Genomic DNA, 115,343 nt, shown 5'->3' on the forward strand with positions numbered 1-115,343 from the left:
TTTCGGACACACCTCCTATGTATTTTAGTTGTGGTCGGCAAACCTACTACTATCTTACATTGGAGGTATTGTTTTTTCTACTCATAGCTAAAAGCTTTCCGGAACCACCGGTCTAACCGGTGGTATTCTAAATACAACTAAATTCAGGTGGAGTATAAAACTCCACCTGAAAAGTTTCACTTTATATTATTGGTACACAAATTTCACAGAAATGCTTATTTATCATTTGTATCGCATATCTTTCAATTATAGGTCTTCTATCATCAAACTCGTAATCTCTTTTTGATAACTCTGAAAATATCTCATCCCATGCTTTTTGCATATCCTCTGCCGTATGACTTATTTTAAATACGCAATACTTTCCACCAATAATTTTCCCAAAATTAATATACTTATTATCAACCTTAAATTCATCCGAAACAACTAAGCATGTATCATAACGACAATCCTTAGGTTCTGTAAGCTTAGGATTATCTTGGGCTATTCCTAATATGATTGAAGTTTCATTAAATAAATTTTCTTCTCTAGCCCAACTTTTTAATTGCTCCATTATTTGCACATTCTCTGGACCATAAGGACCTGTTCTTCGTATATAAGCAATTTCACATGATGATATCATTTCAATACTAATGTCCATAATATACCTTCTCTTTTAATATAGTACATCGATGCCTGAACTCATCATATAATGCTTTAAAATGTATTTCAACTTATTTTTTAAAATTGTCAAATAACAATTTATAATACTCCCAATTCCATTGTTATTTATAATTTAATCAATCATTACAATATCAAATGTAAATGGAAATTCCTCAGCTTCTCTATTTTCAAAATCAATTTTATATCCAGTTCCATCTTTATAAAAGAAACCTTGTTTTAATTCTATTTTTATATAGCACATATTTTCATCACTTTCATTATTGTGAGCAAAATACCAGGGTTCAAATGCCTTTGTCAACTTTTCTCTAATTCTAAGATTTTCTTCTAATAATGGATGTCCAATATTATGAGCAATTCCAGTAAAACGATATAATTTATTGCACATTGTGATTTTAGGATTATTCTCAATCTCTTTTACTTTCTGTGATTTTGCATAAGAAACAATATAAAATGCACTTTTATCATAAAAAGTATCTACAAACCTAACAGATGGAGTATTATCATTTGATGTTGCTAAAGCAAATTGATAATCTTTTGCAAATAATTCTTCTAAAACATTTAAACTTTTTTCGTAGGTGGTCATTTCTAATATCTCCTTTACAAATTGGAATTTGCCCACTTCTCTTCATGCTCATTTTATGCCCCCTTATACCAACTAGGAACGGGATTTTGCATATTATTATACCATTCCAGAACTTCTTTAGCTTGATTTTTCATGGTGTCAATTTCACTTTGCCCAAATGGAATTGCCCAAGGTATAGATGATAGGGTATTGCTTGAAATGTATAATGCAAGCAATCGCCAAAAATCCATTGGTACATTTCCATAAAAATAGCCATTTACCATCCCTGAAGCAAAAAGTGGCGATTTTTGTACACACCAAACAATTCGATTAAATTCCTCCCATGGATCACCAAAATCATCTCTATCAAAGTCAATAATTTGAAGCTTGCCATCATAATCAATCATCATATTACCTACATGATAATCACCGTGCTTATAGCATTGTGGGCGATTTTTCAACAAATAGCGGTTCGCATTTATATAGTCAATAAAAAATTGTCCGTTTTCATATTTTATAGGGCAATCTTTATACATTTGGATTTTTCGCTCGATTTTACGATTAAATCGTGCCTCCCATTCCTCCTGCGTATTAGGCGCTGGGATAGTATGAATATGTTTTAGTATTTGACCCGCCTCAATTCCATAAGAATACTGTTCAGTATCAGTTAACGTCGTAAGGATCTCTTCGAAATCCTTTCCTTCAATCCAACTTTGCAGGAAATATACACCTTCGTCACAAGTGCCAAATTCAATAGGCTTACACATAGGAACACCGAGCGCTTCTACACACTGCATCATTTCAAATTCAACCCTCTTGCGGTCCTGTTTCTCTATTGTTGAAATACGTAACAAATACTTTTTCCCATAAGGTGTTGTAACACAATATTTTTTATCATCTGACCATCCTTTTTCAATCAGTATCCTGGTATTAAAGTCATATATAGGCAATCCTACTCACCTCCTTCGAAAAATGCAGATATTCTGTTAGACAAATTACAATTTATCTATGCCTTTTTTAATAATCTTTATTTCGCCTTATTTGCTATTATGAATCAATTATAACATATTTTGTAAGTATGGAATTATAAAATACAAGAGGTTTCTTATTCTGCGCTTACTTTCCAAACAGTTAAAATTTTAATATTATCATATAATAATGGAATCTAAATAATGTTGATATTTTATATCAATCTTAGTTAGTTATATATAAACTTATTTATTACATCGAACATCTTTAACTCAATAGCTTCATTTTCTTTAGCCATTTTGAATGCAGCTTCTAAATTATTCTGAGAATATAAATCCCAGTAATTTATCTTTAAATAATTATCAATTACAGTTATTACGGCTTTTGAGTCGTTCATAATTTTTAAATCAAATCCCATTGCTCCACACCCTATAGCGTTAATACTATCTTTGTCTTTTTTTTCATTAATTTCTCTCATTATAAATATCCCCCTTTTATTCTTTTAACTTTTCTTTTTTAATCATATACTTCTACAACAACCCTTATCTTTAATAATATGACCTTCATTCTCAAGTTTATCTAAATATCTTTGAATGCTTCCAGTTGAAGCTAAACCTGAAAAATCCTGTATTTCTCGAATCGTTGGAGGAATTATATTTTGAAAAGAATCCATTTACATCTTTCAATATCATATTTAAGTTCAAATATCTTCTCAATTTCTCCTATAATCGCACTGCAAGTAAATGACCACATTTTATTGCCACATAATTTTTCTAAGTCAGTGCTTATTATTTTTAATATCTTTACAACTTGAACCTTGTTTTCTTCTTCGATTCTAAATCTTATTGGATTAATTCTCCCATCTTTCTTAAAGTAAGCTATCATTTCAACTTCTTTAGAAACAACTTTCATTTTCTACACTTCCTCTACTACAACAAACTGCTCATCATAGGATAATCCTCATGCGAACCCGTTCCACCATTTATGGGTCTCACTCCTGAGTGTAGAAAAGTTGATCTAATTACACATTCTTTACCGTATTTATTCCTTAAATCATCTAGTGTTTTATCTAATTTCCTTTGTTTTTCACTTTTTTGAAAATCAAATAAAGTCTCTTGAAAATATTCATTACTAGAGAGTTTAGTTACTCTTATTCCTAATTGTCTTATTTTTTCACCTTTCCAAACCTCTTTAAATGCTTCTTTTACACCTTCAAAAATAACTTCTGTTGAATCTGTATGATTATTTAGTTGCTTTTGATGGGAATAATGAGCAAATTGATTTGTTTTAATACTTACTGCAACAAGACGGCATAAACTGTTGCTATCTCTAAGTCTCATAGCCACGCTTTCGGTAAGCGATAAGAGTATTTTGAAAGCTTCATCCATAGTTTCAACATCATATGCAATTGTAGTCGAATTTCCTATTCCCTTGATTTCAAGATAATTTGATTTTCTTACTTCAGAATAATCAACTCCATTAGCATATTCATATATAAGCTTTCCATGGGAATGTAATTTATTAATTAATAGGTTTACATCGGTATGTGCTAAATCACCAATGGTATTAATATTCAATTTGTGCAGCTTTGCAGAACTTGCGCGACCAACCATAAATAAATCTTCTACTGGCAAATCCCACATTTTCAAAGGCATTTCATGTTTAAACAAAGTATGAATAGTGTTTTTCGGTTTAAAATCGCTAGCCATTTTAGCAAGTAGCTTATTAGTGGAAATTCCAATGTTACAATTAAATCCAAGTTCTTCACTAATTCTCATTTTAAGCCTCATTGCTATTCTTTTATAATTATCTTTAAAATGACTACAATCCATGAAGCATTCATCTATGCTATACCTTTGAATTTTAGGAGAATATTCGCATAACATTTCATATAAGGCATCACTTGATTTAACATAGTGGTTATAATCCGGTGGATATATAGCAAGATCCTTGCATTTAAGCTTTGCTTCAAAGATAGATTCTCCGGTTTTAATTCCATATTTTTTAGCAGGTATTGAAGCCGCAAGTATTATACCATGTCTGTTTTCTTCACTACCACCAATTACTGAAGGAATATTTCTAATATCAAGAGTACTTCCATATTGAAGCATTTTAACTGCTGTCCATGAAAGGTAGGCAGAATTTACATCAACGTGGAAAATTAATTTGTCATCATCACTAACCATATAATCACTCCAAACGCATGTTCTCTTTAAGTTATTATACAGAACGCATGTTCTATTGTAAAGGGATTAATTTCTTTTTTACTAAACTTTTTATCCAAATAAAGTAAGACCAAAAAATTAATTTTGGCCTTAATTAAATATTCATTTAATTAATTTATTACCTACGTTACTTTACACAAACATCACAAGGATAAGTTTTAGTACAATTTGAAGCTGGACCTTCTAAAACATTTTTACTTTTAGCAAGAGTTCTACAATTTCTATTATGCTGAATACACAACCTTACATTCCAGCCATTAAGCAACCCTTATATACATAGATTTATAGACTTTCATAAATAAAAAATTATTATAACTAAAATTCTATAGCGATCCTGATTAATAACATGTTTTTCAAAATAAAAATCTCCTGCATTATAAAATACAAGAGAATTTCTTATGTCGCTTTATACTCACGCTTAAAAAGTAAGTATAATAGCATATTAATTTACCTTAAATCTTCTTCTATTTGAGAAACGGGAATGTACGTAGCTTTATCTCTTGGACTTAAAAACCATTGTTCAACTGTATTTATCCATTTTTTAAAATGTTCAGTTTTAACGTGTTCATTTATATCTTCTTCCGATTTATAGCCCTCATAAAGTAAAAATTTCGTTGGATCGTCTTTACATTGAAAGAAGTCAAAACATATAATTCCTTTTTCCTTTAATGAATTATTTTGATTTTCTTTAGTTGCTTCAATAAATTCCTTTATATACTCTGTTTTTAAATAAAGTGTCACACTTTTTACTATCATAGTTAAATTCCCCTTTATATACTATAATAAAACTTTTATAAATTAATTATAACATATATTGTAAATATCGCATTATCTAATTTTTAAAGTATCATTTCCTGAATATACATTCACTGCAAATGTATATTCAGGAATAATTATTGTCAGTTGAGATACTAGCTTCCTCAAAAGTTTCACGTTTTGCAGATTGGAGTGGCGTTTCTCCATCTTCACCACCACCAACAATAAACTTCCATACTTGCATATCCGACCTATGAAATACAGCATACTTTATTATATTATCTTGAATTATATATTGTATGACCAAAACTTAATATTTTGCTTTCTCCTTTTTTACATATACCTGTCCACTATGTTATTTACCTTTTATCATCTTACTATCAAGTATAGTATAATTAGCTCTATGAATATACAATGTTTTTCCATCTATGTTTATTCGAGTCATTTTAGGTAAATCATCTGGTATGGTAACATAGACATCCTTTCCTTGATATACTCCTATAGGAATCCCCTGTTGTGAGCTTATAATAATTGTCTTTTCTTTTCCTATTTTATTTTTAACATCATTAACAAATCTATCAAGTGGAACATAACCGCCTCCCTTATCTACATTAACATCCTTTGGAGCATCATAACCTTCTATCATGTCTAATCCATTTTCAGCAAATATTACTGTATTCCCAACTTGAAACATTTGACTTCCATTAACTGTGACTTCTAATACTTCTGATTTAAATTCTGCAGATTTTTTGTCAAAATTATCATTACTTTGCAACAATCCTACTGTAACTTTGTTACCTTCTACGGTTAATGTTTTATTTCCATAATCATCATATGTGGTTACAGTAAATTGTTGTCCCACTAAATCACCTTTAATTTTCCCAGCTAAATCTTTTATCTTGGCACATCCAAATATAGATATTCCTATTAGAAAAATAGAAATAACAAGAACAATTAGTTTAAACCTTTTTTTCATTAACACATCCCCCCTTACTGATTATTGTATATAAAATTCTATAAAAATACAAATTCTTACTTTAAATTTCATTTTTTCATTACATTATCTTTTGAATGCGTCTAATATGCACAAGATAATGTGACAAGGAAATCTGCTTCGGAGACTGTGTAAAGCCGCTACTTTTAAAAGTTATTCTCAACTTTAACTGCATTATAATTTCCTGAATAAAAATAAAGGTAGACTAAGTATCTCTACCCAATCTACGTTTAACGATTTGTATTTGTGCAATTCAGCCCAAAACTATTATATAAATCAATTATTATATTATCTATCAATTAATCAATTCATTTTTAACATATTCATTGATAGCATCTTCTTCACCTTTAAATATTTCTGTCAAATGTAATATAATTTCTTGATCTTCTTCCGTAAGGTCTTTTATTGTATCTTTGATTGTATCAATATTCACATATTTCATATAATAAAATCACCGCCTTAACGCTATTTACGAAATATTATATTGCATAAACCTTAAATAATTTATTGTATAAATCTTAGGAATTTCTTAAGACTATAATTGCTAATCTTTTATAGCTTGGCAGGTCACCTAAAGACAGTAGATTCACAAACACTTTACTGTCTTTTACTCTTTCACATAGTTTTCTTTATTCACAATAATCTTAAATATAAATACATTGGTTATATAGTATAAATCTTTTCCATGTCAGTTTTAAACTCAACAAGTAAAAGCGGCAGTTACTTTCCCTAACTGCTGTTTTTCATAAAGAAATACAGCAAAATTAATGGCTGCTTAATAAAAGAGATCATTAATAAAAAAGTTTTTTAACAATTCTTATTATAATAAGCTTTCCTTAACATTAGCTGAATAAACAAAAATGTATAAATATTAGATTTACACAAATAATATTATAGAAATATATCGAGGGAGTGATTAATGTGAAACATAACGAAAGTATCGGGTGTACAGTAGATGAATGTAAATACCATTGTAAAGATGATAATTATTGCACATTGAGTAAAATACAAGTAGGTACTCATGAATCAAAAGCCAAGAGTAAAGAATGTACTGATTGTAATTCTTTTGAACTCGGAATGTAAATAAAATTTAATTGACAACAAAAAAGATCCAAGGTTAATTAAGCCTTAGATCTTTTTTTTACATTTATTTCTCTTAATCAAAACTAAAACTATTTATTATTTCTGTAATCTTTTTAGCATAGTCATCAACTACTTCATCAATTCCATCGCAAATATATTTTAAATCTATGAATCACATAAAAATAACTATATCTCAAACCATCTTCTAATCTAATTTTTATAGATTGTAAAGATCTTAATTTCGCTGACGCACCCTTTTTAAATCTGTTTAAGTTCGCAATTGTGCTGACGCACCCTTTTTAAATGTGCATATTCGTTATTAGCAATATTAATTTTACTTTCAAACAACAATAGTTGTATATTGCAATTAAATATGCTATTATTTCCATAAGGAGTGATATTTTTGAATGAAATCAACGGTAAGAATTTTAGAGAATTAATAAGGATGCTTGAAAGAAAACTGGGATTATTGAATAAACAAGATGTATGTTGTTCTGAAGTTACATTAGCTCAATGTCACGCATTAGTTGAAATAGGACGAGCAAAGGCTATTTCGTTAAAAGAATTGGCTAATATTCTAGGATTAGATGTTAGTACTATGAGCCGGACAGTTGATAGCCTTGTAAAGAAAGAATTCATAGTTAGAACTCCTTCTAAAACAGATAGACGAAGCGTAGTTATAGAGTTAACAGACAAGGGATTAACTATTTTTAATGATATAGAAAATACAATGGATAAACAATTCGAGAACATTTTTAAACAAATCTCTGGAGAAGATCAACTGACTGCTTTAAATGGATTGAGTATTATTATTGATGCGTTGAATAAAAATGATAATCCATTTATCTGTAGTAAAAATACTTCTACTAATAATTGTGATAATTTAAGTGACTAAATTAAAAGAATTCATCTTACGTATGTTTAATAAATTGATGAATTCTTTTCTTAAATAAGTATATCGGAGGGTATAATAATGAATCAAAGTAAAGACTATTTTGATAAAGTTGCATCTAATTGGGACAATATGAGAACAGACTTTTTTTTAGATGAAGTACGACTAGTAGCTTATAATACTGCTAATATTGAAGAAGGTAAAATAGCAGCTGATGTAGGGGCTGGCACTGGCTTTATAACAGAAGGATTGATAAAAAATAATCTTAAGGTAATTGCTATTGATCAATCTGAAGAAATGCTTAATTTATTGAAAGACAAGTTTTCTCACTATAAAGATCTTAAATGCGTCCAAGGCATAGGTGAAAATATACCTATTAATGATAACTCAGTAGATTATGTATTTGCCAATATGTTTTTACATCACGTTGAAAATCCAGTTATAGTGTTAAAAGAAATGTACAGAATCTTAAAATCAGGCGGAAAACTTGTAATTACTGATTTAGATGAACATAACTACGAATTCTTAAAAACTGAGCAATTTGATGTTTGGATGGGTTTTGATAGAAATAAAATCCTAGAATGGTTTAAAGATGCTGGGCTTGAGAATGTAACTATAAACTGTGTAGGCAGCAATTGCTGCGCTGATTCTAAGTGCCGATGTGATAAAGCTAGTATAAGTATTTTCGTTGCGTATGGAGAAAAAATTTAATTAACGCATTTTAATAAAACTATATTTTATTATTTATAAAGGGGTTAATAAACTATGAATTATACAATTGAAGAAATGAAAAAATCAGATTGGGAAGAAGTTGCAAAAATATATTTTGAGGGCATTAATACAGGTATAGCAACATTTCAAAACTCTATTCCTACCTTTGAAGAATGGAATACTGGACATGTAGAGTCTTGTAGATTAGTTGCTAAATCAGAAGGAAATGTTCTAGGTTTTGCTACGTTAAGTCCTACATCCAGTAGAGCTGTATATTCAGGTGTTGCCGAAGTAAGCATTTATATAGGCGAAAATTATAGAGGTCTTGGAATTGGACAATCTCTTCTTCTAAACTTAATTAGATTATCAGAAGAAAATAATTTCTGGACTCTACAATCTGGAATAATAAGAGAAAATGCAGCTAGTATAGAACTACATAAAAAATGTGGTTTTAGAGAAATAGGTATAAGAGAAAAGGTTGCTAAAATGGATAATGGTGTATGGCATGATACAGTCTTAATGGAACGTAGAAGTAAAATAGTTGGGATTAATTAATTCCCTTTAAAAAATATCCTTTAGATAATGTGTCCTAAAAAATAGAAAACTAACATCTATTTTTTAGGACACATTTAATTTTATTGATTTATAATTTTAAATTAATTATTATCTCCTTTAGAATATGAAAAATATTTTCTTCCCCAGTACAATGCAACATTTACTAATGCAATCATTACTGGTACTTCTATTAATGGCCCTATTACTGCTGCAAAAGCTACCCTTGATTGAATTCCAAATACAGCTACTGCTACAGCTATTGCAAGTTCAAAGTTATTACTTGCAGCTGTAAATGATAAAGTAGTAGTTTGATGATAATTTATACCTGATTTGTAACTAATATAGAATGATATAGAAAACATCACTATAAAATATATCACAAGCGGTATTGCTACTTTAACAACATCTAAAGGAAGTTCTACAATATATTTTCCTTTAAACATAAACATTACTACTATTGTAAATAACAACGCTATTAAAGCTAATGGGCTAATCTTAGGAACAAACTTTCTTACGTACCATTCAGTTCCCTTCATAGGTTCTAGTATTAGTCTAGTAAGCATTCCTAATAAGAAAGGGATTCCAAGGTAAATTGCAACTGACGTTGCTACTTCTCCCATTGAAATATGAACTTCATATCCTGTAAGACCGAATATAGGCGGTAGTACTGTAATGAAAAAATACGCAAATACAGAGTAAAATACTACTTGGAATATAGAGTTAAACGCTACTAATGCAGCTGCATATTCACTATCTCCATCTGCTAAGCTATTCCAAAGAATTACCATTGCTATACACCTAGCTAGTCCTATAAGAATAAGGCCTGTCATTAATTCTGAGTCAGATTTCAAAAATACAAAAGCTAATACAAACATCAAAATTGGTCCAATAAACCAATTTTGTACTAGTGATAAACCAAGAACTTTAGGATTCTTAAATACTTTTCCAAGTTCCTTATAATTTACTTTTGCAAGTGGTGGATACATCATTACTATAAGACCTATAGCTATTGGTATTGATGTTGTCCCAATAGATAAACTCGCTAACCCTGCTGATAGCGATGGTACTCCCCATCCTAATAAAATTCCTAGCGCCATTGCTGCAAATATCCATAGCGTCAAGTATCTGTCTAAGAATGACAATCTCGATGATTTATTACTCAATTTTGATTTCCCCCTATTTAAAATTATTAATCTAATTTGATTTCATTACTTTCAATTCTTTTTGCTAAATCTTTTATCTTTTCTTCTATGATTTTAGCTGTTAATATAAATTCCTCATCACTTTTACCGCTTGGATCTTCTAATCCCCAATCTTCTCTATGCTTAGATGGTAAAAATGGACATTGAACATTGCAGCCCATTGTTACTACGACATCAACCTGCGGAATATCACTTAATAGCTTAGATTTTTGAGTTTTATTCATATCAATTTCATATAAATCTTTTATAATCCTTACAGCATCTTGATTTATTTGTGGCTTTGTTTCTGTTCCTGCTGAATAGCTTTCAAAAACCTCACTTCCGTAAAGCTTTCCTAAGGCCTCTGCCATTTGTGATCTGCATGAATTGTGTACACATATAAATGCTACTTTTGTTTTCATATTTTTCATCTCTCCCTTGTAAATCTATTGAATTAAATTAATTAAATTCTTTCCTCTTACTTCATCAGCTTTCCACTCAATAATTGCGAAATTGCCATCTGATATTTCATCAACTTTATTAATCCATTGAATTTCATTGCTTGCCTTTGCCTTTAATATCTCATTAGTAGTACCAGCTACATAAAGACTTGAATTTATTACCCACCATTTACTATGAATTTGTGCTCTTTCTAAATCCTTTTGAAGTCTCATAGCTTCATAAACAGGTGTTGTTTCAGCTAAAGTTACAATAACAACTTCAGTTTCTTTTTCATTTCTTAATCTAGGCAATAACTTTATTACCGACTCTGGTATATCCCCTTCTGATCTAGAAATTTCTTTATTATAGCTTTCTGTTGAATCTAGAAGTAATAAAGTATGACCTGTTGGAGCCGTATCTATTACCACTATTTCATTTTCTGATCTTTCAACGATTTCTGCAAAAGCCCTAAATACTGCTATCTCTTGAGTACAAGGAGATCTTAAATCTTCCTCAATATACTCTATATCTTCATCAGTCATATTATTTTCTCTTGCCTTGCTTAAAACTTCCTGTCTGTACTTTTCTAATTCTTCTTTTTCATCAATATTACTTAGAGAAATACCATAGCTTTCATCTAATACAAATTTTAAATGAGCTGCTGGATCAGTAGTTGTCAAGTGTACCTTTTTGCCTTTTTCAGCTAAACCTAATGCTATTGCAGAAGCTATAGTCGTTTTACCAACTCCGCCTTTACCCATTGTAAAGATAACTTTTTTATCACTATTATAAAGATCTTCTATGACATTCTTTAATTTTGGTATATCAGTTGAATTTAAAGAATCCTCACTAATTTTAATATGGTCTTCTTTAAGTAAAGCTCTTACATTCTCAAGTCCTGTTATATTATAAGGTCTTAAAGGAATTTCAAAAGTCTCTATATCCTTAAATTTAGCTGGCATATTTTGAAGTGCTTTTTGCTGCTTTTCATAAATAGCAGTTGAAAGTTCATCATCATTATTTTGAAGCACACCATTTATAATTAATATTTGATTGTTTACTCCTATTTCTTGAAGTTCACTTGAAGCTCTTTCTGCTTCTTTTAAAGGTGAAATTTCAGGACGAGATACAAGTACAAGTGTTGTTTTATCTTTATCTGCCAAAGTATCTACTGCATTTTTATATATTTCTTTTTTCTCTTCAAGTCCCGCAAGCTGACCTAAACATGATGCTCCATGAGTACTTTCACTTATAAAATTACTCCATGCAGAAGGCAATTGCAGCATCCTTAAAGTGTGACCTGTTGGAGCTGTATCAAAAATTATATGATCATATTCATTAAACACTTTTTCATCAGTTATCATTCCTGAAAATTCATTAAATGCTGCAATCTCAACAGTACACGATCCTGATAATTGTTCTTCCATGTTATCTATAACTGCTTGTGGTAACTTTCCTCTATATGGGGCTATTACACTTTCTCTATACTCAGCAGCAGCAGCTTCTGGCTCAAAATTTGCAACAGTTAAGTTTGGAACTTCTTTTATTTGAATCCCTTTATTATTTAACTCTGTATTAAATACATCTTGAAGGTTTGAAGCAGGATCAGTGCTTACAAGCATAATCTTTTTTCCTTCATCAGCTAAATTTAAAGCTAATGCACAGGCTGTTGAAGTTTTACCAACTCCTCCTTTTCCTGTGAAAAATAAATACTTCGTTAAATTTAGTTCCTTTATATTAAATGGTTTAAACATAATTTTCTCTTCCCTTCCACGTAAATATGCTCACTTTTTCAATAAGTCACTCACATTCTTCTTAGCAGCATCCATCCTTACAGCCACAGCCTGTAGCTGGTTTCTTTATGCTAGCTTTCTTTATAGTAAGTTTTAAAGTATCTGCTGGTATTTCTAGTAAACTGCAAAATTCTTCGTTTGTAGGATAACTGCCCTCTTTGACTACTACTCCATCTACCATAGTTACAGGTAAGGCTTCAACACCCTTAGTATTTAAAATTTCATTTATTACTTTATTATCTACAAATATTTGTGGGTTGCTTGTTAAGTTGTGTCTTTCTACTAATATGCCTTTATTCTTTAAAGTATTTAAAGCTGTTGAAACTCTTAATAACTCTTTATCTACAGATGGTCCGCAAACACCTGTTGAACAACACATAGCTGGGTCAAATATTATCATTTTTTTCATTTTACAAAACTCCTTTATAAATAATTTTTAATATCTAATTTCTTATTTGCAAGTGCATTTAGATTTATCTTTACAAATGCAATCTTTTGTTTCTGTTACAACGTTCATCATAAATAATGTAAGCTTATTGCAATTATTAATATTTAAACTGTAATAATTCCAAAGGCCTTCTTTTCTTACTTCTATAAGTCCACAATCACTTAATACTTTCATGTGATGTGAAAGTGTCGGTTGAGTAAACTCAAAATATTCTAGAATATCACATGCACATCTTTCACCACAAGATAATATATCTAATATTTTTAATCTACTAGAATCAGATAGGGCTTTAAAAATTTTCGCGTTTTGTTCATAATCCATATTCATTTACACCCTTCCTATATAGATGTTTATCTATATATAATATAGACTATTATCTATATAAAATCAATATATAACTGATACTTTTTAACTTTTTCTTAACACTAAATACACATCAATCTATATAGTCACTTTATGCAAAAGTTAAATTATTGTTACAAAATAGTATTATGAAGAACTTTTAATAACTATACATTATTTTCATATACAAAAAACAATATATCAGCGATGTTGCTGAAGCTATCAAGCTAGTTATAGATGCTAGCACTAGAGTTTCATTTATAACTGAATCTTCTAGCTTAATTAATACTTAAGGTAGATTACTTAGGAAAATTTTAAAAATTGGAGGTAAATTAAATGGAATATACTTTATCTATGATTTTTTAACTGATGCTGGCGAAAAAAGTACTTTAAGTGTTTCAGATGTTAAAGCCGGTCTTACTAAAGCTGAAGTAAATACTCTTATGGATACAATTATAACGAAGAATATTTCTATAACTAATTCAGGTGCTTTAGTTAAAAAGTCTGGTGCTCAATTAACTCAAAGACAAGTCACTAAATTTGATATAGCTTAAAAATAGTATTTCTTATTTCTTGACTTGTATCAACTCTTGTATCATTTAATAATTTATAATATTTAAACTTATCCTTCCCTAAACTTTCACTAACAAAGAAATTTGGTGAACTATAAAATTTTGTGCATTTCTTTTATTAATCGTGTATAAATAGGTATACTTTTAAGTAAACTTTCTCCTTTAATAAGTGCTGTAGAATAATTAAGAACTTCTTCGATATCAATATTCTTCTTATTTTCATCAGCGCCATATTCAAGCATATCATCCAGAGTTACCTGAGTTCCATATCTATTCTTGTTGATTAAATTGCTTCTTGCAAAGTTATTGGTACTAATAATAACTCCAGATCTATTTTGGACTTTTCTAAGAGCACTTGATATATTCCTAAAAGCTTGTTTGCTTCAAGAAGCTCATTTATAAATGCGTTTACATCAATTAAGCTATCTAAATGAAGACATTAATGTACTTCAAGCAAAAGAAAATCTACATTTTTAAGAAATTCTCTTAGTATAGTTAGTACCTCCACGCCACTTCTTTCAGCTTAAACTTATTAATATATTTTGATTATGCTCGTTACACCCGCAAATTAACTTTTATCCATAAAATAAGAAGTCTGCCTCACCAAAGACAAACTTCTTTATTTTATATTAAATAAAATTTTAAATTTTTAGTCACATAATTCTAATTTTGTTTTTGCTTGTAGCTTCTTTTCATTCATTTCCTTAAAGAAAATTTCTGTTTCTTCAACTATAACTTTTCTAAGACCTATAAGACCCACTAAGTTAGGGAATGCCATACATCCATTAACTATATCAGCAACTATGAATATTAATTCAAGTGGTAAGAATGGCCCTATAGCTACAAATGCTATATATATTATTCTATAAGGTAATATTCCTTTAACACCAAAAAGATACTCTGTGCATCTTTCACCATAATAATTCCATCCAATTATTGTTGTGAATGCGAAAAATAATAATCCAACATTAACGATGAATTTTCCAAGCGCTGCAATTGGTAGCCCTGCTTGAAAAGCCACTGTAGTTAAGTCAGCTCCTGAAACTGCCCCACTCATTCCTTGGCTCCAAGATCCAGTAAGTACTATCACTAGTCCTGTCATAGTGCAAACTATTATTGTATCGAAAAAAGTACCTGTCATTGTTATTAACCCTTGTCTTGCTGGTGATTTGGTCCTTGCTGCTGCTGCTGCAATTGGTGCACTACCAAGACCTGATTCATTTGAAAATATTCCTCTTGCTACCCCACTTCTCATTGCTAATATAACTGTGACACCCGCTGTTCCTCCAAGAACTGATTGAGGATTAAACGCACTTGTTATAATTAGGCCTATGGCTGCTGGAATGGCTTTATAATTGCATACTAGAACTGCAATTGATCCAAGTATATAAGCTGCTGCCATGAATGGTACAATAAGTTCTGAAACTTTAGATATTCTTTGTATTCCTCCAAGTGTTATGGCTGCAACTAATGCTGTTACAACTACAGCTGTTACTATTAATGGTACATTATAACTTTTTGCTGCTGCTGCAATTGAATTAACTTGTCCAAATGTTCCTATTCCAAATAGTGCAACACAAATACCAAAGAATGCGAATAATTTAGCAAGCCATTTAAGACCTAAACCATTTTGAATATAATACATTGGTCCACCAGACATTTGGCCATTTTCATCGACTTCTCTGTATTTTATAGCAAGTAAGCCTTCTGAATATTTTGTTGCCATCCCAAAGAATGCTGCAAGCCACATCCAAAATAATGCTCCAGGTCCACCAGCTGAAATTGCAGTTGCAACCCCAACAATATTACCTGTACCTATAGTTGCAGATAATGCCGTACATAATGCCTGAAAGCTTGATACATCTCCTTCTGCTTCATCATTATTTGCCTCATCATCTTTACCAAAAACATACTTTAATGCAAGCGGTAATTTGAATACTTGAAGTAATTTAAGGCGAATTGTTAAGTAAATTCCTGTCCCCATTAAAAGAACTAATAATGGCGGCCCCCAAACGATGCTGTCAATTGCGTCTAAAAAGACCTTAATTCCTGATGTTGATAATAATAAATTTGATAATAACATAAAAAAATCCCCCTATTTTTTATTAGGCGGGAAAATAAGAATAAAACCAAAAATTATTTTTGGTTAATCCTATCCCCTGTCCTTTTACCTGAGAGTTTCAGTAACTTTAATAGTTTATTTCAAGGTTTCTGAAAATAATTCACTTTAGAAACCATATTAAATTACTATAGTTACCTTGCTCCTTCGGTGCTCATAATTAAATGAGTCTCTCCAGAGTTTCGTCCAATAGCGGTCCTTATTACCTGAAAGATTCCCCTCTTCGGTGTATTACTAAATCTATTTTAATAAAAATAGATTTAGTAATAACTCTCCCACTATCTTCATCCGAACATTCTATTATTTTAATTAAATTATATATGCATTATTTTATTAACGCAAGAACTTTTACAAATTTTTATTGAATTTGAAACGTTTATTTCAAATTTAATTCGTGTTTTTTATGTGTATTTATCTATTTAAATACATAATACGAACATTAATCTATTTCCTATCCTTTCAATTATCATCCTTCTTATTTTAAATATATAATTTAATATCATGGTTTAACCTAATAAAAAAGCAATAAATATTAAATTGTTATGCCTTTCTCTTGTAAAAAATTACATTGAAATAAAAATGAAAACTGTTAAAATACTATTAAATGTAGAATAATAACAAAGATTTTTATAAAGAGCAGAGAAAAATGCATTTTATAATTAATATTCTAAATAAGGTTATTAACCTTGAGGAGATGCATATGACAGATATTTTAGTAAAAAAACCAAGCCTTAATGCTGTTCAAGTACTTTCAATGGGCTTCGCATTAGTTATTTTGGTAGGTGCCGTTTTGCTTAGCTTACCAATTTCATCAGCAAACAGAGAAAGTACAAATTTTTTAGATTCACTCTTTATATCAACTTCAGCGGTGTGTGTCACAGGACTTGTCACTTTAGATACAGGTACTCACTGGAGCAACGTTGGTAAAACAGTAATAATGCTTTTAATTGAAACAGGTGGTCTTGGTTTCATGTCTTTCACTATTTTTATAGCTATTTTATTAGGAAAAAAAATAACCCTTAAAGATAGACTTATTATTCAAGAATCTATGAATACCTTTAATATACAAGGCCTCGTTAAAATGGTTAAGTATGTCTTAGGCTTTACGATAGTTATACAAATTTGTGGTGCAGTATTACTATCAACACAATTCATCCCGCAGTTTGGATTAAAAACTGGAATATTTTATAGTATCTTTCATTCAATCTCCGCATTTTGTAATGCAGGTTTTGACTTGTTTGGAGATTATACCAGTTTAGTAAGTTACTCAAGTAATTCTACCGTCTTATTAACCATAAGTGCATTAATAATTATTGGAGGACTTGGCTTTACTGTTTCACTAGAGATATTTAATTATAGCAAAGCTAAAAGACTATCTACTCATTCTAAAATTGTAATATACATAACAGCTGTTTTAATTGCTTTTGGTTTTATCTTTATGTTACTCATTGAATATAAAAATCCTGAAACTCTTGGGTCTATGAATTTTAGAGATAAAGTACTTAATGCTTTTTTTGCTTCTGTTTCACCAAGGACTGCTGGATTTAATAGTATCTCAACTGATGGTATGACTACAGCTGGTAAACTTATGACAATAATACTAATGTTTATCGGTGGAGCCTCTGGATCAACAGCTGGAGGTCTTAAGGTAACTACATTTGGAGTACTTGCTTTTAGTTTAGTATCAGTGCTTAAAGGAAGAGAAGATACTGAAGCTTTTGGAAGGAGATTTTCTAAAGAAACAGTATATAAAGCATTTACTCTATTTTCTATAGCTATCTTATTGGTATTAACAGTAACTATAGTTCTAACTATAACGGAGCCTGATAAACTTTTTATAAATCTGCTTTATGAAGCCACATCAGCTTTTGCAACTGTAGGATTAACTACTGGAGTGACTCAAGATATAGAAACGACTTCTAAACTAATTCTTATTATAACTATGTACCTTGGCAGGGTTGGTCCATTAACAGTCATATTGGCTCTTGTCAATCGCAAAAAAAACAACAGACTTAAATATCCTGAAGCTAAAATATTAATTGGATAGGAGGAATTTGATTGAAAAAGAAACAATTTATCACAATCGGACTTGGAAGGTTTGGAGCTTCTATAGCTAAAACAATATACAACTTAGGTCAGGATGTACTAGCTATTGATATTAGTGAAGATAAAATACAAGAAATTGTTGATAATGTTACTCACGCTGTTCAAATGGACGCAACAGACGAAAATGCTTTAAAATGTTTGGGAGTAAGTAATTTTGATGTAGCAATAGTAACAATCGGAAGCAATATCCAAGCTAGTACAATGGTAACGCTATTAGTTAAAGAAATGGGTGTTAAATATATTGTAGCAAAAGCTACTAGTGACTTACATGCCAAAATTTTATACAAAATTGGTGCAGACAAAGTGATTTTACCCGAACAAGATATGGGGATTAGAGTGGCTCATAACTTAGTATCCTCAAATATATTAGATCATATAGAATTATCTTCTGATTACGGTATGATAGAACTTGAGCCACCATGTGAATGGATTAACAAATCATTAAGGGACATAAAAATAAGAGGAAAATATGGAATAAATATAGTTGCAATAAAAGGGGATAAAAATGTAAATATTTCTCCTTCTGCAGATTATATAATTAAAAATACGGATATTTTAGTGGCCCTTGGTTCTAATGAAGATTTAAGTAAATTTGAAAGTATAATTGTTGAAAACAAGTAGATATATATTTGATGATTATGCTAGTAAAAATTAAATATGAAGTTTTTAAATTTCACAAAATTTAAAGCTACACACATATGAATTTTTAAATCGTCATATAATCCCTGAATATGCAATTAAAACTCAGCTTTATTAAGGAGGTAAATCTCCTCTAAAGCTGAGTTCACTTTTTTCAGAATGACTTTTATTTGTATCCAAACACTTGATAATAATGCAATAACTATACAGAAAAATTCTTTAATTTTCATTTAGTTTTTCGCTTTTAAACTTTATAAATTTAAATACTATTGTACCGTATGCTGCTGCTAAAATTGAAGCAATCATGATACACATTTTTGCTTCAGATAATATAGCTGTATCTGTAAATGATAAAGATGAAACAAAAATTGACATAGTAAACCCAATCCCACCAAAAACACTTGCCCCATATAAATGTCTTTTGGTTACATTAGATGGAAATTTAGCTATTTTCAATTTTATTAGAACAAATGAAGTTGCAAATATACCAATTTGCTTTCCTACAAAAAGACCAAATACAATTCCTAAGGAAGCTGGTGAAAACAAATTATTCGAAAAACTATCAATATTAATTATTATACCCGCATTTGCAAAAGCAAATATTGGCATAATTCCAAAGCTAGACCATGGTGTTAAAGTATGTTCAAGCTTATACAATATTGAGGTCTTAAATTTATGAATATTTTCTCCAATTGGCAATGTCATGCCTAGTAAGACACCTGCAATTGTTGCATGTACACCTGATTTTAAAAGACAAATCCATAAAATTACACCTAAAATAATATAAACAGATATATATTCAACTTTAAATTTGTTGGCTAAGATAAGTGTAATAAAAACAATTAATCCTAGTAAAAGCGCTATCCAAGAAATTTGACTATTATAAAATATTGCTATTACTATAATAGCGCCTAAATCATCAACTATAGCGAGTGCAGTAAGAAATACAACAATTCCTTTTGGTGCATTTTTTGCAACTAAAGAAAGCATTCCAAGTGCAAACGCAATGTCTGTTGCCATCGGTATTCCCCATCCTGTAATAGTTGGCTCATTATAGTTAAATAATGCATAAATTACTGCTGGAACAATCATTCCTCCTATAGCTGCAGATATTGGGAGTATTGTCTTTTTAAAAGATTTAAGCTCCCCAAATACCACTTCCCTCTTTATTTCCATACCAACAACTAAGAAAAATATGGCCATCAATCCATCATTAATCCAATGAAGAACTGACATTGACAAAGAAAACTCTCCATATCCAATAGTTACATTTGCGTGCAGTATATGCTCATAAACTCCTGCAAGGCTTGAGTTTGCAATTATAATTGCTGCAATAGCACAAATTAAAAGAATTATACCACTCGAAGATTCACTCTTAAAAAAATATAAGAATGGACTTAGTACTTTAGTTTTGATTTTATTTTTCACTGTTAATCCCCCTTTTTATATACAATACTAGTTAGAATTACTTTCCAATACTTTTCATTATTAAAAAGCCCCATAAAAAAGAGGTAGGAAACACTCAAAAAAAGAGTTTCCCACCCCAGAAACTGATTGCTTGAAAGCAAATTATATAATTTGCCCAACCGTATCTAATCATATTCGTTTATTTTTACATTACTGATTATATTATAGATTAATATAATAATCAAGATTTATGCAGTATGCTCAACTAACATTGATAATTTATTCTACTCGCTCAAGGTTCTTTATCATATTTTAGCTCATATCCCAACTGACCACTAACTTCAATAGTTACATATTTAACATCATTTATTGAAGAAATCGTTGAGGAAATTCCTTCTTGCTTAAACGTGTCTCTAATCTATCAATAGTCAACCTAGTTTTTCTTAATTAGCAACTATTTGCTATATTTTTTAAATAAATCATCGAGAGCTTCTCTAAGAAGAAACGCTTCAGTTCTATCAGTTGCTTTAGATAGTCTTGATAATCTATCAAGTTGAGTTTTAGTAAAATAATTAGATTTTAACACCATACTCTCAGCTTCAGAAAGACATATTCTATTCTTACCTAATTCTTTTGCCCTAAATAATGCACTATCGGCCACTCTAAAAAGTTCAACTGCGTTTTTAGCATCTCTTGGATAACTTGCCACACCAAAGCTTAAAGTGAAATAAACATTATCATCAGAGTTTTCAACTAGGTTGAATGTATTATCCGATAAATATCTTCTTATTTCCTCAAGCTCCATAAAGCTTCTTTCAGCACCTTTTTTTACAAGTAATATATTAAATTCATCACCTGATCTACATACCATATCTGTTGAAGATAGATTGTTATTTAAAATTGAAATCAACTTTTTAATTACTTCATCCCCAGTAGAATGACCGTATAAATTATTTAAATTCTTAAAATCATCAATATCTGCAACAACTACACTGAAAGGACCTTCGTTATTAGATATTAGTTCCTCCATTTTAGAAATTAATTCCTCTTTTGATGTAAGCTTGTTATCCATAAATAACCTCCATATATAATTAAGTAATTATTAACAATTACTTTATTTCTTATAACTATACTATAACTTAATTATACTAACATCAACATATATATGAGTCAATATATACTAATCATTAAAGCTACATTTACCCCTTTACCAGTTAGATTTAAAGGTGATCTCATTTGCACATTACTTGCCTACGATGCTTCACGTGGCGAAATCTGATTTAACGTATAAAACTCTTCTGACACAACATAAGTTATTCATTGAATAAATGGTTCGCCTCCCATATTAAAAATTATTCCTTAGGACGGCTCAAATATTAACTATATATTGATAATTTAAGTATAAATATCTCAAATAAATCCAAGTAATATATATACAATAATATATACTCATAAATATATATATTGACATATATATGTTAAAATGATATGGTTATATACAGATACTAACAAAAAAATAATATTAGTAACGCTGAATCTTTTTGAACGGGAGAACCAATTTTTGGGGTGAATCTTATTTTAGGATAAGTAGGGTTATTTTTCTTCAATCCGAATCCGTCAGCTAATCTCGTAAGCGTTGAAGAGAAGTTTTTGTATATTGCTAATATACTTTCTTTAGCATACCCATAAATATTATTGCTTAATAAGCTATAGAGACTTCTCTATGGCTTATTATTTTTTATCAAGTAATTTAAAGGAGGATTTCTTATGTTAAAAGTATGTCTAATAGGACTTGGAAAAACAGGCAGAGAAATTGCAAAAATGATATTTAATCAAAGAAGTATGAAAATTATAGCTGTTATGTGTAGCCCTGGAAGCTTAAGAAAGCACATGGATTTAGGCGAAGTCATTGGAATTCAAGAAATTGGTATAAAAATAGAAGGGACTAATAAATTAGAGGAAACATTAGTACTTTGTAGACCAGACGTTGTAGTCGATTTTTCAACACCTGAAGCTACTTTAAAAAACTCTAGAATTATTTCACAAATGGGAATTAATATGATAATAGGTACTACAGGGTTTTCAGAAGCAGAATTAGATAAAATAAAAAATTTAGCCTATAGAAATCATACAGGTATAGTGTATGCTCCAAACATAACCCTTGGAGTAAATGTACTAATGATACTAACAAAATTGGCTTCAATTTTATTGAATAATTATGATTTTCAAATTTCCGAAATACATCACAAGGAAAAAAAGGACATCCCATCTGGTACCGCTTTAAAGATAGCTAATGAAATAAAAGATGGTTTAGTCTACTTAGGCAAAGATATTTCTAAAGAAAATATTCCAATTAATTCAGTTCGAGCTGGCGGTGTTGTCGGAAAACATGAAGTTTTGATTGTTGGAGAAAATGATAGAATTACAATTTCTCATGAATCCTTTTCAAGAAAAGTTTTTGCCTCTGGAGCAATCCACGCAATAAATTTTATACAAGATAAGATTGGATTCTATGAAATGAGTGATGTCTTAAGCTTATCAAAGGTAACAAAAGATTTATATGCTCTTGAAAGTAATGCCAAGGGTAATAATTTTGAAAGTCTAATAGCAACAGATATTCAATAATCTATTAGACTTTTAATATAAATATGTTAACGTTTAAAAGGAGAGAACAATTTTATGAGAGCAGATAGATGTGACTTAAATAGCAACTATTATACCAAGATCGATCGTACGAAAGCTTTTGTTGATCTAACAAATAAACGTCTGAAAATACTTAACTTGAATACTATTTCACTTCAAACTCTTAAAAGAATAATTCATTTTGCATCAAAACTTCACCTTGGAAAAGTTATATGCAATTGTGATACAGAATCTTTTGAAACTTTAATAAATGCAGGTTTCACTCAAGAAGGAAAGATTGATGGATACTTTAAGGGTAAAGATGCATTTTGTATGTCTTACTTTATTAATAGCGATAGAAAAATCTGTAGTAATTTTACGCAAAAAAATTTACTAGTAAAAGAATGTTTAAATGTACGGAATACTTATGTATACAGCAAAATCAATCCAGTATATCAAATAAGAACTGCTACCGAAAATGATATTTCTGAAATGATCAAACTATTCTCTACAGTATTTTTGACTTATCCTACTCCTATATATAATGAAGAATATTTAAGGCAAACTATGAACGATAAAGTTTTATATAAAGTTGCCGTTTTTGACGGCAAGATAGTTAGCGTAGCATCGGCTGAAATGGATAAGGAAAATTTAAACGCAGAAATAACAGACTGCGCTACCTTACTTGCCTATAGAGGCAAAGGAATTCTGGCAAACATAGTTCATTGTTTAGAATGCGATCTTAAAAATAAAGGATTCCTTACTTTATATAACTTATGTAGAGCAATAAATCCTAGTATAAATTTTATATTAAGTAAGCAAAGTTACAACTTCACAGGTAGAATGGTAAACAATTGCAATATTTGTGGCACCTTTGAAGATATGAATATCTGGGTAAAAAATATTAATTAATAGCTAGAAAATAAGTTTTAATTATGATGTATTTTAAAAAAATAGTTGATTGCTTTTTTGCTTTTAGCGGAAGGGCAATCTTTTTTATTCTAATAAATTAGTATAAAATTTATAGAAGTTCTTACTCTTCTATAAAATTTAAAGTATCTTATACTATTAACATACGCTTATATATATGATAACATATATATGTTTGTATGATTATATACAAAATAATTTTTTCATCTAATGTATTGGGGGAATAGAAATGGAAAATAAACAGAGTACCTATAATACTTTGTTTCATTGGCATAGTTTTAAGCTAAAACTTGTTTTTGAAGGAATATGCATAGGTATCGTTACTGGTTTATTAATTGTGCTATACCGTTTAGCACTTGAAAAAGCAGGCATTGTATTAAATTATATTTATAAGCTTATATCAATTAATCACCTTATTATCTTACCATGGATTCTATTAGTGATAATCATCGGTTACTTAGTTGGATTGATGGTGAAAAATGAGCCTATGATTAGTGGAAGCGGAATTCCTCAAGTTGAAGGAGTTTTACTTAGAAAACTAGATATGAAATGGTGGAAAGTAATTTTGGGTAAGTTCTTCGGAGGCATTCTTTCAATAGGTTCTGGACTTTCATTAGGAAGAGAAGGCCCTTCTGTTCAATTAGGTGCAGCGGTTGGACAAGGATTTAGTAAAATATTTAAAAGAATAAAACTTGAAGAAAAATATCTTATTACGAGTGGTGCAAGTGCAGGACTTGCAGCCGCATTTAACGCTCCTTTAGCTGGAGCAATGTTTGCTTTAGAAGAAGTTCATAAAAATTTTTCACCATTAATTTTACTTTCTGCACTATCCTCTGCATTATCAGCTGATTTTATTGCAAGCAGTTTCTTTGGACTAAAACCAGTCTTTAATTTTGGAGATTTTGCTACACTGCCACTTAATTTTTATCTGTATGTAATTATACTTGGCATAATTGTTGGAGTGCTTGGAGTTGTATTTAATAAAGTTCTTTTAAAGACTCAAAGCTTATACTTAGAACAAACCTGGCTAAAAAAAGAATTTAGAATCATAATTCCTTTGTTATTCTCAGTAGCCTTAGGTCTTTTATTACCAGAAGTTTTAGGTGGCGGCCACGAATTAATTACATCATTAACTGAAAATAACTTTTCTTTTACATTATTAGTTATTATTCTAATTATTAAATTTGCATTCACCATGGCTAGTTTCGGTTCAGGTGCCCCTGGTGGAATCTTCCTACCCTTACTTGCGATTGGAGCACTAATTGGAAATGTATATGGAGAAATTCTTATGCATATTGCTCACTTGGACAGTATTTACATAAATAACTTTATAATATTGGCCATGGCTGGATATTTCGCTTCAGTAGTCAAGTCGCCAATAACTGGAACAATCCTAATTACAGAAATGACAGGTTCCTTTAATCATTTGCTCGCTTTAGCTATTGTTTCTATAATAGCATATATTGTAGCAGACGTTCTTGCTTCTAAACCTATATATGAAGCATTACTAGAAAAGTTTTTGCAAAATCAAGGTAATAAAACATCCATTGGTGATAATATAAATAAAGCTTTACTTGAGTTCGCTGTATGTATGGGATCAAAGTTAGATGGTAAACAGATTAAAGAAGTAAAATGGCCATCTCGCTGCCTCCTTGTGGCTGTTAGACGTGGTGAAACCGAACTAATCCCTAAGGGAAATACTATGATTCTACCAGGAGACTATTTAACCGTCCTAACTAATGAAGATAGAGTTTCCAAAGTAAATGATGAGTTCATATCAATGTCCGAAACTCCTGATACTCTAACATAAATATCTGATAGTTTAATTTATCTTAATCAAGAAAACTAAAAAGCCAGTAGAGCAAACATATAAATAATATATCGCTCTGCTAGCCTTTCTTTAATTTATGAAAAGTATTTTTACATATAATTAGCTATCTTCTTTGTTGATTAATTATTATAAACCTTGTTCATAGCTTTCTATCATGTGTTTTACCATGTTTCCACCAACATATCCATTTTGTCTTGAAGAAAGGTTTCCTTTATCAATTTGTTCATAGTCATGTAAACCTACTTCTGAAGCAACTTCAGCCTTTAATCTGTTTAATCCTTGTCTTGCCTCTGGTACTAAAGTTCTGTTTCTTCCACTGTTATTTGATGACATATACATCTACCTCCCTTAATAATATTAATTTTGTTTGGCAGTAATATCTTAACCATTACCGAAAATTATAATCTACAAAAATATTAGTAAAAGTAGTATTCATGACTTGTATTGGATTACTTTAGAATATATGCAATTACTTTATAAAACTTCTTTTACAATTGTTATCCCAATATCTTTATCATGTATTCTATATCAACACTTTCTTAAAACTTCTCCAAATTCTACTAATTATTTTACTTTAAATGTAAATAATATACTCTCTTAATTAATTTTTAATCATTATTTTAGTAATATTCTTTATTAAGACTTAATTATATATTGGAGGAATACTTCCTTTATCACTCATATAATTCTCAAGAGAAACGTGAAGTTCTTTCTTAGTGTTTACAGATGCAAAGAAAACTTCATCTAAATTTTTCACATCAAGATTTTTCAATTCTTGCTGTAACCAATCATTAGAAAGTTCAAGTTTAGCAAGCACATCTTCATACACCTTCCCATCAATTATTACCGGATACGACAATGACGAGTTCTTTTTTTCTAACTTCATGTCTTCTATTGTAATGTTTTCCTTATTAGGCTGCTTTAGTATAGATAATTTACCGTTTGCTTCAATAATCCCTAAATATACATCCTTTATATCAAATATCCCCTGTTCCCTTATCATTTGTAGTAAGTTATCTATTGAATAACGCAGTCTTTTAAGGTTTCTTTTTATTAATTTACCGTCTACAACAACTATTGTAGGTTCAAAAGTAATAATATGACCTAACTTTCTATACTTAATTACAAGTTTTGAAACTACTATCTGTGATAGTCCTATTAGCACAATAGCTACTGCAGTATGAATATGAGGTATTTTAGGATCTGCTATATCAGCTCCAACCACTGCTCCGAAAGTTATTATTACAAGAAAATCAAAAACCGGAAGCTCTCCAATTGAACGTTTTCCCATACAAAATGTTACTCCTAGCATCAGTGGCAGGATTGTTACTATTCTTATCCCTACTACTAGAAGTTCCTTAATTAATTCCATATAAATACATCTCTCCTTAATGATATCATCCGCAGTGTTAGTGTTACCAAGTAACTTAATAAACATTCAAGTTCACTTTTTGACAAAATTAATATAGACTTCTCATTATTTTTATAATGAGAAGTCTATGAAAATTTTATAAGTGTGATTTAACTTTTCTACTTATATTTTCTCTTGGCATAAAGCCTGCTAAATTTTCCACTGGAACTCCGTCTTTAAAAATAATCATAGTTGGAACTGCTGCTATTCCATATTTTTGAGCTATTCTACTGCTCTTATCAATATCTACTTTAAAAAATTCAGCTTTATCCACCATTTCATTACTAACCCCTTCGAATACTGGGCCTAACATTTTACAAGGACCACACCATGTCGCAAAAAAATCTACAACTACCACACCTTTAGTGTTTTCAACTTTTTCAACAAACTCATTACTATTTATTATTTTAGCCATATTAAATTCCTCCATCTTCTAATTTCCAAATGATTTATAATTTCATTATAAACTCATCTTATTTTTATTTCTGTGATTTAGTTACTTATGGTAAAAAATAATTTTTCTGTTCTACTATATTAATTATTATTTACATATACCATTTATAAGCTTAATACAATATATAAATAGCATATAACAATAACAGATTCTGGTGATCATGACTGTCATAATAAATAAATAAAAAGTTCACAAACAAAAAAATAATAGACCAATATATATGTATACTGGATCTATTATTATTTTTCATGCTTATAAGTCTTAGCTTTAAATTATTCATTAGCATCTATGTTATTACTTCTACACCAATTTTTGCAGAATCCTGCTTTTTTACTACACATAACCTTCTCTGAACCACAACTTGGGCAAATGGCTCTGTCTTGATCATAATTTATTTCATAGATTGTTCCACATTCAGCACATTTATATTTGCAAAGCTTTGTAGTATAATGACCGCCGCTTATCCTTATTGCCTTACCTTCTGTTAAAGCAGTAGCTACCTTTTTCCTTGCACTATCTATAATGTTTTGAAAAGTCTGCCTTGATACCTGCATTTTTTCAGCACACTCTTCTTGATTTAAATCTTCAATATCCTTTAATCTCATTGCTTCAAGTTCTTCTACTTTTAAAACAATTTCTTCAATTTGACATTTTGGTTTTCCACAGGGTACAAAATAATCATCTTTCGGGAAAAATTCAACTCTTCTAAATTTTGTTGGTCTTGCCATTCTTTATCCTCCTAGGATTATAATATATTCAAACCGATATAACACCTAAATCTGCTATCACTATTTATATGTAATTATACTAGATTTAATAAAATGCTTAAAATTTGCATATATAGTAACAAAACCACGGTATTACTACTAAAAATGTGACTCTAAATTTTCTATGCATTATAAATATACATTTTATCTAAATACCATTTATTTCATGTGATTTTATATATTCATATATTATTTCTGCCGCATCACCAACAATTTCTGCACAAGGGCGTTTCTTATAATATTCATCTGTTCTTTCTTCTGGTATATAACTCTCTTTTTGAACAGATAATCCTAAAAGATCTCTACAAACTATAGAATTATTCTTCTCCTTAAATTGTTCAGCTAACTCTTGAATTCTCTTATAATGTTCAGTTTTAGATAAACTATCCTTCGGATCACTATAACCATATTTCATACCAGCTACCATAAACATACCACTCACTGCTCCACATACCTCACGCAATCTTGCCATACCACCACCAAAAGAAGATGATAATTTAAGTGCTGTTTCAAGGTCAATTCCACACTCTTCACAAAAAACTCCAAATACTGATTGAGAGCAATTGTATCCTTGCTTAAATAATTCCATAGCACGTTCCCTTATATTATCCATTTATATCCATCCCCTTTTAGAAATTTTCAATAATTCAAATTATAAAAATGTGATTAATCATTTTATTAAAATTATTAGCATTTGACAATTACATATTACTCCATTTAATTTTTAATGTCAAATGCCAATAATAAAATAAATATTTATTATGAAATCATTAGGTCTTTTCAATTCCTTTGCTTTCAACTTCATTTTCTGCATCCATCATATTAACTTCATTAAATATATCTTGTATGAATTTCTCAAAGTTTTCCCTTTGAGTATGCTTATTATCTTTATATATTTCTTTTGAGGTTAATATACTATTTAATTTTTCAGCATCTAATGTGCTCAAAATTTGGAATTTGTCCTTTTCATATAAATCTCTTAAAGTTTTTCCTATTTTTAAAAGGCTTTCATAATAAATTCCACTTGAAAATCCTCTGATTATTGATTCATTAGTATATTCGCTGGCAAAAAATAAAGATTTAGCTAGCCACCCCTCATCTGCAATTCCCATTCTGGTGGTATTTGTTAAGACAAAATTCAAGTATTCTGTGAACTCAGTAAATTCACCGGTCATAGTCTTTATCCCTACAATAGGATACCATAATCCTTTGATTTTTCCGCTATTGGTTCCTGACGATCTAAAAAAAGCCAGAGTTACTTTTTCTATTCCGTAAATATATTCAATACTTACATCAATTAAGCCAATCATCCTAAAAGGTTCATTAGAATACTTATTAGCTCTGAAACTTTCATTATATATTTTTAATATTTCTATTGAATTTGACATAATACATGCCTCCTTCACTTAATCTTTTGCTTATTGCTGAATAGACCATGTGATGTTAAAGATATAATCTCAAATCACATGGCTTATATTCTAAAATTTATTCATATTTTTGATTTTTTCAAGTTGTTTTTTTATTTCTTCAATATTTCCGTAACTTTTTTCGATACCCATAAGTCTTTTTAGAAATATCTCTTCTTCGGAATTTAAATCAAGTTCTTCAAACCAAGGTCTTTCTTCTAATTCATTTTCTTTATATGATGAATAATATAAATGAATTAGAAAATCACCTATAAACCAATAATCCATCTCTCTCACATATTTTTTATTATCTATAATTCTAGCTAATCCAAAATCAATTAGCGATAATTCTTTGCTTTCTTTCAATATTACGTTAGGAAGTCTAATATCTCGGTGCACAAAATTATTATTATGCAGTACCTCTACTAATTCTAAAAGTTGTCCTCCGATTTCATAAATCTCATTTCTACTAAATTCATACCCATCCCTAACTAACAAGTCTTCAAACACTTTACCTTCTATATATTCTAAAATATAGCCTTCCCTATATTCATCTTTGAAATTTGATATAAACCTTGGGAATTTAGGATTGTTCAAACCTTGTAATATTTTCTCTTCATAGAACAATTTTTCTCTAGTTTTTTCAAGCATATCTTCTTTTAATTGTTTAATTACAAACTTTTCATATTTGTCATTGATAGCTAAATATGCTATCCCGTATCTTCCCTCACCTATTACCTTAAGAATTAAATATCCATTTACTATTTCATTGACGTGGTAATACCTATCCATATTAATAATCTCTATAGAAAATTTATTTAAAATGCTATTATCTGCTATATGATTCGCTATATGGTCTGCTGTGAGAATAGCTTGCATTGCTTCGTGATTTACTGTCGCTGCTTTGTGACCTACTGTCATTACTTCTTGATTTACTTTCATTACTCTTTGATCTGCTAGCGCTGCTTCTAGAATGACTTGAATCACTTCTTGATTTACTGTCACTACTATTAGATTTGCTTACCTTATAATAATCATGCCCTTTATATGACTCATTTTGATAAAACCCCATATAAAACACCTCTTTTGTATTTTTTAGCTATAATAAGCTATTGTTTTAATTATATATTATGAAAGATATTTATGTAATGTTCCATAATTTCGCCAATAATATATACTACATCTTTTCCTTTAGCAATAACTGAATTGGTCTTACATACTTGTACACATTCGCATATGATTAAAAATATATTCATTCTAAAAGTTTATAAAACCCCCTTCAAATGTCTATATACTAATTGATATATATGATACTTCTTCAGTAATTTTCATAGCTTCTTGTGAATTAAATTAAAGAAATGATAAAAGCACAAAAAAGTTTTTACTTGAAAATTGTAATCTTTTTTGTGCTTTTATTAATATTCAAAGTCTATTGAACATTATACATGCCTTTACTCTGCATATACTTAAATATAGATTCGCCATGTTTTTGTTCTTCTTTTTGGATATGATTTAATACATCACGTACTTGAGTATCTTTAAATTCAAAGATAGCAGTATCATAAGTTCCAGAAACATATTTTTCTGCCATTAATAAATCTGAACATATATCTTTGTCTGATATATTACTAGGTACTGATTGAGTATTATTCATATTTTGTGCAGCACTTTGATTTTGCTGTTGATTCATTTGTGGAATATTACCACTTAATAATTGATTAATTGTATCAAGATGCTGCCTTTCAATTTGCCCATTATTATTACATATTTGTTTCAATTGGTTATCTTGTGCCGCATTTGCATAATTAGAATACTTTTGTATACAAATTTGTTCATGACTTTTTTGATCTTCTAACAACATTCTTTCTTTTTGAGTTAAAGTTACATTCATAAATAAACACCTCCAAATTTTATTTTGTGGAGTTTTTATTTTTTTATGCCTTCGTAAAGATTAATTTCAATTATTTCTTTTAGTATTTGAAATTAATTACCCTATCCATATAAGTCTTTTGAATTTCATTTGTACTCCCTACTTATTTATATTTACAAAAAATAAAACATGATATAACACAACCTTCAATTTACACCTCGTTGTGTTATACCATGTTTTGTTATATTATCTATTAGTTTATTATTCGATTCAAAAATTTTGTTGTCAAATGCCAAAAAATATATTGACTTACCATTTTATTTCTAATCCTACGCCTACTTCTCTAATGGGAACTGATTTATGTATTTCTGCTTTTACAATAAAAGAAGTACAATGACAAGGATATAATTCCTTTATGTTGTTTTCCTTTAAGTAGTTTATAGTTTTATTTACCTGTTCGTTTACTTCAAATAAATGAAAGCCCCCAATTATGCCTAATATTCTATTATCTTTGCAGACCTGTTTTGCATATTCTACAATATTACATATCCCACTATGAGAACATCCTGTAACGATGTAAATGCCATTTTCACTTTTGTATACAAGTGCTGTATCGTCCATTACATAATCATCCACGACTGTATCCCCGTTAATTTGCTTGCCAATAGGTTTTCTACTTTCAAAATTATTGTTTTGAGGTATTTCTCCTAAAAAAATCAGATTTTTACTCACTCTTATAGGTTCTTTGGATAGAATCAAATTGCATTTTCCCTTTAAATCCTCCTGTAATATAGGAGAACAAATTTTCAAATTACTAATTACTTTTTCTTTAAATGCATCTGGGTGAGCAATTATATTAATATTATTTCTATTGTTTTGAGCAAAATAATATTGTAATCCTCTTGTATGATCATCATGACCATGTGAAATTACAATGGCATCTATATTTTTTAAATCCACACCTAATTCATATGCATTTTTAATAAATAAATCTGAATATCCTACGTCTAACAATAACTTTGTATCTTCATCTTCAATATAATATGAAACAGCAGGTTCTCCACAATAATATTGGTCAATATATGTATAGTTGTCTACTAAAACTTTTAATTTCAATTCCCTCTCCTCCACTTAACATAACTAATTTTCATATGTATTACATACTTTCTTTAATATATCAAGTTAAAATTCTAATCTGGAATTTGCTACATAACATCTGCAATTAAATATTCTTGCCATCCCATCATTCTTTACACACTTTTCTCTTTATTACTCTTTTATAATAACTTAAGCCTATAAACACTATCCATAAAACAACTCCACTTAAACTTACTAATTGAGCCATCCTAATACTTCCTAGCATTAAACTATCCGTTCTCATTCCTTCGATTATAAATCGGCCTATTGAATATAAACCAATGTATGTAAAAAATGCTGCGCCATTGACCTTGCTTTTTCTTAATATAACCATTAATATCACAAACACTAATAGATTCCAAGTTGATTCATATAAAAAAGTTGGATTATAATATGTTCCATTTATATTCATTCCATTTTGAATAAACATTGGAAAATGCTTAATAAATTCATAACTTACAGCATCTCCATGTGCTTCTTGGTTAAAGAAATTCCCCCATCTCCCTAAAGCTTGTGCTAAAATAATTGAAGGGGCCGCAACATCTGCAAATTTAATAAAACTAAGTTTCTTAACCTTTGTATATATTAATGCTGTTCCTAATGCGAAAATCAGACCTCCATGTATAGCTAGTCCACCATTTCTTATATTTATAGCTTCAATAATATTATTTCTATAATGATCAAATTCAAAAATTACATAATATAATCTTGCACCTACTATACCAAATGGAAGAGATAACAATACAATATTTAACAAATTATCAAAATCAGCATCTCTCCATTTACAGTTATATTGAGATATAACTATTCCGAGTACAATGCCGGTTGCAATTAATATACCATACCACCTAATATCGAAGCTTCCAATTGAAAATGCTACTGGATTCATAATTCCACTTCCTATCTTTTATTTTTTTATTTTCTCTATAACCATAGCACACGCTCCTACTGCTATAGATGTGTCTTCAAAGTATCCGCTATCTCTAAATTCAATATCATTACTTTTTATATGACATTTTTCAAAAGCGATTTCCTTCGCTGTATTATAAAATAACTTTGAACATTCCACTAATGGGCCACTTAGAATTATTAATTCAGGGTTAAATAACTTCATATAGTTTGAAAGTCCAACTCCAAAATATAATGCTGAATTCTTAATAATATTCATAGCTATTTCATTGTTTTGTTCTGCTAAACTGCAAACATCTCGATAATTAAGGTTATTTAAATCTTTGTTTAATCCAACTGGATTAATTTCCTTCATCATGCTAATAAATCTTTGTGTTATATTTGATATTGACACATAGCTTTCTATGCATCCATAATTACCACATGAGCATAACTCTCCATTAACTTCAACAATCATATGCCCAAAAGCATCTTCTGAATTATCAATTGTACGAATTAAAGTACCGGATGATATAATACCTGTTCTAATGCCCACACCACAGTTTATATATGCAATATTGTCTTTACCTTTTCCAATTCCAAATTTATGCTCCCCAATAACAGCTGCATTAGCACCATTATCTATACATATTGGTACATCAAATTCTTTACGTAAAGTTTCATATAAAGGGTATATTTTGAATCCACTAAATATACCTATTCCAATTCCAACAATTTCTGATTTTTCTATTTGCAATCTCATACATAATTCTTTTATAGTACTAGGTATAAATTCAGAAATAGTCTCAATATTATATTCATTACTTAATAACCTTTCTTTTATTATTTTTAATTTCAAGTTTGTTATAACAACTTTAGTGTAAATACGAGAAATGTCTATTCCAATTATATAAAGTCCCTCTTGATTTATATCATACAAACTAGGTTTTCTACCGCCTGTAGATTCTCCTATATGACTCTCTACAATAATTTTTTCATCAAGTAATATTTTAAGTTCTCTATTCAATGTCGTTAATTTTATATTGCTTTTGCTTGCTAATTCATTTTTAGCTATAGGACCGTTCTCTTGTATAATACGAAAGATATATTTACACCTATCATTTAATGATTCAAAGCTTTCAAATGCTTCCAGCACACTCACTTCCTTTCTCATATAATAGGATATCACCTTTTGACCATTTTGGAAATAAGATTAAATCTATTTTAACAAACGCTATTGCTATTATCTTTCCTTAATTTTATTACATATTGCTTCATTCCTTCTCCATATATGCCATCTAAATTTCCAGGATAATAAGCGTCTTCTTTCATTTCTCTTTGTAACTCAAAAATATATCCAAAACATTCTCGGTCACTTTAGAACTTGGACAATCATCAATGGTTATATAATAGCTATTATTATCAATTGATAATACACTTCAATAGTTATACCTTGACTTTTCTTGCATATAAATATATTATATTATTGATTTGTTTATCAAATGATAATACTTATTTAAATATGGGGGAGTTTTATATGAATGCAAAAGTTAAAGCTGCAAGATTATCTCTTTTTTCAAATAGCATCCTAATAACTTTAAAGTTAATTGTAGGGCTTGCTACTGGTTCAGTAAGCATAATATCCGAAGCCATACATTCGACTATGGACTTATTAGCCTCTATAATAGCGTTTTTTTCTGTTAAAATATCTGATAAGCCAGCTGATGATATACATCCTTACGGGCATGGAAAAGTAGAAAATATTTCTGGTGTAATTGAGGCCCTCCTTATACTAGTAGCTTCTGTTTGGATAATAGTTGAAGCAGTAAAAAAATTAATAATTCCTGGAGAAGTAGAATCAATAGGACTTGGCTTTATAGTTATGTTTATTTCTTCTGCTATAAATTTTGTAGTTTCTAGAAAACTATACAAGGTAGCTAAGCAAGAAGATTCCATAGCCTTAGAAGCAGATGCCCTTCACTTGAAGGCTGATGTTTATACATCATTAGGTGTGGGAATTGGTTTGTTCCTTTTATGGATAACTAAATTTAACTTTTTAGATCCAATTGTAGCTATTTTAGTTGCTATATTTATATTAAAAGAAGCTATTGAGCTATTAATATCTGCATTTAACCCACTTTTAGATGTCAAATTATCTAGTGACGAAATTAAAGTTATTGAAAACAGTATAAATAAATTTTCTGCTATTTACTGTAACTACCATAACTTTAAAACAAGAAAATCCGGACGAGTTAGATATATCGAATTACATTTGGTTTTTCCTGAAAACATGCGAATTAAAGATGCGCATGACGTATGTGATAAAATTGAAAATGATATAAAGAACTCTTTAGATAACTCTGAAATTATGATCCATTTAGAATCTTCTGAAATTAGTTCTAGTTGTGATAACTGTAAAAATAAATGTGATTAAAATTACAATTTTAATTATATTCTCGATATAATCATAAAATTTATATACCTCTATAACACAAATAAAGCGATGGATTAAACATATTCCCTCGCTTTATTTATTAATTCACCTTAATTATTAATTACAATTATTTAAATTGAAAATGTTCATAGTTAAAAATTAAAACCCTAAACTTGCTATTCTTAAATTGCTTTTTTAAATTTTCCCTCATTGGTTTAGGCCCACAAAAATACACGTCTACGACATCTTTTATATTTACAGATTTGCTTATTTCTTCTACTGATAAAAATCCTTTTTCCTTTGAATTAAATAGGTGTATTCTTAGGTTATCCTTACTTAAAGCTTGTAATTCATCTGTATAGGCACCTTCTTCTGCATTATTGTATGCATAGAAAAAGTCTACAGAAAAATTATCATCTATATTAGACTGAGCAAAACTTCTAAAAGGTGTTACACCTATTCCACCTGCAATCCATATTTGATTTTTTGCCCCAGATTTATAATCAAACTTACCATGTGGTCCTGACACTATAAATTCAGTTCCTATTTTAAGTTTCTCAGTTAATACTTTAGTATCATCTCCTAGTGCTTTAATTGTAAATTGAATTTCTCCTTTTTTAGGCGCCTGACTTATTGTAAATGGATGGGATGGAAATTTACTATCCTTATTTAATACCTTTAAGAATGCAAATTGCCCTGGTTTAAAATCTATGTCATTTCCAAGTGACGCTCCAGTTATCTCTAAAGTTCCATTTGCTACCTTTTCTAAATTCTGCACTTTATATTTATATTTAAATGAAAGTTTTTCATAGAAGAATATACTATATGCTACAGATACAATTCCTATTAAATTTATAATGTCTAGCCATACGGAATATGGTTTAAAAGAAAATACAGCATAAGTTGCACTTCCATAATAATGATAAATTCCAAAAGCATATGGAATAATCATAATTTTATGAATGACTTTCCATCTTTCATAATTTAATTTTTTTGCAACAAGAGCAATAAATATAAGAGCTATAAATAAATACATACTAAATGACCCAAACATTGCATAAGGATCCTTTACTCCTTTTATCCCTAATGCCCTTTCAGTCTTTTTCCCAATATCTATTGTGACATTATGAAGTATAACTAGAACAAGTGCAGATATACTTAAATATTTATGATAAATATACGACTTATCTAAGCCGTCAAATAAATTATCTAATATTTTATGCCTAGTAGAAATAAAATTAATAAATGCAAATGCAACTAAAGAAAATGATGCTAATAATTGAGAATATCCCGTCATAGGTGAAATCTCTCTTACTGGTTCCATAAATAGCCAGGCCATCCAAGTTATCACTATGCTTAACAGAACAATTATAATCCCTAATTTCTTTTTCATAAGTACCTCCTATAATTTAAAAATAAATAATCGTATTTAATATTTAATCAGATAAATAATACTAATAATCTATAAATAATTATTATTTATAGATATAATTCTATAACTTTCTTAAAAATCCTTTTAAATTTATTATAGTATTGCTAAACTTTTTTTATTCAATATTATACTCTTAATATACTCGTTTTCCGTTTATCTCTTTTAATAACGAGTTTTCTCGAAACATAAATTAATCCGAACTTACTCATACATTAAGTATAATCTATAAATAAATTAAGCAAAATACTAGTAAAATTTAATTTGTTGCAGCAAATAAGGAGGAATTTAAATGCATAGAGGTACAGCTGGCTTTTTGGGTGGTGTAATAGCAGGCCTTATAAAATTAGCGATTGATCAAATTGCAGTTTCTATCAACATATCTTCTTCTAGCATGATATATATTATTTCTAGGATATTATTTGTCACAAGCGGAATATATTCGTTTATTAGCTATATTATCTACATCTTATTTACTGGTTTACTAGGTTGGATCATCTCAAAAATCATAACTGGAATATTAGTTAACTTTCTTTATTGGGGAACAGTTGCCGGTATAACTATTTGGGCACTAATGAGCAGCATATTTTTGCTTTTAGGAACAATCGATCCTACTTGGTCAATAAGCTTTGGTACAACTGTAATAAACTTTTTCTCTCATATTGTACTTGGGGTGATAATTACATATGCAATCTCTATTTCACGGACAGAAGTAAATCATTAGCTATATGCTGAAAAACAATAACTAACATTGAAAATACATTCACTATAACCTATTTATTATTAATACTATAATAATCTTTCAAAGTGATAAACTTCCTGTTATAAACCCAAGAAATAAAGGTAAAATATATTTGTTAGCTAAATCACTCATATCTAAATTCTATTAATTAATATTTATGAAAATGAAAGGAGAACATAACTATGGTTAGAAACGCATATGACGTACAAGGTTTAAAGATACTAAATTCTAATAATTCAGTCCAAAGTTCCGCTAGCAGCGTTTACTCTGGCAGTGCTAAAAAATCAGCTTCTAAGAAAGGTAATATGACAAGTTCTTCAGATTCACCAGAAAGTTTAAAGTAAATCTATTTTTAATAATAAAGTAGGATATTGAGTTAAATAAAATTCTATTAACTGCAAAATAGCCTGCAAAAACTTCATGAAGATGATATGATGTAAAAGATCACCAAATGAAGTTTATGCGGGCCTTATATTTATAGATTTATCTCTGTTTTTTAACTCCTTATTCCATTGTAATTTACGTAATACCCATCTATTATTGTATTAGACGCCATTTTTCCATCACCATAATAGAAATAGTACCAAACTCCATCTATTTTCTGCCATCCTTTTTTCATAATTCCTACAATTCCGCTATCTCCGCTTGTATTAAAGTAATACCAATAACCATTAATCTTTTGCCACCCTGTTCTCATAACCCCAATACTGCTTGTATTACTTTCATCTAGATAGTAATAAGCATCTCCTCCAAGATTTATAAATCCTGTTGCCATCTGCCCATTTCCATAGAAATAATAGAAATTTCCATTATCATAAAGCCAACCCGTTTTCACTTTTCCATCTTCACCTAGGTAAGACCAATAACCAGTATCTTCATCTTTAAACCACACATTTCTTGCTTTGATTTTTGATGAATTATCATGATATACACGTACATAATCAACATACATTTTTGCAGGGAATTCAGTTAACGAATCAGGATTTTTAGGCCAATTTCCGCCTACTGCCATATTCAAAACTATAAAGAATGGTTTATGATATGAAGTAGTTCCATTTACACTGTTAGTAATATCATACTCAGCATACTTAGTACCATCTACAAACCATTTAATAAAGTTTGGACTCCATTCAACGGAATAATTGTGATATTGAGTAACATCAATATTTGTTTGACCACCATAAGATTTATATTGTGCTCCATCATGTGCATTCCAGTGAGCAGTGCCATAAATATTCTCAGTAAAATTTATATGTTCCATAATATCAAGCTCACCACAATCAGGCCAATTAACAGAAGACATATTTGAGCCCAACATCCAGAATGCCGGCCAAAGGCCTTGTCCCTCAGGAAGCTTAATCCTCGCTTCAATTTTTCCATAAAGAAAGTTCTGTAATCCTTCAGTTTTTAAACGTGCTGAAGTATACTGACTACCCTTGTATGATTCTTTTCGTGCTTCAATAATAAGATTTCCATCTTCAACTCGTGCATTTTCAGATCTATCAGTATAATACTGAAGTTCCTTGTTTCCCCATCCATGTCCATCAATATCATAAGTCCAATTTAATGGATTAATTTTATCTCCATTGAATTCATCACTCCAGGTAATCTCCCAGTTATCTGTTTTAGTTTCAGCATCTGCTTTTGAAGATATTATATTTATGCTGCTTGCTAAATTTAACGTAGTTATAATTGTAGTCGATATTGCTAGTCGTAAAATTAATTTACTTGATTTCATTTTATTTCCCCCATTTATCTTTAGTTCAAACTAAATTTTGAACCAAATATACTATACTTCACAATAACCTTATAGTCACTTATTATATACTAGTACTTTACGCGTAATATAATTAATAATTTCTTAGATTATAGTATTATGGTAAACTTTACCGTAATCTAACCATTTCGTATCGTTAATTATTATAATTAACGATACGAAAATCAGCCATACACTCACATTGACTATGTCAATGTATAGCTGTAATTTTATTTTTCTCCAACGCGAACCAGTTCCCACTTTTGTGCATTTGTTCCATTATAAGTGTAAACATCAACGTTAGAAAAATTATCTGTTCCAGCTGCATATACATCCAGAGCCTTTTCACTACCAACATTAATCAATCTATATGTGCCATCACCATTAGTTATAATGTTCCACTTTTGTGCTGGCGTCCCATTTTCGCTAAAGATATCAACATTAGTGTAATCATCGGCTTTAGCTGCATATACATCTAGAGCCTTCATACTATTAGTATTGATTAATTTATATGTCCCATCTGAATTTCGAAAAATACTCCACTTTTGTGCTGCTGTTTCATTATCTTCATAAATATCTACATTAGCATAATCCTTTGTCTCAGCTGAATATACATCTAGGGCTTTTCCACTTCCAACATTAATTATCTTATAAGTCTCTCCTGATGATATACCATCGGTATTTTCAACGTCCTTTTCAGCTTCACTAGGATTAATATCATTCAATTTTTCTATACTACTAGTAGGAGTTTGAATAATATTATCTTCATTTAAAGCTTTCACTGCTAAATTGTTTGTAAGTATTACAATTGCAGCTATTGTACCTCCTAGTATTGTTTTTGCAGTCATTTTATAAGATCCTTTTTTAAATCCTTTTATCATCCAAATTCTATTTTTTATTTGATTATTAGTTTCAAAAAAAACTGGAACTTGTGAATAATTTCCCTTATTTAAAAGCATTCTCGAAAGAGTTAACAGTGTCATACCATAATCTGTATTTTCATCTTCTCTAAGTAGTTCAAGAACGCAAGCATCACAATCATATTCTCTATACAATCTCATTTGCTTAATTGCAATCCATACAAAAGGATTAAACCAATGTACTATTAATGCAATTATGCTAAGACAGTTATAAATTAAATGTTTCCTTTTATAATGCACTAATTCATGCAAAAACACATGAGAAAGCTGCTTATCATCCTCGATATCCAATACATATTTTGGAATATAAATTTTAGGTTTCATTATGCCTATAATGCAAGGACTTTTAAATTCATCATACACATATACCGGAATTCTTGATTTAATATTGAGCTTATTTTTACATTCATTAACTAAAGTTAAAATTCCAGGATGTACATATTCCCTTATATCCTTAGTTTTTCTTTTCAGCATAAGTGCAAACCTAAGTAACAGTAAACTTGAAATCACAAATCCTATGGCCCATATACATGAAATAACCTTAAAAACACCTGCCGTTACATCTTTATTATTTTCTGGTAGATTCCTGCTTAAATTTACCTCATTGCTGATATAGTTATTGTCTTTACCAATAATGCTGATATTATTTTGTTCATTAATTTGAGATTCTTCACTTGTTTTATTTAAATCGACTACTTCATTTTGTTCTTGTACAACGCTCCCATACCTTTCATATACCATATTTAATAAACCTATATTGGTTCCTGGAATAACAGGTATAAGGAGCTTTATTAATACCAACGTCCATAATACATTTTTAGCTCTTATACTAAGACCCTTATTAAATATTTTTAAGAATAGAATTACGATTATTATAACTACACTTGCTGTTAAAGAAGATTGTAAAAAACTCAAAAAGATTCTCTCTAATAGTTCCATAACCCCATATTCTCCTAATGGCATAAAATTTTCTAAACAAGAAATACAGTCCTTATTTTAATCAGGTAATTTTTTCTCTTTTTTGTCCTTAAGTATATTCTCTAACTCCTCAATCTCATTAATTGATAAATTCTCTTCTTCTAAGAATTTAGTAAAAAGCATGTTTAAAGCTCCATTATATACCTTTTTAAGGAAAAATTCATTTTCAGATTTGACACATTCATCTTCTGAAACTAATGGATAATAATTGTAAACTCTACCTGTCTTTTCGTAACCAATGGCTCCTTTTTTAATAAGCCTTGTAATAAAAGTTTTTATAGTTTGATCAGACCAATCATTATATTCTGATAGTGAGGCTATTATTTTTTCTGAAGTTAATGAATTTGTTTTCCACAAAAGTTTCATTACCTCCCATTCTGCTTCAGAAATTTTAGGAAGCTCCTTCATAACCTTTCCCCCTTTCTCTCGTGATTATCATTTGTAAATATCATTTCAAGTTTATTCCTCTAACTTTTTCCTGTCAATCCTTAGTTTACTTAATAATAATTTGGGGAAAATAGTAACTATTTCACGATAGCTTTGTAGGTTAAATAGCTACTATTCTTTCTTATTAATATGCTAAAAAATTTATATATGGAATTATTTGAATAAATACTTACTATAATTCTTAACCAATACGAACCAACTTCCACTTTTGAGCATTTGTTCCGTTATCAGTATAAACATTAACATTAGTGTAATTGTCACTTCCACCTCCATATACATCTAGTGCTTTCCCACTACCAACATTTATTATTTTATAAGTGCCATCATTATTAGAAATTATATCCCACTTCTGTGCACTAGTTCCATTCTCAGCATAAATATCAACATTAGAATAGTTATCTTTTTGAGCTGCATATACATCTAAAGCTTTCTTACTTTTTGGGTTGATTAATTTAAACGTTCCATCTGGGAATTGATAAATAGTCCATTTTTGGGCTTCTGAATTATTATCCTCATAAATATCAACATTAGTGAAATTATCTGTATCAGCTGCATATACATCTAGAGCTTTTCCACTACCAACATTTATTATCTTATAAGTTGCTCCAGATTCTACTCCTTTAGCTGTACTTCCATAATTCTGAATCCACGCGCCATCGGAACCCACTTTATACTCTATACCATTTGTTATTATAGTAGTATTTTTTAACACAACTCCTGATTGATAAAAATACCATCTTCCATCAGTACCTTTTTGCCAAACACCCTGTGTATCATTTGTTTCACTTGTTCCAGTCCATGCACCATCCGAACCTAATTTATACTTATGCCCATTTGTTGTTACTGTTGTATCTTTTTGCATCACTCCATCACCATCAAAGTAATACCATACTCCGTTACTATCTTTCATCCATCCTGTTTGATATGATCCATTTGTTGTGACATAGTACCAATCGCTATTCTTTAGTACCCATCCTGTTTTAGTTGCAGCACTAGATGCCATTGGTAAAGCTCCTAATAATGTTACAGTTGTTAACACTGCTGCTATAGTTTTTTTGATAAATATATTTTTCATTTTAAATCTCCCCTTAATTCAAAAATAAATCTACAGATGTAAACCATAATCTAAGTTTACATCTGTAGATTTAAATTGTCAATATATAACTTGGATATAATTTCTATATTTAAGAATTGTTTCTCAAACATTATTGTTATTATCAAAACTATCCAAATGCTTTTGTAAAATATTATGTGTTTAGGTCACTAAATTTACGTAGATTAATTTTTTATAAAAAGTAGAGACTTACCATTAAATTAGATAAGCCTCTACTTTTTAATTAATCTTAATCAAAATAATTATTATATATAAAAATCCTATGTAAAAATGATATTTTAGACAAGCCATCATATTATTACAGCTTAAGAACTAAATATACTTTACTTACATGATTTTAATAACAGTTTATTATGCTTTTTCATATCTTCAAGTTCAGTTAGTATTGTTGCATCTATAACAGCCATATTTTGATTTATCATTTTTATTTTTTCCAAATCACTAATATAGTCCTTATATAGATTTAATACTTTCTTGTATGCTTTCCCTTGCATTACAAGTAACGCTTTATATTGCTGATTGGTTAAATTGACCAATTCTAATTCTTCACTTGTCATGTCATACCACCCTTTCATATAAAATAAATGCTAGAAATTTTCTAGTAAGATACCAATCACATATTTAGGATAATATTATTATTGGTATTTATATATCTAATATACTATTCGTTCTTTAATCTGATTTTCTGACCAAATCTAGAAAATATTATATAAAAATATAGCATAGATTTTACTTATAGCAATATATAATTTAAAATTATCTTATAGTAATAAATCGATAGATTAACATATATAAAAATATTTAATATTAATATCATTTAGTTTTGTTATTTTTTATCTTTTAGGTGATATTTATTACAAATACTAATATAGAAATTGGAAGGACGATAATTTATGGAATTTAAATATTCAATGCCTACAAAAATATACTTTGGTAAGGATTCAATTTTAATAAACAAGGAAGTGTTTAGCTCTATAGGAAGTAAATCTTTAATTGTTACTGGGAGAAATTCTGCAAAAAAGAATGGTTCATATGATGATGTTGTTAGAGCACTTTCTGAAGTTGGCGTTAAGCATGTTCTTTTTGATCAAGTTGAAGAAAATCCTTCGTTAGAAACTATAGAGAAAGGCGGTAATATCGGTAAAACAAATAATGTAGACTTTATTATTGGAATAGGCGGAGGCTCACCTATGGATGCTGCTAAAGCTATGGCTATTTTTATTAAGAATCCAGAGATAAATATAGATAATATTTTTTGTGGAAAACAACTAGAAAGTATTCCTGTCGTTGCTGTAGCAACAACTTCTGGAACAGGCTCAGAAGTTACTCAGTATAGCATTGTAACTTCAAATAAAGAAAAGACAAAGAAAAATTTAGGACAGTCAATATTTCCAGTGGCCGCTTTTCTTGACAGCAAATATACTTTCAATTTATCTTATGATATAACTGTCAATACAGCTATAGATGCATTTACGCATTTAGTTGAAGGATATCTAAATTCTAATAGCACTTATATATCAGACCTTTATGGTGAAAGAGGCTTTGAATTATTTAAATACTGTTTTGAAAAACTTATCAGTAAAAATTTAGATGATGAATTCAGAGACAAGGTTATGCTGGCATCAACCCTAGGAGGCATGCAAATATCTCAAACTGGAACTTCCTTGCCTCACGGCATGGGCTACCCACTTACCTATTTTAAAGGACTTCCCCATGGTTTAGCCAATGGAGTTCTGACAATAGAATATTTAAAATCATTCAAGAACAAAACTAAAATTGAAAAAATGCTAAACATTCTTAAACTAAATTCATTAGAAGAATTAGACGAAATCTTCAAAAAATTATTAAATATAAATATTCAGGTAACCGAGGAGGAAATCATTGAATATTCAAAAGCACTTGTTTCTAATAAAGCTAAACTAAAAAATCATCCTGAAGAAGTATCTTTAGATGATATAGTAGAAATTTATAGTAAAAGCCTTTTATAGTGTTCTTCAACTATAATACAACAATTATTATTTTAGTTTTCGAATACCTTAACGGATATACATCCTTCTATCGGCATCATTAGTTTAAGTTTATATACTTTTAAATTTATGATACAATATAAGAATATAATCATATAATCAAAATAATTATGTGATTTATTTTAGGCACATGAAATGAAATATACTAGCGTACTTGCTTGTTATTTTTATGAAAAAGCTCTGGATTGGAGGAAGAAATATGAATGATAAAAATATAGAAATGATGAAAAAATTAATAGAAGAAAAGAAGCAAAAAGGAAATAATACCAAGAATAATGAAAGACCTAAAAAGGTTATAGGGAGAATGTTATTGCATAGCGGAAGAACAACGCAGTAATTTTATATATTATTTTTTGATTTTCCTGTAACAAAAATAGAGGACATGATTTCACTTATAAATCATGTCCTCTATTTTTTATTGCTTTTTATCTCTAACTACTTAAGCTTCTCAAACACTCTACGATGACCAATTACAAAATAACGGCATTATTACATAACAAAAAATAGCAATGTTATCAATTAATTGAACACTAGAAAAAATATATATTCTTCATTTCTAAAAATGAATTTTTTATAGAGACAATATTCATTATTTATGTTATAATTCAAAATGTTGCTAAGGTTTCTACATAAATTTGCAATTTATTGCATCTCAAATGTCATAATGAACCTTATTTTTTATTTATTTTATAAAAATTTTAAACTTAAGCAAAGGAGAACATGTATGAAGAAAATTAAATTTGGTCTGGCATTACAAATTCTTGTCGGACTTGTACTTGGAATTATTGTAGGTGGATTTTTTTATGGTAATCCAGCTGTTGAGGCATATTTAAAGCCTATTGGAGATATTTTTATTCGATTAATTAAAATGATTGTTGTTCCAATAGTCTTTTCATCCCTTGTTGTTGGTATCGCTGGAGCAGGAGATATTAAGCAAGTAGGAAGACTTGGAGGAAAAACTATTCTTTATTTTGAGATAGTAACTACAGTTGCTATTGTTCTTGGACTTTTTATAGCTAACGTTGTTCATCCTGGAACAGGAATAAATATGCAAGAACTTACTAAAGCTAGTATTGATACTTATGTAGCAACTTCTGAAAAAGTGGCTAATCATAGTTTTGCAGATACTTTTGTAAATATTGTGCCTACTAATATTTTTGCGGCCCTTACAAATGGAGATATGCTTGCAGTTATTTTCTTTTCAGTTATGTTTGGTTTAGGAGTTTCTGCAATTGGAGAAAAGGGAAAACCAGTTCTACAGTTTGCTCAAGGCACAGCTGACGCGATGTTTTGGGTAACTAATCAAATAATGAAAACAGCTCCTTTTGGGGTATTTGCTTTAATTGGTGTAACAGTTTCTAAGTTTGGACTTTCATCTTTAATTCCACTTGGAAAATTAGTTGTTACTACTTATGGTTCAATGATTCTATTTATACTAGTAGTGTTAGGATTAATTGCAAAATTTGTTGGGACTAGCATCTTCTCAATCATTAAAATTTTAAAGGATGAACTTATACTTGCTTATAGTACTGCAAGTTCTGAAACAGTTCTACCTAAAATCATGGAGAAAATGGAGAAATTCGGATGTCCTAAGGCAATTGCAACCTTTGTTGTACCAACAGGTTATTCTTTTAATTTAGATGGTTCTACACTTTACCAAGCTATTGCTGCTATATTTATAGCACAATTATATGGTATTGATTTATCTATAGCTCAGCAAATCAATTTAATGCTTGTGCTAATGCTTACTTCAAAAGGTATAGCAGGCGTTCCGGGAGTATCTTTTGTAGTTCTTCTAGCAACTCTTGGTTCTGTTGGAATCCCACTAGAAGGCTTAGCTTTCATAGCAGGAATAGATCGTATACTTGATATGGCTAGAACTGTTGTAAATGTCTTAGGTAATTCTTTAGCAGTAGTTGTTGTATCAAAGTGGGAAGGAAAATATAATTCCATCAAAGCTCAAGAATATGTAGAATCCATAAAAAAGGTCGCTTAATATTTTTTTAAGAATAAATTAGTTAAGTATTAACTTTTTCTTATTTTTACCGAAATAATTTTACATATCTAGATTATAAAAATAAAGGACAATTAGGAGATATAGTATTTCCCAATTGTCCTTTGTTTTTAATTAATCTAAAAATTATTCTGCTAACTTATGTATAACCTTATTATTTAAATTTAGTCTATAAGTGTATACATAAGTTTTTTAAGTTCACCTTTATCCCTGCCATTCCTTTGAGCATAATCATCAAACTGATCCTTATCTATTTTGTTAATGTCAAAATACTTAGCATCCTTATTTCCAAAATAAAGACCACAGGTACTTGCTGTAGGTGACATCATATAGCTGTCAGTAAGCTCTACTTTAAGCTCACCTTCTTTATCAAGCAAGTTAAACAATTTAACTTTTTCTGAATGGTCTCTAAGTGAAGGATAACCAATTGCAGGCCTTATTCCTCTATAGTTGCCTTTAAATATATCATCCATAGATGAGTTTTCATCTGGGGAATATGCCCAGAATTCTTTTCTTACTTTAAGATGAATATATTCTGCAAAGGCTTCTGCAAGTCTATCAGCAAGTAAGATAACCATTGTCGCATTATAGTCATCACCAGCAGCTTTAAGTTTATCTGCATATTCTTTTGCGCCTATTCCACCTGTCGTAATAAAGCCACCTATATAATCCTTTATTCCACTAGTTTTAGGTGCTATAAAATCTGATAAACACATGTAAGTGTTATCTTTTTTCTCCTCTTGCTGTCTAAGAAGATTAAAGGTACTTACTTCTGAATTATTATAAATCTCAATATCATCTCCAATAGAATTGGCTTCAAAGATACCAAAAGCTGCATTTGCTTTTAGAATATTCTCACTTTCCATTTTATCAAGCATTTTTTCTGCATCAGCTAATAGTTTCTTCGCTTCTTCACCATACTTTGCATCTTTCAATATCTTTGGATATATCATTCCCATATCCCATGCAATGAAGAAAAAGCTCCAGTCTATATACTTTCTTAACTTTCCTATAGGAAAATCAATATATTTCTTTATACCTAACATCTTAGGTTTATCTATCTCTTCTTTATCCCATTCCTTCTTAAAGCTATTTTCCCTTGCATAATCTAGTGGGACAAATTTTTTAGGTACTTTATTGAAGAGTTCTCTTATTGATTCATATTCAGCTTCCAATGATTTAAGGTATTCAGCTTTTTTCTCTTTGTTTAAAAGTAATTTAGCAGCTTCAACTGCTTTTGAAGCATCAGTTGTATGAATTACTCCACCTGAATACTTTGGTGCAATTTTAATTGCTGTATGAGCTTTAGATGTTGTAGCTCCACCAACCATAAGTGGAATTTTAAAGCCCTGCTTTTCCATCTCTTCCGCAACAGTTGCCATTTCTTCTAAAGATGGAGTTATAAGACCGCTTAAAGCAATTATATCTGCATTTTCTTTCTTAGCTGTTTCTAAAATAACTTCAGTTGGTACCATTACTCCAAGGTCAATAACTTCAAAGTTATTACAAGAAAGGACTACTGATACAATATTTTTTCCTATATCATGAACATCACCCTTTACAGTTGCAAAAACTACTTTTCCCGCGCTAATACTTCCGCCGCTGCTTTTTTCTTCTTCTAAATATGGCATTAACACTTCAACAGCCTTTTTCATAACCCTAGCACTCTTTACGACTTGAGGTAAAAACATCTTGCCATCACCAAAAAGTTTACCAACTTCATTCATGCCATCCATAAGAGGTCCTTCTATTACTTCTAAGGATTTACTATATTCTGTTCTTACTTCTTCTACATCTTCCTTAATATATTTATCTATGCCTTTTATTAAAGCAGTTTTTAATCTTTCTTTGACATTTTCATTTCTCCAAGCTTCCTTGTTTTCTTCTGCTTTATTATCTACTTTGTTATAGCCTGCTGCAAATTCTAAAAGTTCATCTGCTGCATTTTCACTTTTATTAAAAATAACTGCTTCTACTTTTTCAAGTAAAGCTTTATCAATTTCATCATAAATTTGTATCATTCCTGGGTTAACAATTCCCATATCCATTCCATCTTTAATTGCATGATACAAAAACACCGAATGCATTGCTTCTCTTATTACATTGTTACCTCTAAAGGCAAAGGAAAGATTACTTACGCCACCACTTACTTTTGCATATGGCAAATTTTCTTTTATCCATTTAGTTGCATTAATAAAATCTACTGCATAATTATTATGTTCTTCTATTCCTGTAGCAATTGTTAGGATATTGGGGTCAAATATTATATTTTCTGGAGAGAATTTAACCTCATTTACCAAAATGTCATAAGCTCTTTTGCAGATGCTGATTTTTTTCTCATATGTATCTGCCTGCCCATTCTCATCAAAAGCCATAACTACAACAGCTGCTCCGAAATCTTTTATAATGGTTGCCTGTCTTTTGAATTCCTCTTCTCCCACCTTAAGACTTATAGAATTTACAATTGGTTTTCCTTGAAGCGCTTTAAGTCCAGTTACAAGGACTTCAAATTTAGATGAATCTATCATTACTGGTACCTTTGAAATTTCAGGCTCACTTGCTAAAAGTTTTAGAAAATTATCCATCTCCTCTTTAGCATCTAAAAGTGCATCATCAAAGTTTATATCTATGACTTGAGCTCCATTTTCAACCTGATCTTTTGCTATAGATAAAGCTTCTTCATAATTCTTTTCTCTTATTAACCTTGCAAATTTCGCTGAACCTGCTACATTTGTTCTTTCACCTATATTAATAAAGTTATTTTCCTTATTTGCTCTAAATGCTTCTAAACCACAGTAAACAGATTCCCTCTTTATATCAGGTAGTTTTCTAGGTGGTATATCTTTTATAGCTTCACTAATTGCTCTTATATGATCTGGAGTTGTACCACAGCAGCCTCCTACAATATTAAGACATCCATCCTTTGCTAAACTTTTTATTAAAGATGCAGTTTCTTCTGGTCTTTCATCATATTCACCAAAAGAATTTGGAAGTCCTGCATTTGGATAAACACTTATATACCTATTTTGAGTTTTTGAAAGAAATTTTACAAATGGTATTAAATCCTTTGCTCCAAAGGAACAATTTAGACCTATTGCAATTATACTTTCGTCTACCATGGTGTTTGCAAAAGCTTCTAAAGTCTGACCTGAAAGAATCCTTCCGCTTTTATCCGCAATAGTCCCAGATATTATTATAGGTAAGTTCTTACCTTTTTCTAAAAATGCAGACTTTGCTCCCATAAGGGCAGCTCTGGCATTTAATGCATCAAATATTGTTTCTATAAGTATTAAATCTGCTCCACCATCAATAAGACCTTGAACCTGTTCTTTATAGGCATCTACCAATTCGTCAAAACTTATATTCCTATAGCCTGGATTTTCAACGTCTGGAGATAAAGAGGCCGTTTTATTTGTAGGTCCAAGTGACCCTGCTACAAAACGCGGCTTATCTGGAGTTTCAGCTGTAAATTTATCTGCAGCAGCTCTAGCTAGCTTTGCGCCTTCAAAATTAAGCTCATATATTTTATCTTCTAACTCATAGTCTTTTTGAGATATACTCGTACTATTAAATGTGTTAGTTTCAATTATATCTGCTCCAGACTTTAAATATGCTTCGTGAATTTCTCTTATTATATTGGGACTCGTGAGATTTAAAATATCATTATTTCCTTTTTGGCTGCAAGAGAAGTTTAGATTACCTCTAAAATCTTTTTCTTCTAATTTATAATTTTGAATACAAGTCCCCATAGCCCCATCTAGCACCAGTATTTTTTTTTCTAATAGATCTTTTATTCGTAATTTCATTAGTTTACCTCCCCAAAGTGCATTATCTGAATAGATCAATTTTAAAGCATTTATTATAAATATATCAATATATTTTTCAATAAATGATTATATAACGATTGTACCATACTATGATGATTTTAGAATAATATCTAACTAGTAAATTCAAAAATGAACTAACTTATACAAGTTACCTTCTTTCACATATAAACTTAACACATTTTGCATACACTAATAAGGATTCCTTCCTTGGAGGTTTTTACTATGGAAAAAAAGAAGATAGATAGACGGATAAGACGAACTAAGAAGGTTTTAATAGAAGCCTTAACAAAACTTATGTCTGAAAAGAAAATAAATAATATTACAGTAAAGGAACTTACTGATTTAGCTGATGTTAACAGGTCAACTTTTTATCTTTACTATAATGATATATATGATATGTTAGAAAAGATCGAAGAAGAATTATTCAACGACTTTACAGAAGCTTACGAAAAATTTTCAGAAGAAACTACTACTTATGATAGCTTATTATCTTTCTTAGCTTATTTACTTGAATTTATAAAAATCAATGCTGATATGTTTAAAATATTACTTGGTCCTGATGGAGATTATGCTTTTATAGATAGATTTAAAAATTTTATAAAGCATACCGATTTTCCACTAAACAGTTCATTTTCTGAAATAAAAGCTTATTACTATATCCCCTACACCATATCAGGCTTTATTGGAGTTGTGCAACAGTGGCTTAATAATAATATGGATGTCTCCCCTAATGATTTAGCAATTATTATAATTGAAATGCTTTAAATATGTACGATAGGAATTTTAAAAGGTGCCGCTAATTAACGACACCTTTATTATTTATTTAATTTAGATTTCTTCAATATAGTTATTCTTTTTCATTGCTTTCGAAATCTCTTGTATTTTAGTATTTGATTTTTTTGAAATATCTTCTGATATTGACATAAGCGCTGGTATAGCAACTGGAAGTAAAACAAACGCTAATAGGAACAATCCTATTACAACAGCTATTGCTAGTTCCATTAATATAACAATATTAGATGGATACAATGTAGCAAAAGTTCCAGCTAAAATAATAGCTGCTGACATTACTACTCCGCCTATTTTTCTTGATGCTATTATAATGGCTTCTTTTGCTGAAATATCTGAATATTCCTTAAAGCGCATCATTAGGAATATACTATAATCAACTCCTAATGCAGCTATCATAATAAATGAGAAGAAAGGAACATTCCATGATAAACCTTCTGCTGCACTACTAAATAACATTTTTGATATAAAACCTGTTGCTGATAGAGCTGCATAATAAGCTACTCCAAGGGAACCCACTATATAAACTGGGATCCAAAATGATCTTATTATAATGACAAGTAGTATAAATATAGCTCCAAGTACTATTATTTGTGTAAAAGTTATATCGTGAGTTGCAACATTGCTTAGATCATTAGAATTAGCTGTTGCCCCTGCAACTCCATATTTTACACCAGAAAGTTTTGTACCGCTAAGATTGTTTTCAACTACTGTGTTTATATTATCTATAAGATTAATTGAAGCATCAGAATACGGCTCTGAATCTAAAGTTATAGTTAATTTAGCTATTTTTCTGTCGTCGGACATATATGCATCGAACATTTTAGTTATATCTGCATTATTAAAGGCTTCATCAGGAATATAAAAACTTTTAGTGTTAGTAAGTTGATTTAAAAAATCATTACTCTTATCAATCCCATCTGATATGCTTGATAACCCATTGCTGCTTCCATTTAATCCATCCTTTAGTTGTGTCATTCCTCCACTAAGATTGTTTAATCCATTATACAAAGTATCTTGGCCTGTTTTAATTTTATCAGCGCCACTTCTTAGCTGCGCCATACTTTTTATAACTTGTTCTTGTCCACTATTTCCTTGTCTTAGTCCATTTGAAAGTGCTTTTGCTCCATTCTCAAGTTCATTAATACCTTTTACAAGCTCTGAATTTGTGCCTGTGCTATCTATAACTGTTTTTAGCCCCTCATTAACTTGTTTCAAGCCAGATGTTAAAGCATTATAATTTTTGTTAGCATTGTCCATTGCTGATGTAATGCCGTCTAATGAAGCCGATAACTTGTTAGACATCTCTTTAAGGGCAGCTACGTCTGGATCATTAGGTAATTTTGCATCAATGTTATTAATACTTCCCTTCATAGCGTCTGACAACTGTTTCAATTGAATTATAGATGCTTCCAAAGATTTATACCCGTCTCCAAGTGTAGTATATCCATTATTTATCTCTGTAATTTTGCTTGAAATATTCTCAAGTCCGCCATTAATGCTTGCGACTCCGGTTTTAAGTTTTCCGATACCTGTTGCAAGATTGTCTGCACCATTGGCTCCTTGTGCAATACCATCATTTATTTTTACTAATCCGTTAGTTATAGCGTCCATTCCACCCTTTAGATTTCCTGTACCTATAGATAAATCTTTAACTGATGAAAAATCAGGAGCGTATAAACTATTATCCATCTTATTTAATCCATCTTTAACCTTACCAATACCATCATTTGCGCTAGATAATCCATTAACTACAGTATTTGTTTGTTTATTTGTATAAAAATTATCTATCATATTTCCCATAGGCTGAGTTGGACCAGATACTTCTTTAATACCCTTTATCCCTTTAAGTTTTTCAGTAAGATTATCTATTATCGCTAAATCCTCGTTATTATCTAAAGGCTGCTCGCTCTCTAAAACAACAGTAGTCTGCATAACCTTCCCTGCACTAAATTTATCTGTAATAATATTAAACCCTTTTACAGATTGATTTGTCTCACTTAAATCTTTAATATTATCAAAAGACAATTTATTTGCATTAAACGCTATTATAGGAGTAAGCATTATTGCTACTACAAGTAAAGAGATTACTGGATGTTTAACTGATAACGAAGTTATTCTGCCCCATAAACCATTTTCTTTATGACTATTTATTTCTTTTGATGGCCAGAACAATTTACCGCCCAAGAGCTTCATAGCTATAGGCGTAAATGTGAACATTTCTATTAAAAGAATAGCTATACCTATAGCAACAGCATTAGCTGATTTATATATAGAAAACTGTACAAAAGTTAAACTTGCAAAAGCTATTAAAACCGTCAATCCACTATATAGTATTGTTTTACCTGAAGTTTTATAGCTAGTTACTATTGCTTCATCAACTGACAAGCCATGGGACAACTCTTCTTTAAATCTATTAAGTAAAAGTATATGGTAATCTGTCCCGATTCCAAATAACACTAAACATACAAACATTTGAGTAAAATTTGTAGCCGGAAAATTAAATTGATTAACCATTACTCCAATAATCCCCATAGAGCAAATATATGATAATCCTACAGCTAAAAGAGTTACTATAGGTGTAACAACTGAACGGAACATAAGTATTAATACAACCAATATGAATCCCACAGTTATAATAGCACTTTTATCTATACTTTTTGCCACTTCATTTTGATAATCATTATTTATTGCAAGTGAACCTGTAATATAATGATTTACTTTGACATCTTTAATCGCATCATTAAAATCCTGCATAACTGTATTCCTGTCTCTTTCACCTTTTTCAAAGGAAACTGATGCGAGAACAGTTGTATTATCTTTTGATATCATCTGATCTTTGGCTTCTGGTTTGCTAAAGGGATCTATGATATCAGTTATTTGTAATTGTTCTTTACTTTGATTTAATTTATCTATACCTTGCTTAATATCATTCATTTCATCGCCTGAGAGTCCTTTATCGCTGCTAAACACTAGTAGCAGTGAATCCCCCTTGGATGTGCCCATCTTGTTTATCATTTCTTGTGCGACTACAGATGGTGAATTTTCACTTATTGTAGCTTCACCTTTTTGACCAAGTATTTTATTGAAATTTGGTTGATTAAGAGTGAAAACCACTGTAGCTATAATCCATACAATCAATATACTAAAACGATGTTTTAATATCTTCCTCATAAGTTTCTCCTCCGTTTAATAGTTATTGTTTTACCGACATGAATTTATTATATTTAGATGCATTTCTTATTTCAATCATCAATGTTGCACCAGCCTGTTGAATATAAGACACATTAAATAAAACTGTCGATTATCTTAGATTTACTTATGAAAAATAATATAAGCAATTTATGAAAAGATTAGAATCAATAATATTGCATATCCTGTATAGGAAATATTTATATTTGGTTCTTCGAGGTTTATATGAAAATTAGGTTAATCCACCCGGTATAAGATCATCAAGTCCTAGGCATACTAACAATATATTTTTCCCATCTTAATTTGTAAATCTTTTATTAAAAATCCCACCATGAATTAATAGGAACATTTATATTTGAATCCAATAGTACAGTTTCCCCAATTTTAGGGGCTATTAAATTTACTTCTGATCTCTTTGCCTTTTTTATTGCCCGGTCTATTGGTTCCTTCCAACCATGATAAGCTAATGTAAATGCACCCCAATGCATTAACATCATATTCTTACCCTTTACATCTATATTTGCATTGACTGCTTGTTCCGGTGTCATATGAATATTCGACCAACGCCTATCGAATTGAGCCCCCTCAATTAAGGTGATATCTAGCGGTCCATATTTATCACCGATTTTCCTAAAATGTGAACCATATCCGCCATCTCCACTGGTATATAAACGTATATTCTTTCCAATAATTATCCAACCACCCCATAGAGTTTCATTGGAATCAAATAACCCCCTTTTTGAAAAATGTCTTGATGGTGTCAGAGCAATTGTTAAGCCTTGATAATCCATTTCATTCCACCAATTAAGTTCCGTAATTTTTTCTTTTGGAATTCCCCATCTCATTAAATGAGAATTTACTCCAAGAGGGACAAAGAAATGTAATACTTTACTATTCAGCTTTACAACAGATTGATAATCTAAATGGTCATAATGGTCATGTGATATAAAAACCGCATCAATAGGAGGAATTTTTTCTATAATATCCATCATATTTTCACTATATTTATATCTTTTACTTCCTGCAAATGAAACTGGTGATGCAATAGGACTTAAAATTGGGTCCAATAGCAACTTTTTATTATTAACGCTAAGTAAGAAAGACGAGTGCCCAAGCCAAGTTAAACTATCCTTTTCACATTTGATTTTTTCCCAATCAATTGATTCAACAGGAATTTCACAATGAGGATTTCGATTTTCATCACCTGTAATCGAATCTTTAATCATTGATAAAATATTCGAGAAACTCATGTTCAAACTCGTCGGAGCTTCATTTACAAATTTCCCGTTAACATAATTATTAAATTGCTTATACGACTCTTTTTGTTCATTAGTTGGCTTTCTTCCAAAGGCTGGGTTAAATTTTAGAAATAATACAATGCCAACACAAAATAATATTAGAAAACTAAATACATATAACATCTCTTTTTTCTTATTCCTCCTATATTTTCATTCGTTCATATTACCTTATTAATTAATTTATAAGTTATTTAAAACATGCTTTTGCTTTACTTAAAATTAGAACGTATTTCTATTAGTTTCTGTAAATTTATAAAAATTATGCCACCAGAGTCTTATCCTGATGACATTCAAATATAAAAATATATTTAACCTATGACTACTATCCGAAAAGTTTCACTTTATAAAAATTCCAGCTCGCTAAAGGCTTTTATAAATTCTTTTACTCCATAATTCTCAAATTCTACTTCAACCATCATATCATCTTCATTAAGAACTTTTCCTATTCCATATTTCTTGTGATTCACCCATTTAATAGGTTCATGATTTATTTCTTCCACTACTGATATATCTGCCGGTTTAGAAACTACTGCTTCCTCTGTCCTATTTACTATTTTAACTATTGACTCAGTAACTACTGCCTCTTCTTTCTTTCCGTGAGCCTTTGCCTCTTGAATTTGCTTCTTCAGTTCTTGTAAATTTACATTCTCACTTTTTACCTTATCATTTTGTATTAGTTTTTCTGGAATCATGTAAATATATCTACTTTCTCCCGGGGCTACTCTTTGATAATCAGGATTTGTATAATAGGAAAGTTCTAAATAATCTTTTGCTCTTGTAATTCCAACAAAAAATAATCTTTGTTCCTCTTCTTCCTCCATATCTCTTGTATGCAATGGAATTAATCCATAATTTACACCTGTAATAAACACATATGAAAACTCTAACCCCTTTGATGCATGTAATGTCATCAGCTTAACCGAATCCGTCTCATTAGTTATGTCCTTCTGCAAAATATTAACACCATATAATGCTGAGGAGTTTATAAAATCTCTTAGTCCATTTAAAAATGGAACTTGCTTTTCCTTCACATATTCCATAATGATACCTAGTAAAGCACAAATTGATTCTTTATCTTCATTATATGTAGATGCAGTTGGTCTTATATATTTGTCAAACTCAAAATAAGTATAAATCTCACCTGATTTAGTAATGTTAGAACATTCATTAAGAAAGTTATACATTTTTTCAAGTAACTCTGACATAATTATGTTATGCTCTTTCACTATTTTTCTTGCTGCCTTTTCAGTCATCCTCTCCCCATAATCCTTATTGCTAAGAACATATGTTGCGGATGACAAATCATTAGTATTTACGCAAAAGCGCAATAGTTTAATAATCCAGTTTAATACAGGAATGTCGCGTATAGTCTTCTTCATGGATACTTCAAATGGAATTTCATTTTTTAAAAATACATCTTCGAAAACTTGAGACTGATTTTGAAGTCTGTAAAAAATTGCAATCTCCTTATATGGCACACCTGCATTATGTATTTCCTTAATCTTATCTGCCAGATAACAGGCCTCATTAAATGGGTTATATTGATTTTTTACTACAATTTTATTTCCAGCTTCTCGTGCTCCTATTAAGCTGTCTCCATTTTGCTGAAAACATCTTGCTGCTTCTAATATAGAACTGCTCGAGCGATAATTTATTGGAAGAGATAGTTCTCTTGCATTATATCTATGCTTTAATGTATAAACCACATTCAAGGAACTTCCACGCCAGCTATAAATAACCTGATTAGGATCACCTACTGCAAATAATTTGGTGTTCATGCTCTTTAATTTATCAATAAAATCAAGTTGTAATTTATCGCTATCCTGAACCTCATCAATAATAATCCACTTTGGCTCTATCTTATAATCCTCTAATAAAATATTTGCATTTTTCAATATATCTGAAAAGGTCATCTTATTCTGTTTTATTTTTTCTTCTTTTAATAACTCAACCAGGTTAAATATGTCATCATCATAACGTGAAATCTTTTCTTCTTCTTTCTCAATAGACATTGCCTGCTCTAGCCTTTTTATTAATCGGTTCTTATACTTAATTTTGAGCTTTTCTTCCTGAATGATCTGCATAGCAATATCTAATTCTTCTTCTGGATCTATTACAAGAAATTCCTTATCGTATTCTATTTTTTCAACAGGTAATACATTTTTAAGCAAATGTAGTGCAACACTATGAAAGGTTCCAAAACCCTCAAGCTCTTCTAATTGTATACTATCATCAGAAGCGATTAATCTTTCTTTAATCTCATTTGCTGCTTTGTTAGTAAAAGTCAGTACAATCATATCTTTATAGCTAATGTTTTTTGCATAATGGAGATATATAATTTTTGAAATTAATACTGTAGTTTTTCCACTCCCAACATTTGCATTTACAATACATGCATTACTTTCATCTAACACTGCTTCTTTTTGATATTCATTTAATCTCTTTAATTCTTTTTCATAATGCATAGAAGCCTCCTACTCAACAAGATCTTCATATCTTCTTTGTAATTTATTTTTTATGTTTTTCCTGTCTTCGTCTGTCTCTTCAAGTCTAGCTCTTAATTCAATTCCTACTGGAGCATCTGTATGAAAAGAAATGATATTTATTATACTCTTTTTATTGCTTTCTTCCATCACCCATTCCCTATAAAAAGCATTATTTAAAACTAAGGTTAAAGTACGATTGTCTATTTCAATTTCAGGAATTGTGCTTAAAAACTTAGCAAACGCATCTCCATTCTCTTGCATATATTCACAGAATTCTTTCCATTTTTCCTGTAATTCTTCAAACTTGAATGGTTTCTTAATAAATGTTGAAGGAGCATATTGAACTAGCTTGATATCTTTTGGTGCCTCTATTTCTTCTAATAAATTCTTTAGTCCCCATAAAACCATAGCTTTATCTAATTGATAATCTCCAATGCATGCAGCACAACCATTTTCACATTTGCATCCACCAACCATCTTAATTGCATCCTCAATGATCTGGGCAGTTAAATCAAATACCTTTTCTGCATAACCGAGACCCCCTACATACTTATCATAAATATACATGTATACTTCTTCATCATAATTTTGTCTTATTTCTATTGCATTATTAGACATTACAACACCAATGTCTTCCTGCTCTGTCATTGTGGCCATCATTGCTGCATTTTTTATAGCAAAACACACACCTTCAAAATGATTGTTTCTTATAACCATTCCATTTTGGCTTTCTTGAAGCAGTCTTCTATATACTGTAACAACATTATCAGGAATCATTATCCAAGTACTTTCTGTATCATAATCCTTCGATAATGGTTTTTCTAACTGTTCAAAACCTAGATTCTGATGATTATGAAATTGCAGCTTTTTGTACATATAAACTATTTCATCAACATTTACATCACCAAATGTAACTTTAGTGCGTTTATACTCCATATCCTTACTGCCTTGAATAATCCTTATATTCGTGATACCACCAGGCATTGTGTAATAATTCCCATTAAAAGGAATCGCAAATGCAGTTCTACTTTCCAAATCAAGTTTTATAACTTGATATTGAACACCATCATGCATATAGATTGCCCCATTATGAACTTCACGAAAGGCCTGCATTTCATCCATTTCTGTAATCTCTTTATTATTATCTTTATTAATCAACTTGTATCTAGCTTTATCAATATTTCTTAAACTAAAATCTCCTGCGGGAAATGAATTACCGCTCCACGCAAACTTTCCACTTTGATTAGTTAATTCACTTGCTCTAATTAAAACAGGAATTGTTTCACCTAAATCTGGAAAGATAGAAATATCATCTAATGTTAATGGTATTTCAGCTGCTGCTGCACGTATATGAGCAAGCTCTATTAGAAGATTATTCTTATCAATAACTGCATTTTCACTTCCGCTTTCGAAGAGCCAGTCTGGATTAATTGCTATATACTGATCAAAAGGAAGATTATCAAGAATCAGATAATTGGTAGACTCGCTTCCACTTCTACCTGCTCTTCCACTCTGCTGCCAGAAAGATGCTCTGGTCCCTGGATATCCAATAATTACTGTTGTATCAATTTTCCCAATATCTATTCCAAGCTCTAATGCATTGGTAGATACGAGTCCTCGTAAAACGCCTGTAATCATTTTATTTTCAATTTCTTTACGCTCCAGAGGTGTATAGCCTCCCCTATATCCAGATATCTTATCTTTCAAGGATGCTCCAAAGAAGTTCTCCGTCTCTAATTTATCTCTTGATTCTTTTAATACTACTTCAACATTTCTTCTTGATTTAGCAAAAGCAATAAAACTATTATCATTTTCTACTAAATCAGGTAGTAAATCAGCAGCAACTGAGGTTGATTGTACTTGCCCATAATACTTTTTATCATTTCCCATAATCTTCGGAGGTTGTACAAGCAAATATTTTTTCTGTGGAGCCGGTGAACCATCCTTACTAACTCTAATGAATTTCTGTCCACAGATTTCTTCTGCTAATTCAACAGGATTGGCTATGGTTGCTGAACTGCATAGATACTTAGGTGATGAAATATAATATCTGCAAACTCTTCCAAGTCTTCTAAAAACATTTGCAAGATGTGAACCAAATGCGCCTCTATAGGTATGAAGCTCATCAATTACTACATATTTAAGATTAGAAAATATAAAATCAAATCCAAACTTGCTGTGATTCGCTAAAAACGCAGCATTTATCATTTCTGGATTAGTTAAAATAATATTAGCGCTTTTTCTTATTCTGCTTCTTTCATTTACAGTGGTATCCCCATCGTATACACCTGCTGAAATCCTATTATCCCCGAAATATTCTAAGTATGGCAAGATGGCACGATACTGATCACTTGCAAGTGCCTTTGTAGGATATATAAAAATTGCTCTTGCAAGAGGATTTGATAAAATTTCCTGAATAACTGGCAGTAAAAAACTAAGAGTTTTCCCACTGGCTGTAGATGTGGTTATTACAATATTATTTCCCTCCATTGCTTTTTCAAACATTTCTGCCTGATGACAATATAGCTTACCAATCCCTTTTTCAGAAAGGTATCCACACAATTCCGTTGACAAATTACTTGGGTAATCCACATAAGTAGCTTCTCTTTTTGGTATTGTTTTATTATATATTATTAAATCGCTTATATTCATTAAATATTGCTCCTATTCTTCTAAGCACGATCAAAAAATAACAGACCAGTATGGCAGCCTATTTTGCACCATAGTTAATTAATTTTTCATGTGCTCAAATTACTTTATAATTATATAACAAAGTTATTAATAATTACATCTTAATGCAATAAGCGAAAATCTACTATAAGTGCATTTATTAAATCAATTCGTTCAGTAAAATGCATTCCTATTGTAATCTTATCTAACTTCTGTATATGAAAAAACTAGCAATGTTTAGTTATAAATAAAAAATTGTTAAGTATTTAACTCTAAGCAAGAATATAGTAAGTAAACCTATACATATAATTTAGTAAGATTATTATATTTTGAGGTATTGAATGAATGCTAAACAATTAACCTTCCACCATTTGTTATATGAAAAAATAAAAGAAAGTCATAAACACTATGCTAAGAAAATTTTATCTGAATTATATCCAGATAAGTCATTAAGCCAATTTAATATTCTTTCAAAATTCTCCAAAAAGCATTCCAAACTTGTAACTGCGTCTATTAAAGATCTTGAAGAATGCAATCTAATTAAGAATTCTAATACATCTAAATTGTCACCAAGTGAAAAACAATATATACTTACCAAGGCTGGAAAACAACTCGTTGAAGATGATGGTAGTCTCTTATAATATGAAAAGGCTAGAAAAATTTCTAGCCTTTCTCTATTTAAAACTTCAATTGGATTCTTAATTTTTGCATATCCGTTTTAATTTCCTCTTTTTCGATTTAACTGCACATTCCTTATTTCTTCGTAATTACTATTCTCCATACCTCAGGCCCCTGCTCTAGATACTCCCACTTAAACTTTTCAGGAACCTTTGACATAAAATACTGATAAAGAGGACGTGGATCATGATCATTTATAAGTTCCATTTTTTCATCTAAATTTAGTTTTTCAAAAGCTTCAAAAATAATATCCTTCTTACTTCCTCTTTCTAGAGTCCTAACATCTATGCTTGTAGCAAAATTGGACATACTTGACTTCTCCTTTCGTTTTCCCTTATTAATCAATTTATTTAGCTGATATTATTATAACCATATGTTTATATTTTAAGTGTGATTTATATCACAACATGATATAACAATTAAGGATATTTCATGATTGAAATATCCTTAATTGTTATATTAAATTTATTATAATACGCTTTGTTTGTTTTTATATAGAAATCTTCAGAAAATCATATATAATTTATTTAACTGAGTAAGTATACAAATCTTATTCTATATTTTTCAACTGTTGTTTTAAAGCTTCTGCTAGTTGCGCAAGACAAGAAGTATTTCTATAAAACTCCCTTAAAGAAAGTTAAAGTTTTAAACTTTTCTATGAAATTTGGAATGTTCTTATGCATGCTCACTAAACTTACTACCAGCAATAATAACCAGCCTATTAAATGCGAAAAAGTTAACAGAATAATTAATATAATTATTAATAGTGTTATTAATCCTTTTAGTAGCATGCCATTTACACATTTCAAGCTTGCAATGAGTCCAAGAAGTGCATTACAAATAAAAAAAGTATTTGCAATTCCTACAGTCCATTCCACGGTAACATAATTATAATGAATAAGAAAAATAACTAGACAATGAAATGTAGTTAACACCATTAATGCTCTTTTGGGAGATCTTTCTTCTTCCTTTTTTCTTAGGAAAGCAGGAAGAGTTCCTTTTTCTGCCCTGGAAGCCATTTGTCTTGTCACAGCACCTAATATCATAATTAAGGTTGAATAACATAAACCTGCTGCTATAATTCCCATAATAATATATGATAAATTACCGAATAACGGAATGAGAATTAAGCTTACATTGATATCTGTTTCTTTTGTAACCATATAGCTTGTACTATTCTGTAAAGCAAAGGTGGTCAATAGATATATGAAAATAACAGCTGAAAGACTAATTTTCATAGCGCGCATAAGCGTCTTCTCTGGATTTATTACCTCTTCAACATAACTTCCAATTACTTCCCAACCTATAATGGCCCAAAATAACAACAAAAGCGTCGAGCCAAGTGTTGTAATTTGCGGGAAGGCATTAGGAAAACTTATAGAATCTTGCTCTGAAAGATTAAAAATACTGCCAATAACAAGAATAAGGCCCGTAAGTGAAGAAAGCACTAAAGTAACTCTTCCCATTGCAGTTATTCCCATTAATAGAACAAGTACATTAAGCAGTAACAAAATTAAAATTACAAATATCTGATAATTATTTCCCCCCGGAATCATATTGCAAATAAAGCCAGAAGCTGTATACAAAACAGCTACTGGACCAAAGCAAACTGCTGCTGTTAAATAGTTTGAAGATAGTTCACGAAAATTCTGCCCAAGTTTCTCTCCTACTACTACATTTACTCCCTCATTACTTGAAGTCAGTATACTCATCTTTGTAAATATATAAGCAAATATAATACCCATAAGCATTATTATTATCCAAGCAATAATGGCTTTATCTCCAAGCATATTAATCGCTATAGGCGGCAAAAGTACAATACCCGATCCTAATATTGGACCTATCATTAGACCGCTAATAGTAATAGTATTTAGCTTTTTGTTCATATTTCCCCTCCTTATTGTTCATTATTATATTATAAGAGGGCAAATCCCATTTGTAAAATTGAAAATGTTAATAAGATCTATCGAAAATTTTGATGAGGTGCTATGATTTAGACATCTTTTCTTTTTACAATTATATCTCCGACCTTTAATTCATCATGACATTGTACAGTAAAAATCATTTGTGGAATATTTGCACTTTCTATAACTTCTCCATTTTCTTTTCTCATATTCTCAAGTTTTGTAAACTTGTTATCGCCTTTTATGGCTAAAACTTCAACAAAATCTCCATTATTAACTTTATTCCTTTGTTGTATAGTTGCAATGTAGGTTTCCTTATTATAATCTTTCACAATACCTACCATATCATAATTTTGTATATATGCGGAGCTTTCATAACTCTGTCTTACTTCTTCATCAAAATAAAAACCTGTTGTATACGGTCTATGGCTAGGTTTCTGAATCTCCTCCATCCATTTGGGGTTAAATTTATAGTTTTTAGGATCCTCCATATATTTATCAATTGCTTCTCTATAAGCCTTCACAACAGATGCTACATAATATGCACTTTTTATTCTTCCTTCAATTTTAAAAGAATTTATTCCAGCTTCAATAAGTTCAGGAATATGTTCTATCATGCATAGGTCCTTTGAGCTCATGAGATTAACAGTATTATCGCCCTCTGTAATTTTTTGATAGTCTCCTGTCTCTCCTTCTTCAAATAGATGATATTTGAATCTACAAGGCTGAGTACAAGTTCCTCTATTTGCATCTCTGCCAGTTATGTAAGTTGATAATAAACACTTACCAGAGTAACATGCACACATTGATCCATGTACAAATGCTTCTATCTCGCAAGTTTCTGGTAACTCTTTTCTTAATATTTTTAAATCTTCAAGACTCATTTCTCTTGCAGCAACAACTCTGCTTACTCCAGCCTTATGCCAAAATAAAGCAGATTTATAATTTAAATTATTGGCCTGAGTACTTAAATGTATTTCAAGGTCTGGTACAACTTCTTTTACTATACTCATAATTCCTGGATCAGCGATAAGTACAGCATCAACACCTACTTCATATAATTCTCTTAGATATTCTTCTACTCCCACCAAATCTTCATCATGTGGAATTACATTTAAGGTAACATGTACTTTTCTTCCTCTTGAATGTGCATATTCAAGACCTTCTTTTAATTGTTCTATTGTAAAATTATCTGCAGCCGCCCTTAAGTTTAATTTATTTCCTCCAAGATATACTGCATCAGCACCAAAATCTATAGCAGTTTTAAGTTTCTCTAAATTTCCCGCTGGTGCTAGGAGTTCTATTCTGTTCATATTTTATGTCCCCTTATCTTTTAAATAAATAATACGTAATACCTTTATAGTATTACAGTATTATTTTTATATCAAGAAGTAAAAGATCTAATCTGTACTAATATAAAATTAAATGTATTTTGTCAGATGTCACATTTTTAAATATCTAATCATAAATTGTATTAAAGTTAGTCGAAGGAAACTTTTTTAGTACAGTATAATTTTTTTGCCTATATGAAATTATTTTTTAACTCTAATTATAACTTCTACCATGCCCATACGATTTTATATTTATAGAGTTAGCCTTAGGAAAAATATTTAACTTAAGAATAAACTTTTAGCTTAAAAATTTAAAATGTTCTATTTGAAGGAGGAAATAATATGTTAAATCTTAATAATATTTCAGTAGGAAACTTTGCTAAAGTTGAAAATTTGTCTGCGACAGGTATGCTAAGAGAAAGACTTCTTGCTCTTGGACTCACAAAAGGCGCAAAGATAGAAGTGATAAGAAAAGGGCCTTCTGGAGATCCCACAGTCTATGATATTCGCGGTGCTATGATAGCTCTTAGAAATGAAGAAGCTTCTTTAATATCTGTTAATGAATGCTAAAACAGCAGGTATTACCTGCTTTTTATAATAATATTATATTTTAGGAGGCTATAATGGGTCTAACATTTGAATCAACAAAAAATAGTTCACTAACAGACATATTTAAAATAGAAAAAAAGGAATCCCAATACATTATTGCACTTGCTGGTAATCCTAACACTGGAAAAAGTACTGTATTTAATTCCCTAACTGGACTCCATCAGCATACTGGCAATTGGCCCGGTAAAACAGTAGTAAACGCAAGAGGAGAATTTACTCATAACAGTAAAGAAAATATCTTAGTTGATATTCCTGGAACTTATTCATTATTTGCTTCATCTGTAGAAGAAGAGGTAGCAAGAGACTTTATTTGTTTCGGAAATTCAGATGCTGTAATAGTTGTTACTGATGCAACTTGTCTAGAGAGAAACTTAAATCTTGTCTTTCAAGTTATGGAGTTAAGGCAAAATGTAATACTATGCATCAATCTTATTGATGAAGCAAAAAAGAAAAATATAACAATAGATGCTAAAGGAATTGAACAAGAACTTGGAATTCCTGTAGTTTTATGTGCAGCTAAGAGCGGACAAGGTATAAAAGAACTAAAGGACGCAGTATATAAAGTTACAACTGGTCAAATAAAACCAAATCCTAAAGTTCTGATGTATGATAACTATATAGAAGAAAAAATTAAAACCATTCAACCTATTATAGAAAAAAATATACAAAATATAACTTCTAGATGGCTTGCCTTAAGAATTATTGATGGTGATAAAAAATTAATAGCTTCTATTTCTAGCAATATAGATAGCAATTCATTAGAAGAAATAATGAATATTGTAAAAGAATCTAACCTTCATGATGAAAATAGAAATATAAGAGATGATATTTCTAAGGAAATTTATATAAAAGCTGAAGAAGTAAGAGATAAATATGTAAAAGAAGATAAATCAAAAATGAACAGAGATAGAGTGATTGATAATTATATAACTTCAAAAATATTTGGTATTCCGCTAATGCTTTTAGTTTTAGCGGCAGTGTTCTGGGTTACAATAACTGGTGCAAATATCCCATCTGAAATGATAGCAAATGTACTTTTTGCCCTTGAGGATAAGCTTACTTTATGGTTTACAAACATGAATGCCCCAAGCTGGCTTCACGGAATTCTTATACTTGGACTGTATCGAACCTTAGCATGGGTTGTGTCTGTAATGCTTCCACCAATGGCAATATTCTTTCCTATATTCACAATACTTGAAGATTTAGGATACCTGCCAAGAGTAGCTTTTAACCTCGATCATTTATTTAAAAAGGCTTGTGCCCACGGTAAACAATGCTTAACAATGTGTATGGGATTTGGTTGCAATGCCGCTGGAATAATCTCTTGTAGAATAATTGAGTCTCCTAGAGAAAGGCTTATAGCAATCTTAACAAATAATTTTGTTCCATGTAATGGAAGATTCCCTACCCTAATAGCTATAGCTACAGTTTTCCTAGTTTCAAAAGGCGGAAGTGAATTTAGTTTTTTACCCGCTTTATCAGTTACCGCCTTAGTTATTATAGGTATATCTGTAACTTTGTTAGTATCTTATGGATTATCTAAGACAATTTTAAAAGGAGTACCATCTACATTCACTTTGGAACTTCCTCCTTATAGAGTTCCTAAAATAGGGAGAGTTTTATATACTTCAATAATTGACAGAACTATATTTGTACTTTGGAGAGCTGCAGTTATAGCTGCTCCAGCTGGCGCAATAACCTGGATACTTGCTAATATATATATTGGTGATTCAAGTATTATTGGACATGTTGCAGCTTTTCTTGATCCTTTTGCTCAAATTATTGGCATTGATGGATATATATTAATGGCCTTTATATTAGGATTACCTGCAAACGAGATTGTACTTCCAATACTCATGATGTGTTATCTATCGACAGGCTCTATGATTGAATTTAATAGCATAGATTCTTTAAGAGAAATATTATTAAATAATGGATGGACTTACCTTACAGCACTAAATACTATGTTATTTAGCTTATTACACTGGCCATGTGCTACAACTCTTTTAACAATAAAAAAAGAAACAGGGAGCTTAAAATGGACAGCCATTGCAGCTCTACTTCCTACTTGCATTGCAATTTCTGTGTGTTTTATGACAAGTATAATTTTTAGACTCTTAGGATTAGCTTAGTGTAATTCAATAAAAGGTTGTAACCTAAAAAGTTGCCAACCTTTTTATGATTATTCATAAAAGCTTTTAAATTACTTATACATTTATCCATTTTCTAGTATAATATAAAATATATCAATTGTTATCTAATATTTATTTTTATTCAAATGTATTATACTATTATTTATAAGTAACACGGAGGTTAAAATGAATAATATTTTATTTGCTTTTGGATTGACTCTTTTCGCTGGTCTATGTACTGGTATAGGGAGCGCTATTGCATTCTTTACTAAAAAAACAAATACTAAATTTCTATCTATAAGTCTTGGATTTTCTGCCGGTGTAATGATTTATGTTTCTATGATAGAAATATTCTTTAAAGCAAAAGATTCTCTTACAAATGAACTTGGTCTAAAAGTCGGCTCATGGATTACTGTAATCTCATTTTTTGCTGGTATGCTTTTAATTGCACTTATTGATAAATTAATCCCTAGCGGCGAAAATCCACATGACATGTATAAAATTGAAGACATAAATAATAACAATAGACATTTAGATACTAAACTCCTAAGAATGGGGATATTCACTGCATTAGCTGTTGGAATTCATAATTTTCCAGAAGGTTTAGCAACTTTTATCTCTGCGCTGCAGGAACCTTCTATAGCAATACCAATTGCTGTGGCTATAGCAATCCATAATATTCCTGAAGGAATAGCAGTATCAGTACCTGTTTACTATGCTACTGGCGATAAGAAAAAGGCGTTCTTTTATTCATTCTTATCCGGTCTATCTGAACCCATAGGTGCACTTGTAGGTTATTTAATATTAATGCCTTTCATTAATGATTTAGTATTTGGTATACTCTTTGCATCTGTGGCAGGAATAATGGTATTTATATCTCTAGATGAATTACTCCCTTCAGCAAGAGAATATGGTGAACATCATCTTTCAATATATGGCCTTGTAGCTGGGATGGTAGTTATGGCAGTAAGCTTATTATTATTTTTATAAATTATAATAAATATTATTATTAAGCCAATCCAATAAGTACAGGTGATTCTGGAATCACCTGTACTTATTTACTATTATTTTTCACATTTCTATATTCATTGAACTTTTCCATCAAATCAGGATACTTGTTAAAAAAATTTATCAAATCAATCATTCCATATAAAACATTACTGCTTATAGTATGTTCAATCTTTTCCGTTTCTTCCAATAAATCATCTGATATATTAAGTAGTTTTAGAAATTCTTCAATTAGATCATGACGTTTTAATAAGTACTTTCCTATTTTCATTCCCCTGCTTCTAAGAATAATTACACCATATTTCTCATATTTAATTAAATTTAAATTTGCTAGTTTCTGTATCATTTTAGTAACTGAAGATGGCTGTACATTCAATGCAGCTGCAAGATCATTAGCCCTTATAAATCCGCTCTTACTTGAAAGTCTATAGATCATTTCCATATAATCCTCAGCTGAAGGTGATAAGAGGCTTTGATTTTTTCTCATATATTCTCTAAAAGTAAAAAATTCATCTTCTATCATTACTCCGCTCCTAACTTATTATCTGATACTTAAGTATATTATTAGTATTTGTTAAATATATTAATTGAATAAAGATTTTCCCTTGTAATGTAATTTACAAATAAAATAAGATAAATATTTATATGTCCTAACGATAATAATAACTATATCTACAAAAGCGAAAGAGATGATTTCAATGAGGAAATTAAGGCTAATAGCGTCAACACTAGAGATATTATTTATTACATTCTTAATAATGTTAAATTATTGTAGTAACAATATTAATGCTGAGGTAACTTCTCCTTCAAATCAAACACCTATAAAAATAGCTGTATTCATATATGATTTTAAAGATAGATATATATCCTTAGTTGGACAAAATTTCGAGGAAATTCAGAGGAATAATCAAGGAAAAGTTGAATTTACTTTTTACGATGGAATGGATGATCAAGCAGTTCAAAGTAGAGATATTAATACAGTATTAAACATAAGAGATACCGACCTTATATTGTTGGATATTGTAGATACAAATAATTCTAAAGTAGTGATTGATAGAATTAAAGAAACAGGTATTCCAGTAATTCTATTTAATAGAGAACCCATTAATATAGAAGACGTAAGATCCTATAATAAAGCGTTTTTTGTAGGAACAAATGCATCACAAGCTGGGACACTGCAAGGTCAAATTTTAATTAATGCATGGAATTCCAATAAGAGTCTTGATACAAACAATGACGGTATAATGCAATATATTATGCTAATGGGAGAACGAGATAACATAGAAGCTATAGAAAGAACGAGATATTCTATTTCAACTATCAATAACGCGGGTCTTAGAACTCAAGAACTTGATTTGAGGGTAGCTGATTGGAATAGAGATTCAGCTAGAAGTATAGTAGAGGCACTTTATTTGCAATATGGCAGAAACATTGAGGCTATTATTTCTAATAATGATGAGATGGCAATAGGTGCGATAGAAGCGCTTCAGAACTACGGCTATAATAAAGGAGACAATACTAAAACCATACCTGTAGTTGGTGTCGATGGTATACCAGAAGCTCAGGACTTAATTAAGCAAGGTACTATGACTGGATCTGTGCTTCAAGATGCTAAAGCTATGGCTGAAGTATCTTACAATATGGGAATAAATTTGGTAGATAGAAAAAATCCTCTTGACGGCATACCATATGAATTTGACAGCACAGGAGTTGCAGTCAGAATCCCTTATAAAGAAATAATTAGCTAATTAACATGTAATTTAAATTAAAGGCTCCCAAATTTACTGGCAGCCTTTAATACTTGCTTCTATAAATATTATTTCTTCTAACAGCGCAAAACAAATAAACAAAATACTTCCATGCAACACTGCTCATAATATTAAAATTCACACAAAGGTGTATTTTCTATCTCAAGTTCTTGAAACAGCCTTGATATAATTGATTTATATTCGTTTAAGCTATCTGTTTTTCTTATTTTCTTTGCATATTTATCACTATCCACAAACAAATGTATCATATAAAACCATAATTCTTTCATTTTAAATAATACATTCTTATCTCCAGAAAGGACTTCTTGATAACCTGCGCAAACTGCATCGTGGAACTCTTTCATTACTTGCTTATCTATAGCATTATTATTCTTAATTTCGCTTATTAATGCCGGATTTGTAATTAGGCCTCTGCCTAGCATTACAGTATCTAGATTTGGATACATTTCTATCAATTCTTCATAATTCCTTACGTTAAAAATGTCCCCATTGTAGCAAACAGGATTTTTGCTTAATGATAGTGCATCTTTAAATACCACCATATTCGGCTTGTTCTTGTAATAATCTGTTTGTATTCTTGGATGGATTATAAGCTCTTCTAGAGGATATTTATTGAAAATTTCAATTAGCTCATAAAATTCATCTGAGGATTCCTTTCCGATTCTTGTCTTTATAGAAATTTTCGTTGTTGCCTTTGAGAATATCTCCTCTAAAAATTCATCCAGCTCCTTTCTTTGTGAAAGAAAACCTGAACCTTTACATTTTGTAACAACTGTACCAGATGGACATCCCAAGTTTAAATTGATCTCATCATAGCCAAACTTAGTTAATTCGTTCACTGTACCAATAAAATGCTCCGAATTATTAGTAAGTATCTGAGGAACCACAATAATGCCTTGATTATGCTCAGGTAATACATCATTTAATTCTCTTGAAGTAAACCCCTTATTTTTAGTTGGCGAGATAAATGGCATAAAGTACTTATCAATTTGTCCAAAAAAAGTTTCATATGCATTTCTATATATATATCCAGTAACACCTTCTAAGGGTGCAAAATAATATTTCATATTATAATACTCCTCGTTTATAAATAATTTCACATCTATTGTATCCAACAAATATCTTTTTGTATAGTCACTTAATACTTTTCTATTCTGACATGTCACTTACTTTATTCTAGACGAGATGAACTTACCGGACTTACCAATAAGTCTTTGATAGAATTTTTGAACTAATACTATTGCTTACAATAAAAAATCCTGTTTTCCCAAAATAAAACAGGATTTTTTATAATCTTTCCAATCTTTATCACTTGGCATTTATTTTCTTCTTCAATTCTAAATCTTATAGGATTGATTTTTCCGTCTTTCCTAAAATAAGCTATCATTTCTATCCTTTTAGAAACAACCTTCATCTCTGCACTTCCCTTACAATATGCTGCTCATCATTGAAAGTATATCCTAATTTTAAACTTTTTAAAGTTCTGAAGAAAAAAGAATGATCTACTAGCATATTGTAGACCATTCTTTTTTATGAAACTGTAACAAAACTAATCTAATATATAACTCTAAAATAAAATTTCTATTGCCCACAAATTTGTGGCTGTTCAATGAAAATCGAACTTAATTTTATAAGATTACTTTGAAGCTCTTTTTAAAAGTTCTTGATTACAGCTGCTTAAAAAGAGTGGAACATTTTCAATATCAACATCACTAGTATCAAGCCCAAACCATCTTGTTGGAGAAACAGTAAATCTTTTTATAAATAACTTAGCTCTGTATATGAAGGCTTCCCAAAAACCCAATTCTGTTTCATATGAAAGCTGTTCTACAATTAAAGAGAAACGAAAATCACCAACTCTTCTATCAGGCATAATAGTATAGTTTCTAGATTGAATGTTTATTTCTCCGCTTTTAACTAACTCAGTAGAGATCTGACGTAAATACACATTTAATCTTTGTTCTACTCTAAAGCCAAGTCTTAATTGGACTTTCACAATATAAAAAGTTCCAAAGGTTTCAACTTCATACTCTGCATCATAAGGGTTATCAGTAACAACAATATTAACAAACCAATACACATCTGCTTTCTTAGGTCTTTTATCTAAGATGGAGTACATTATATTTCTTTCAATTTTCTCTGCATATTCTGAATTAGTTAAATATACAAGATTTGTTGCGTATTTAGGTCTATCAGTATCTTTTCGCAAGAGATTTAGCTGCGCTTTATAATCTTCAATTTTTACATACTGTAGTAAGCGGATTTTAGTATAGTGACCTTGAATCCATATATACATAACAGATAAGAATGCTAAAGCAATTAAAACTGCTACATATCCACCATGCATAAACTTAACAGCATTTGCAATAAAGAAAGAAACTTCAAATATACCAAAGAAAATTAGCATACTAATGGCAATAGTAGATGAAACCTTTTGTTTTAATAAGTAGTTAAATAGTAGAATAGTTGTCATCAGCATAGTAACAGTAATTGATAATCCATAAGCACCTTCCATATTTTCGGAACTTCTAAAGTGTAGAATAAGTCCAATACAAACAATCCATAAAAGTTTATTAATTGAAGGGATATACAATTGCCCTTTAGATCTAGATGGATACATTATATGTAATCTAGGAAATAAATTTAATTTAATCGCTTCAGAAACAAGGGTAAAAGATCCTGAAATTAATGCTTGAGAAGCAATAATTGTAGCCAACGTTGAAATTATTATACTACAAATCAAAAAGCTATTTGGGACCATTTGAAAAAATGGATTTAAGCCTTCTACATTTATATACATAGGATTTTTTCTAGCAGATAAAACCCAAGCTCCTTGACCAAAATAATTTAATAATAAACAGGCTTTAACAAAAGGCCAAGAGGCATAAATATTCTTCCTACCAGCATGCCCAAGGTCCGAATAAAGTGCTTCTGCACCTGTTGTTGCTAAAAATACGCTGCCTAGAATAAAGAATCCTAATTTGTTTTCACTGCTAAGAAGAATCTTGATTGCATAGTATGGAGACAATGCACGTAATAGAGCCCAATCATGAGAAATTTGCATAATCCCTAAAATTGCCAACATCGAAAACCAAACAAGCATTACTGGTCCAAACATTTTTCCGATTAAATCAGTTCCAAAATGCTGAATAAAAAAAAGTATACTTAATATTACTATTACAATGATAATAATAATATCTTGATTACTACCAAAAAGAGCGTTAAAACTTGGAATAAGCTCTAATCCTTCAACTGCCGAAGTTACAGATACAACAGGGGTTAACATCCCATCAGCAAGTAAGGCCGAACCACCAAGCATAGCTGGAATAATAAGCCACTTTGCACGATTACGAACCAAAGTAAAAAGAGAGAAAATTCCACCCTCACCTTTATTATCCGCCTTCAATGTAACAAAAACATATTTTATTGTTGTTAAAATAGTTATCGTCCAAAAAATTAATGATAAGGATCCAAGAATAAAATCTTCAGATATATGTTCTAAACCGCCATTACCTTGAACAATTGATTTCATTACATAAAGAGGTGACGTTCCAATATCTCCATAAACTACACCTAATGCAACTAATATTCCGCCTAAACTTAATTTACTGATACCATTATGTTTTATAGTTGATTTCATATTAATCATCCTTTTCAATAAATAAAAATATAAATATAGTATGCCTCTTTCAAGCATAATAATTAGTATAATTTTGTTTAATATTAACTGAAATTATTTAAGTTTATACACAGATAACTAAAAAATTAATCCTCTGCTAACCTATACCCTACTCCAACTTCAGTATAAATATACTTGGGCTCAGCTGGATTTTTTTCAATTTTTCTTCTTAGGCTTGCCATAAAAACTCTAAGAGATTGAGTTTCATTTCCCACCATTGCTCCCCAAATTTCATTAATAATAAAATTATGTGTCAGCACTTTTCCAGCATATTTGCAAAGAAGAGCCATTATCTTATATTCTATTGGAGTTAAGTGAATATCTTCATTATCTATAGTCACTTTTCTCTTTTCAAAATTAACGACTAAACCCTTGACTTTAAAAATTTCTATATTCTCCTTTTCATTAGCACTTGAAGCACTATGTCTTAAAGATACTCTGACTCTTGCTAGTAATTCACCAATTCCAAAAGGCTTAGTTAAATAGTCATCCGCCCCTTTATCTAAGGCCTCTATTTTTTGTCTTTCACTTTCTCTTGCTGAAACAATTATTATAGGAACTTTTGACCATTGTCTGATATTTGAAATAACATCGATTCCGTCCATATCAGGAAGCCCTAAGTCTAAAATTATTAAATCAGGTTTATGTGACATAGAAAGCGCAATAGCTTCCGCTCCCTTCTCTGTTTCTATGTAATTAAATCCTTGTGCCTTTAAGGATGCCACTATAAAATTTCTTATAGGTCTATCATCTTCCACTACAAGAATATACGGTTTACTGTCCAATCTTATCATCCCCCTTTGGAATATTAAATCTAAAAATAGCCCCTCTACTTTCCTTATTATAAGCACTAATTGTGCCGCCATGCGCTTCAACTATAGATTTACAAATTGCAAGCCCAAGTCCAACACCTCGCCTTGAGTCAGATATTTTATCTCCATTTGTAAAAAATCTTTCAAATATATGAGATAATATTTCTTCTGATATTCCCATTCCATTATCAATTACTTCAAAAATAACATTTTTATTATTCTCATAAACTTTTACTTCAATTAACGAACCTTTAGGAGTAAATTTTACGGCATTATCAAATAAATTTATAAGCACTTGTTCAATTAGACTTCCATCCATAGGAACCATTATTACCTCTTCTGGAACTGTTACTTCTATTTTATAATCCTTAAAGCGTTTTGAAGTTCTTTGAACTGCCTCATATACTACTTCTTCTACAATTTCAATGCTTTTTCTAACTTTCAGATTCCCACCATCAAATCTCGTCATACTAAGTAAGTTTTCTACTAATCTTATAAGCCACTCAGTGTCATCATAAATACCTTGTAGCAGCTCTCCTTTAGTTTCTTCTGATATAAGATTACCTGTTTCAATAATAGTGCTTACAGCACCTTTAATACCTGCAAGAGGACTTCTTAAATCATGAGAAATTGATCTTAAGAGGTTACTTCTTAATCTTTCACTTTCAATTTCTAAATTAGACTTCTTTTGAGTTTCTGCAAGAATTTCTCTATCTAATGCTATGTAAATTTGACTAGCAACTGTTTCAAATATAAATTTTTGTTTCGGTTTTAAAGTTCCATTAGTGCATGAAATCCCCAATACTCCCAATATCTTCCCATGACTTTTTAAAGGAATATAATATCCTTTTGCTCCATAAAAAGTGTTAGTACCTGCACCAGATTCTTTATCATTAACAAATGTCCAATAGGCAACAGCTTCTTCATCCTTATTTAATAAACTTCTATCTTTTTCTCCTTTAATTGCTGTATAAGTGAATGGAGCTGATAGTTTATTTTCTTGTGCCAAGTAGCAGATAACGGTTCTTTCTAGTAACCTTGATAAATATTTTATACCTATTCCTATAACATCTGCTGTACCTGTTGCACTTAATAATTTTCTGCTTACTCTATATAAAATTTGAGTTGTATTTTCTCTTGCTAAAGAATTTTCTGCTTCTCTTCTTATCTTATTTGTAAGCGTACCTATTGTAAAAGCTACTATAAGCATTATCGGAAATGTAACCAGATAACTTTTATCATAAAATTGCAATGAATATCGAGGTTCTGTAAAAAGATAATTAAATAAAACCACACTAATTGCAGAACATATAAATCCTAAAATATATCCTCTTGTTTTAATATTTACAATAATAACTCCTAAGATAAAAATCATAATAATATTAGCTTCACCATAATCTAAATAATCAATTAATAATGTAGCTAACGCAGAAATTAACATAATTAAACTTGATATCAAAATTTCTTTAAGCGATAAATTAAATTTAATATTATTCTTTTTAGTAGAGGTTTCATTTCTTTCAATTGTTATTGAGTTTGGTATAACATATACATCTATATATGAATTGGATTCCATAAGCTTATCAACTATATCTCGCGCATAAAAACGAGAAAAAACATTTGGCTTCTTATGATTTTTGCCTATAATGATTTTGGTAACATTTCTAAATTTAGCATATTGGATTATCTGCTCAATTGTATTGTCACTATGAACAGTTACTACTTCTCCACCTAACTGCTCTGCTAAATTAAAGTGTTCACTTAATCTTTTTCTATCTTCCTTGCTTAAGTTTTGTGACTTTGTAGTTTCAACATAAAATGCTATCCATTTGGAATGGTGCGCTTCTGCCATTCTTGTAGCCGTTCTTATTATTCTTGAAGACGATGGTGACGGAGAAATACATGCAAGTATTGCATCTGATGTTGGCATTACAGTTATCTGCTCCTTTGATAAACGTACATTTTCAACTTCATAATTTACTCTATCTGCCGTTCTTCGTAAAGCAATTTCTCTAAGAGCATATAAATTATTCTTAGTAAAAAAGTTATTTACGCCATTCTTAGTTTTCTCCGTGCCATATACTTTTCCATCACTAAGCCTCTTGAAGAGTTCATCAGGTTCAATATCAATTAATTCTACCTTATTAGCTTCATCAAATATCTTATCCGGAATTGTATCACTTATAGCAGTATGAGTTATACTTTCAACAATATCATTTAAACTCTCAATATTTTGAACGTTTAAAGTAGTATAAACATCTATCCCCGCTTCTAAAAGCTCTTCTATATCCTGCCATCTTTTTCTATGTCTTTGAGTGATCACATTGGTATGAGAAAGCTCATCAACTAAAATTATTTCTGGTTTCCTAACAAGCGCTTTATCTAAATCAAATTCCTTTAAGTTCATTCCCTTATATTCGATTATTTTATTATCTAAATTCTCAAGACCATTTACCAAAACTATAGTTTCTTGCCTTGCATCAGGTTCAATATATCCAATTACTATGTCGTGCCCTAATTTTTTCATATCATGAGCTTCCATAAGCATTGCATAACTTTTCCCCACGCCAGATGCATATCCAAAAAATATCTTGAGTTTTCCCCTTGAAGACTCTTTTTCTTCTTTATTTATTTGATTTAAAAGATAATCTGGACTATGTCTTTTATCAATATCTATTTAAATCACTCCCAACTTCAGTTAATTTTACTTTCTTTCCACTAAAATTATATAGGAGTATATAAAATAAAACTAGGATTATTCTATTTTTGAATATACCCACTCTCTTCCATATTGTGTATAATCATAAAATTCTATACTACTTCCTTTAACTTTGCCTTTTAAACTTTCAACATTTAAATAATTTCGTTTATCTTTATCAAAAGTTATTTTTATCTCATTATCTTCTATTGTGTATTCACCATAGGTGTAAAATACATCCTTATAAAAATTATATATAACCTTGCATCTTCCATTTGAAGTAAGTTCTAAAATTGTATTATCCGAAGTTTTATATTTACCACTATAAGGATCATTAGTTGAACCTGATATAAAAATATTGATCATAATAAAAAATAAAAGTATCGAAACTATCTTTTTCATTGTCTCCGCCTCATTTCTTTACTTGCTAATTTGTTTTCTACTTATTAGAATTCAATTTTATATATAAATAATACTATTTTATATATAAAGATTGGATTAAAATGCTCATATTTGTATAAAGATTGTATAAAGATTATAACGCTTTACTAATAAATTTACTTTTTATAAATCTTAACAAAAAAATACCCAAAATAGAAATTTAATTTCTATCTTGGATATTCTCCTCTATTTCTTAACTACACTTATGGCACTTTTAGCGAAGTTTTCTACTGTGAATCCAAATTATTCAAATAATGTTTCTGCGTTTCCTGATGCTATGAAAATATCTAATGATATTATTTTACTATTTCTCCTAGCTTTGCCCCAATATTAGGATTCGGTACATTGGTCATAATTCTAGCCTACAAAGATTTCATTTTTTGTATTCAAAATGTTGTTTTTGAACCTTTATATGTATCAAAATTGATTTTTTTACGACTTCTGATACAAATTGTATAATTGGTCCTCCAAATAAAGCTGCCATAACCGTTACTATACCTGCTTTTCCCCCAAGTGCAAAACCAATTGCAAGGGAGCTAAGATCACAAATTACTTTAGCTGTTTTATATTGAGAATTTATTTTATCTTTTAATATCATAGCTAAAGCAGTAAATGGATCTAATCCAATATCTATTGCGATAAAAATTCCAAGCCCTATAAATAACATCAAACATCCAACTACTGAACTTAATATTTTAAACTCTAATATAAGTGGAAAATTAAGAGCTTCATAAATTTTAGAGCCTATTCCTACAAAGGTTCCCATAGGAATTGTATATATGAAAGTTCCAATATTTATGTATCTTCTATTAAGTAAAAATGCAATTACTATAATTCCGTAGTTCACCACGTTTGTTACTATTCCTAAGCTACCCATTGGGAGCCCGCAAATGTTGCGAACTCCATCATATAAAATTGCTACTGCATCATTCCCAAGCATCGCAGCTGAGTTAAATGCAATTCCGAATCCTACAAAAGCAACTCCAACCAACGCTATTGCAATATTTATCATAAAAGTTTTTAGTGATTTTTCTTTTGTTTGGTTAAACGCATTATTCATTAATTATTATCATTCCTTTAGACCTATATTAACTTATTTAATACTGATTCACCTATTGTGTTCTCTGGCATTTCTAACCCAAAATTCTCTACTATTGTTACTCCAACTGTAGCAAAACTATTGCTTATTTCAAGTAATCCGCTTTCAGTCATAGATGGCGAATATGCTAGGAATGGAACATGTTCTCTTGTGTGATCAGTGCCTTTGTATGTTGGATCATTACCATGATCTGCAGTAATTATTAACAAATCATCTTCCTTTAGTTTATCTAATACTTTCCCTAAATTAACATCAAACTTTTCTAGTTCTTCTGCATAACCAAGCGGGTTTCTTCTATGGCCCCATAACGCATCAAAATCTACTAGGTTAACAAAACATAAGCCTTTAAATTCTTTATCCATTATTTCTAAGGTCTGTTCCATTCCATGAACAGAACTTTTTGATTTATTTGATTCTGTTATGCCTTCGCCATCATATATATCACTTATTTTTCCAACAGATATTACATCATAGCCATTATCCTTTAATACATTTAGTGCAGTTCTTCCATATGGCTTTAAAGCATAGTCATGTCTATTACTTGTACGTTTAAATTCACCTTTTTTCATTCCTAAATATGGTCTTGCTATAACTCTTCCAACTTTCCATTCATCTTTAAGAGTCAATTCTCTTGCAATTTCACAGCAGCGGTAAAGTTCTTCTAAACCGAAAGTTTCTTCCTGACCACAGATTTGCAAAACAGAGTCTGCTGAAGTATAAACGATCATATCTCCTGTTTCTATTTGGTGTTCCCCAAGCTCATCTAGGATTTCTGTGCCACTAGCACTTTTATTTCCTACAATTTTATGCCCTGTTCTTTTTGTAAGCTCATCTAATAATTCTTGTGGGAAACCTGTATCAGTAAAAGTTTGGAATGGCGTTTCTATTTTTAACCCCATCATCTCCCAATGTCCAGTCATTGTATCCTTTCCAACACTTGCCTCTCTCATTTTCATGAAATAGCTTAGAGGTTTATCAACTGGGCCCACGTGCTTAATAGGACGTAAATTTCCCAAACCTAATTTTTGTAAGTTGGGAATATTAAAGCTTTCTACTGATTCTGCTATATGCCCAAGGGTATCTACCTTAATATCTCCATACTCCTTTGAGTCCTCCATCTCTCCAATTCCAAGAGAATCTACTACTATAGTAAAAATTCTATTATATTTTTTCATAACTCCACCCTTTCTAAAAATAATTCTAAAATTAAATATCTCATCTAATTAATAATTTACCTTTTAATTTTAGTTTTAATTACTTATTATTTCAAATCATCTTCTGTAAATGACATTGGCAATAATTCTTCAATTCTTATTTATTATCTTCTCTCTCTTTGTCAGCTTTTATTAATTTTCTTATTCCCTCAATTGCAACTTCTATAGCAGTTTCTGTATCATGCACTATTTTATTTTCAAGTCCAGCCTTTTCGCGTTCTTGATTTGCAACAACTAAAAATACTGAACCAACTCGTACCTTTAAGTAACTTCCTACTATAAATAAAGCCGCTGATTCCATTTCAGATGCAAGACATCCCATTTTTAACCATGCATCCCACTTGTTTAGTAATTCATTACTAATAGGTTTAGTTTCTGGTGAATGTTGGCCATAAAAAGAATCCTTGCATTGAACTACTCCAACATGATAATCTTTATTTAAATCCTTAGATGCTTGTGTAAGCAGGCTTGCAACTTCAAAATTTGCAACAGCTGGGAATTCAATTGGTGCATATTCTTTACTAGTTCCTTCAGCTCTAATCGCTCCTGTAGCTACAACCACATCTCCACCTTTAACATTTATGTCCATTCCACCACATGTACCTACTCTTACGAAAGTATCCGCTCCGCAATTTACTAGTTCTTCTAAAGCTATAGCCGCTGATGGTCCCCCTATTCCTGTCGAAGTAACACTTACTTTAACGCCATCTAAATATCCAGTATAAGTAACATACTCTCTTTTATCAGCAATAAGCTTTGGTTCATCAAAGTAAGAAGCTATCTTTTCGCATCTTTTTGGATCTCCCGGCAATATTACGTATTTACCTACTTCTCCTTCTTTAACATCTATATGATATTGTTTACCCGAACCTTCTGAATAATTCATGCTAATCCCTCCATATATTTGATAAACCGCCTTAAGAATACGGTTACACTTATGTTCTTAAAAAATGTTGGATACGCTTCAAACTTGTCTACCAACTTGTATTATTGTCTGTACCAAAAGAATAGCATGTCTAATATTCCTTGTCAATACTTTTATTAATCCTATCTTTCTAGTTATATTTAATTGAAAACATCGATAAAATATGTACGAAATCTCAAGCAGACATGGTTAATACACCGCCTGAAATTATTTACAACAATTTGATTGCCACTGTCATAGAATTTAAGTTATAATAAATATAAATGAAATGTTTATCTGAAAATATATAATTTAGACGTTATACTTGTCTAGACATGTTTACGCTTTTAACTAGACACGTTTATGACTTCAGAAAGGTGATATTCTTATGAATGAATTTGATATCGTTGAAAACTCTAAGGAATTGAGATATGTAACTGTTTATAATCAACTTTTTAAAATGATAAACGAAGGTACTTTTCCTGAAGGAAGCAGACTTCCATCTGAACCTGAACTTTCAAAACTAATTGGTGTTAGCAGGACAACATTAAGACAAGCACTTGCACTACTTCAAGATGATGGACTTGTGAATAATATTCGAGGCAAAGGAAATTTCATAGTAAAATCTAGGCCACAAAAAGACTTGGGCCTCGAAACAATCGGCCACCCCGTATACAAGTGCCTAAACGAAGCGATTGATGAGGTTAGTATTGCGTTACGTATAGAACCATCGACAGAATATTTCAATAAGATCTTAATAAAGAAAACTGCCGCTGTAGTATTAATTGATAGATGGTATAAATCACAAGGCGAAGCTGTGGCTTATTCCTTTACATTATTTCCAATTGAAACAATTTCAAATTTCAATTTGGATTTAAATGATCATGATAAAATTTTGAATTTCATAGAAAAAGAAATTTATGAATTAGCAAGTAATATATTAGTTGAAATTAAATATTCTACTTCTGGAAATTTTGCTGCTAAAACTAACCCAATTTCCTCCGAAGACCAATTTTATCTAATACAGGAAACTATACATAAGGACTCAGAATTTCCGATAGCATCCAACAAACATTATTTGCCTATAAAAACTAGTGCAATTAAATTTCATCCTAAAAAATAGTATTAGCAATTAATGATTCCCTACATACATCAATAACAACATAATGCCATATATGTACGCATAAAAAATAGCACTTACGAAAGTAAGTGCTTAATTACATTCGACATTAATGTCTACCAACTCAATTTCCTTGCTTCCTTTAGGTAAGTTTGGAATCTCATCGTCACCATATCTTATCCTTATTAAAGCTGCCCTATAAATATCATCAGAGTAATTACCGTCTTTATATAAAAACATTGCTGTTTCTTTTTCTAAACAGCTAGGCATTATATCTTCAACATTATAGTGTCTTCCTTTATACTTGAATATACATTTAATTAATGTTTTAATTTTACTCATTTTTATCACCCTAATCACCTAGTATATGATAAACATGAATAAGTGTTACTTTTTATATTAAGCTGTTTTTAGAAGCCATCTTTCTATTATTTCAGCTTCCTCACTAGATTCTTTTTATTCGCTATTATTATATAACTTACCTTATAAAGTCTCCGCCAATAAAATATCCTTGAAAAGTTTATATATTTTTTCTTTATTAAAATTTGTTACATCTTTTATTAAACCCCCAGCCATATCCTTATGTCCGCCTCCAAAACCAATTCCCTTTAATGCTTTTTGTATAACAACAGCCGCACTCAACTTACTTTTCTCATTTCTAATAGAGAAATTTATTACCCCATTATTTTTTGCGCACAGAATTACAAACTCAATCTCCTCAAGTGACAATGTAAAGTCGCCAAGAATTCCAAGTAAATTCTGATCACATCCATCCTCAAAATAGCAGAACGCAACTCCCTCATCAATCTTTATGTTATCTATTAAGTACTTATAGAAATTTAGATCCTGAGTTTTAATATTATTTCTGAGTATTGAATTAACTAATGGAATATTAGCTTTTTCATATAGTATATGAAAGGCGTTTACATCTTCCTCTGATACGCCCCTTGTAAGTTGAGCTGTATCCATGTTTAGTCCTATAATTAGTGCAGTAGCTACATCCTTGGATATACTTATTCCAAGTTCTTTATAGTACGTATAAATTATGGTTGAGCAAGCTCCATAGCTGCTTCTTATATCAATATATCTGATATTTTCTGGTTTATTGACATCATGATGGTCTATTACTAATATTTCATATCCCTTTAAGTCTTCAACATTGCTATTTCCCTTACAACCATCTACTACAATTATTCTATCTTCATCACCTATATCAAATTCTTCATGCTTTCTGATGTTTATATTAATACTTTCTATCATTTTAACAAGTGAATCTCGTTGAATCTCCCCTTTATATATAATATGAGAGCTTATTCCAAACTCCAACAAAAGCTTGCTTAATCCATAGGCTGATGCTACTGCATCGTGATCTGGGAAATTATGAGTTTGTATAAGAACTCTTTTTGAATTTTTTAATTCATTAATAAAATCCATAATTTGAAACATATGCACACCATTCCTTATAACTAACTTCTTTGAACAAATTTATGACTTATAACCATATTTTACATACAATATTTTATTTAGTTAAATTTTAAACTCCATTCGTTATATTAACCATATATTCTATTTATGCCTTTAAAAATGTTTTATAGTCTTCATAATTTTTCTTCAAAAGATTTGGAGTGTCAAGACCATAAGGGCAGTGAGCCTTGCAATTTCCACACTCTATACAATCTTCGATTTTCTTCATCTTAGCTTGACCTTCCTCCGAAAGGTGTCCTTCAGTTGGAGATCGGCGAAGAAGCAAAGACATTCTTGCGCAATTGTTAATTTCTATACCCGCAGGGCATGGCATACAATATCCGCAACCACGGCAAAATTCACCTACAAGTTCTTTTCTTTCATTTTCAATAAATTCTTCAATCTCAGTTGTCATTACAGACGGCTTTTCAATATAAGAAATAAATTCATCAAGCTCATTTTCTCGTTGAATTCCCCAAATAGGTAAAGTATTGTCGAACTGAGAAAGGTATGCATAAGCAGCATCACTTCTTGTTATAAGTCCACCTGACAATGCCTTCATACAGATGTAACCAACATTCTTTTCTTTACATAAATTCACTAAATCCTCTTCTTTTTTATGTGCTAGATAGCTAAACGGAAACTGTAAAGTATCATAAAGTCCTGAAAGAACAGCCTCTATGGCTACTGAAAGTCTATGATTTGTGATGCCTATAAAATGAATTTTTCCTTGCTTTTTTGCCTCTAACATAGCCTCATAAAGTCCTGTCCCATCATTTGGTTTAGGGCAAAAACTTGGATTATGAAATTGATAAATATCTATATAATCTGTTTTAAGCATAGTAAGACTATTTTCTAAGTCCTGCCAAAACCCTTGCACAGTAGTAGATGGTGTTTTTGTAGCAATAATTATTTTATTCCTTACATCACTTAGCGCAAGACCAATTTTATATTCACTATCAGTATAACTTCTTGCTGAATCGAAAAAATTAATACCATTATCATAAGCTTTTCTTAATAGTTTTGCTGCTTCCTCACTAGAAACACGTTGAACCGGTAGAGCACCAAACCCATTTCTATTTACTATTATTCCTGTTCTCCCCAATGTAACATTCTCCATATTGTCATCACCCTTCTTATAATTCAATAAATATATTAGTTAATTTACTCTACAGTCGTCTTATGTCTTTCCTTCCTAATATTACATATTATAATACTTCAAGTTAACTACATGTCAAGAATAAATTTATAAGATATACCTGATTTAAAACACTTTTAAATTAATAAATCATATAAGTATGCATAAATTCATGCTGCTTAAATTGTATACGAAATAGTTCTATATAAAAAGTTTTACTTTATGACAGGTCCGATAATGAAGCTGATTTTTTTCAATGCAAAAAACCAGTAGAACAAGTATAACTCTGTTATATTTGTTCTACCAGCTTTTAACCATAAGGGTTTATTTGGTTCATAGTATTTGGTAGAAATTATTCACTATGCTTTTAGCTTATAATTATTTTAAGCCTTGTTCATAGTTTTCTATCATGTGTTTTACCATGTAACCGCCAACACTTCCATTTTGTCTTGAAGAAAGGTTTCCTTTGTCTTGGCTTTCATAGTCTTGTAATCCTATTTCTGAAGCAACTTCAGTTTTTAATCTGTTTAACCCTTGTTTTGCTTCTGGTACTAATGTTCTGTTTCTTCCACTATTATTTGATGCCATTTGAATCTACCTCCCTTAATAATATAAATTTTGTTTGGCAGTAATATATTAACCATTATCACAGATTATAATCTGCTAAAATATTAGTAAAATTAGTATTAATAAGCCATACTACATAACTTTATATATTTTGTCTTTGTCATTTATTATAGGATGTTTTTATGATATTTTAGCTTATTAATTAACTCCCGAAACCAATATGTATATGGCTTTTTTATTTCATTAATACTAAACCACATGAAGTCAGCTGCATCCTCAGTTCTTCTATTCAGATACATTTGCGTAGTAAAAAAACAATTTATTTTTCAATAAATATTTGATAATTTTCTTGACCTCTTGCATTTCTATGATTATAATGAGTTTTAATATAGTAATTAATGACAACGTCGTCTAATATTGATAAATATTAGACGACGTTTTTTATAATAAAAATACACATGACAATGGAGTCAAAGCAAAATAGCTTGACTCTGTTTTTTTATCATTAAAGTTTTTGTCCCATTTTTATGTAAAACCTATTTTTAAGAAAGAAGATGATAGCATGAAGAAACTAGAATTTATTATTAAGAGTGAGCATTTGGATGATTTAAAAACTATCTTAGCTAATTGCAATGCTACTGATATTATAATTTCAAATATTAAGGATTACAATAACGAAAAAGGGTATAAGAAAATCTTTAGAGGTACAGAATATACTGTTAATCTTCTGCGCAGAGTAAAGGTTGAAACAGTTGTGAATCCTGAAGTTGGTGAAATCATACTAGATAAAGTTTTACAAGAAATTAGAATCGGCAATTACACAGATGGGAAAATATTTATTAACGATATTGAGAACGTTCTTGAAATCTATGCTGTTTAATATTGCAATAATCTTTAGTCTAATAATTTAATACCACAACTATGCACCAAATAGTAAACATCAACGTTTAAAACTATTAAAACGTTGATGTTTTTCTTGCTATAGCTCTGAATGACATTTATTAACTATATCTTTAATTTCATTAGCCGCTTCATTTCCAGATAAAACAACTAACCTGTAATTAAAATTATTATTAAAAATATGGCAGTAGAATTCTTTACCCAACTCATCTATCTCTTCATAATTTTCCTCTAACTTTTGTAGTAAAATTTCTTCTCCAAGACCAGTTCTATCTATAAAGTAATACATATTAAATTTATTTATATATTCTTTTACTATCTTAAAATTATCTTTATTCAAAATAAATCCTATAACGTAATCTTTATCAGTCTTCTTGGATCCTTTTTTTACAGTTAAACCAAACATAGATACCTCAGGTATTTTTTTTATCTCAATTTTTTTATATGCCATCATTGACGAATCTAAGGATTTTATAATTTCTTCAAATGTAATTTTGGGTTTTTCATCATTTCCAAAAAATAGTAGCCTTGAATCCAAAACTGCTAAACATAAATTGGCTCCAATCAGTTCGTTTAAAACCTTTTCTCTAAATCTATTCTTTTCCTTTATTCCATGATATTCTATAAAAGTCTTAATTCCCTCTTCATCTTCTTCACTTCTCATCTTTAGCTTATTTCTATCAAATAAAAACATATTTTCTTCTCCTTAAAACCATAATATATACAATTATAATATATAAGTAACCAGTTTCATAAACAAAACTTGGAAATAAAATAAACTCTATTCTTTACTATAAATATAATTAATATGCATGCAATTATAATCATATATCTATATTATTATTCAATTTAAAACATACTAAACAACTTTTTATTCTTAAATAAGAAGAATAAATTCCACCAAAAAATATCACATAAAGTAAGCAATTTAGTACTATTGTCAAGCTATTAGTTTCAAAACACTTATAAATACATGCTATTCCTGGAATTATAAAAAACATAGCTGCTATAGCTCGTCCAATCTTGTCAAAAACAAAAGGATTATTTGAATTTTTATTATAATTTTTCATAAATTTCGATGTTGCAATAAATTCAGAAAATTTAAGGCATACAAAACCCAAAAACCACAAAGGCAAAATTTTTACATTAACCAAAGTTACATATGAAAGAATTATATATAATAAATCAGCAAATACATCAAGTTTAGCTCCTATAATTGAAACTGAATTCATTTTTCTTGCAATTCTTCCATCTAATAAATCTGAAATACAAATAGCAGAAAATAATATAATCAACATAATACTTTTATCTTCATTATATAAAAACTGATCAATTATGGCATAAGCAAATAAGAATGACATTATTATTCTTGTTATAGTGATTAAGTTAGGTATGAATTTTGTTATGAGTCGCATCATCTTCCTCCTGCCCTATATTTAACATTTCCATTTAGGATATACTTTAATTATAAATAGTACTTATTCCAAAATCTATTATAGCACTAATTTGTGAAAATTTTATGACAGAATATCCATAAAAATTTGCTAATGTAAAAATTAGATCTCAGCCTAAGTAAATATAAAACTTATTAGAGTATGAATAGCGCAAACTATTTCCGCAAATAATAAAAAATAAAACAAGGTGGTGATATAAAATGGGTTCTTCTCAATATAATAAAAATAAGAATGATAAAAGTAATGCTGATAAAATGAATGGCAAGAACAACCGAGATAAAGGCAATAATCAAGTTAGCTCAACTAATAATGAACAATAATTCACTTAAAATTTAATATATATACCTAAGTTAAAAATTATGATTATGAATTTACTTGCCAAAGATAAGGTCATGCACTTGTTTAAGTTACTGAATATTAAGTTGTTAATTTCTATTAAAGAAATATCTATAGCTTAATATTCTACTGTAATACTTTCACAAAAGCATGACCTTCATTTCTAGTTTAAAATATATTTTAAGAGATAAATTAATATACAGATTAAGTATCTATAATATATAAATATAAAGCGTATATCTCTTATTACTAGGAATAATATGATACATGATGTGTTTTATGTTACTTTTTTAAAACACTGATAGAATAAAAATACTTCCTCAGATATATATAGATAACCAATTATATGGGTCTCTAAAATTTAAATCTATGTCCCATTTCAATCAACTTGTTGGCTAACTTCGATGAATCTTTAGCATGTTTTGTCACTTGTTCTACTGCTGCACTTGTCTCACTTATGTTCGCAAATATCTCTTCTACGCTTGAAGCTGATTCTTGTGATGTTGCTGAAATATTTAGTATCGAATTATTCACTTTTGATACATTTCTAGCAATTGAATTTGCAGATACATATATCTCTTTTGACATCTGATTTACAATTTGAGCATCCTGCTCATATTGATGTCCAATTAATTTTATCATTTCATAATCAGGTTTAACCTGTTTTTCTATAAATCCTAATATATCGTTAGTGTGAGCAATAAAGTTTTTAATAACTCCCCTTACTTGTTCAACATTTCTCTTTATTTCTATAACTGTCTGCGATGATTTTTCCGCTAATTTTCTAACTTCATCTGCAACTACGGCGAAACCTTTTCCTGCTTCCCCTGCACGAGCCGCCTCAATAGAAGCATTAAGTGACAACAGATTCGTTTGTTCTGCTATTTGATCTATAACTGCTGCCATATTGTCTATTTCTTTAATTACTTTTATATCATCAATTGCCTTTCTAATCTTTGTTTCTTTTTCATTATATAAACTTATAGCCTTTATAGATGACTGTTCTGCTTTTTCTTTTACCTCCAATGCTCTTTGCATGATTTCATCTGAATCCTTTTCTCTTTTCTCAGCCTTCTTATTAAGTTCATTAGTCAATTCCTCAATTACTGTCGTATGAGAACTTACTTCTTGCGTTGATGTACTTAAATCCCCACTGGTGCCAGCAATCCAACCTGTAGCTCCCTTAATATTATGCATTGTTACAGACATTTCTTTCATTATTGTTGTTAGCGCCTCATTTGAAATACTCATTTCTTTCATCTCATTGACAAGCTCTAAAACAAGTTTCTTCATATTTGCTGTAGCAATATTTAAAGCTCTAGACATATTGCCTAATTCATCATCAGAGGTTATCTTTATTTCTTGTGTCAAATTTCCTTCTGCTAAACCATTAGCAAAATTAACTACATAACTTATTCTTCTTTTTAACCAAATTGCCATTGCACTACCTAGAATAACCAGAGTTAGTGCTCCAATTACTATAACAGCTGTAAGAAATATGAATGAGCTATTAAAAACAGCTTTACTTGATTCTGACATATTCTTTGCATACGCAATCTTGTCTTGTATAACAACATTTAAATTATATTCTAACTGCTTCCTTAAGTTTACATATTCAGAATTGTACAACCTAATTGCTTCTTCATAATTGTCCTCATTTATATATTTCATTATATTAGATCTTGAATCCCTATATTGAGATAATGTATTTCTAACTTTTTTATAATCTTCTTCTTCTTTATTACTCGAAAATTGTATATTCTCATATTCTTCAAAAATCTTGTTATTTAAATTTGATCGATCATTTAAATTACTTATGGAGTCACTAACACTACTTTTGAAATTACTATTAATAATATGTTCCATATCTGATACACCTAAATTAACATTGTTTTGGATTGAATATAATTTTTGCAAAGCTAATAAATTATTATTATAAATTATATTTGTATTATTATTTAATACATTCATATTCGATAACCCAATTCCTCCAACTACAATTAAAAATAATGCACTTACTATACTTGTTATAATTAACTTTTGAGATATTTTTATTTTTTTAAACATTTTTATCTCCCCCTCTTGCTACATGAATAAATATCAATAGATTTACTATGAAATCTTAAAGTTAATATTTTATAATTATTCGTACACATGCCCCTTTTGAATAAATAAAATATATTATAATTCCCATAGGTTTACTTTGTTATTATAATGCTACTATTTTTTCTACTTTGCAATACATTTTTGCAAGGAATTCCATTGCAAAGAAAAAATTTTATATTTTCATATATTTCATCGTTTACATTTATTGTTTTGTTAAATTAAGATGAAATTTTTAGAACTTTCAAAATATATATTCAAACTATAGATACATAATATAAAAACCAAGCTTACGTATAGGCCAAACAAGATAGAAGTCATGATATTTATTCGACGATAAGTGTAATTTAAAATTTGATACTTACACATAACATAAAACACAGTATATATCTTTAATCACTATGCAGTGAGATATATACTGTGTTCTTATATATTATGTTGTATATAACTTTTTAGTGTAAATTCTAAAATACTAATAAAATAAAAATATACGTCGATTACAGATAAACAAACTATAAGATAGACTTGCAATATGAAATATATCCAAACTAGAAAGGAATAGTGCTCTTTTGTGTTGTGTTACATTAGAGAAAGTGTGGCGGTATTTCTTCAGTAGAAGTTATTCCATGTGCACTTGTCACAATGAATATTGGGGCATGCGTCCATAGATGCAACTTTCACTGTTAGAAATCCGTAAAATATTCTCTTAGTAACCGAAACAGTAGAGTACTATCCCTTTCGGTCGGCTATTCATAATTATAAGACTTAGCCTTGTTTATCTCTAGTCATAATCTACACTGCATCAAAAAAGCTCATTTGATCGCTTTCCGGAAGACCTCTTAAGCAGTCAAATTTTCTTAGTAAGTCTATTGCTGCATTTCCAATCTTCGAACGCTTTCTTACATCTTCTACAGAGTTAAATGGCTTTTCCTTGGCTGCATTAGATATACCTTCTGCTGCCACGGTTCCCATACCCGATATACTATTTATAGATGGTCTTATTCCATCTTCTTCAACTTGAAATTTTGTCGCATGCGATTTATACAAATCAATTGGCAGAAATCTAAGGCCTCTCTCGTACATTTCAAGAACTATTTCCAAATCATCGTACATATCCTTATCCTTAGGTGCCGCGTCAAAGCCCAAAACCTCAATTTCCTTCATCTTTTCCTTAACCTTTTCTTTTCCAAAAATCATAAATTCTGCATCGAAAGCTTTTGCTCTAATACTGAAATAGGTTGCGTAATAAGCCTGAGGTATGTGCACCTTAAACCAAGCAATTCTAAAGGCCATCATTACATAGGCTGCAGCATGGGCCTTAGGGAACATGTATTTTATCTTTTTACATGAATCTATATACCATTCCGGTACATCGTTCGCCCTCATTAAATCTTCATATTCAGCCCATTTCGCAGGATTCTTTAACGCCTGCCCTTTACGAACAAGCTCCATTATCTTAAAGGCCTCACCTGGTGGCAATCCTTGTTTAATAAGGTAGATCATAATATCGTCTCTTGTACAGATTGCTTCACTTAAGGTTACTATTCCTTGATCAATTAAGTCCTTAGCATTTCCTACCCACACGTCAGTACCGTGTGAAAGCCCTGATATAAATATCAAATCTGAGAAAGCTTTAGGCTTTGTATCTACAAGCATATTTCTTACGAACTTAGTACCAAATTCAGGAATCCCAAAAGTTCCAACCTTTGAATTTATCTGATCTGGTGTTACTCCTAGAGCACTAGTTGATGAAAATATAGACATAGTCTCTGCATCATCCATCGGTATATCTTTTGGGTCAACTCCAGTTATATCCTGCAGCATTCTTATAACCGTCGGATCGTCGTGCCCCAGTATATCCAGCTTAAGCAAGTTCTGGTCAATAGAGTGATAATCAAAATGTGTTGTTATAATATCTGAATTAGGATCATCAGCTGGATGCTGTACTGGGCAGAATTCGAAGATTTCACGCCCCTTAGGTACAACTATAATTCCTCCTGGATGCTGCCCAGAAGTTCTTTTTATACCTGTACATCCTACTGCGATTCTTATTGTTTCTGCCTTATTTACTGGAATATTTTTTTCCTCAAAATACTTTCTCACATAACCAAAGGCTGTTTTTTCTGCTATAGTACCTATAGTTCCAGCCTTAAAGGTTGTGCCCTTTCCAAAAATAACTTCTGTATATTTATGAGCTTTTGCCTGATATTCTCCTGAGAAGTTTAAGTCGATATCGGGCTCTTTATCTCCATTAAAGCCTAGGAAGGTTTCAAATGGTATATCTATTCCATCCTTAACTAACTTTTCTCCACAGACAGGGCAATCTTTATCCGGTAAATCGAACCCAATTTTAGAACCATAATCTGAAAAATCCGAATGCTTACATTTAGAGCATCTATAGTGTGGTGGCAGAGCATTTACTTCTGTTATACCTGTCATATTAGCTACAAAAGAGGAACCTACCGATCCTCTGGAACCTACCAAATATCCATCTTCATTGGATTTCCATACAAGCTTCTGTGCTATAATATACATTACCGAGAATCCATTTTTTATAATTGAATCCAGCTCTTTATCGAGTCTTGCCTGAACAATCTCTGGAAGCGGATCTCCATAAAGCTCATGCGCCTTATCATACGCTATATCTTTAATAGTCTGTTCGCAACCTTCTATATGTGGAGGACATTTTTCTGATGAAATTGGACTAATCTGCTCACACATATCAGCTATCTTATTAGTATTTGTAACAACAACTTCATAAGCCTTTGTTCTTCCTAAATAAGAGAATTCATCAAGCATCTCCTCTGTAGTTCTTAAATATAATGGAGCCTGGTCATCAGCATCTTTAAAACCCTGTCCTGCTTCTAATATACGTCTATATATCTCATCTTCTGGGTCTAAGAAATGTACGTCTCCTGTTGCTACTACAGGTTTATTTAATTTTTCTGCCAAGGCTATTATCTTCTTATTAATCTCTTTTAGATAATCTTTATTTGGTACCTGCTCCTGTCTTACTAAGTAATCATTGTTACCTAGAGGCTGGATTTCTAAATAATCATAGAACTTTGCAATCTCTTCTATTTCTTCTTCAGATTTTCCAAGTAAAATTGATTGAAACAGCTCCCCTTCACTGCAGGCACTTCCAATAATCAATCCTTCTGAATATTTTTTAAACATACTCTTTAATATACGTGGTTTTTTATAAAAATAGTCTAAATGTGAATATGATACAAGTTTATATAGGTTCTTTAAACCTTCAGAATTCTTAGCTAAAATTATTGCATGATTTGTCTTAACTTTTTTATATGCCTGCTTCTTACTTTCCTCATCAGAAGCATATACTTCGATATCCTCAAGGGTTTCTGTTCCCCTTTCCTTTAGGATTTCAATCATTATGTTAAATACCTTAACAGTAGTATCAACATCATCTAAAGCTCTGTGAGCGACCTCCACCTTTATGCCAAGATTCTTAGCAATTCTCCCTAGTTTATAAGACTTATATTCCGGGAAAATTTCTTGTGCAAGGGGCAAGGTATCTACATAAGTAAAATCAAAATCATATCCTAAAACCCTTGCATTATGCTTTAAGAAGTTAATATCAAATTCAGCGTTGTGAGCAACTAAGACGCATCCCTCAATAAACTCAAGCATTTTAGGAAACACCTTATCTATAGTTTCTGCATCTCTTACCATATCATCTGTTATGTTAGTAACCTGAATAACTCTAGGTGGAATTGGCTTTTTAGGATTTACAAAGGTACTAAACTTATCTACTACCTTTCCGTCCTTGATTTTCATAATTCCTATTTCTGTAATTTTCTCTGTTACAGGAGAAAATCCTGTAGTTTCTAAATCCAGAACACAATATGTAGTATCAATGCTCTGACCCTTTATATTTGTTACAGATGGCTTTTTATCAGGAGCTAAATAGGCTTCTACTCCATATATAACCTTCATATCTGAATTATTTCTTCCAAGTAGTTTATGTGCTTCAGGAAATGACTGAACAACTCCATGATCAGTTATGGCAATAGATTTCATCCCCCAGCTCATAGCTCTTTTGATTAAGGAACTAGCACTAGACATGGCATCCATTTGACTCATTTGTGTATGCATGTGAAGCTCAACTCTCTTCACCTCAGAATTATCCATTCTCTGTACTCTTTTTCTGCCCTCTATTTCGATTATTGTATTCGCAATAAACTCAACTTCGTGAGAAAAATTACTATAACCTGCATTACCTGCAAGTCTAACACCCTTGGCCTTTTTAAGTCTAGGCAATACTTCAACATCATCCCCAGGCTTACAAAATACCTTACATGTCATAGAATTCGATCCATCATATAAATCAAAAGAAACTAATGTTTTTCCGCTTCTTAATTCCTTGGCTTCTAAATTAGATATTTCACCTTCTATGGCTACCCTTCCCTCATTAGGTGTTATATCATTAATTTTTACAATACGATCCTTAATGTTTGGGTTTCTACCTACGATTAAGAATGCATTACCTGCTTTTTTAACATCACCTTCTGCTTTTACTTCTTGTTTGTTTTCTTCAACTTTTTTAGGCATTTCAGGTGTATTAATACTTTGAGTGGTTTTAATTTCTTTAAGAACCTTCATTTCATTTGCGCGTTTATCTTCTTCTATCTTTTCTAAATCTTCACTGTTTATTTTATCAACAAAATTTATATTATATTGCTTGTCATACATATATTTTAGAACTTTATTAATTTCTTTATCATATGACATAGTCTTTAAAAAACCTGATACTGGAATTTTAAAATTAAAATTTATTGTATTTCCAATCACTTCATACTCACTGTTGTTAACAGCTGCTTTTAATGCTGGGTATTTATTTGACATAGAATATACAATATTTTTTAATTCCTCTTCTATTGGTCTTATAGTTACTCCATCAGTATACTTCACGGTAATTTTAGAATCACTTAAGTCGAATTTTTCTCTTATAAATTTATTAAAACTCTCAATTTCTCCAATTTCAATATAATTATCTGAACTTATCTCCATTTCTAATACTTTAGTTCTTTTACGTAAAGTTACAGATTTTATTATTGCAGTATTTATGTTCCCACTAGATTCATAATCACTAAAAGCCTCGTTAACTTTTTTCATACTACCCATTAACCTTCTCTAAAAATTTTTTAGTATGTTACTATTATATAGATTAAACTTGTAATTTGCTAATTCAGAAAAAGATGTTTAAAGATAATCTTACCTAAAAATATTCCTATATCTCTTTCTTATTTACCCTATATAATCTTTATATTATTTTTTAATCTTCAACTAATTTATCATTTGTAAAAACCTTGATTAATCCATTAGCAGTTTTTTTGTGCTTAATTATCATTCCATAATCTAATAGTGTTGTCAAGGCAAAAGCATGTTTGCCACTCACATAAAATTAAGTTATTGCCAAATTATAAATTTTCTTAATTTTATATTCATAGCAAGCACATCTTTATTGTTATAATGAGCAATTACATAGCATATACCAATAATCTATTTTGTATTTAGCAAAAGCTTATCTATTTAATATTTAGTCTTAGTTTACCTAATTCTCCTGATATATATTACATATTCACAAATAAAAACCAATTATGTAATATAATTTTCTAATAAAAATTTTAAATCAGTTGTTAATTCATATTTTTTCAATGTAACAAAATTTAATTATGTTTAATATATTAGTACTATAACAAAAGATAATAATTAACAAAGGAGAAATGGGCAGTGAAAAAATGTCATAAATCTTGTCACAAGCATAGCTGTAAAAACTCTCAAGGATATGGTAATAATGGCATGAATTACGGTTCAAATTATGGTAACTACGGCATAAACTGCGGTAATTGTGGAATAAATTATGGTAATTGTGGTTCAAACTATGATAACTGTGGAATTAACTATGGAAATTACGGTGGATATTCCGGAAATTATTATGGAGCTGGATATAACAATATCTGGGGCTTATGGCCACTCTTATTCCTATTATAAAATCTCCTAATAGTAATTACGGCGTAAATGTTATTATTATGCTCATAGAGTACAAAGGATAAATTTTTTAACAATATCTAATTAAGAAGAAGTAACAAAATAATAATAAAAATAGACCTAAAAGATTTTAAATTCAATCTTTTAGGTCTTACTTTTTATTATAAAGTTACGTATAAATAAAATTCATAGACTTTTAATATATTATATAAAATCACCGTCATATACTTCTTTTGCCAATGGGAATGGTTCAAGGGCTCTTTCTAAAATTCCTTGAACATATCCTATTAATACACCATAGTTAACAATTGGAATTTCATGTTTAATTGCATTGTCAATCCTTGAAAGCATAGCCGCTCTATTTAACATACATCCTCCACAATGAATGATAAGCTTAAATTTTTTGACGTCATCAGTAAATGAATTTCCAGAAGAGTATTCAAAATTAATTTGCTTTCCAGTCATTTGACGTACCCATCTTGGTATTTTTACCGTTCCAATATCATCACATTGTCTATGATGCGTACATCCTTCTGAAATCAATACATAATCACCATCTTCTAAACTTTCTACTGCTTTAGCACCTTTTACAAGCTCAATAAGATTACCTTTATATCTTGCTTGTAATATTGAAAATGATGTAAGCATTATGTCTTTAGGTGTATCTGCTGATGCCTTTAAAAATACTTGTGAATCAGTTATAACAAGCTTTGGTTTTTTCTTTAAGTTTTCAAGTGTCTCTCTTAATTCATGTTCTTTTGTTACAATAGCTATGGCATCACTTTCAATTATGTCTCTTATAGTTTGCTGCTGCGGAAGAATTAATCTTCCTTTAGGCGCTGCTTTATCTATAGGTGTTACTAAAACAACTATATCTCCAGGGCTTATAAGATCTCCAACTAATTTGAATTTATCCTCATTATCTGGTATTACATTTATGATTTTTAGCTTAAGTTCATCTATACCATTCTTATTTAAAGCCGAAACAGAAACAACAGTAGTACCCATTTCCTTTTCTATCGTATCTAATTCTTCTTTTGTAAGACTCCTCTCATCTGCCTTATTAAAAATGCAAACTGTAGGTATTTTCTTTTCTTTTATTTCATTTATTATGGTTATATCATTTTCAGTAACTCCAATTGTACTGTCTACCACTACTAATGCAACATCTGTCTTTGATAATACTTCAAGAGTTTTCTTTTTTCTTGATTCTCCTAATTCACTTTCATCATCAAGCCCTGCTGTATCAATAATCATACATGGTCCTATAGGCAGAATTTCGATTGCTTTATAAACTGGATCAGTAGTTGTCCCCTTTACATCTGAAACAATAGAAATTTCTTGATTTGTAAGTGCATTTATAATACTGGATTTTCCTGCGTTTGTCATTCCAAACAGAGCAATATGTACTCTTTCTCCAGATGGCGTTGTATTTAAACTCATATTATTACTCCTTTTGAATTAATTTTAATCATTAAGTATTCTTTTAAGTAGTTTCTTCTATTATAATATAAAATATTAAGATGTATATTGCAAAATAATTCTTAAATTTAAATTTAAGAAGCGTATTAAGAACCTCATTTATGAAAAGGAGTGGTTACTTTGAATTATAGATTAGAACAAGATTTATTAGGTGAAAAGAATATAGATAATTCTACATATGGCGGAATAAATACAGCACGAGCCTTAGAAAACTTTGATTTAAACAGTAAGACTGTAAATTTAAATCTGGTAAAAGAGATTGCTCTTATTAAAAAAGCTGCTGCAATGACAAATAAGAAACTAAAATTACTTTCTCCTGAAAAAGCTGATTCAATAATAAAGGCAAGCGAGGAAATTATAGAAGGAATCTTTGATAATGAATTTAAAATAAGTGCATTCCAAGGCGGCGCTGGTACCTCAACAAATATGAATGTAAATGAAGTTATTGCTAATAGAGCAATTGAGCTATTAGGCGGTGATAAAGGAAATTATGATTTAGTACATCCTCTTAACCATGTTAATATGTCACAATCAACTAATGATGTTTATCCTTCTGCGCTTAGGATTGCGGCAATAAAGTTAATTAGAAAGTTAAGTAATTCCTTGTCAAGTTTACAGGAAGCTCTTCAAATGAAAGAAAATGAATTCTCAGATATTATTAAACTTGGGAGAACTCAATTAATGGATGCACTACCAATGACAGCTGGGCAAGGTTTTGGAGCATATTCAAAAGCAATAGAACGAGACAGATGGAGAATATATAAGGTTGAAGAAAGATTAAGACAAATTAACCTAGGAGGCACTGCAATAGGCACAGGGTTAAATGCTACTAATAAATATGTATTTATGATGACAGATATTATCCAAACCCTTACTGGCCTTGGAATAGCAAGATCTGACTATCCTATGGATATCACACAAAACTGTGATATATTTGTTGAAACATCAGGATTATTAAAATCTTGCAGCGTAAATCTTCTTAAGATATCAAACGACTTAAGGCTTTTAAATTCTGGTCCTCGTGGAGGGATAGGAGAAGTAATGCTTCCTAATATGCAGGCTGGTTCAACAATTATGCCTGGAAAGGTAAACCCTGTTATTCCTGAAATGGTTGCACAGGTCAGCTTAAGAGTAATTTCTAATGATAGCGCTATTACTATGGCAAGCTCCATGGGACAATTGGAACTTAATGCATTTACTCCACTTATAGCAGAATGTTTACTAGAATCTTTAGAACTTCTTGATAAAAGCGTCATGATTTTTAAAGAGAAGTGTATAGACGGATTACAGATGAATAAGGATAGATGTTTAGAAAACATAGAAAATTCTTTAGTTTCTGCAACTTCTTTAGTTCACCATATAGGTTATGATAAAGCCAGCTTAATATCAAAAAAAGCCTTAGCTACTGGAAAAACTATTAGAGAAATTTTATTAGAAGAACAAATACTTCCTGTTGAAGTTATAGATAAGATATTATCTCCAGCGGAATTAATAAGAGCCCATATACCTGGAAAATAATACACATAAAAAATAATAGACTCGAATATCGGTCTATTATTTTTTATCTCACTTATACTTTAATCATTATTTTATTATAGATTATATTCCTTTGGTGGGTTGCCAGAAAACTCTGCAATAACTGCTTTTGCATCTCCTAAATAGAATACTTCAATAATGGGATTTGATGCTTCTTTATATGTTTCTTTTACAATAGGATTTAGCATACACGCTTCTTTAACTGCCATATTATTTTCAAATACAGCTTTTCCATTTAATCTAATCCAAGAATATTCAGGACTTGAAACACACACCTCTATTTCTGGATTTGCTTGCATATCCTTAAAAACATCTTTAGTATTGTTTGTACAAAACCATAACTTTCCTTCTTGCTCTAAACAAAACATAAATGGACGGCATTTTGCTTTACCATCGCGACCTACTGTTGCTAAATATTGAACTGGGTTAGCTTGTAAAAATTGAACTACTTCTTTCATTTTCTTTTCTCCTCTTTTAAAAAAATTTTCATAACTTCTTTTGAAACTCATATTATTAGTTCCTTCTTCAACAAAGTGGCCACTTTCTATATTTTTATTATAATTTGCCAAGTTATTTTTGGAAAGTAAGCACTTCAAAGTGCTATAGTTTCCCATAGGATACTATTAATCGTAAATTGGAGTTTTGCCTATACAAGATTCAAAGTTTTTTCTCTTTTCTCTTATTAAAATTCTATTTATAATTGTTCCATCTTATGAAATATAATCATATTCAAATTTATATTGAATTTCTTTATCTTTAATCCTATAATAAATTTTATGATATCTAACATAGAGTAAACGTCTATAAACGCTATAGTATATAAATATATACTATTAGAAAGGAAGTGTGTTTGATGACTAAAGAATTGCCTGCATGTCCCGTTGAAATGACTTTGCAGCTTATCGGAAATAGATGGAAAGTATTAATAATGAGAGATTTGCTTGAAGGAACGAAACGATTTGGTGAACTTAAAAAATCTGTTGGTTCAATAACTCAAAAGGTTCTTACTCAAAACTTAAGGGATATGGAAGCGTGCGGATTACTCACTCGTAAAGTCTATGCTGAAGTCCCTCCAAGAGTTGACTATACATTAACTGAAACTGGATATAGCTTAAAGCCTATACTCGATTCAATGAATACATGGGGAACTTCTTATAAGATGAAATTTAGTGCAGATGAGGTTTACTCAACATCTGAAGTTTAATCGAATCTATTCTGTGGATTAAATTACCTACCTTTATTCTTCAACTAAGTAAATGAGATTGTTATGTAATAAGATTAAGCAGGTACTGGATTATTTAAGACTATATAATTATATAGCCTTAAATAATCTAGTACCTGCTTAGTTTTAATTAGTAAATATTATTTTATCTCTATATGGTTCTGAACAATCCATAGATTTTAATCTATCAATTATAGAATCATCATTCCAAAAGTGCATTGGATATGCCTTATCTGTGTCAGTATTTCTCATGAAATAATCAAATCCCAGATGGAATTTATCCTCTTGTCTCGGATCTAAAACTAAAAATGCAACATCAAAATGCCTGTTCTTTATTCTCTCTATTTCATTTATATATTCCTCTGTATTTTTTGTATTATTCTCTGCTGTCTTATGATTCCAAGCCCATAAATGAAGGTCCCCCGCATGATAAATTGTTTTACCATTTACTGTGACAATGAATGCAACCCCTTCATCTGTAGAATTTAAAGTTTCTATCTTTAAATCCGCTGTTTCAAGAGTCTGATAACTGTCTATAAACTCAATCTTTTCATAAATACTATCATCAACACCATGGGTATTAAAAAATTTCCTTCCAAATTTTTTCTTAATATCTTTCGAAAGTATATATTTTACCTTCGGGTATTTTTCTAACAATTTAAATATTGATATATCAAAATGATCATGGTGATTATGGCTTGAAAATACATAAATTGTTTTCTCTTTATCAAAATCCGGAAGCTGGCCTTTATAATAATCAAATAATAAAATTACATTTTCAAGCTCTATTGAAAAACAACTATGTTCAATATATTTAACCTTCATTTTCATCATCCCTTCTTCAATTTATATTTTATAAATTATACCATAAAATATAAAGGTACAGGATTAATGACTCCTATACCCTAAAAATCTATCTTAATTTAGTTGCAACTCCATTGCTATCAAATTTATATCCGTACATTATAGTATCATGAATCATTTCGCCATTTGAATATAAGCAATAATCTTTTCCATTATATTTAATCCATCCCGTTTGCATTTCCCCATTTGAATTAAAATAATACCATTTTCCATCAATCTTTTGCCATCCTGTTTTCATAGATCCATCATTTGCATCACCAAGGTAATACCATTTATTATCCTGCAACACCCATCCTGACTTCATTGCACCATCATTTGAACGTCCTAGATAATACCAGTTGCTGCCGTTTTGTTTCCAATCATAAAGCATCCACCCTTTAGCATCAAATAAATACCATGATCCATTTATTTTTTCCCAACCATTAGTTGTATAGCTTCCGTCGCTATGCCTATACCACCATTTCCCATCTTGTAAAATCCATTCTCCTGCCTTACTAGCATTATCTAATAAAACTCCTTCAGTAAATGAATTTAGATCACATTCTTCACTTACACCATTAACATTCCCTGTTTCAGTGTACTGATGTCCTACTCTATTTGTAAAAAACGAGCCTGGAAGATTCCATGGATCATTATTATAATTAGCTTCCCAAAATGGCATATTCTTTATGGTATCTTTTATACCAGTTAAATAACTTATAAAACTTGTATAGCTATAAACTCCTAATGTCAATGAACTTAACTTATTAAACTCAGTAATAAATCTAACTACATAATCCGAAATCCCATTAAAATTAGTCTCTATATCCATCATAGGAACTAGATCCCATTGATAATCTTTTATCTTATTATAAAAATTCTGAGCTTGTGCTTCCGGAGTACTTGTCCCAACCAAAAAATGATATGCACCAACTTTCAAACCGTTATCTTTACTTCCACTGTAGAAAGTTTCCATAGTGCTATCTTGGAATGTTGCTCCTTCTGTAGCTTTTACATATACATACTTAACGCCATCTGATGCAACTTTACTAAAGTCTATGCTTCCATTATTATTTGATATATCTATTCCCTTTATATATGCCATAAAACTCTTCCTTTCACTCTTTATCTTATAAAAGAGTAACCAATAAGGTTACTCTTCAACATGTCCATTAAATTATCTTTATTCTATTGTTTTATTTTCATTATTATTAGTTGAATCAATTTTTATTTGGTCACTTATTCCTGTTGTGCTTGTGTCAATAATTATTCCAAGCATTGTTAAAATTGTTAGTACAGTATTAACAATCTCTGTATAATTGTCAGGAATTATTTTTAGTCCTAATTGTTGAGCTAATAATGCTATTGCGCTAGCCATAGCAACCCAAAAAGCTTTATTATTTAATCTTGCTTTCAAATCTATTCCAAACACTTCTGAATCCACCTCACTTTGTATAATACATAATATGAAATAGTAACATATATGGCTACTCCAAATTAACGTAAAATTTGTCACAGTTTCTTTTATAGATAAAAAAATAACACCTAAAAGATTTATATTTCTTAGGTGTTATTTTACTCACTAATTTCACATTGAATTATTAATTAATCAATTTTTTTATAAGAAATTTAAAGAACATTTTGGTGTTACAACCCATAAGTATCGGAAATAGTTTACTAATTTTAGTACTATATGTAAATTAATTAAAATATAACTTTTTCGATTGTATAATTGTTCCAATTACATGCATTTGCACGATTTGAACAATTACCTATTACTTTACCCTCTTCATTTATAAACATTTTACGTTCTGCATCTTTAGCATATTGTTTCCATATTATAAAATATAACATTCCTTCTTTATCAATTCCATATGCTCTATATATAGTCCCCTCAATTTGTCTCTCTGGAAATGCATCTTCAATTTGATATATTCTTTTGTCTTCATAAATGAATTTTCCATATTTTTTTTCTAATTTTGTTATATTGAATTTTTTTTCTAGTCCCCCACAATAAACTGTTAGTTCTTCTACATAATTCATATGTAACACATTATTTTTAATTTCATAGTTATAATGATCATTCCATTTCATGCTTGAAAATTCTTTCCGTTCGTCTTCTGTAAGTACTACAGATACGTGAACGCTATCAGTTCCTTTAAATCCAAATTTCTTTGCTTTCTCTTCTAGTTTATTAGTAATTTTTTTAAATAATTCACTCATAGTATACTCCATTCCACTTGCCTTTTAAGGTTTAGACATAACCTTTTGTTTACTATAACTAATATATAAGTTATACATTAAATATGCAATTACTTTATTTCTATTGAAACAGTAAAAGGATTGTTGCAAAACGCAACAATCCCTAAGTTTAAATAACCAAATCAAAGCAATATTCTATGCTAATTACTTAAATCTTCACCATTATTAGCAATAACTTTTTTATACCAATAGAACGAATCTTTACGATAACGATCTAAAGTCTTTAAATCGAATTCGTCTCTATCTACATAGATAAATCCATAACGTTTAACGATACCTTCATGAGTTGAAATTAAATCAATAGCAGACCATGGACAATATCCCATCATTTCTACTCCATCTGTAATAGCTAAACGAAGCTGTTCTATATGTTTTCTTAAATACTCAATACGATATGGATCATGAATTGAACCATCTTCTTCTAATTTATCATAAGCTCCTAAGCCATTTTCAGTTACGATTAATGGTAATCTGTATCTTGAATAAATTTCCCTAGCAGTAGCTCTAAAGCCTTCCGGATCAATTTCCCATCCAAATTCAGTTGTTTTTAAATTAGGATTTTTAAACCCCTTACATACACCAGGTTCATCCATAGCGCTTTGCTGATCCTTCTTACCATTTACACTGCTTTCCATATTAAAGGATTCTACTGTAGCTGTGTTGTAATAATTAAATCCAATAAAATCTGGTTTTCCAGACGCAAGGATTTCCATATCCCCTTCTTGAATTTCTGGAACAGCATCATTTTCTTCTAAAAATGACCAAACCAAATTATTATATTTTCCGTATACAGCCATATCTAAATATAACCAGTTACGTATTGCATTTAAATTTTGTGCAGCTAGATTATCTTCTGGCTTACAGCTTGCTGGATAAACTACTGATATATTAGGTGCTGGTCCAATTTTAGCATCTGGAATCATTTCATGACATAATGCCATAGCTTTTGCTTGAGCAACTAACATGTGGTGATTTTGTTGATAAAGTTCTTTTCTTATATTTGTACATCCTTCAGGTATCATTGTAGTCCCAATAACATCACCCATTAAGGTTAATACATTTTGTTCATTGATAGTTAACCAATACTTAACTCTGTCTCCGAAATTTTCATACATAACTTTTGCAAAGTTTACAAACCAATCAATTGATTCTCTCTTAGACCAGCCTCCACGTTTATCTAGTGCTGCAGGCATATCAAAATGAAACATTGTAACTAATGGAATAATGTTGTATTTTAAACATTCATCTATTAAATTATTATAATATTCTACTCCTTTTGGATTTACTTCCCCTGTTCCTTCTGGAATTAATCTAGACCATGAAATAGAGAAACGGTAAACCTTGAAGCCCATTTCAGCCATTAATGCAACGTCTTCTTTATAACGATGATATTGATCTGCACAAACATCTAATTCCGATGTTCCTTCCGGTACCTTTTTAACATCTTGACAAGATGGCCCCTTTCCATCAATTAAGTTAGCTCCTTCAACTTGATAAGCAGATGTTGAAGCTCCCCATAGGAATTCCTTTGGAAAACCTTTTAACTTTTTATGAAACATATAACACCCTCCATTGTACCTTATATTTAATTCAGTTAAGTAAATAAGTAAAATACTTAGTAAATTTTTTTTCAATCTTTAGCCTTAATATACCATAATAAATTCTGCATTTGTATTATTTATATTATTTAGTGACACATACTTATTATTAGGTATTTGTTTTTTTACAATACACCTTGTTTTTTATTATAGATAACCAAAATATAGCTTATTTCACTCACCACAATTTTGTGGTGAGTGCCTTGAACATTTATCAACCCAATATAGTGTGAAATATTTTATAATTGTATATAAAATATCGCAAACACATAGTGAATAATGTAGTCTACCATATTTCCACTATATAGGTATCTTAAGATTGGTGATTATCATGCTATAAAAATGCTATTTCATGGTACTTTAGGGTTATAAAAAAGGCTACCATTGGTAATTGATTTAATTGCCTAAACGAATTATGATATATAGAAGCAACGATGCATGAGGAATTTCTTCATGCATTTTTTTATTGAATTTTTGGAGGTAGTTTTATGAAAAAAATGAGAGGTGAATTAATTTTATTGCTTTCTGCTATGTTATGGGGAACCTGCTTTGTATTTCAGAAAATGGGTATGGACTATATTGGACCATACACCTTAGGAACATTTCGTTTCCTAATTGGAGCATTGGCGCTAATCCCATTTATGTTTATTTTTGATCATATTAAGCATAAGAAAAGTCCGGATACACAAAAAATGCGCCTAAAATTCATGGATAAGCAGCTTTTTATTGGTGGAATATTGTGTGGCACTGCTCTATTTGCTGCTGCCTCACTTCAACAGATTGGTCTTAAATATACAACTGCAGGAAAAGCAGGATTTATAACCTCCCTAGAAATTGTATTAGTCGCTGCCATAATAATTTTTGTAAGCAGAAAAGTGCAAATTAATATAATTATTGGTGTGTTTTTAGCAGTAATTGGAATGTATCTGCTTTGCATGGTGGAAGGATTTTACTTGGGGAAGGGTGATTTATATGAACTAGCAGGTGTTTTTTTCTGGGCTATGCAGATACTTGCTATAGATAAATACTCTAAAAATGTGGATGGAATCAAACTTTCCTTTGTCCAGTTTATAACAACTGGAATTTTATCTTGTGTATTTATGTTTCTTTTCGAAACTCCTCATCTGGATGATTTAAAAAATGGTACAATTCCAATTTTATATACTTCTATTATTGAAGTTGCAGTAGCATATACACTTCAAATAATTGGCCAAAAGTATACACCTCCAATCTCTGCTGCAATTATATTGAGCTTAGAATCTGTATTTTCAGTAATCAGTGGAGCGGTTATGCTTGGTGAAAAAATGTCCTTTAGGGAAGTTACTGGATGCATATTCATGTTTGCAGCTATAATAGTTTCTCAACTGCCAGATCGAAGTGCAAAATTAGACAATTAGTAAGATAAAACATTGTTATAGATATTCTCCTAGGTTAAATTCACAAGAGAATATCTATAATAAATTTAAAAATTGTATTTTTAGCACTAGTGCTTTTCATTCTATTTTAGTATATTTTTCTTTTCTTCTCATCCTCTATTCCAGACATTCTATAAAAATATGTGTTAACTTGATCTCTCCAATCTCTAGCGCTATTTAATTGTATATTAAGTCGTTCAAGTACGTGTTCATATACTTTTTCATCAATAATGCCTTTCAACTCCTTCCATTTATTAGCAAATACTTCTACTGCTTCGAACCCTTCAAAATGTGTATCATAGATATGCTGAATTACTGTTTTTCCAGATTTCAATACATGAGTATAAGGCACATGATGGAAAAATAATAGCAATTCATCCGGACACGCCTCTAAGTCATTATATTGACTCTTAAGTGGTTCATTATATTGTCCTGCATAACCTGTCCCACTTTCTAAAGTACGATCAATTCCAATCCCTCTGCAGTCTGCTCTATGATAAGTTCCCCAAGGTGAAAATTCATATCCATCAACATCTGGTCCATAATGATGCCCTGCTGCTACCATCCAGCCTATGCCAAGTGGTGATGTATACTTTTCATAAGCATCCCAAGAATTCATTAATATATCTTTCACGTTTTTCACAACTATTGGATTATGGCCAAAAGTAAGGCTGATCCATTCTTCTACAATCTCTTCACTACTAATATCGCTATTCCAAGCAAGACGTCCATATCCATAAAGATTAGCTTGAGCTAAAAAATGGCCTGTCCAATTTTCATCGTTTCCTACATTAACTATTGCTGCAATTCCATCAATTCTATTAGCTACACTGCTTTCATTTGTCTTGCCATGATTTGCATACGTTGGAGTGCTCAATATCTCTTTCCACCAAGGAATTAAAAAGCATACATGTTTTTGTTGACCTGTATATTCTTGAGTTATTTGAAATTCCATTAATTTATTTGTTTTGTCCATTACTCCAAATAGTGGTGATATTGGTTCTCTAACTTGGAAGTCCATTGGACCGTTTTTAATTTGAAGGTATACATTATCTAAAAATTGTCCATCTAATGGCGTAAAGCAATCATATGCAGCCTTAGCTCTATCTATTGAGTGATCTCGCCAATCTTGTTTGCAGTTATATACAAAACATCTCCATATTAATCTTCCTCCATATGGTGAAAGTGCACTTGCAAGCATATTTGCTCCATCTGCATGATTACGTCCATAAGTGAAGGGACCTGGTCTTCCTTCCGAATCTGCTTTTACCATAAATCCACCTAGATTTGGAATTGCACTATATACATACTCTGTTTTTCTCTTCCACCATTTTATAACATCATTATCTAATGGATCTGAAGTTTGTAGATCTCCAAGGGTAATTGGCGCTGCAAAATTAATACTTAGGTAAGTTTTAATACCCCATCTATCAAATATTTCGCTAATAGTTTTTACAATATTAATTTTATTGTCTATTAAGTAAGTTTCTGCTGCATGAACATTAGTATTATTTATAATAGCTCCATTAATTCCAACAGAAGAAAGCATTCTTGCATAATCATTAATCCTATCTAAATCAGATGCTACCTTATAATCGTCATTAAAAGCTTTTCTTAGTGCATTATTAGTTGCTGTTATGCCGCCTATTACATCCATAACATCTTTCATAATATCTTTGTTTCGGCAGCTTTCAAATAGTACAGAAGCACCTGCAAAGCCACGCTCAATAGTTCCATCCATGTTATCCCAATGATTTATGATCCTTATAGCTTTCTTTGGATTATCTATAATTTGTATGCCTTCAAGCTGCTTATTTTGTTCAAACAAACGTAATAATGCAAATACTCCATAAAGAATACCAATATCGCTATTAGCTAAAACACTTATACATTTTTCTTTCTCACTAATAATCTCATGTTTTATCTTATATCCGTCATTAATTAAGGCGTCATCTTGTACTTTCTCTAATTTTATGTACTCAATACCCTTAACATCTTTTTCATTTTCATAAATTGCTTGAGATTTATTATTGCTGATTTGTTCAAATGCTCTCCTAATTTCAGATAAAGCAGAATCTATAATTTCACTTTTATACAAAACCAAAATATTTTCAAGATATTTTTTATATTTGCTATTTTCACTCTTACTGTGACTTAACCATCCTAAATATAATTTACTTTTCTTATTTATCATAACAATATCAACTCTTCTTTCTTAATATAAATTACATTGGTTATATTTCAACTTATTTCTTAAAGTTACTCTTACTGAACCCTTGGCCTCTACCATTTCCTCAAAATATGTTTCTACTAATTTTCCTAAACCAACTTCATATAAATTCACTCCAAAAATCTTCTCATTTGAAAGAATCGGTTTTAATTTCTCATGAAATGGTCCCTTTTGTCCAAGCCTAATTCCATCAAGATGTTCTCTTAAAGTCGCTAGCATTGGATCAGGGCTAATTTCAAATTTATTTCCATTGTCATCAACACCTAGTAAATATCTACACCAGCCTGCAATTACTAAAGGAATAAACTTCAATTCACTTACCTCTAGTTTCGGATTATTTATATATGCCTTAATTGTTTCTCCGAAACGTATAGGCATCTTTTGTGAAGTATCTGTAGCAATTCTTTGAGGTGTATCCGGCATAAAAGGATTTGGTATTCTCTTAGTTAAAACTTCATCTATAAAAGCTTTTGGACTTATAATTTTAGGGTCAACAACTACTGGAAGTCCTTCTAAGTATCCAACCTTTTCTACTAGGGCCTTTAATTCTGGTGCTTCCATTTCTTTATAAATCTTAGTATAAGATAATAAACATCCAAATACAGCTAATGCAGTGTGTAGTGGATTTAAACACGTACAAACCTTCATCTTTTCCACTCTGTCTACTGTATTTCTATCAGTAAACTTAACTCCAGCCTCTTCAAGACATGGCCTTCCATTTGGAAAAGTATCTTCAATTACTAAATATTCAGCTTCTTCTGCATTTGTAAAGGAAGCTACATAAGTATTTTTAGAAGTTACTATAGGCTCTGCATCTAAAAAGCCACTGTCTATAAGCATATTTTTTACACCATCATCTGGTCTTGGTGTAATTTTATCGATCATGGACCAAGGAAATGATACGCAGCTTGGATCATTAATATAATCTAAAAAACCGTCTTCTGCTTTTCCATTATCAGTCCATTTTTCTGCAAAAGTACTAACTGCATTGTATAATTTTGTACCGTTATGAGAGCAGTTATCCATACTTACTAACGCAATTGGACTCTTTCCGTTAAGATATCTTTCATAACATAAAGCAGTCATCTTACCAATATAACTCTTAGGCTTGCTTGGACCGTTATTAAAATCTTCAACTACTTCCGAAATAAAATTTTCATCTTTGTCAACAAGACTGTATCCCTTTTCTGTTATAGTAAAACTCACCATCTGTAAGGAAGGATTTCTAAAAATTTCTTTTAATCTCTCGAAGTCATTTACATTATCACTATTAACAGTAAGAGATTCGACAATACTTCCAATAACTGTTTTTTCAATGTTTCCATCAGCCTTTAAAATTACCATTAAACTTAAGTCATCATGCTTTTTGTTTATTTTTTCTATGATTTCATAATCATATCCCTCAGCCACAATGATTCCTTTGTCTGTTTTCCCTTCATTCAAAAGATTTTGCTGCAATGCTGCTGGAAATGATCTGAAAATATTCCCGGCTCCAAAATGAATCCAAGTAGGATTTTCTTTTGTATTATTTATAACTGTCCTTCTATCAAATTTAGGGAGATTAAATCCGTTCTTCTCCCACTCTTCTTTATTAATAATTCCGCTACTGTTTAACTCCAACATTTATTTCACCCACCTATTTTACTAGTTATAAATACTTAATTATATTAATAACCGAAATAACAGTATAGCTGTCCTTTCGGTTATCTCCACATCCTCAAGTATTTATTTTAATGGAATTGACTTCTGTAAACTTTCTAAAATTCCATTTAAATATGTCACTCCAAGTGCTCTATCATAAAGTCCATATCCTGGCATAGCTACTTCTCCCCAAATTGCACGTCCATGATCTGGTCTTACAATTCCTTTAAACCCTATTTCATATAAGGCTTTCATAATTTCATACATATCTAAAGATCCATCAGAGGATAGATGTGCAGCTTCATCAAATTTTCCTGGAGCATAGTGTTTAATATTTCTAACATGAGCAAAATGAATTTTTCCCTTTAATGCTCTTATAATATCTGGAATGTCATTATTCATATTTGAGCCTAAAGATCCCGTACATAACGTAACTCCATTACATGGACTATCTACCATAGTTACTAGTCTCAATAGATTCTCTTTACATGTCATGATTCTTGGTAATCCAAATACTGGCCATGCTGGATCATCTGGATGTATTGCCATCTTTATATTGTACTTCTCACAGGTTGGCATGATTGCTTCTAAGAAATATTTTAAATTACTAAATAATTTCTCATTATCTACATCCTTATACATTTCAAATAATTCTTTAATTCTAGCCATACGTTCAGGCTCCCAGCCTGGAAGCATAAAGCCATTAGATTTTGAATCCATTGAAGATAATAAATTCTCAGGATTAATTTTATCAGCAAGTTCTTGGTCATAAGATAACACTGTTGAACCGTCAGGTCTTACTTTAGCAAGGTCAGATCTAGTCCAATCAAATACTGGCATAAAGTTATAACAAACAACATCAATACCTTCTTGCCCTAATCTATCTAAAGTAGTAATATAATTAGCTATATATTTATCTCTATCTGGTGTGCCTACTTTAATCGAATCATGTATATTAACACTTTCTATACCTGCTACTCTAAGACCAGCCGCCTCCACTTCAGCTTTCATGGCTTTAATTCTCTCATGAGGCCAAACCTCTCCTGGCATTGTATCGTATAAAGTTGTTACAACACCTGTAACTCCTGGAATTTGTCTAATTTGCTCCAGTGTTACTGAATCCGCTTCTTTTCCAAACCATCTTAATGTCATTTCCATATATTTCTCACCTTTTCTTTGTTTATTTTTGTATGTTAAATCCGACATTAAATATTCTCTATTACTTCTTATTTATTTTCAAATCTTAATTTATTAATATCCTGTTAACCGAAATGATTCAATCGTTTATTAATTTAATTGATTAGAACTTATATGCATTATAAACTCTTTCTATTCGAAACATTTATCCCAATAATATCCTGAAAGACCATCTATAATGGATCCACTTGCCCATGGCATTAGGCAAAACCACGTACTAGCAAGAGAGCCGTCACTATATTTTTCTGACACTAGCCCTTCACAATGGCAGAATCTCTCAGACATCCAACCTTTTTTCCCATAATCATATTCTCTATCATATGTGTTATAGGTCTGACATCCCCAGCCTATTACATCCATCATACGATTTCTTACATATTTATCTTTACTATTCTCTACAAAATACAGCAATTCGTCTACAAGATTACTTGACATTGGATGAATATGAGGATTAGCAATGGATGTCACACTTCCTCCACAGCTGGACCATCCAATTCTACTAAGTGGATCTATTTTGATAGGAGAATTATAGCAAAACTTAAAAGAAAACTCATAACATATTGCATCTCGCATGTGTTCTAAATATTGATTTTCACCAGTTAATGTATGTATGAATTTAACTGCTTTTATATATGCTAAAATCCCCTCAGAATCAGTAGCCTTATCTGTATCGAGCGGTGCTCCATAACATTCCATACGCTTAATGTATTCCTCATAATAATGCTTTTCACTTTTCCTTAAGCTCTCTATATGTGATTTGTCTCCTGTTAGATAGCAATAATATCCCAATGCAGCCATACACCATGTGCCGCTAAACGAATCGTATTCAATACCTGCTCCAGTTTTCTCTGATAAAATAAAAGGATATTCTTCATCAGTATTTTTTGTCTTTTCAACTTTCATAAGAACTTCTTTTACAAATACCATCCAATCCTCATGAAGGCAGTTTTTAAGTCTCTTTTCATAATCATAAGCCCTAAGAATATAAAATAGTGACTGTCCTATTAAGTAGGAACTATGTCCTGGTGTATGCATCCCATCAAACCACCATCCATTAACTGACCATTTTCCATCACTATAAGCCTCATAAGGAAGCCCATTAGCAGGGTTTAGGGAGTTTTTTATAATATTTTCTATGCAGGATAGTGCCTGCTGACGCATACACTCATCCTCAAGCCGCAAAGCTGCCATCAACATAGGTGTTGCTACTGATAACCCATTAGTCCAAGTAATCGATATAATTTTGTTATATCTGTATCCTCCAGCATTCTTATCTTCAAAAACCTGACCAGAATAACTTAACTCTTCTGGAAGCCATGCATCTTGATAAACAGCACAGGCCAAATCAGCAACTGTCGTTCTTATATCGCTGGCATTTCTTGGATTCTGATGATAATGATAATATACCTCTTCAATCACAGCATTAACATCCAGCATTGTTTTAGAGTCAAATTCGTATAAATCCAATGTGAATTCAACAGTCTCCCCAGGCTCCAATTCAAAACAATTCTCACCTAGTGGTGCTCTTTCTCTAACATCATGTGATTTTATAAATAGCCATGGTGCATTTTCATAACCCAATGTATAGCCTACAGTTCCTTTAGATAGTGAACATGTATATCCTGCATATTGATAAAATTCACCTTCAACTTCAGGTTTCCATTGCTGTTTTATTCCACTTTTACTTATGAAATATGGGCTCGCACTAAATCCGTATATTTTATCACTGTCATATACCAAGGCTACTGGATGTGATAACCTGTCGCCTCTTACCATCCACCAAGGTGAGGATGGGCGCTTCGTCTCCTCTCTAAGTCTTGGAAACTCATTAGGAACATTCTGTGGACACTCACCACGATTTCTACTATACATAAATGCTGGCATGAAATAGCGTGGATTTACTTTATTGAATGGCAATTCAACATGAATAACTCCATACCACTTTGTATTATTTTCGTTATTAATCAATACTTTTGCATGAAATGGGTTCTTTATACTCCCATTTCCGCCTAATATCTCTACAGAAGCATTTAATCCCTGTTCATGCAATGTTAGATAATCAGTATTCTCTTGTTCCTTACTTCTTGCCGTCATGATAAATTCCATAATAACTTATCCCTTCATGCCTGTTGTAGCAATTCCTTCTACAAAATGTTTCTGAGCAAAGAAGAATATTAGTATACAAGGTAATATACTTACTAGTGCCATAGCCATTATCTGATTCCAGTTAACTGAAGCTGATGCATCAAGAGATACCCTAAGTGCTAAAGGCAACGTTAACTTGTTAACACTATTAATATAAACTAAGGAATTGAAGAAATCATTCCATGTCCACATAAATTGAAATATTCCTGCTGAAAATAATGCTGGTTTACTTAGAGGCAGCATAATCCTTAAAAAAATTGTAAAGGAATTACAGCCATCAATTGTTGCCGCTTCATCCAATTCTCTCGGAACACCTCTAAAAAACTGAACTAACATAAAGATAAAAAATGGATATCCGGCAAAAATCGCAGGTACAATAAATGGATTATAACTATCAATCCAGCCTAAATCCCTAAATAGCATATATTTAGGAATGATAACAACCGCATTTGGTAGCATCAGTGTAGATATCATCAGAGCAAATAATATCTTTTTAAATGGAAACT

General features: G+C 30.4%; 103 protein-coding genes, 1 pseudogene, 3 riboswitches and 1 other annotated feature (1 of these 108 cut by a window edge). Of the genes and pseudogenes, 28 read left to right on the forward strand and 76 right to left on the reverse strand.

From position 1 onward, the window contains the following. Positions 1–181: 181 nt before the first annotated feature. From D2A34_RS17210 to D2A34_RS26815, 11 genes are all read right to left on the reverse strand, one after another. Positions 182–637 carry an AraC family transcriptional regulator gene (locus D2A34_RS17210; protein ID WP_079440274.1) on the reverse strand — a complete coding sequence of 152 codons (456 nt, stop codon included), beginning with the start codon at positions 635–637 and terminating at the stop codon, positions 182–184. 135 nt (positions 638–772) lie between these two features. Continuing rightward, positions 773–1,243 (reverse strand): pyridoxamine 5'-phosphate oxidase family protein, encoded by a 471-nt coding sequence (locus D2A34_RS17215; RefSeq protein ID WP_119367402.1) that lies wholly within the window; start codon positions 1,241–1,243, stop codon positions 773–775. A 53-nt stretch (positions 1,244–1,296) separates the two neighbouring features. Continuing rightward, the gene (locus tag D2A34_RS17220; protein ID WP_119367403.1) at positions 1,297–2,172 is read right to left on the reverse strand and encodes an aminoglycoside phosphotransferase family protein; all 876 of its coding nucleotides are present in this window, start codon (positions 2,170–2,172) and stop codon (positions 1,297–1,299) included. 248 nt (positions 2,173–2,420) lie between these two features. Next, positions 2,421–2,669 (reverse strand): hypothetical protein, encoded by a 249-nt coding sequence (locus D2A34_RS17225; RefSeq protein WP_079440278.1) that lies wholly within the window; start codon positions 2,667–2,669, stop codon positions 2,421–2,423. 42 nt (positions 2,670–2,711) lie between these two features. After that, positions 2,712–2,864, reverse strand: a complete 153-nt coding sequence (locus D2A34_RS17230) for a LexA family protein (protein ID WP_079440279.1) — start codon at positions 2,862–2,864, stop codon at positions 2,712–2,714. Beyond that, on the reverse strand, positions 2,843–3,103 hold the full coding sequence (locus tag D2A34_RS17235; protein WP_079440280.1) for a hypothetical protein: 261 nt from the start codon (positions 3,101–3,103) through the stop codon (positions 2,843–2,845). The genes D2A34_RS17230 and D2A34_RS17235 overlap by 22 nt, the downstream gene beginning before the upstream one ends. A gap of 17 nt (positions 3,104–3,120) precedes the next feature. After that, positions 3,121–4,377, reverse strand: coding sequence for a Y-family DNA polymerase (locus tag D2A34_RS17240; protein ID WP_079440281.1), 1,257 nt, complete (start codon positions 4,375–4,377; stop codon positions 3,121–3,123). Between the two features lie 486 nt (positions 4,378–4,863). Beyond that, on the reverse strand, positions 4,864–5,172 hold the full coding sequence (locus D2A34_RS17245; protein WP_079440296.1) for a putative quinol monooxygenase: 309 nt from the start codon (positions 5,170–5,172) through the stop codon (positions 4,864–4,866). A 127-nt stretch (positions 5,173–5,299) separates the two neighbouring features. Then, positions 5,300–5,479 (reverse strand): NUDIX domain-containing protein, encoded by a 180-nt coding sequence (locus tag D2A34_RS17250; RefSeq protein WP_079440298.1) that lies wholly within the window; start codon positions 5,477–5,479, stop codon positions 5,300–5,302. Positions 5,480–5,527: 48 nt separating this feature from the next. Further along, entirely contained in the window at positions 5,528–6,148 is a 621-nt protein-coding gene (locus D2A34_RS17255) for a DUF5052 family protein (RefSeq protein WP_079440300.1), read from the reverse strand. Between the two features lie 313 nt (positions 6,149–6,461). Continuing rightward, the gene (locus D2A34_RS26815; RefSeq protein WP_182629408.1) at positions 6,462–6,608 is read right to left on the reverse strand and encodes a hypothetical protein; all 147 of its coding nucleotides are present in this window, start codon (positions 6,606–6,608) and stop codon (positions 6,462–6,464) included. A 479-nt stretch (positions 6,609–7,087) separates the two neighbouring features. Here D2A34_RS26815 and D2A34_RS17260 point away from each other — a divergent pair, with 479 nt between their 5' ends. The 4 genes from D2A34_RS17260 to D2A34_RS17275 all read left to right on the forward strand — a co-directional run bounded on the left by D2A34_RS17260 (position 7,088) and on the right by D2A34_RS17275 (position 9,407). Further along, entirely contained in the window at positions 7,088–7,249 is a 162-nt protein-coding gene (locus D2A34_RS17260; protein WP_079440301.1) for a DUF1540 domain-containing protein, read from the forward strand. 403 nt (positions 7,250–7,652) lie between these two features. Next, on the forward strand, positions 7,653–8,144 hold the full coding sequence (locus D2A34_RS17265) for a MarR family winged helix-turn-helix transcriptional regulator (RefSeq protein WP_119367404.1): 492 nt from the start codon (positions 7,653–7,655) through the stop codon (positions 8,142–8,144). Positions 8,145–8,222: 78 nt separating this feature from the next. Next, a complete protein-coding gene (locus tag D2A34_RS17270) occupies positions 8,223–8,852 on the forward strand; it encodes a class I SAM-dependent methyltransferase (protein ID WP_119367405.1) in 630 nt (209 codons plus the stop codon). A 54-nt stretch (positions 8,853–8,906) separates the two neighbouring features. After that, complete coding sequence (locus D2A34_RS17275; protein ID WP_079442377.1) at positions 8,907–9,407, forward strand: GNAT family N-acetyltransferase; 501 nt, start codon at positions 8,907–8,909, stop codon at positions 9,405–9,407. 101 nt (positions 9,408–9,508) lie between these two features. Here the strand turns inward: D2A34_RS17275 and arsB are convergent, their stop codons facing one another. The 5 genes from arsB to D2A34_RS17300 all read right to left on the reverse strand — a co-directional run bounded on the left by arsB (position 9,509) and on the right by D2A34_RS17300 (position 13,597). Then, positions 9,509–10,570, reverse strand: a complete 1,062-nt coding sequence (arsB, locus tag D2A34_RS17280) for an ACR3 family arsenite efflux transporter (RefSeq protein ID WP_119367406.1) — start codon at positions 10,568–10,570, stop codon at positions 9,509–9,511. 26 nt (positions 10,571–10,596) lie between these two features. Continuing rightward, positions 10,597–11,010 carry an arsenate reductase ArsC gene (locus D2A34_RS17285; protein ID WP_079442374.1) on the reverse strand — a complete coding sequence of 138 codons (414 nt, stop codon included), beginning with the start codon at positions 11,008–11,010 and terminating at the stop codon, positions 10,597–10,599. A 24-nt stretch (positions 11,011–11,034) separates the two neighbouring features. Further along, positions 11,035–12,783: an arsenical pump-driving ATPase gene (gene arsA, locus D2A34_RS17290; protein ID WP_119367407.1), complete on the reverse strand. Its 1,749-nt coding sequence runs from the start codon at positions 12,781–12,783 to the stop codon at positions 11,035–11,037. A gap of 61 nt (positions 12,784–12,844) precedes the next feature. Next, a complete protein-coding gene (gene arsD, locus D2A34_RS17295) occupies positions 12,845–13,231 on the reverse strand; it encodes an arsenite efflux transporter metallochaperone ArsD (RefSeq protein ID WP_079442370.1) in 387 nt (128 codons plus the stop codon). Between the two features lie 42 nt (positions 13,232–13,273). After that, the gene (locus D2A34_RS17300) at positions 13,274–13,597 is read right to left on the reverse strand and encodes an ArsR/SmtB family transcription factor (protein ID WP_278337032.1); all 324 of its coding nucleotides are present in this window, start codon (positions 13,595–13,597) and stop codon (positions 13,274–13,276) included. Between the two features lie 351 nt (positions 13,598–13,948). Here D2A34_RS17300 and D2A34_RS17305 point away from each other — a divergent pair. After that, positions 13,949–14,166 (forward strand): annotated as a pseudogene (locus D2A34_RS17305) (DUF2922 domain-containing protein). A gap of 110 nt (positions 14,167–14,276) precedes the next feature. Here D2A34_RS17305 and D2A34_RS27680 read toward each other — a convergent pair. After that, on the reverse strand, positions 14,277–14,426 hold the full coding sequence (locus tag D2A34_RS27680) for a hypothetical protein (RefSeq protein WP_119367408.1): 150 nt from the start codon (positions 14,424–14,426) through the stop codon (positions 14,277–14,279). A gap of 407 nt (positions 14,427–14,833) precedes the next feature. After that, on the reverse strand, positions 14,834–16,267 hold the full coding sequence (locus D2A34_RS17315; protein ID WP_119367409.1) for an alanine/glycine:cation symporter family protein: 1,434 nt from the start codon (positions 16,265–16,267) through the stop codon (positions 14,834–14,836). A 74-nt stretch (positions 16,268–16,341) separates the two neighbouring features. Next, positions 16,342–16,483: riboswitch (glycine riboswitch) on the reverse strand. 3 nt (positions 16,484–16,486) lie between these two features. After that, a riboswitch (glycine riboswitch) is annotated at positions 16,487–16,591 on the reverse strand. 412 nt (positions 16,592–17,003) lie between these two features. Between D2A34_RS17315 and D2A34_RS17320 the strand changes: the two genes are divergently transcribed. Beyond that, positions 17,004–18,350, forward strand: coding sequence for a TrkH family potassium uptake protein (locus tag D2A34_RS17320; protein ID WP_119367410.1), 1,347 nt, complete (start codon positions 17,004–17,006; stop codon positions 18,348–18,350). A gap of 11 nt (positions 18,351–18,361) precedes the next feature. Next, positions 18,362–19,030, forward strand: a complete 669-nt coding sequence (locus tag D2A34_RS17325; RefSeq protein ID WP_119367411.1) for a potassium channel family protein — start codon at positions 18,362–18,364, stop codon at positions 19,028–19,030. Between the two features lie 237 nt (positions 19,031–19,267). Here D2A34_RS17325 and nhaA read toward each other — a convergent pair whose 3' ends face one another. Both nhaA and D2A34_RS17335 read right to left on the reverse strand, forming a co-directional pair. Continuing rightward, positions 19,268–20,476, reverse strand: coding sequence for a Na+/H+ antiporter NhaA (gene nhaA / locus D2A34_RS17330; protein WP_119367412.1), 1,209 nt, complete (start codon positions 20,474–20,476; stop codon positions 19,268–19,270). A gap of 104 nt (positions 20,477–20,580) precedes the next feature. Continuing rightward, positions 20,581–20,636 (reverse strand) — a sequence feature (sodium ion sensor (DUF1646 type); this cis-regulatory element may regulate processes involved in with the transportation of sodium ions). A gap of 273 nt (positions 20,637–20,909) precedes the next feature. Beyond that, a complete protein-coding gene (locus D2A34_RS17335; protein ID WP_079441616.1) occupies positions 20,910–21,527 on the reverse strand; it encodes a GGDEF domain-containing protein in 618 nt (205 codons plus the stop codon). A gap of 447 nt (positions 21,528–21,974) precedes the next feature. Next, a riboswitch (cyclic di-AMP (ydaO/yuaA leader) is annotated at positions 21,975–22,106 on the forward strand. Positions 22,107–22,222: 116 nt separating this feature from the next. Between D2A34_RS17335 and dapB the strand changes: the two genes are divergently transcribed. The 3 genes from dapB (at position 22,223) to D2A34_RS17350 (ending at position 25,817) form a co-directional block, all read left to right on the forward strand. Then, positions 22,223–23,080, forward strand: a complete 858-nt coding sequence (dapB, locus tag D2A34_RS17340; RefSeq protein ID WP_079441617.1) for a 4-hydroxy-tetrahydrodipicolinate reductase — start codon at positions 22,223–22,225, stop codon at positions 23,078–23,080. Between the two features lie 54 nt (positions 23,081–23,134). After that, positions 23,135–23,989 carry a putative beta-lysine N-acetyltransferase gene (ablB, locus tag D2A34_RS17345; protein WP_119367413.1) on the forward strand — a complete coding sequence of 285 codons (855 nt, stop codon included), beginning with the start codon at positions 23,135–23,137 and terminating at the stop codon, positions 23,987–23,989. Positions 23,990–24,236: 247 nt separating this feature from the next. Next, entirely contained in the window at positions 24,237–25,817 is a 1,581-nt protein-coding gene (locus D2A34_RS17350; RefSeq protein ID WP_182629409.1) for a ClC family H(+)/Cl(-) exchange transporter, read from the forward strand. A 147-nt stretch (positions 25,818–25,964) separates the two neighbouring features. Here the strand turns inward: D2A34_RS17350 and D2A34_RS17355 are convergent, their stop codons facing one another. The 11 genes from D2A34_RS17355 to D2A34_RS17405 form a co-directional block, all read right to left on the reverse strand. Then, on the reverse strand, positions 25,965–26,171 hold the full coding sequence (locus D2A34_RS17355; protein WP_079441620.1) for an alpha/beta-type small acid-soluble spore protein: 207 nt from the start codon (positions 26,169–26,171) through the stop codon (positions 25,965–25,967). Between the two features lie 310 nt (positions 26,172–26,481). After that, positions 26,482–27,210 (reverse strand): DUF421 domain-containing protein, encoded by a 729-nt coding sequence (locus D2A34_RS17360; protein ID WP_119367414.1) that lies wholly within the window; start codon positions 27,208–27,210, stop codon positions 26,482–26,484. Between the two features lie 136 nt (positions 27,211–27,346). Continuing rightward, positions 27,347–27,664, reverse strand: a complete 318-nt coding sequence (gene trxA / locus D2A34_RS17365; protein ID WP_119367415.1) for a thioredoxin — start codon at positions 27,662–27,664, stop codon at positions 27,347–27,349. Between the two features lie 311 nt (positions 27,665–27,975). After that, complete coding sequence (locus tag D2A34_RS17370; protein ID WP_119367416.1) at positions 27,976–28,431, reverse strand: DUF134 domain-containing protein; 456 nt, start codon at positions 28,429–28,431, stop codon at positions 27,976–27,978. 187 nt (positions 28,432–28,618) lie between these two features. Then, complete coding sequence (locus D2A34_RS17375; RefSeq protein WP_119367417.1) at positions 28,619–29,083, reverse strand: C-GCAxxG-C-C family protein; 465 nt, start codon at positions 29,081–29,083, stop codon at positions 28,619–28,621. Positions 29,084–29,240: 157 nt separating this feature from the next. After that, on the reverse strand, positions 29,241–29,858 hold the full coding sequence (locus D2A34_RS17380; protein ID WP_119367418.1) for a hypothetical protein: 618 nt from the start codon (positions 29,856–29,858) through the stop codon (positions 29,241–29,243). Between the two features lie 90 nt (positions 29,859–29,948). Further along, on the reverse strand, positions 29,949–30,881 hold the full coding sequence (locus D2A34_RS17385) for a serine/threonine protein kinase (RefSeq protein WP_242966158.1): 933 nt from the start codon (positions 30,879–30,881) through the stop codon (positions 29,949–29,951). 424 nt (positions 30,882–31,305) lie between these two features. Further along, complete coding sequence (locus tag D2A34_RS17390) at positions 31,306–31,767, reverse strand: spore coat protein (RefSeq protein ID WP_079441625.1); 462 nt, start codon at positions 31,765–31,767, stop codon at positions 31,306–31,308. A gap of 288 nt (positions 31,768–32,055) precedes the next feature. Next, positions 32,056–32,862, reverse strand: coding sequence for an MBL fold metallo-hydrolase (locus D2A34_RS17395; RefSeq protein ID WP_119367419.1), 807 nt, complete (start codon positions 32,860–32,862; stop codon positions 32,056–32,058). 127 nt (positions 32,863–32,989) lie between these two features. After that, entirely contained in the window at positions 32,990–33,772 is a 783-nt protein-coding gene (gene lgt / locus D2A34_RS17400; protein WP_079441627.1) for a prolipoprotein diacylglyceryl transferase, read from the reverse strand. 18 nt (positions 33,773–33,790) lie between these two features. Then, positions 33,791–34,945: an ROK family transcriptional regulator gene (locus D2A34_RS17405; protein ID WP_079441628.1), complete on the reverse strand. Its 1,155-nt coding sequence runs from the start codon at positions 34,943–34,945 to the stop codon at positions 33,791–33,793. A gap of 363 nt (positions 34,946–35,308) precedes the next feature. Here D2A34_RS17405 and D2A34_RS17410 point away from each other — a divergent pair, with 363 nt between their 5' ends. Continuing rightward, positions 35,309–36,205 (forward strand): cation diffusion facilitator family transporter, encoded by an 897-nt coding sequence (locus D2A34_RS17410; protein WP_079441629.1) that lies wholly within the window; start codon positions 35,309–35,311, stop codon positions 36,203–36,205. 127 nt (positions 36,206–36,332) lie between these two features. Here D2A34_RS17410 and D2A34_RS17415 read toward each other — a convergent pair whose 3' ends face one another. Further along, positions 36,333–37,598, reverse strand: a complete 1,266-nt coding sequence (locus tag D2A34_RS17415; RefSeq protein WP_119367420.1) for a ferredoxin reductase family protein — start codon at positions 37,596–37,598, stop codon at positions 36,333–36,335. A gap of 328 nt (positions 37,599–37,926) precedes the next feature. Between D2A34_RS17415 and D2A34_RS17420 the strand changes: the two genes are divergently transcribed. Both D2A34_RS17420 and D2A34_RS26820 read left to right on the forward strand, forming a co-directional pair. Next, entirely contained in the window at positions 37,927–38,358 is a 432-nt protein-coding gene (locus D2A34_RS17420; RefSeq protein ID WP_119367421.1) for a hypothetical protein, read from the forward strand. Between the two features lie 200 nt (positions 38,359–38,558). Then, positions 38,559–38,720 carry a hypothetical protein gene (locus D2A34_RS26820; RefSeq protein WP_169896802.1) on the forward strand — a complete coding sequence of 54 codons (162 nt, stop codon included), beginning with the start codon at positions 38,559–38,561 and terminating at the stop codon, positions 38,718–38,720. A 152-nt stretch (positions 38,721–38,872) separates the two neighbouring features. On the opposite strand, the gene D2A34_RS17425 is transcribed toward D2A34_RS26820, so the two are convergent. From D2A34_RS17425 to D2A34_RS17445, 5 genes are all read right to left on the reverse strand, one after another. Beyond that, positions 38,873–40,114 (reverse strand): glycoside hydrolase family 16 protein, encoded by a 1,242-nt coding sequence (locus tag D2A34_RS17425; protein WP_119367568.1) that lies wholly within the window; start codon positions 40,112–40,114, stop codon positions 38,873–38,875. A gap of 248 nt (positions 40,115–40,362) precedes the next feature. Next, positions 40,363–41,991 carry a M56 family metallopeptidase gene (locus D2A34_RS27055; RefSeq protein WP_207669025.1) on the reverse strand — a complete coding sequence of 543 codons (1,629 nt, stop codon included), beginning with the start codon at positions 41,989–41,991 and terminating at the stop codon, positions 40,363–40,365. Positions 41,992–42,048: 57 nt separating this feature from the next. Continuing rightward, on the reverse strand, positions 42,049–42,438 hold the full coding sequence (locus tag D2A34_RS17435) for a BlaI/MecI/CopY family transcriptional regulator (RefSeq protein ID WP_079440495.1): 390 nt from the start codon (positions 42,436–42,438) through the stop codon (positions 42,049–42,051). Between the two features lie 220 nt (positions 42,439–42,658). After that, positions 42,659–43,552, reverse strand: coding sequence for an RICIN domain-containing protein (locus tag D2A34_RS17440; protein ID WP_119367422.1), 894 nt, complete (start codon positions 43,550–43,552; stop codon positions 42,659–42,661). 362 nt (positions 43,553–43,914) lie between these two features. After that, positions 43,915–44,148 carry a hypothetical protein gene (locus D2A34_RS17445; protein WP_079440497.1) on the reverse strand — a complete coding sequence of 78 codons (234 nt, stop codon included), beginning with the start codon at positions 44,146–44,148 and terminating at the stop codon, positions 43,915–43,917. 336 nt (positions 44,149–44,484) lie between these two features. On the opposite strand from D2A34_RS17445, the gene D2A34_RS17450 reads away from it, so the two are divergent. From D2A34_RS17450 to D2A34_RS17455, 3 genes are all read left to right on the forward strand, one after another. Next, complete coding sequence (locus D2A34_RS17450; protein ID WP_119367423.1) at positions 44,485–45,579, forward strand: iron-containing alcohol dehydrogenase family protein; 1,095 nt, start codon at positions 44,485–44,487, stop codon at positions 45,577–45,579. A gap of 238 nt (positions 45,580–45,817) precedes the next feature. Continuing rightward, complete coding sequence (locus tag D2A34_RS26825) at positions 45,818–45,955, forward strand: hypothetical protein (protein WP_182629410.1); 138 nt, start codon at positions 45,818–45,820, stop codon at positions 45,953–45,955. A 387-nt stretch (positions 45,956–46,342) separates the two neighbouring features. Continuing rightward, positions 46,343–47,614: a cation:dicarboxylate symporter family transporter gene (locus D2A34_RS17455; protein ID WP_079440499.1), complete on the forward strand. Its 1,272-nt coding sequence runs from the start codon at positions 46,343–46,345 to the stop codon at positions 47,612–47,614. A 182-nt stretch (positions 47,615–47,796) separates the two neighbouring features. On the opposite strand, the gene metH is transcribed toward D2A34_RS17455, so the two are convergent. After that, on the reverse strand, positions 47,797–51,438 hold the full coding sequence (metH, locus tag D2A34_RS17460) for a methionine synthase (protein WP_079440500.1): 3,642 nt from the start codon (positions 51,436–51,438) through the stop codon (positions 47,797–47,799). A gap of 243 nt (positions 51,439–51,681) precedes the next feature. On the opposite strand from metH, the gene D2A34_RS17465 reads away from it, so the two are divergent. Beyond that, positions 51,682–52,224, forward strand: coding sequence for a TetR/AcrR family transcriptional regulator (locus D2A34_RS17465; RefSeq protein ID WP_079440501.1), 543 nt, complete (start codon positions 51,682–51,684; stop codon positions 52,222–52,224). A gap of 63 nt (positions 52,225–52,287) precedes the next feature. On the opposite strand, the gene D2A34_RS17470 is transcribed toward D2A34_RS17465, so the two are convergent. The 4 genes from D2A34_RS17470 to D2A34_RS17485 all read right to left on the reverse strand — a co-directional run bounded on the left by D2A34_RS17470 (position 52,288) and on the right by D2A34_RS17485 (position 61,876). Then, positions 52,288–55,422 carry an MMPL family transporter gene (locus D2A34_RS17470; protein ID WP_119367424.1) on the reverse strand — a complete coding sequence of 1,045 codons (3,135 nt, stop codon included), beginning with the start codon at positions 55,420–55,422 and terminating at the stop codon, positions 52,288–52,290. Between the two features lie 335 nt (positions 55,423–55,757). Next, positions 55,758–56,861 (reverse strand): MBL fold metallo-hydrolase, encoded by a 1,104-nt coding sequence (locus D2A34_RS17475; RefSeq protein ID WP_079440503.1) that lies wholly within the window; start codon positions 56,859–56,861, stop codon positions 55,758–55,760. 218 nt (positions 56,862–57,079) lie between these two features. Continuing rightward, on the reverse strand, positions 57,080–59,203 hold the full coding sequence (locus D2A34_RS17480) for an ATP-dependent helicase (protein ID WP_119367425.1): 2,124 nt from the start codon (positions 59,201–59,203) through the stop codon (positions 57,080–57,082). Positions 59,204–59,212: 9 nt separating this feature from the next. Then, a complete protein-coding gene (locus D2A34_RS17485; RefSeq protein WP_119367426.1) occupies positions 59,213–61,876 on the reverse strand; it encodes a DEAD/DEAH box helicase in 2,664 nt (887 codons plus the stop codon). A 359-nt stretch (positions 61,877–62,235) separates the two neighbouring features. Between D2A34_RS17485 and D2A34_RS17490 the strand changes: the two genes are divergently transcribed. Continuing rightward, on the forward strand, positions 62,236–62,535 hold the full coding sequence (locus D2A34_RS17490) for a hypothetical protein (RefSeq protein ID WP_119367427.1): 300 nt from the start codon (positions 62,236–62,238) through the stop codon (positions 62,533–62,535). 112 nt (positions 62,536–62,647) lie between these two features. On the opposite strand, the gene D2A34_RS17495 is transcribed toward D2A34_RS17490, so the two are convergent. From D2A34_RS17495 to D2A34_RS17505, 3 genes are all read right to left on the reverse strand, one after another. Continuing rightward, positions 62,648–62,881 (reverse strand): DUF2249 domain-containing protein, encoded by a 234-nt coding sequence (locus D2A34_RS17495; protein WP_079440507.1) that lies wholly within the window; start codon positions 62,879–62,881, stop codon positions 62,648–62,650. A 305-nt stretch (positions 62,882–63,186) separates the two neighbouring features. Next, on the reverse strand, positions 63,187–64,458 hold the full coding sequence (locus tag D2A34_RS17500; RefSeq protein ID WP_119367428.1) for an APC family permease: 1,272 nt from the start codon (positions 64,456–64,458) through the stop codon (positions 63,187–63,189). A 107-nt stretch (positions 64,459–64,565) separates the two neighbouring features. Next, positions 64,566–65,789 (reverse strand): peptidase U32 family protein, encoded by a 1,224-nt coding sequence (locus tag D2A34_RS17505; RefSeq protein ID WP_119367429.1) that lies wholly within the window; start codon positions 65,787–65,789, stop codon positions 64,566–64,568. Between the two features lie 360 nt (positions 65,790–66,149). On the opposite strand from D2A34_RS17505, the gene D2A34_RS17510 reads away from it, so the two are divergent. From D2A34_RS17510 to zupT, 3 genes are all read left to right on the forward strand, one after another. Next, positions 66,150–66,377, forward strand: coding sequence for a FeoA family protein (locus D2A34_RS17510; protein WP_079440510.1), 228 nt, complete (start codon positions 66,150–66,152; stop codon positions 66,375–66,377). A gap of 53 nt (positions 66,378–66,430) precedes the next feature. Continuing rightward, entirely contained in the window at positions 66,431–68,548 is a 2,118-nt protein-coding gene (gene feoB / locus D2A34_RS17515) for a ferrous iron transport protein B (protein ID WP_079440511.1), read from the forward strand. Positions 68,549–68,734: 186 nt separating this feature from the next. Then, a complete protein-coding gene (gene zupT, locus D2A34_RS17520; RefSeq protein ID WP_079440512.1) occupies positions 68,735–69,538 on the forward strand; it encodes a zinc transporter ZupT in 804 nt (267 codons plus the stop codon). 64 nt (positions 69,539–69,602) lie between these two features. On the opposite strand, the gene mntR is transcribed toward zupT, so the two are convergent. Beyond that, entirely contained in the window at positions 69,603–70,079 is a 477-nt protein-coding gene (mntR, locus tag D2A34_RS17525; RefSeq protein WP_119367430.1) for a transcriptional regulator MntR, read from the reverse strand. 175 nt (positions 70,080–70,254) lie between these two features. Between mntR and D2A34_RS17530 the strand changes: the two genes are divergently transcribed. Beyond that, on the forward strand, positions 70,255–71,304 hold the full coding sequence (locus D2A34_RS17530; RefSeq protein WP_119367431.1) for a galactose ABC transporter substrate-binding protein: 1,050 nt from the start codon (positions 70,255–70,257) through the stop codon (positions 71,302–71,304). Between the two features lie 131 nt (positions 71,305–71,435). Here the strand turns inward: D2A34_RS17530 and D2A34_RS17535 are convergent, their stop codons facing one another. The 9 genes from D2A34_RS17535 to udp form a co-directional block, all read right to left on the reverse strand. Further along, entirely contained in the window at positions 71,436–72,392 is a 957-nt protein-coding gene (locus tag D2A34_RS17535) for a tRNA dihydrouridine synthase (RefSeq protein ID WP_119367432.1), read from the reverse strand. A gap of 170 nt (positions 72,393–72,562) precedes the next feature. Further along, positions 72,563–72,739 carry a hypothetical protein gene (locus tag D2A34_RS26830; protein ID WP_182629423.1) on the reverse strand — a complete coding sequence of 59 codons (177 nt, stop codon included), beginning with the start codon at positions 72,737–72,739 and terminating at the stop codon, positions 72,563–72,565. 222 nt (positions 72,740–72,961) lie between these two features. Next, entirely contained in the window at positions 72,962–74,965 is a 2,004-nt protein-coding gene (locus D2A34_RS17540; RefSeq protein WP_079440516.1) for a KUP/HAK/KT family potassium transporter, read from the reverse strand. 125 nt (positions 74,966–75,090) lie between these two features. Further along, on the reverse strand, positions 75,091–75,789 hold the full coding sequence (locus tag D2A34_RS17545; protein WP_119367433.1) for a response regulator: 699 nt from the start codon (positions 75,787–75,789) through the stop codon (positions 75,091–75,093). Next, the gene (locus tag D2A34_RS17550; RefSeq protein WP_119367434.1) at positions 75,779–78,493 is read right to left on the reverse strand and encodes a sensor histidine kinase; all 2,715 of its coding nucleotides are present in this window, start codon (positions 78,491–78,493) and stop codon (positions 75,779–75,781) included. The genes D2A34_RS17545 and D2A34_RS17550 overlap by 11 nt, the downstream gene beginning before the upstream one ends. A 78-nt stretch (positions 78,494–78,571) precedes the next feature. Then, positions 78,572–78,916, reverse strand: a complete 345-nt coding sequence (locus tag D2A34_RS17555; RefSeq protein WP_119367435.1) for a hypothetical protein — start codon at positions 78,914–78,916, stop codon at positions 78,572–78,574. Between the two features lie 412 nt (positions 78,917–79,328). Continuing rightward, positions 79,329–80,015, reverse strand: coding sequence for a YczE/YyaS/YitT family protein (locus tag D2A34_RS17560; protein ID WP_119367436.1), 687 nt, complete (start codon positions 80,013–80,015; stop codon positions 79,329–79,331). A 23-nt stretch (positions 80,016–80,038) separates the two neighbouring features. Further along, positions 80,039–81,229 carry a phosphopentomutase gene (locus D2A34_RS17565; protein WP_079440521.1) on the reverse strand — a complete coding sequence of 397 codons (1,191 nt, stop codon included), beginning with the start codon at positions 81,227–81,229 and terminating at the stop codon, positions 80,039–80,041. Positions 81,230–81,365: 136 nt separating this feature from the next. Further along, a complete protein-coding gene (udp, locus tag D2A34_RS17570) occupies positions 81,366–82,154 on the reverse strand; it encodes a uridine phosphorylase (protein ID WP_119367437.1) in 789 nt (262 codons plus the stop codon). Positions 82,155–82,560: 406 nt separating this feature from the next. Here udp and D2A34_RS17575 point away from each other — a divergent pair, with 406 nt between their 5' ends. Then, a complete protein-coding gene (locus tag D2A34_RS17575) occupies positions 82,561–83,295 on the forward strand; it encodes a GntR family transcriptional regulator (protein WP_079440523.1) in 735 nt (244 codons plus the stop codon). 90 nt (positions 83,296–83,385) lie between these two features. Here D2A34_RS17575 and D2A34_RS17580 read toward each other — a convergent pair whose 3' ends face one another. From D2A34_RS17580 to D2A34_RS17595, 4 genes are all read right to left on the reverse strand, one after another. Further along, a complete protein-coding gene (locus D2A34_RS17580; RefSeq protein ID WP_079440524.1) occupies positions 83,386–83,634 on the reverse strand; it encodes a hypothetical protein in 249 nt (82 codons plus the stop codon). A gap of 141 nt (positions 83,635–83,775) precedes the next feature. Then, complete coding sequence (locus tag D2A34_RS17585) at positions 83,776–84,726, reverse strand: DHH family phosphoesterase (protein ID WP_242966064.1); 951 nt, start codon at positions 84,724–84,726, stop codon at positions 83,776–83,778. Positions 84,727–84,862: 136 nt separating this feature from the next. Then, positions 84,863–85,876 (reverse strand): aldo/keto reductase, encoded by a 1,014-nt coding sequence (locus tag D2A34_RS17590; RefSeq protein ID WP_119367438.1) that lies wholly within the window; start codon positions 85,874–85,876, stop codon positions 84,863–84,865. Positions 85,877–86,272: 396 nt separating this feature from the next. After that, the gene (locus D2A34_RS17595; protein WP_079440527.1) at positions 86,273–86,482 is read right to left on the reverse strand and encodes an alpha/beta-type small acid-soluble spore protein; all 210 of its coding nucleotides are present in this window, start codon (positions 86,480–86,482) and stop codon (positions 86,273–86,275) included. Between the two features lie 493 nt (positions 86,483–86,975). Between D2A34_RS17595 and D2A34_RS17600 the strand changes: the two genes are divergently transcribed. Continuing rightward, positions 86,976–87,341 (forward strand): P-II family nitrogen regulator, encoded by a 366-nt coding sequence (locus tag D2A34_RS17600; protein WP_423243122.1) that lies wholly within the window; start codon positions 86,976–86,978, stop codon positions 87,339–87,341. A 99-nt stretch (positions 87,342–87,440) separates the two neighbouring features. Here D2A34_RS17600 and D2A34_RS17605 read toward each other — a convergent pair whose 3' ends face one another. From D2A34_RS17605 to D2A34_RS27475, 5 genes are all read right to left on the reverse strand, one after another. After that, positions 87,441–88,055, reverse strand: a complete 615-nt coding sequence (locus tag D2A34_RS17605) for a hypothetical protein (protein WP_119367440.1) — start codon at positions 88,053–88,055, stop codon at positions 87,441–87,443. 130 nt (positions 88,056–88,185) lie between these two features. Further along, positions 88,186–88,776 (reverse strand): CDP-alcohol phosphatidyltransferase family protein, encoded by a 591-nt coding sequence (locus D2A34_RS17610; RefSeq protein ID WP_119367441.1) that lies wholly within the window; start codon positions 88,774–88,776, stop codon positions 88,186–88,188. Positions 88,777–89,505: 729 nt separating this feature from the next. Beyond that, the gene (locus D2A34_RS17615) at positions 89,506–91,218 is read right to left on the reverse strand and encodes a methyl-accepting chemotaxis protein (RefSeq protein ID WP_119367442.1); all 1,713 of its coding nucleotides are present in this window, start codon (positions 91,216–91,218) and stop codon (positions 89,506–89,508) included. 828 nt (positions 91,219–92,046) lie between these two features. Then, positions 92,047–96,390: a DNA polymerase III subunit alpha gene (gene polC / locus D2A34_RS17620; RefSeq protein WP_119367570.1), complete on the reverse strand. Its 4,344-nt coding sequence runs from the start codon at positions 96,388–96,390 to the stop codon at positions 92,047–92,049. 160 nt (positions 96,391–96,550) lie between these two features. Then, positions 96,551–96,673 (reverse strand): hypothetical protein, encoded by a 123-nt coding sequence (locus tag D2A34_RS27475; RefSeq protein ID WP_279221633.1) that lies wholly within the window; start codon positions 96,671–96,673, stop codon positions 96,551–96,553. Between the two features lie 335 nt (positions 96,674–97,008). Between D2A34_RS27475 and D2A34_RS17625 the strand changes: the two genes are divergently transcribed. Next, on the forward strand, positions 97,009–97,269 hold the full coding sequence (locus D2A34_RS17625; RefSeq protein ID WP_079442395.1) for a hypothetical protein: 261 nt from the start codon (positions 97,009–97,011) through the stop codon (positions 97,267–97,269). A gap of 201 nt (positions 97,270–97,470) precedes the next feature. Here the strand turns inward: D2A34_RS17625 and hydF are convergent, their stop codons facing one another. Then, positions 97,471–98,709, reverse strand: coding sequence for a [FeFe] hydrogenase H-cluster maturation GTPase HydF (gene hydF, locus D2A34_RS17630; protein WP_119367443.1), 1,239 nt, complete (start codon positions 98,707–98,709; stop codon positions 97,471–97,473). Positions 98,710–98,868: 159 nt separating this feature from the next. On the opposite strand from hydF, the gene D2A34_RS17635 reads away from it, so the two are divergent. Beyond that, entirely contained in the window at positions 98,869–100,266 is a 1,398-nt protein-coding gene (locus D2A34_RS17635) for an aspartate ammonia-lyase (RefSeq protein ID WP_119367444.1), read from the forward strand. 74 nt (positions 100,267–100,340) lie between these two features. On the opposite strand, the gene D2A34_RS17640 is transcribed toward D2A34_RS17635, so the two are convergent. Continuing rightward, positions 100,341–100,742: a pyridoxamine 5'-phosphate oxidase family protein gene (locus D2A34_RS17640; protein WP_119367571.1), complete on the reverse strand. Its 402-nt coding sequence runs from the start codon at positions 100,740–100,742 to the stop codon at positions 100,341–100,343. Positions 100,743–101,137: 395 nt separating this feature from the next. On the opposite strand from D2A34_RS17640, the gene D2A34_RS17645 reads away from it, so the two are divergent. Continuing rightward, positions 101,138–101,488, forward strand: coding sequence for a winged helix-turn-helix transcriptional regulator (locus D2A34_RS17645; RefSeq protein ID WP_079441189.1), 351 nt, complete (start codon positions 101,138–101,140; stop codon positions 101,486–101,488). 144 nt (positions 101,489–101,632) lie between these two features. On the opposite strand, the gene D2A34_RS17650 is transcribed toward D2A34_RS17645, so the two are convergent. The 5 genes from D2A34_RS17650 to D2A34_RS17670 all read right to left on the reverse strand — a co-directional run bounded on the left by D2A34_RS17650 (position 101,633) and on the right by D2A34_RS17670 (position 106,170). Continuing rightward, complete coding sequence (locus D2A34_RS17650) at positions 101,633–102,331, reverse strand: MBL fold metallo-hydrolase (RefSeq protein WP_119367445.1); 699 nt, start codon at positions 102,329–102,331, stop codon at positions 101,633–101,635. A gap of 88 nt (positions 102,332–102,419) precedes the next feature. Continuing rightward, entirely contained in the window at positions 102,420–103,454 is a 1,035-nt protein-coding gene (locus D2A34_RS17655) for a GH25 family lysozyme (protein WP_079441185.1), read from the reverse strand. Positions 103,455–103,532: 78 nt separating this feature from the next. Further along, positions 103,533–103,781, reverse strand: a complete 249-nt coding sequence (locus D2A34_RS17660) for a phage holin (protein WP_079441173.1) — start codon at positions 103,779–103,781, stop codon at positions 103,533–103,535. A gap of 272 nt (positions 103,782–104,053) precedes the next feature. Continuing rightward, entirely contained in the window at positions 104,054–104,572 is a 519-nt protein-coding gene (locus tag D2A34_RS17665; RefSeq protein ID WP_079441171.1) for a hypothetical protein, read from the reverse strand. Positions 104,573–104,751: 179 nt separating this feature from the next. Beyond that, a complete protein-coding gene (locus D2A34_RS17670) occupies positions 104,752–106,170 on the reverse strand; it encodes a glycoside hydrolase family 1 protein (protein ID WP_079441169.1) in 1,419 nt (472 codons plus the stop codon). 527 nt (positions 106,171–106,697) lie between these two features. Between D2A34_RS17670 and D2A34_RS17675 the strand changes: the two genes are divergently transcribed. Beyond that, on the forward strand, positions 106,698–107,606 hold the full coding sequence (locus tag D2A34_RS17675; protein ID WP_119367446.1) for a DMT family transporter: 909 nt from the start codon (positions 106,698–106,700) through the stop codon (positions 107,604–107,606). Positions 107,607–107,712: 106 nt separating this feature from the next. On the opposite strand, the gene D2A34_RS17680 is transcribed toward D2A34_RS17675, so the two are convergent. The 5 genes from D2A34_RS17680 to D2A34_RS17700 all read right to left on the reverse strand — a co-directional run. Further along, the gene (locus tag D2A34_RS17680; protein ID WP_119367447.1) at positions 107,713–109,818 is read right to left on the reverse strand and encodes an alpha-glucuronidase family glycosyl hydrolase; all 2,106 of its coding nucleotides are present in this window, start codon (positions 109,816–109,818) and stop codon (positions 107,713–107,715) included. 21 nt (positions 109,819–109,839) lie between these two features. Further along, complete coding sequence (locus D2A34_RS17685) at positions 109,840–111,477, reverse strand: mannitol dehydrogenase family protein (protein WP_341467261.1); 1,638 nt, start codon at positions 111,475–111,477, stop codon at positions 109,840–109,842. A 102-nt stretch (positions 111,478–111,579) separates the two neighbouring features. Beyond that, positions 111,580–112,653, reverse strand: coding sequence for a mannonate dehydratase (uxuA, locus tag D2A34_RS17690; protein ID WP_119367573.1), 1,074 nt, complete (start codon positions 112,651–112,653; stop codon positions 111,580–111,582). Positions 112,654–112,824: 171 nt separating this feature from the next. After that, positions 112,825–114,798 carry a hypothetical protein gene (locus D2A34_RS17695; RefSeq protein ID WP_119367448.1) on the reverse strand — a complete coding sequence of 658 codons (1,974 nt, stop codon included), beginning with the start codon at positions 114,796–114,798 and terminating at the stop codon, positions 112,825–112,827. A gap of 6 nt (positions 114,799–114,804) precedes the next feature. Then, positions 114,805–115,343, reverse strand: the 3' portion of a protein-coding gene (locus tag D2A34_RS17700; RefSeq protein WP_017209431.1) for a carbohydrate ABC transporter permease. It continues 301 nt past the right edge of the window; the window shows 539 of its 840 coding nt (coding positions 302–840); its start codon lies beyond the right edge, outside the window; its stop codon occupies positions 114,805–114,807.

This window comes from Clostridium chromiireducens (assembly GCF_003575225.1).
GTDB classification, from domain to species: domain Bacteria; phylum Bacillota; class Clostridia; order Clostridiales; family Clostridiaceae; genus Clostridium; species Clostridium chromiireducens.

Bases quoted from the DNA above. Each gene is read 5' to 3' on its own strand.
- D2A34_RS17210 (WP_079440274.1), bottom strand. From the start codon at position 637: ATGGACATTAGTATTGAAATGATATCATCATGTGAAATTGCTTATATA.
- D2A34_RS17215 (WP_119367402.1), bottom strand. From the start codon at position 1,243: ATGACCACCTACGAAAAAAGTTTAAATGTTTTAGAAGAATTATTTGCA.
- D2A34_RS17225 (WP_079440278.1), bottom strand. From the start codon at position 2,669: ATGAGAGAAATTAATGAAAAAAAAGACAAAGATAGTATTAACGCTATA.
- D2A34_RS17230 (WP_079440279.1), bottom strand. From the start codon at position 2,864: ATGGATTCTTTTCAAAATATAATTCCTCCAACGATTCGAGAAATACAG.
- D2A34_RS17235 (WP_079440280.1), bottom strand. From the start codon at position 3,103: ATGAAAGTTGTTTCTAAAGAAGTTGAAATGATAGCTTACTTTAAGAAA.
- D2A34_RS17240 (WP_079440281.1), bottom strand. From the start codon at position 4,377: ATGGTTAGTGATGATGACAAATTAATTTTCCACGTTGATGTAAATTCT.
- D2A34_RS17245 (WP_079440296.1), bottom strand. From the start codon at position 5,172: ATGATAGTAAAAAGTGTGACACTTTATTTAAAAACAGAGTATATAAAG.
- D2A34_RS17255 (WP_079440300.1), bottom strand. From the start codon at position 6,148: ATGAAAAAAAGGTTTAAACTAATTGTTCTTGTTATTTCTATTTTTCTA.
- D2A34_RS26815 (WP_182629408.1), bottom strand. From the start codon at position 6,608: ATGAAATATGTGAATATTGATACAATCAAAGATACAATAAAAGACCTT.
- D2A34_RS17270 (WP_119367405.1), top strand. From the start codon at position 8,223: ATGAATCAAAGTAAAGACTATTTTGATAAAGTTGCATCTAATTGGGAC.
- D2A34_RS17275 (WP_079442377.1), top strand. From the start codon at position 8,907: ATGAATTATACAATTGAAGAAATGAAAAAATCAGATTGGGAAGAAGTT.
- D2A34_RS17285 (WP_079442374.1), bottom strand. From the start codon at position 11,010: ATGAAAACAAAAGTAGCATTTATATGTGTACACAATTCATGCAGATCA.
- arsA (WP_119367407.1), bottom strand. From the start codon at position 12,783: ATGTTTAAACCATTTAATATAAAGGAACTAAATTTAACGAAGTATTTA.
- arsD (WP_079442370.1), bottom strand. From the start codon at position 13,231: ATGAAAAAAATGATAATATTTGACCCAGCTATGTGTTGTTCAACAGGT.
- D2A34_RS17300 (WP_278337032.1), bottom strand. From the start codon at position 13,597: ATGAATATGGATTATGAACAAAACGCGAAAATTTTTAAAGCCCTATCT.
- D2A34_RS27680 (WP_119367408.1), bottom strand. From the start codon at position 14,426: ATGCTTGAATATGGCGCTGATGAAAATAAGAAGAATATTGATATCGAA.
- D2A34_RS17315 (WP_119367409.1), bottom strand. From the start codon at position 16,267: ATGTTATTATCAAATTTATTATTATCAACATCAGGAATTAAGGTCTTT.
- D2A34_RS17320 (WP_119367410.1), top strand. From the start codon at position 17,004: ATGACAGATATTTTAGTAAAAAAACCAAGCCTTAATGCTGTTCAAGTA.
- D2A34_RS17335 (WP_079441616.1), bottom strand. From the start codon at position 21,527: ATGGATAACAAGCTTACATCAAAAGAGGAATTAATTTCTAAAATGGAG.
- dapB (WP_079441617.1), top strand. From the start codon at position 22,223: ATGTTAAAAGTATGTCTAATAGGACTTGGAAAAACAGGCAGAGAAATT.
- ablB (WP_119367413.1), top strand. From the start codon at position 23,135: ATGAGAGCAGATAGATGTGACTTAAATAGCAACTATTATACCAAGATC.
- D2A34_RS17350 (WP_182629409.1), top strand. From the start codon at position 24,237: ATGGAAAATAAACAGAGTACCTATAATACTTTGTTTCATTGGCATAGT.
- D2A34_RS17355 (WP_079441620.1), bottom strand. From the start codon at position 26,171: ATGTCATCAAATAACAGTGGAAGAAACAGAACTTTAGTACCAGAGGCA.
- D2A34_RS17360 (WP_119367414.1), bottom strand. From the start codon at position 27,210: ATGGAATTAATTAAGGAACTTCTAGTAGTAGGGATAAGAATAGTAACA.
- trxA (WP_119367415.1), bottom strand. From the start codon at position 27,664: ATGGCTAAAATAATAAATAGTAATGAGTTTGTTGAAAAAGTTGAAAAC.
- D2A34_RS17370 (WP_119367416.1), bottom strand. From the start codon at position 28,431: ATGGCAAGACCAACAAAATTTAGAAGAGTTGAATTTTTCCCGAAAGAT.
- D2A34_RS17375 (WP_119367417.1), bottom strand. From the start codon at position 29,083: ATGGATAATATAAGGGAACGTGCTATGGAATTATTTAAGCAAGGATAC.
- D2A34_RS17380 (WP_119367418.1), bottom strand. From the start codon at position 29,858: ATGTCAAATTCAATAGAAATATTAAAAATATATAATGAAAGTTTCAGA.
- D2A34_RS17390 (WP_079441625.1), bottom strand. From the start codon at position 31,767: ATGAATGTAACTTTAACTCAAAAAGAAAGAATGTTGTTAGAAGATCAA.
- lgt (WP_079441627.1), bottom strand. From the start codon at position 33,772: ATGAATCCAGTAGCATTTTCAATTGGAAGCTTCGATATTAGGTGGTAT.
- D2A34_RS17405 (WP_079441628.1), bottom strand. From the start codon at position 34,945: ATGAGAAAGGAAGTGAGTGTGCTGGAAGCATTTGAAAGCTTTGAATCA.
- D2A34_RS17410 (WP_079441629.1), top strand. From the start codon at position 35,309: ATGAATGCAAAAGTTAAAGCTGCAAGATTATCTCTTTTTTCAAATAGC.
- D2A34_RS17415 (WP_119367420.1), bottom strand. From the start codon at position 37,598: ATGAAAAAGAAATTAGGGATTATAATTGTTCTGTTAAGCATAGTGATA.
- D2A34_RS17420 (WP_119367421.1), top strand. From the start codon at position 37,927: ATGCATAGAGGTACAGCTGGCTTTTTGGGTGGTGTAATAGCAGGCCTT.
- D2A34_RS26820 (WP_169896802.1), top strand. From the start codon at position 38,559: ATGGTTAGAAACGCATATGACGTACAAGGTTTAAAGATACTAAATTCT.
- D2A34_RS17425 (WP_119367568.1), bottom strand. From the start codon at position 40,114: ATGAAATCAAGTAAATTAATTTTACGACTAGCAATATCGACTACAATT.
- D2A34_RS27055 (WP_207669025.1), bottom strand. From the start codon at position 41,991: ATGGAACTATTAGAGAGAATCTTTTTGAGTTTTTTACAATCTTCTTTA.
- D2A34_RS17435 (WP_079440495.1), bottom strand. From the start codon at position 42,438: ATGAAGGAGCTTCCTAAAATTTCTGAAGCAGAATGGGAGGTAATGAAA.
- D2A34_RS17440 (WP_119367422.1), bottom strand. From the start codon at position 43,552: ATGAAAAATATATTTATCAAAAAAACTATAGCAGCAGTGTTAACAACT.
- D2A34_RS17445 (WP_079440497.1), bottom strand. From the start codon at position 44,148: ATGACAAGTGAAGAATTAGAATTGGTCAATTTAACCAATCAGCAATAT.
- D2A34_RS17450 (WP_119367423.1), top strand. From the start codon at position 44,485: ATGGAATTTAAATATTCAATGCCTACAAAAATATACTTTGGTAAGGAT.
- D2A34_RS26825 (WP_182629410.1), top strand. From the start codon at position 45,818: ATGAATGATAAAAATATAGAAATGATGAAAAAATTAATAGAAGAAAAG.
- D2A34_RS17455 (WP_079440499.1), top strand. From the start codon at position 46,343: ATGAAGAAAATTAAATTTGGTCTGGCATTACAAATTCTTGTCGGACTT.
- metH (WP_079440500.1), bottom strand. From the start codon at position 51,438: ATGAAATTACGAATAAAAGATCTATTAGAAAAAAAAATACTGGTGCTA.
- D2A34_RS17465 (WP_079440501.1), top strand. From the start codon at position 51,682: ATGGAAAAAAAGAAGATAGATAGACGGATAAGACGAACTAAGAAGGTT.
- D2A34_RS17470 (WP_119367424.1), bottom strand. From the start codon at position 55,422: ATGAGGAAGATATTAAAACATCGTTTTAGTATATTGATTGTATGGATT.
- D2A34_RS17475 (WP_079440503.1), bottom strand. From the start codon at position 56,861: ATGTTATATGTATTTAGTTTTCTAATATTATTTTGTGTTGGCATTGTA.
- D2A34_RS17480 (WP_119367425.1), bottom strand. From the start codon at position 59,203: ATGCATTATGAAAAAGAATTAAAGAGATTAAATGAATATCAAAAAGAA.
- D2A34_RS17485 (WP_119367426.1), bottom strand. From the start codon at position 61,876: ATGAATATAAGCGATTTAATAATATATAATAAAACAATACCAAAAAGA.
- D2A34_RS17490 (WP_119367427.1), top strand. From the start codon at position 62,236: ATGAATGCTAAACAATTAACCTTCCACCATTTGTTATATGAAAAAATA.
- D2A34_RS17495 (WP_079440507.1), bottom strand. From the start codon at position 62,881: ATGTCCAATTTTGCTACAAGCATAGATGTTAGGACTCTAGAAAGAGGA.
- D2A34_RS17500 (WP_119367428.1), bottom strand. From the start codon at position 64,458: ATGAACAAAAAGCTAAATACTATTACTATTAGCGGTCTAATGATAGGT.
- D2A34_RS17505 (WP_119367429.1), bottom strand. From the start codon at position 65,789: ATGAACAGAATAGAACTCCTAGCACCAGCGGGAAATTTAGAGAAACTT.
- D2A34_RS17510 (WP_079440510.1), top strand. From the start codon at position 66,150: ATGTTAAATCTTAATAATATTTCAGTAGGAAACTTTGCTAAAGTTGAA.
- feoB (WP_079440511.1), top strand. From the start codon at position 66,431: ATGGGTCTAACATTTGAATCAACAAAAAATAGTTCACTAACAGACATA.
- zupT (WP_079440512.1), top strand. From the start codon at position 68,735: ATGAATAATATTTTATTTGCTTTTGGATTGACTCTTTTCGCTGGTCTA.
- mntR (WP_119367430.1), bottom strand. From the start codon at position 70,079: ATGATAGAAGATGAATTTTTTACTTTTAGAGAATATATGAGAAAAAAT.
- D2A34_RS17530 (WP_119367431.1), top strand. From the start codon at position 70,255: ATGAGGAAATTAAGGCTAATAGCGTCAACACTAGAGATATTATTTATT.
- D2A34_RS17535 (WP_119367432.1), bottom strand. From the start codon at position 72,392: ATGAAATATTATTTTGCACCCTTAGAAGGTGTTACTGGATATATATAT.
- D2A34_RS26830 (WP_182629423.1), bottom strand. From the start codon at position 72,739: ATGAAGGTTGTTTCTAAAAGGATAGAAATGATAGCTTATTTTAGGAAA.
- D2A34_RS17540 (WP_079440516.1), bottom strand. From the start codon at position 74,965: ATGAAATCAACTATAAAACATAATGGTATCAGTAAATTAAGTTTAGGC.
- D2A34_RS17555 (WP_119367435.1), bottom strand. From the start codon at position 78,916: ATGAAAAAGATAGTTTCGATACTTTTATTTTTTATTATGATCAATATT.
- D2A34_RS17560 (WP_119367436.1), bottom strand. From the start codon at position 80,015: ATGAATAATGCGTTTAACCAAACAAAAGAAAAATCACTAAAAACTTTT.
- D2A34_RS17565 (WP_079440521.1), bottom strand. From the start codon at position 81,229: ATGAAAAAATATAATAGAATTTTTACTATAGTAGTAGATTCTCTTGGA.
- udp (WP_119367437.1), bottom strand. From the start codon at position 82,154: ATGAATTATTCAGAAGGTTCGGGTAAACAATATCATATAGATGTTAAA.
- D2A34_RS17575 (WP_079440523.1), top strand. From the start codon at position 82,561: ATGAATGAATTTGATATCGTTGAAAACTCTAAGGAATTGAGATATGTA.
- D2A34_RS17580 (WP_079440524.1), bottom strand. From the start codon at position 83,634: ATGAGTAAAATTAAAACATTAATTAAATGTATATTCAAGTATAAAGGA.
- D2A34_RS17585 (WP_242966064.1), bottom strand. From the start codon at position 84,726: ATGGATTTTATTAATGAATTAAAAAATTCAAAAAGAGTTCTTATACAA.
- D2A34_RS17590 (WP_119367438.1), bottom strand. From the start codon at position 85,876: ATGGAGAATGTTACATTGGGGAGAACAGGAATAATAGTAAATAGAAAT.
- D2A34_RS17595 (WP_079440527.1), bottom strand. From the start codon at position 86,482: ATGGCATCAAATAATAGTGGAAGAAACAGAACATTAGTACCAGAAGCA.
- D2A34_RS17605 (WP_119367440.1), bottom strand. From the start codon at position 88,055: ATGTTTTTATTTGATAGAAATAAGCTAAAGATGAGAAGTGAAGAAGAT.
- D2A34_RS17610 (WP_119367441.1), bottom strand. From the start codon at position 88,776: ATGCGACTCATAACAAAATTCATACCTAACTTAATCACTATAACAAGA.
- D2A34_RS17615 (WP_119367442.1), bottom strand. From the start codon at position 91,218: ATGTTTAAAAAAATAAAAATATCTCAAAAGTTAATTATAACAAGTATA.
- polC (WP_119367570.1), bottom strand. From the start codon at position 96,390: ATGAAAAAAGTTAACGAGGCTTTTAGTGATTATGAATCTAGTGGGAAC.
- hydF (WP_119367443.1), bottom strand. From the start codon at position 98,709: ATGAGTTTAAATACAACGCCATCTGGAGAAAGAGTACATATTGCTCTG.
- D2A34_RS17640 (WP_119367571.1), bottom strand. From the start codon at position 100,742: ATGAAAGAAGTAGTTCAATTTTTACAAGCTAACCCAGTTCAATATTTA.
- D2A34_RS17645 (WP_079441189.1), top strand. From the start codon at position 101,138: ATGACTAAAGAATTGCCTGCATGTCCCGTTGAAATGACTTTGCAGCTT.
- D2A34_RS17650 (WP_119367445.1), bottom strand. From the start codon at position 102,331: ATGAAGGTTAAATATATTGAACATAGTTGTTTTTCAATAGAGCTTGAA.
- D2A34_RS17655 (WP_079441185.1), bottom strand. From the start codon at position 103,454: ATGGCATATATAAAGGGAATAGATATATCAAATAATAATGGAAGCATA.
- D2A34_RS17665 (WP_079441171.1), bottom strand. From the start codon at position 104,572: ATGAGTGAATTATTTAAAAAAATTACTAATAAACTAGAAGAGAAAGCA.
- D2A34_RS17670 (WP_079441169.1), bottom strand. From the start codon at position 106,170: ATGTTTCATAAAAAGTTAAAAGGTTTTCCAAAGGAATTCCTATGGGGA.
- D2A34_RS17675 (WP_119367446.1), top strand. From the start codon at position 106,698: ATGAAAAAAATGAGAGGTGAATTAATTTTATTGCTTTCTGCTATGTTA.
- D2A34_RS17680 (WP_119367447.1), bottom strand. From the start codon at position 109,818: ATGATAAATAAGAAAAGTAAATTATATTTAGGATGGTTAAGTCACAGT.
- D2A34_RS17685 (WP_341467261.1), bottom strand. From the start codon at position 111,477: ATGTTGGAGTTAAACAGTAGCGGAATTATTAATAAAGAAGAGTGGGAG.
- uxuA (WP_119367573.1), bottom strand. From the start codon at position 112,653: ATGGAAATGACATTAAGATGGTTTGGAAAAGAAGCGGATTCAGTAACA.
- D2A34_RS17695 (WP_119367448.1), bottom strand. From the start codon at position 114,798: ATGGAATTTATCATGACGGCAAGAAGTAAGGAACAAGAGAATACTGAT.